Source organism: Streptomyces zingiberis, assembly GCF_012034935.1.
GTDB lineage: Bacteria > Actinomycetota > Actinomycetes > Streptomycetales > Streptomycetaceae > Streptomyces > Streptomyces zingiberis.
In genome coordinates this window covers 1-115,343 of the sequence record NZ_JAATEN010000012.1, presented here as the reverse complement: position 1 = coordinate 115,343, position 115,343 = coordinate 1, and the positions used below count along the sequence as shown (strand labels likewise).

96 protein-coding genes, 1 pseudogene and 1 riboswitch (1 of these 98 running past the window's edge) are annotated in these 115,343 nt (G+C 75.0%); of the genes and pseudogenes, 60 read left to right on the top strand and 37 right to left on the bottom strand.

Annotation, left to right across the window (positions count from 1 at the left end; all coding sequences use genetic code 11):
- Positions 1-591: the 5' portion of a transketolase gene (gene tkt, locus HCK00_RS16835; protein ID WP_168102785.1), read on the bottom strand. The gene continues 1,509 nt to the left of window position 1, outside the view; only the first 591 of its 2,100 coding nucleotides appear in the window; its start codon is at positions 589-591; its stop codon lies off the left edge, out of view.
- Between the two features lie 459 nt (positions 592-1,050).
- Here tkt and HCK00_RS16830 point away from each other — a divergent pair, with 459 nt between their 5' ends.
- Positions 1,051-1,992, top strand: a complete 942-nt coding sequence (locus HCK00_RS16830; protein ID WP_311765360.1) for a heme o synthase — start codon at positions 1,051-1,053, stop codon at positions 1,990-1,992.
- A 774-nt stretch (positions 1,993-2,766) separates the two neighbouring features.
- Positions 2,767-3,060: a hypothetical protein gene (locus tag HCK00_RS16825; RefSeq protein ID WP_168102839.1), complete on the top strand. Its 294-nt coding sequence runs from the start codon at positions 2,767-2,769 to the stop codon at positions 3,058-3,060.
- 296 nt (positions 3,061-3,356) lie between these two features.
- Here the strand turns inward: HCK00_RS16825 and HCK00_RS16820 are convergent, their stop codons facing one another.
- Positions 3,357-4,379 carry a COX15/CtaA family protein gene (locus HCK00_RS16820; RefSeq protein WP_168102784.1) on the bottom strand — a complete coding sequence of 341 codons (1,023 nt, stop codon included), beginning with the start codon at positions 4,377-4,379 and terminating at the stop codon, positions 3,357-3,359.
- A 244-nt stretch (positions 4,380-4,623) separates the two neighbouring features.
- Between HCK00_RS16820 and HCK00_RS16815 the strand changes: the two genes are divergently transcribed.
- A complete protein-coding gene (locus HCK00_RS16815; protein ID WP_168102783.1) occupies positions 4,624-5,079 on the top strand; it encodes a hypothetical protein in 456 nt (151 codons plus the stop codon).
- Positions 5,080-5,259: 180 nt separating this feature from the next.
- Here HCK00_RS16815 and HCK00_RS16810 read toward each other — a convergent pair whose 3' ends face one another.
- The 3 genes from HCK00_RS16810 to HCK00_RS16800 form a co-directional block, all read right to left on the bottom strand.
- On the bottom strand, positions 5,260-5,805 hold the full coding sequence (locus HCK00_RS16810) for a sugar O-acetyltransferase (protein ID WP_168102838.1): 546 nt from the start codon (positions 5,803-5,805) through the stop codon (positions 5,260-5,262).
- A 419-nt stretch (positions 5,806-6,224) separates the two neighbouring features.
- Entirely contained in the window at positions 6,225-6,959 is a 735-nt protein-coding gene (locus HCK00_RS16805) for an ABC transporter permease (RefSeq protein WP_168102837.1), read from the bottom strand.
- Between the two features lie 65 nt (positions 6,960-7,024).
- Positions 7,025-7,951 carry an ABC transporter ATP-binding protein gene (locus HCK00_RS16800; RefSeq protein ID WP_168102782.1) on the bottom strand — a complete coding sequence of 309 codons (927 nt, stop codon included), beginning with the start codon at positions 7,949-7,951 and terminating at the stop codon, positions 7,025-7,027.
- Positions 7,952-8,168: 217 nt separating this feature from the next.
- On the opposite strand from HCK00_RS16800, the gene HCK00_RS16795 reads away from it, so the two are divergent.
- The 9 genes from HCK00_RS16795 to dapD all read left to right on the top strand — a co-directional run bounded on the left by HCK00_RS16795 (position 8,169) and on the right by dapD (position 16,235).
- The gene (locus tag HCK00_RS16795) at positions 8,169-9,089 is read left to right on the top strand and encodes a helix-turn-helix transcriptional regulator (protein WP_168102781.1); all 921 of its coding nucleotides are present in this window, start codon (positions 8,169-8,171) and stop codon (positions 9,087-9,089) included.
- A complete protein-coding gene (sufB, locus tag HCK00_RS16790) occupies positions 9,086-10,507 on the top strand; it encodes a Fe-S cluster assembly protein SufB (protein ID WP_168102780.1) in 1,422 nt (473 codons plus the stop codon). The genes HCK00_RS16795 and sufB overlap by 4 nt, the downstream gene beginning before the upstream one ends.
- 102 nt (positions 10,508-10,609) lie before the next feature.
- Positions 10,610-11,782 carry a Fe-S cluster assembly protein SufD gene (gene sufD, locus HCK00_RS16785; RefSeq protein WP_168102779.1) on the top strand — a complete coding sequence of 391 codons (1,173 nt, stop codon included), beginning with the start codon at positions 10,610-10,612 and terminating at the stop codon, positions 11,780-11,782.
- The gene (locus tag HCK00_RS16780) at positions 11,782-12,123 is read left to right on the top strand and encodes a non-heme iron oxygenase ferredoxin subunit (protein ID WP_168102778.1); all 342 of its coding nucleotides are present in this window, start codon (positions 11,782-11,784) and stop codon (positions 12,121-12,123) included. The genes sufD and HCK00_RS16780 overlap by 1 nt, the downstream gene beginning before the upstream one ends.
- 8 nt (positions 12,124-12,131) lie before the next feature.
- Complete coding sequence (gene sufC / locus HCK00_RS16775; protein ID WP_168102777.1) at positions 12,132-12,887, top strand: Fe-S cluster assembly ATPase SufC; 756 nt, start codon at positions 12,132-12,134, stop codon at positions 12,885-12,887.
- Between the two features lie 5 nt (positions 12,888-12,892).
- Complete coding sequence (locus HCK00_RS16770) at positions 12,893-14,164, top strand: cysteine desulfurase (RefSeq protein WP_168102776.1); 1,272 nt, start codon at positions 12,893-12,895, stop codon at positions 14,162-14,164.
- A 27-nt stretch (positions 14,165-14,191) separates the two neighbouring features.
- Complete coding sequence (gene sufU, locus HCK00_RS16765; RefSeq protein WP_168102775.1) at positions 14,192-14,656, top strand: Fe-S cluster assembly sulfur transfer protein SufU; 465 nt, start codon at positions 14,192-14,194, stop codon at positions 14,654-14,656.
- A complete protein-coding gene (locus tag HCK00_RS16760; RefSeq protein WP_168102774.1) occupies positions 14,653-14,991 on the top strand; it encodes a metal-sulfur cluster assembly factor in 339 nt (112 codons plus the stop codon). Before sufU ends, HCK00_RS16760 begins: the two co-directional genes overlap by 4 nt.
- A 245-nt stretch (positions 14,992-15,236) precedes the next feature.
- Positions 15,237-16,235: a 2,3,4,5-tetrahydropyridine-2,6-dicarboxylate N-succinyltransferase gene (dapD, locus tag HCK00_RS16755; RefSeq protein WP_168102773.1), complete on the top strand. Its 999-nt coding sequence runs from the start codon at positions 15,237-15,239 to the stop codon at positions 16,233-16,235.
- 246 nt (positions 16,236-16,481) lie between these two features.
- Here dapD and HCK00_RS16750 read toward each other — a convergent pair whose 3' ends face one another.
- The gene (locus HCK00_RS16750) at positions 16,482-18,389 is read right to left on the bottom strand and encodes a DUF8508 domain-containing protein (RefSeq protein WP_240965632.1); all 1,908 of its coding nucleotides are present in this window, start codon (positions 18,387-18,389) and stop codon (positions 16,482-16,484) included.
- Positions 18,390-18,875: 486 nt separating this feature from the next.
- Here HCK00_RS16750 and HCK00_RS16745 point away from each other — a divergent pair, with 486 nt between their 5' ends.
- Positions 18,876-20,558, top strand: a complete 1,683-nt coding sequence (locus tag HCK00_RS16745; RefSeq protein ID WP_168102772.1) for a hypothetical protein — start codon at positions 18,876-18,878, stop codon at positions 20,556-20,558.
- 622 nt (positions 20,559-21,180) lie between these two features.
- Positions 21,181-22,644, top strand: coding sequence for an alkaline phosphatase PhoX (locus HCK00_RS16740; RefSeq protein WP_168102835.1), 1,464 nt, complete (start codon positions 21,181-21,183; stop codon positions 22,642-22,644).
- Between the two features lie 88 nt (positions 22,645-22,732).
- On the opposite strand, the gene HCK00_RS16735 is transcribed toward HCK00_RS16740, so the two are convergent.
- Positions 22,733-23,926, bottom strand: a complete 1,194-nt coding sequence (locus tag HCK00_RS16735; RefSeq protein WP_168102834.1) for a TerD family protein — start codon at positions 23,924-23,926, stop codon at positions 22,733-22,735.
- 480 nt (positions 23,927-24,406) lie between these two features.
- On the opposite strand from HCK00_RS16735, the gene HCK00_RS16730 reads away from it, so the two are divergent.
- From HCK00_RS16730 to HCK00_RS16705, 6 genes are all read left to right on the top strand, one after another.
- On the top strand, positions 24,407-25,168 hold the full coding sequence (locus HCK00_RS16730; RefSeq protein WP_168102771.1) for a DeoR/GlpR family DNA-binding transcription regulator: 762 nt from the start codon (positions 24,407-24,409) through the stop codon (positions 25,166-25,168).
- 159 nt (positions 25,169-25,327) lie between these two features.
- The gene (locus HCK00_RS16725; protein WP_168102770.1) at positions 25,328-26,686 is read left to right on the top strand and encodes an ABC transporter substrate-binding protein; all 1,359 of its coding nucleotides are present in this window, start codon (positions 25,328-25,330) and stop codon (positions 26,684-26,686) included.
- Complete coding sequence (locus tag HCK00_RS16720) at positions 26,683-27,660, top strand: carbohydrate ABC transporter permease (protein ID WP_168102769.1); 978 nt, start codon at positions 26,683-26,685, stop codon at positions 27,658-27,660. The genes HCK00_RS16725 and HCK00_RS16720 overlap by 4 nt, the downstream gene beginning before the upstream one ends.
- Positions 27,657-28,580 carry a carbohydrate ABC transporter permease gene (locus HCK00_RS16715; RefSeq protein WP_168102768.1) on the top strand — a complete coding sequence of 308 codons (924 nt, stop codon included), beginning with the start codon at positions 27,657-27,659 and terminating at the stop codon, positions 28,578-28,580. The genes HCK00_RS16720 and HCK00_RS16715 overlap by 4 nt, the downstream gene beginning before the upstream one ends.
- Entirely contained in the window at positions 28,577-29,566 is a 990-nt protein-coding gene (locus HCK00_RS16710) for a zinc-dependent alcohol dehydrogenase family protein (RefSeq protein ID WP_168102767.1), read from the top strand. Before HCK00_RS16715 ends, HCK00_RS16710 begins: the two co-directional genes overlap by 4 nt.
- A gap of 169 nt (positions 29,567-29,735) precedes the next feature.
- Entirely contained in the window at positions 29,736-30,254 is a 519-nt protein-coding gene (locus HCK00_RS16705) for an NUDIX hydrolase (RefSeq protein ID WP_168102766.1), read from the top strand.
- 22 nt (positions 30,255-30,276) lie between these two features.
- Here the strand turns inward: HCK00_RS16705 and HCK00_RS16700 are convergent, their stop codons facing one another.
- Positions 30,277-31,104: an NAD-dependent epimerase/dehydratase family protein gene (locus tag HCK00_RS16700; protein ID WP_168102765.1), complete on the bottom strand. Its 828-nt coding sequence runs from the start codon at positions 31,102-31,104 to the stop codon at positions 30,277-30,279.
- A 318-nt stretch (positions 31,105-31,422) separates the two neighbouring features.
- Between HCK00_RS16700 and HCK00_RS16695 the strand changes: the two genes are divergently transcribed.
- The 12 genes from HCK00_RS16695 (at position 31,423) to HCK00_RS16640 (ending at position 47,483) form a co-directional block, all read left to right on the top strand.
- Complete coding sequence (locus tag HCK00_RS16695; RefSeq protein WP_168102764.1) at positions 31,423-32,646, top strand: hypothetical protein; 1,224 nt, start codon at positions 31,423-31,425, stop codon at positions 32,644-32,646.
- A 331-nt stretch (positions 32,647-32,977) separates the two neighbouring features.
- Positions 32,978-33,652 carry a GntR family transcriptional regulator gene (locus HCK00_RS16690; protein ID WP_168102763.1) on the top strand — a complete coding sequence of 225 codons (675 nt, stop codon included), beginning with the start codon at positions 32,978-32,980 and terminating at the stop codon, positions 33,650-33,652.
- Positions 33,653-34,053: 401 nt separating this feature from the next.
- Positions 34,054-34,956, top strand: a complete 903-nt coding sequence (locus tag HCK00_RS16685) for a dihydrodipicolinate synthase family protein (RefSeq protein WP_168102762.1) — start codon at positions 34,054-34,056, stop codon at positions 34,954-34,956.
- Positions 34,953-36,779, top strand: coding sequence for an L-arabinonate dehydratase (araD, locus tag HCK00_RS16680; RefSeq protein WP_168102833.1), 1,827 nt, complete (start codon positions 34,953-34,955; stop codon positions 36,777-36,779). Before HCK00_RS16685 ends, araD begins: the two co-directional genes overlap by 4 nt.
- 504 nt (positions 36,780-37,283) lie before the next feature.
- A complete protein-coding gene (locus HCK00_RS16675) occupies positions 37,284-38,204 on the top strand; it encodes a carbohydrate ABC transporter permease (RefSeq protein WP_168102761.1) in 921 nt (306 codons plus the stop codon).
- The gene (locus HCK00_RS16670; RefSeq protein ID WP_168102760.1) at positions 38,201-39,127 is read left to right on the top strand and encodes a carbohydrate ABC transporter permease; all 927 of its coding nucleotides are present in this window, start codon (positions 38,201-38,203) and stop codon (positions 39,125-39,127) included. The genes HCK00_RS16675 and HCK00_RS16670 overlap by 4 nt, the downstream gene beginning before the upstream one ends.
- Before the next feature lie 55 nt (positions 39,128-39,182).
- The gene (locus HCK00_RS16665) at positions 39,183-40,460 is read left to right on the top strand and encodes a Gfo/Idh/MocA family protein (RefSeq protein ID WP_168102759.1); all 1,278 of its coding nucleotides are present in this window, start codon (positions 39,183-39,185) and stop codon (positions 40,458-40,460) included.
- 193 nt (positions 40,461-40,653) lie between these two features.
- The gene (locus HCK00_RS16660) at positions 40,654-42,018 is read left to right on the top strand and encodes an ABC transporter substrate-binding protein (protein WP_168102758.1); all 1,365 of its coding nucleotides are present in this window, start codon (positions 40,654-40,656) and stop codon (positions 42,016-42,018) included.
- A gap of 160 nt (positions 42,019-42,178) precedes the next feature.
- Positions 42,179-43,504 carry a pectate lyase family protein gene (locus tag HCK00_RS16655; RefSeq protein WP_168102757.1) on the top strand — a complete coding sequence of 442 codons (1,326 nt, stop codon included), beginning with the start codon at positions 42,179-42,181 and terminating at the stop codon, positions 43,502-43,504.
- Between the two features lie 298 nt (positions 43,505-43,802).
- Positions 43,803-45,395, top strand: coding sequence for an aldehyde dehydrogenase (NADP(+)) (locus HCK00_RS16650; RefSeq protein WP_168102756.1), 1,593 nt, complete (start codon positions 43,803-43,805; stop codon positions 45,393-45,395).
- 234 nt (positions 45,396-45,629) lie between these two features.
- Positions 45,630-46,289: a GntR family transcriptional regulator gene (locus HCK00_RS16645; protein ID WP_168102755.1), complete on the top strand. Its 660-nt coding sequence runs from the start codon at positions 45,630-45,632 to the stop codon at positions 46,287-46,289.
- Between the two features lie 129 nt (positions 46,290-46,418).
- Positions 46,419-47,483: an aminotransferase class V-fold PLP-dependent enzyme gene (locus tag HCK00_RS16640; protein ID WP_168102754.1), complete on the top strand. Its 1,065-nt coding sequence runs from the start codon at positions 46,419-46,421 to the stop codon at positions 47,481-47,483.
- A gap of 222 nt (positions 47,484-47,705) precedes the next feature.
- Here the strand turns inward: HCK00_RS16640 and thpD are convergent, their stop codons facing one another.
- From thpD to ectA, 4 genes are all read right to left on the bottom strand, one after another.
- Entirely contained in the window at positions 47,706-48,605 is a 900-nt protein-coding gene (thpD, locus tag HCK00_RS16635; RefSeq protein ID WP_168102753.1) for an ectoine hydroxylase, read from the bottom strand.
- A 63-nt stretch (positions 48,606-48,668) separates the two neighbouring features.
- Complete coding sequence (locus HCK00_RS16630; RefSeq protein ID WP_168102752.1) at positions 48,669-49,073, bottom strand: ectoine synthase; 405 nt, start codon at positions 49,071-49,073, stop codon at positions 48,669-48,671.
- Positions 49,074-49,241: 168 nt separating this feature from the next.
- Positions 49,242-50,510, bottom strand: a complete 1,269-nt coding sequence (gene ectB / locus HCK00_RS16625) for a diaminobutyrate--2-oxoglutarate transaminase (protein WP_168102751.1) — start codon at positions 50,508-50,510, stop codon at positions 49,242-49,244.
- Positions 50,511-50,609: 99 nt separating this feature from the next.
- Entirely contained in the window at positions 50,610-51,173 is a 564-nt protein-coding gene (ectA, locus tag HCK00_RS16620) for a diaminobutyrate acetyltransferase (RefSeq protein ID WP_206320455.1), read from the bottom strand.
- Between the two features lie 539 nt (positions 51,174-51,712).
- On the opposite strand from ectA, the gene HCK00_RS16615 reads away from it, so the two are divergent.
- Both HCK00_RS16615 and HCK00_RS16610 read left to right on the top strand, forming a co-directional pair.
- Complete coding sequence (locus HCK00_RS16615; protein ID WP_311765358.1) at positions 51,713-52,810, top strand: amidohydrolase family protein; 1,098 nt, start codon at positions 51,713-51,715, stop codon at positions 52,808-52,810.
- A gap of 633 nt (positions 52,811-53,443) precedes the next feature.
- On the top strand, positions 53,444-54,445 hold the full coding sequence (locus HCK00_RS16610) for an SCO1860 family LAETG-anchored protein (RefSeq protein WP_168102749.1): 1,002 nt from the start codon (positions 53,444-53,446) through the stop codon (positions 54,443-54,445).
- Between the two features lie 177 nt (positions 54,446-54,622).
- On the opposite strand, the gene cobC is transcribed toward HCK00_RS16610, so the two are convergent.
- The 8 genes from cobC to HCK00_RS16570 all read right to left on the bottom strand — a co-directional run bounded on the left by cobC (position 54,623) and on the right by HCK00_RS16570 (position 65,995).
- Positions 54,623-56,053 (bottom strand): Rv2231c family histidinol phosphate aminotransferase CobC, encoded by a 1,431-nt coding sequence (cobC, locus tag HCK00_RS16605; protein ID WP_311765357.1) that lies wholly within the window; start codon positions 56,051-56,053, stop codon positions 54,623-54,625.
- Positions 56,050-57,405 carry a cobyrinic acid a,c-diamide synthase CobB gene (locus HCK00_RS16600; protein WP_311765356.1) on the bottom strand — a complete coding sequence of 452 codons (1,356 nt, stop codon included), beginning with the start codon at positions 57,403-57,405 and terminating at the stop codon, positions 56,050-56,052. The genes cobC and HCK00_RS16600 overlap by 4 nt, the downstream gene beginning before the upstream one ends.
- A gap of 128 nt (positions 57,406-57,533) precedes the next feature.
- Entirely contained in the window at positions 57,534-58,130 is a 597-nt protein-coding gene (gene cobO / locus HCK00_RS16595) for a cob(I)yrinic acid a,c-diamide adenosyltransferase (RefSeq protein WP_168102747.1), read from the bottom strand.
- Complete coding sequence (locus tag HCK00_RS16590) at positions 58,130-60,508, bottom strand: putative cobaltochelatase (protein WP_168102746.1); 2,379 nt, start codon at positions 60,506-60,508, stop codon at positions 58,130-58,132. The genes cobO and HCK00_RS16590 overlap by 1 nt, the downstream gene beginning before the upstream one ends.
- Before the next feature lie 354 nt (positions 60,509-60,862).
- A complete protein-coding gene (locus HCK00_RS16585; protein ID WP_168102745.1) occupies positions 60,863-62,572 on the bottom strand; it encodes a cobyric acid synthase in 1,710 nt (569 codons plus the stop codon).
- Positions 62,569-63,570 (bottom strand): cobalamin biosynthesis protein, encoded by a 1,002-nt coding sequence (locus HCK00_RS16580; protein ID WP_375781972.1) that lies wholly within the window; start codon positions 63,568-63,570, stop codon positions 62,569-62,571. Before HCK00_RS16580 ends, HCK00_RS16585 begins: the two co-directional genes overlap by 4 nt.
- Positions 63,571-63,876: 306 nt before the next feature.
- Positions 63,877-64,005, bottom strand: a riboswitch (cobalamin riboswitch).
- Positions 64,006-64,392: 387 nt separating this feature from the next.
- A complete protein-coding gene (locus HCK00_RS16575; protein ID WP_168102743.1) occupies positions 64,393-64,653 on the bottom strand; it encodes a hypothetical protein in 261 nt (86 codons plus the stop codon).
- 55 nt (positions 64,654-64,708) lie between these two features.
- Positions 64,709-65,995, bottom strand: a complete 1,287-nt coding sequence (locus HCK00_RS16570; protein ID WP_168102742.1) for an inorganic phosphate transporter — start codon at positions 65,993-65,995, stop codon at positions 64,709-64,711.
- Between the two features lie 416 nt (positions 65,996-66,411).
- Between HCK00_RS16570 and HCK00_RS16565 the strand changes: the two genes are divergently transcribed.
- From HCK00_RS16565 to HCK00_RS16540, 6 genes are all read left to right on the top strand, one after another.
- On the top strand, positions 66,412-67,095 hold the full coding sequence (locus HCK00_RS16565) for a class II aldolase/adducin family protein (RefSeq protein ID WP_168102741.1): 684 nt from the start codon (positions 66,412-66,414) through the stop codon (positions 67,093-67,095).
- Positions 67,096-67,340: 245 nt separating this feature from the next.
- Positions 67,341-68,465 (top strand): alpha/beta hydrolase, encoded by a 1,125-nt coding sequence (locus tag HCK00_RS16560; protein ID WP_168102740.1) that lies wholly within the window; start codon positions 67,341-67,343, stop codon positions 68,463-68,465.
- A 220-nt stretch (positions 68,466-68,685) separates the two neighbouring features.
- Complete coding sequence (locus HCK00_RS16555; protein ID WP_168102739.1) at positions 68,686-70,167, top strand: hypothetical protein; 1,482 nt, start codon at positions 68,686-68,688, stop codon at positions 70,165-70,167.
- Positions 70,168-70,820: 653 nt separating this feature from the next.
- Positions 70,821-72,419: a ribosomal protection-like ABC-F family protein gene (gene abc-f / locus HCK00_RS16550; protein ID WP_168102738.1), complete on the top strand. Its 1,599-nt coding sequence runs from the start codon at positions 70,821-70,823 to the stop codon at positions 72,417-72,419.
- A gap of 567 nt (positions 72,420-72,986) precedes the next feature.
- Positions 72,987-73,205, top strand: a complete 219-nt coding sequence (locus tag HCK00_RS16545) for a helix-turn-helix domain-containing protein (RefSeq protein WP_311765354.1) — start codon at positions 72,987-72,989, stop codon at positions 73,203-73,205.
- 193 nt (positions 73,206-73,398) lie between these two features.
- The gene (locus HCK00_RS16540; protein ID WP_168102736.1) at positions 73,399-74,181 is read left to right on the top strand and encodes an enoyl-CoA hydratase/isomerase family protein; all 783 of its coding nucleotides are present in this window, start codon (positions 73,399-73,401) and stop codon (positions 74,179-74,181) included.
- Positions 74,182-74,673: 492 nt separating this feature from the next.
- Here the strand turns inward: HCK00_RS16540 and HCK00_RS16535 are convergent, their stop codons facing one another.
- The 6 genes from HCK00_RS16535 to HCK00_RS16510 form a co-directional block, all read right to left on the bottom strand.
- Positions 74,674-75,429, bottom strand: coding sequence for an SDR family oxidoreductase (locus HCK00_RS16535; RefSeq protein WP_168102735.1), 756 nt, complete (start codon positions 75,427-75,429; stop codon positions 74,674-74,676).
- A 124-nt stretch (positions 75,430-75,553) separates the two neighbouring features.
- Positions 75,554-77,380 carry a glycoside hydrolase family 15 protein gene (locus HCK00_RS16530; protein ID WP_168102734.1) on the bottom strand — a complete coding sequence of 609 codons (1,827 nt, stop codon included), beginning with the start codon at positions 77,378-77,380 and terminating at the stop codon, positions 75,554-75,556.
- Positions 77,381-77,554: 174 nt separating this feature from the next.
- A complete protein-coding gene (locus HCK00_RS16525; RefSeq protein WP_168102733.1) occupies positions 77,555-78,343 on the bottom strand; it encodes an SURF1 family cytochrome oxidase biogenesis protein in 789 nt (262 codons plus the stop codon).
- A gap of 170 nt (positions 78,344-78,513) precedes the next feature.
- On the bottom strand, positions 78,514-78,750 hold the full coding sequence (locus HCK00_RS16520; RefSeq protein ID WP_168102732.1) for a metallothionein: 237 nt from the start codon (positions 78,748-78,750) through the stop codon (positions 78,514-78,516).
- A gap of 63 nt (positions 78,751-78,813) precedes the next feature.
- Positions 78,814-79,842, bottom strand: coding sequence for a DEDDh family exonuclease (locus tag HCK00_RS16515; RefSeq protein ID WP_168102731.1), 1,029 nt, complete (start codon positions 79,840-79,842; stop codon positions 78,814-78,816).
- A gap of 493 nt (positions 79,843-80,335) precedes the next feature.
- Positions 80,336-81,883, bottom strand: a complete 1,548-nt coding sequence (locus HCK00_RS16510; RefSeq protein ID WP_168102730.1) for a S8 family peptidase — start codon at positions 81,881-81,883, stop codon at positions 80,336-80,338.
- 854 nt (positions 81,884-82,737) lie between these two features.
- Here HCK00_RS16510 and HCK00_RS16505 point away from each other — a divergent pair.
- The 3 genes from HCK00_RS16505 to moaA all read left to right on the top strand — a co-directional run bounded on the left by HCK00_RS16505 (position 82,738) and on the right by moaA (position 86,013).
- Positions 82,738-83,103 carry a DUF485 domain-containing protein gene (locus HCK00_RS16505; protein ID WP_168102729.1) on the top strand — a complete coding sequence of 122 codons (366 nt, stop codon included), beginning with the start codon at positions 82,738-82,740 and terminating at the stop codon, positions 83,101-83,103.
- Positions 83,100-84,737 carry a monocarboxylic acid transporter gene (locus HCK00_RS16500; RefSeq protein WP_168102728.1) on the top strand — a complete coding sequence of 546 codons (1,638 nt, stop codon included), beginning with the start codon at positions 83,100-83,102 and terminating at the stop codon, positions 84,735-84,737. The genes HCK00_RS16505 and HCK00_RS16500 overlap by 4 nt, the downstream gene beginning before the upstream one ends.
- 277 nt (positions 84,738-85,014) lie before the next feature.
- Positions 85,015-86,013, top strand: coding sequence for a GTP 3',8-cyclase MoaA (moaA, locus tag HCK00_RS16495; protein WP_168102727.1), 999 nt, complete (start codon positions 85,015-85,017; stop codon positions 86,011-86,013).
- Positions 86,014-86,124: 111 nt separating this feature from the next.
- Here the strand turns inward: moaA and HCK00_RS16490 are convergent.
- Positions 86,125-86,373 (bottom strand): annotated as a pseudogene (locus tag HCK00_RS16490) (hypothetical protein); the annotation flags it as partial.
- Positions 86,374-86,820: 447 nt separating this feature from the next.
- Positions 86,821-87,207, bottom strand: coding sequence for a DUF3099 domain-containing protein (locus HCK00_RS16485; RefSeq protein ID WP_168102726.1), 387 nt, complete (start codon positions 87,205-87,207; stop codon positions 86,821-86,823).
- 429 nt (positions 87,208-87,636) lie between these two features.
- On the opposite strand from HCK00_RS16485, the gene HCK00_RS16480 reads away from it, so the two are divergent.
- Positions 87,637-87,918: a GlsB/YeaQ/YmgE family stress response membrane protein gene (locus HCK00_RS16480; protein ID WP_168102725.1), complete on the top strand. Its 282-nt coding sequence runs from the start codon at positions 87,637-87,639 to the stop codon at positions 87,916-87,918.
- Positions 87,919-88,117: 199 nt separating this feature from the next.
- Here the strand turns inward: HCK00_RS16480 and HCK00_RS16475 are convergent, their stop codons facing one another.
- Entirely contained in the window at positions 88,118-89,530 is a 1,413-nt protein-coding gene (locus HCK00_RS16475; RefSeq protein WP_168102724.1) for a metallopeptidase TldD-related protein, read from the bottom strand.
- Complete coding sequence (locus HCK00_RS16470) at positions 89,527-91,053, bottom strand: TldD/PmbA family protein (protein WP_168102723.1); 1,527 nt, start codon at positions 91,051-91,053, stop codon at positions 89,527-89,529. Before HCK00_RS16470 ends, HCK00_RS16475 begins: the two co-directional genes overlap by 4 nt.
- A gap of 245 nt (positions 91,054-91,298) precedes the next feature.
- Between HCK00_RS16470 and HCK00_RS16465 the strand changes: the two genes are divergently transcribed.
- The 8 genes from HCK00_RS16465 (at position 91,299) to HCK00_RS16435 (ending at position 97,746) form a co-directional block, all read left to right on the top strand.
- Positions 91,299-92,003, top strand: a complete 705-nt coding sequence (locus tag HCK00_RS16465) for a DUF1648 domain-containing protein (RefSeq protein ID WP_311765353.1) — start codon at positions 91,299-91,301, stop codon at positions 92,001-92,003.
- A 305-nt stretch (positions 92,004-92,308) separates the two neighbouring features.
- Positions 92,309-93,028: a 3-oxoacyl-[acyl-carrier-protein] reductase gene (fabG, locus tag HCK00_RS16460; protein ID WP_168102722.1), complete on the top strand. Its 720-nt coding sequence runs from the start codon at positions 92,309-92,311 to the stop codon at positions 93,026-93,028.
- 5 nt (positions 93,029-93,033) lie between these two features.
- Positions 93,034-93,804, top strand: coding sequence for an enoyl-ACP reductase FabI (gene fabI, locus HCK00_RS16455; RefSeq protein ID WP_168102721.1), 771 nt, complete (start codon positions 93,034-93,036; stop codon positions 93,802-93,804).
- 323 nt (positions 93,805-94,127) lie between these two features.
- Positions 94,128-94,520, top strand: a complete 393-nt coding sequence (locus HCK00_RS16450) for a hypothetical protein (protein ID WP_168102720.1) — start codon at positions 94,128-94,130, stop codon at positions 94,518-94,520.
- Positions 94,521-94,739: 219 nt separating this feature from the next.
- On the top strand, positions 94,740-96,260 hold the full coding sequence (locus HCK00_RS16445) for a CynX/NimT family MFS transporter (protein ID WP_168102719.1): 1,521 nt from the start codon (positions 94,740-94,742) through the stop codon (positions 96,258-96,260).
- A gap of 178 nt (positions 96,261-96,438) precedes the next feature.
- On the top strand, positions 96,439-96,555 hold the full coding sequence (locus tag HCK00_RS28205; RefSeq protein WP_277348248.1) for an SGM_5486 family transporter-associated protein: 117 nt from the start codon (positions 96,439-96,441) through the stop codon (positions 96,553-96,555).
- Positions 96,556-96,831: 276 nt separating this feature from the next.
- Entirely contained in the window at positions 96,832-97,047 is a 216-nt protein-coding gene (locus HCK00_RS16440; protein WP_168102718.1) for a hypothetical protein, read from the top strand.
- A gap of 126 nt (positions 97,048-97,173) precedes the next feature.
- Positions 97,174-97,746, top strand: a complete 573-nt coding sequence (locus HCK00_RS16435) for a SixA phosphatase family protein (RefSeq protein ID WP_168102717.1) — start codon at positions 97,174-97,176, stop codon at positions 97,744-97,746.
- A gap of 170 nt (positions 97,747-97,916) precedes the next feature.
- On the opposite strand, the gene serB is transcribed toward HCK00_RS16435, so the two are convergent.
- Positions 97,917-99,161, bottom strand: a complete 1,245-nt coding sequence (gene serB / locus HCK00_RS16430) for a phosphoserine phosphatase SerB (RefSeq protein ID WP_168102716.1) — start codon at positions 99,159-99,161, stop codon at positions 97,917-97,919.
- Between the two features lie 292 nt (positions 99,162-99,453).
- Entirely contained in the window at positions 99,454-100,923 is a 1,470-nt protein-coding gene (locus HCK00_RS16425; RefSeq protein WP_168102715.1) for a streptophobe family protein, read from the bottom strand.
- Between the two features lie 337 nt (positions 100,924-101,260).
- Here HCK00_RS16425 and HCK00_RS16420 point away from each other — a divergent pair, with 337 nt between their 5' ends.
- Positions 101,261-103,849: an FHA domain-containing protein gene (locus HCK00_RS16420; RefSeq protein WP_168102714.1), complete on the top strand. Its 2,589-nt coding sequence runs from the start codon at positions 101,261-101,263 to the stop codon at positions 103,847-103,849.
- Positions 103,850-104,083: 234 nt separating this feature from the next.
- Here the strand turns inward: HCK00_RS16420 and HCK00_RS16415 are convergent, their stop codons facing one another.
- Complete coding sequence (locus HCK00_RS16415; RefSeq protein ID WP_168102713.1) at positions 104,084-104,863, bottom strand: transglycosylase SLT domain-containing protein; 780 nt, start codon at positions 104,861-104,863, stop codon at positions 104,084-104,086.
- Positions 104,864-105,674: 811 nt separating this feature from the next.
- Here HCK00_RS16415 and HCK00_RS16410 point away from each other — a divergent pair.
- Together HCK00_RS16410 and HCK00_RS16405 are read left to right on the top strand one after the other, a co-directional pair.
- Positions 105,675-106,847, top strand: a complete 1,173-nt coding sequence (locus tag HCK00_RS16410) for a GAF domain-containing sensor histidine kinase (protein WP_168102712.1) — start codon at positions 105,675-105,677, stop codon at positions 106,845-106,847.
- The gene (locus HCK00_RS16405) at positions 106,837-107,499 is read left to right on the top strand and encodes a response regulator (protein ID WP_168102711.1); all 663 of its coding nucleotides are present in this window, start codon (positions 106,837-106,839) and stop codon (positions 107,497-107,499) included. The genes HCK00_RS16410 and HCK00_RS16405 overlap by 11 nt, the downstream gene beginning before the upstream one ends.
- A 36-nt stretch (positions 107,500-107,535) precedes the next feature.
- Here HCK00_RS16405 and HCK00_RS16400 read toward each other — a convergent pair whose 3' ends face one another.
- On the bottom strand, positions 107,536-108,330 hold the full coding sequence (locus HCK00_RS16400) for an Rv1486c family protein (RefSeq protein ID WP_168102710.1): 795 nt from the start codon (positions 108,328-108,330) through the stop codon (positions 107,536-107,538).
- 108 nt (positions 108,331-108,438) lie between these two features.
- Between HCK00_RS16400 and HCK00_RS16395 the strand changes: the two genes are divergently transcribed.
- The 4 genes from HCK00_RS16395 (at position 108,439) to HCK00_RS16380 (ending at position 111,794) form a co-directional block, all read left to right on the top strand.
- Complete coding sequence (locus HCK00_RS16395) at positions 108,439-109,230, top strand: ABC transporter ATP-binding protein (protein ID WP_168102709.1); 792 nt, start codon at positions 108,439-108,441, stop codon at positions 109,228-109,230.
- A 144-nt stretch (positions 109,231-109,374) separates the two neighbouring features.
- Complete coding sequence (locus HCK00_RS16390; RefSeq protein WP_168102708.1) at positions 109,375-109,809, top strand: NfeD family protein; 435 nt, start codon at positions 109,375-109,377, stop codon at positions 109,807-109,809.
- A 177-nt stretch (positions 109,810-109,986) separates the two neighbouring features.
- Entirely contained in the window at positions 109,987-110,949 is a 963-nt protein-coding gene (locus HCK00_RS16385; RefSeq protein ID WP_168102707.1) for an SPFH domain-containing protein, read from the top strand.
- A 71-nt stretch (positions 110,950-111,020) separates the two neighbouring features.
- Complete coding sequence (locus HCK00_RS16380; protein ID WP_168102706.1) at positions 111,021-111,794, top strand: sulfite exporter TauE/SafE family protein; 774 nt, start codon at positions 111,021-111,023, stop codon at positions 111,792-111,794.
- A 103-nt stretch (positions 111,795-111,897) separates the two neighbouring features.
- On the opposite strand, the gene HCK00_RS16375 is transcribed toward HCK00_RS16380, so the two are convergent.
- The 3 genes from HCK00_RS16375 to HCK00_RS16365 form a co-directional block, all read right to left on the bottom strand.
- The gene (locus tag HCK00_RS16375; RefSeq protein WP_168102705.1) at positions 111,898-112,407 is read right to left on the bottom strand and encodes an HNH endonuclease; all 510 of its coding nucleotides are present in this window, start codon (positions 112,405-112,407) and stop codon (positions 111,898-111,900) included.
- A 270-nt stretch (positions 112,408-112,677) separates the two neighbouring features.
- A complete protein-coding gene (locus tag HCK00_RS16370) occupies positions 112,678-113,217 on the bottom strand; it encodes a YbhB/YbcL family Raf kinase inhibitor-like protein (protein WP_168102704.1) in 540 nt (179 codons plus the stop codon).
- 229 nt (positions 113,218-113,446) lie between these two features.
- Positions 113,447-114,229 (bottom strand): sporulation protein, encoded by a 783-nt coding sequence (locus tag HCK00_RS16365; protein WP_168102703.1) that lies wholly within the window; start codon positions 114,227-114,229, stop codon positions 113,447-113,449.
- Between the two features lie 196 nt (positions 114,230-114,425).
- On the opposite strand from HCK00_RS16365, the gene HCK00_RS16360 reads away from it, so the two are divergent.
- On the top strand, positions 114,426-115,127 hold the full coding sequence (locus tag HCK00_RS16360) for a DNA-3-methyladenine glycosylase (RefSeq protein WP_168102702.1): 702 nt from the start codon (positions 114,426-114,428) through the stop codon (positions 115,125-115,127).
- The last annotated feature ends 216 nt before the right edge of the window (positions 115,128-115,343 follow it).

The window sequence follows — 115,343 nt, the reverse complement described above, 5'->3', positions numbered from 1 at the left end:
GTAGAGGGCGATCAGGTTGCCCAGCTCCTGGTGGCCCGCGAGCGAGGAGGCCTCGGCGGATACGCCCTCCTCCAGGTCACCGTCGGAGACGATCGCCCAGACGGTGTGGTCGAACGGGGAGGAGCCGGCGGCGGCGTCCGGGTCGAACAGCCCGCGCTCGTACCGCGCGGCCATCGCCATCCCCACGGCGTTGGCGATGCCCTGGCCGAGCGGGCCGGTGGTGGTCTCGACGCCGGCGGTGTGGCCGTACTCCGGGTGGCCCGGGGTCTTGGAGCCCCAGGTGCGGAAGGACTTGAGGTCGTCCAGCTCCAGGCCGTAACCGGCCAGGTAGAGCTGGATGTAGAGGGTCAGGCTGGTGTGTCCGGGAGAGAGGACGAAGCGGTCCCGGCCCGTCCAGTCCGGGGCGGACGGGTCGTGCCGCATCAGTTTCTGGAACAGGAGGTACGCGGCGGGCGCGAGGCTCATCGCCGTGCCGGGGTGGCCGTTCCCGACCTTCTGCACGGCATCCATGGCCAGGACGCGAGCGGTGTCGACCGCCCGCTGGTCCAGCTCTGTCCATTCGAGCTCGGTGGTCGTCGGCTGAGTGCTCACCCTGGGTCAGGGCTCCTCTCCACAAGGTCGCGGTGCCGGTGACTGGCTCACCGGGCGGTGTCGAGCCTATCTCGCACCCGTGTGCGTGGATTCGACCGTCCAGCAGCCGGAACGGCGCTCCACGACGGCATATGCGCATGTGGGAGCGGCCGGCGGCCGGGACGGACGACCCGCGCGGGCGGCCCTCCGGCCACCCCGGCGCCGCGTGATCGTGCCCGTCGGGCATGCATACGCGGCCCGGGCCCCCGCTGCTCAACACGGCTCCGGCCGCCGGCGGCCCCCCGGCGGCGGAAGCGCTCCGGGCGGCGTCTAGAGTGGCGTGGTACGGGCGAGTCGTCACCGGAGCCCCGGTACCTCCGACCCCGGTGAGCTCGCAGACCTCTCCGCGGCCCGGCCGCCGATGTCCTCACCGTGCCGACTGTCCTGACTGTCCTGACCGAATTCCAACCAGGGGTGCGCGTGACGGCCGTCGATTCCCATCCAGTGCGGGTTCCCGTGATGGGCCCCGGTCACCGGCCACTCGATGTCCGGGCCAAGGCGTTCCTCGCCCTGACCAAGCCGCGCGTCATCGAGCTGCTGCTGATGACGACCGTCCCGGTGATGTTCCTCGCCGCGCAGGGCGTGCCGGACCTCTGGCTGGTCCTCGCCACCTGCGTCGGCGGCTTCCTGTCGGCCGGCGGCGCCGGTGCCTACAACATGTACATCGACCGGGACATCGACGCGCTGATGGACCGTACCTCCCAGCGGCCGCTGGTCACCGGGGTGGTCTCCCCGCGCGAGTGCCTGGTGTTCGCCACCACACTCGCGGTGGGCTCCACCGTCTGGTTCTGGGTGCTGGTCAACCCACTCTCCGCGATGCTCTCGCTGGGCGCCCTCCTCTTCTACGTCGTCGTCTACACGATGTGGCTCAAGCGGCGCACGGCGCAGAACATCGTGTGGGGCGGGATCGCCGGCTGCATGCCGGTCTTCATCGGCTGGTCGGCGGTGCGCGACGAGGTCTCCTGGGCGGCGCTCGTCCTCTTCCTGGTCATCTTCTTCTGGACGCCGCCGCACTACTGGCCGCTGTCGATGAAGGTCAAGGACGACTACGCGCGGGTCGGCGTGCCGATGCTGCCGGTGATCGCCTCCAACCGGACCGTGGCCCGGCAGATCGTCCTCTACAGCTGGGTGATGGTCGGGGTCTCGCTGCTGCTCTGGCCGCTGGGCTACACCGGCTGGTTCTACCCGCTGGTCGCGGTGGTGCTCGGCGCGTTCTGGCTCAAGGAGGCGCACGGTCTCCAGGCCCGCGCCCGGGCCGGTATCACCGGCGCGAAGCTCAAGGAGATGCGGCTCTTCCACTGGTCCATCACCTATGTGTCGCTGCTCTTCCTGGCCGTGGCGGTGGATCCCTTCCTGCGGTAGCACGTTCCCCTGGCGGCGCGCCCGGGCCGGGCACGCGGGCGGCGGGAGAGAGCGACGGGCCGGCCGCGTGGGACATGCCACGCGACCGGCCCGTCGCCCGTTGATCTACCCGTGGGTAGCATCCGGTGCATGGCAGAGAACGAGCAGGAGCAGGGGCAGGACGCGGGGACCGGGCCGGCCGCCGGCGGTGGCGCGGAGCGCCCGCCCGGTGCGGACGGCGGGGCGGAGGAGCGGCCCGGGACCGCCGGCTCCGCCACCGAGGGGGACACGAGTGCCGCGGGCGGCGCGGATGACACCGTGAGCGACGGCACGGCGGAGACCTCCGCGGAGCCTTCCGCGGCCTCTCCCCGGGAGACCGCCGTGCAGCCCACCGCGGGCCCCGGGGGCGCGGAGGCCGCCGCGGACGAGCCGGCCGGATCAGGGACCGCCGCCCCGGGGGCAGCCCGTGAGCCCACCGCGCCCACCCGGCCCGCCGCTCCGGTGCCCGCGGGCGAACCGGCCGCGGCCGGCGCCGGTGAGCCCGCCGGGGAAGCCGCCGCGCGGCCCACCCCCCGGCCCGCCGCGAAGGCCGCCGTCGGAACCGATGGCACGACGGGCGCGGCCGCCGAGCGGTCCGCCGCCGGGCAGACGGCCGGCGAGGCGCCCGCTACGGCCGCCGGTGAACCCGGGCCCGCGGGGGACAGGCCCGCCGCGGACGCCCCGGACGGGGACGCCGGCCGTGGCGGCCGTGGCGGCGGGCGGAAGAGCGCGGCCGAGCGGCGGGAGGAGCGCCGGGTGACCAAGCTGGCCCGGGAGATCAAGGCCTTCGCCGCGCGGCACGGCGGCTCCGCCGAGGGGCAGATCGCCTACCTCGGGCAGATGGGGGCCCGGATCGTCCTGGTCGGCGCGGACGGCGGCTGGGGCGATCTCGTCGCCCCCTCGTACGCGATCGCGGAGCGCGCCACGGGGAAGGCGGGCATCACCGTCCACGAGAAGTTCGACGGGGACCTGGCGGCCCGGGTGCGCACCGGGCCCTACGAGTGGTCACGGATGGCCGGCATCCAGGTCGGCGGCCCCGCCAACCCCTGACGGGCGGCAGCCGTCCGCCCGACCGGCCCGTCCCGCCGTCCGCCCTCCCCTGCCCCTCGGTCCGTCCGGGGCGGGGTCACGCGGTGTCCGGCCCGCCGCGTGCGGCGGCGGGCGTTCCGCCTGGGGGAGGGATCCTCCGGTGCCCGGGGCGGCGGGGGCCGGTCTCATCCGTGCGTGCGGCCCCGTCCGTGTGCCCGGCGCCCCGGCGGCGAGTCCACGGATGGGGCGGGCCGTCCCTGCCGCTCCGGCCCCGGGTCCCGCCCCGGGTGGTTCCGCGCGCCGGGTGCGGGCACCGCTCAGGAGGCCGTCGCGACCGCCGCGTCCTCCCGCGGCGCGGTCACCGGCGTGCCGGCCGGCCCGGCGGGCCGTTCCCGCTGCGAGAGCAGGACCCGGAGCACCCCGATCCACACCAGGCAGGAACCGAGCATGTGCAGCCCCACCAGCACCTCGGGCAGATCGGTCAGATACTGCGCGTAGCCGATGACGCCCTGTGCCAGCAGCACCCCCAGGAGCAGTGCCGTGCGCCGCCGGGCGAGGCCGGGGGTGCCCGCCGCGCGGAGCGCCGCCCAGAGCGCGGCGGTGAGCAGCACCACCGCCCAGGCGAGCACCGCGTGCACCTGGGTCACCGTCTCCCAGTCCACCGCCATCCGCGGTACCTCGCTGCTGTCACCCGCGTGCGGTCCCGCGCCCGTGACCACCGTGCCGGCCACCACCAGCGCCGCCGAGCAGCCCACCAGGGCCCGGGTCAGCAGGCGGATGCGGGGGCCGGTCAGCGGGCGCGGCGCGCCGTCGCCCTCACCGGCCCGGTGCCAGGTGATGGTGGTGACGGTGATCAGGGCCGTGGCCAGCAGGAAGTGCCCCGCGACGCTGTACGGGTTGAGTCCGGTGAGTACCGTGATCCCGCCGAGTACCGCGTTGCCGAGGACCACGAAGAACTGCGACCAGGCGAGCCGGGTCAGGCCCCGGCGGCGCGGCTTGGCCGAGCGGGCCGCGAGGATCGTCCAGCCGACGGCGGCGGCCAGCACGTAGGTGAGCATCCGGTTGCCGAATTCGATGGCGCCGTGCAGCCCCATCTCACGGGTGGCGACCAGGCTCTCCGAGGTGCACTTGGGCCAGGTGTCGCAGCCCAGCCCGGAGCCGGTGAGGCGGACGGCGCCGCCGGTGACGACGATGACGACGCTCATCACCAGCGCCGTGAGGGCGGCCCGCCGGACCGTCGCCGGGGACGGCGTCCAGCGGGCGGCGAGCGAGGCGAGGGGGTTGCGCACAAAGGCGGTCGGGTTGGACACGGGACCATCGTAGACACCGCGCTTGTGCATCTTTTCACGAGGGCCGGGGATCGCCGGGGCGGTGCGGCGGCGGGTGGGACGGGGAGAGGACACACAACCCCCTCGCGCTGCCCGGCGCCCGGGGGCCGTCGGGGCTCCGGCCGGGCCGCTGCCCCCGGCTGTTCCGCCGCGCGCACCGATCCGGCGGGCCCCGGCGGCCCGGCAGGGGGCGGGCCGGTGAACCGGAGACGTCCCGGCGCTGCCCCACGCGCCCGCCTTTTGACAGGATTCGGCCATGGAGACCGAGACCACACAGGTATGGCTGAACAGCGACGCCCACTTCGCCCCCGGCAGAGAACTCTTCCGCTCCGCGCGGGAGTTCTCCGTCTGGGCGTACACCGTCAGCCATGGTCAGCTGCTGTTGCGCTCCCGCTCCCTGGACCGGGAGGGCGTCCGCCGCACCCGGATCGATGTGCTCTTCAAGCCGGTCCGGGCGGTGAAGACGGGCATCACCTACGACTCGCTCACCATCCGCTGCGCCACCGACGAGGAACGCCGCCGTATCCTCGCCGACACCGGCCACGCCCGCCGGGGTGACCGGGTGCTGCTGCTGGAGACCGCGGGCGGGCGGCGCGACCACGTGGTGGCGGGCGCCTTCGGCTGGAGCGAGGACGGGGGCGGCGACGCGGAACCGAGCCGCCTCGCGTTCCTGGCGGCCGGCGGAGCGGACCCGTCCCGCGTCCTTCCCTGACCCGCTCCGATCCGGTTTATAACAAGCCTTTGGCGCGGCAGCCGCTCGCGGGCGAACCTCAAGCACTCCCGACCCGACCCGACCCGACCTGACCTGACCCGGCGCGCCCGGCCCGGATGCCGGGCCGGGCGCGCCGCTGCGGGACGGCCGGCGGGCCTGAGCCCTGGTCCGGGCCGCCGGTCACGCGCCGGGGCGGATCTCCCGGACGACGCGCGCCGGGTTGCCGACGGCGACGACGTTCGCCGGCAGGTCCTTCGTCACCACGGCACCCGCGCCGACGACGGTGTTCTCCCCGATGGTGACGCCGGGGCAGACGATGACGCCGCCGCCCAGCCACACGTTGTCCCCCAGGGTGATCGGCAGCGCCGATTCCCACTTTTCGCGCCGGAGCTCCGGGTCGACGGGGTGGGTCGGGGTGAGCAACTGGACGTTCGGGCCGAGCTGGACGTCCGCCCCGATCCGGATCTCCGCCACGTCCAGCAGTACGGCGCCGAAGTTGACGAAGGTGCCCGGTCCCACGGTGATCCGGTAGCCGTAGTCCACGGACAGCGGCGGCCGTATCTCCGCGCCCTCGCCCAGCTCCCCGAGCAGTTCGGCCAGGACGGCGCGGCGGCCCTCCGGGTCGGCGGTGGTCGAGGTGTTGAACCGTTCGTTCAGCTCGGCGGCGCGCCGCAGATCGGCGGCGAGCTGCGGGTCGTCGGCGCGGTAGAGCTCACCGGCGAGCATGCGTTCCTTCTGGCTCGGCCGGCTTCGCCCGCTCGTCCGGTCTTCCTGGCCGGTCTCCCGTCCGGCCTTCTGCCCGGGCTGCTGTCCGTCCACGGCGGTCCTCCGGAAGTCGGTGCCGCACCCGGGCAGTTCACCTCGGGCGCGAGCCCATTCTCCATGGTCCGTCCGCTCCGGGGCGGACGGGCCCGGGCGGGACGGGACGGGCGGGCGGCGGAGACGGGGCGCGCCGACGGAACCCGGCCGCACGCCGATGTCACATACCGGGGTGCCGCCCCGTCCTGATGATGGAGCGGCCCGCGTCGGGTGCCGCGCCCGGACGGGGGTCGGGCGCGGCGCCGGGACGACGGGCCGCCGGAACGCGCGGCCGGAGCGGCGCGGGGGACGCAAGGCCGGCGCGGGGTCCGGACCGGCCCCGCGTCTCACTCCCAGCGGAAGAAGCGCGCCGCCGCGCCCAGCCCCAGCACCGCCCAGCCGGCCAGGAGGCCCACGTCCCCCCAGGGCACGGCGGAGCCGTGCGCGAGCACCGCGCGCAGGCCGTCGGAGAGCGCCGTGATCGGCAGGAGTGCCAGTACCGGCTGCGCGGCCTCGGGGAACCGCTCCAGCGGGACGACCACCCCGCCGCCGACGAGCAGCAGCAGGAAGACCAGGTTGGCGGCCGCCAGCGTGGCCTCCGCCCGCAGGGTGCCCGCCATCAGCAGGCCCAGCCCCGAGAACGCCGCCGTCCCGAGCGCCAGCAGCAGCAGCACGGTGAGCGGGTTGCCCCGGGGGGACCAGCCCAGGCCGAGAGCGACCGCCGTGAGCAGGGCGATCTGGAGGATCTCGGTGACCAGTACCGCGCCCGTCTTCGCCGCCATCAGGGCCCGGCGTGGCAGCGGGGAGGCGCCGAGCCGTTTCAGCACCCCGTAGCGGCGTTCGAACCCGGTGGCGATGGCCTGGCCGGTGAAGGCCGTGGAGAGCACGGCCAGGGCCAGCACGCCGGGGGCGAGGAAGTCCACGGCCCGCCCGCCGCCGGTGGCGGGGAGGTCCACGATGTCGACGGTCGCGAAGAGCACCAGCAGCAGCGCCGGGATCACCATGGTCAGCAGCAGCTGCTCACCGTTGCGGAGCAGCAGCCGGGTCTCCAGAGCGGTCTGCGCGGCGATCATGCGTGCCATCGGCGCGGCGCCGGGCCGCGGGGCGAACGTGCCGGCCGCCGGGCCCTCCGTGGTGGTGCGGCTGGTCACGAGCGCAGCTCCTTGCCGGTGAGCTCCAGGAAGACGTCCTCCAGGGTGCGCCGCTCGACCGCTATCCGGTCCGGCAGGACGCCGTGCTGCGCGCACCAGGAGGCGACGGTGGCCAGCAGTTGCGGATCGACCTGGCCGGCGACGCGGTAGGAGCCCGGGGCGGTCTCGGCGGCGGCGGAGCCGTCCGGCAGCGCCGTGAGGAGCGTGGTCAGGTCGAGTCCCGGGCGGCCGGTGAAGCGCAGGGTGTCCTCGGCGCCGCCCCGGCACAGCTCCTCGGGGGAGCCCTGGGCGACGGCCCGGCCGCCGTCGACGATCACCACCTCGTCGGCGAGCTGCTCGGCCTCGTCCATGAAGTGGGTGGTGAGCACGGCCGTCACCCCGTCCGCGCGCAGCTCCCGGAGGAGGTCCCAGGTGGCGTGGCGGGCCTGTGGGTCGAGACCGGCGGTCGGCTCGTCGAGGAAGACCAGCTCCGGGCGGCCGACGACGGCCATGGCCAGCGCCAGCCGCTGCTGCTGGCCGCCGGAGAGCCGCCGGTAGGGGGTGCGGCCGCAGCCGCCCAGTCCCAGGCGCTCGGTGAGCATGGCGGTGTCGAGGGGGTGGGCGTGCAGCCGGGCGGTGTGGCGCAGCATCTCCCCGGCGCGGGCGGTGGGGTAGACGCCGCCGGACTGGAGCATCACCCCGATCCGGGGCCGCAGGGCGGCCGCGTCGGCCACCGGGTCCAGCCCGAGGACGCGGACGGTGCCCGCGTCCGGGCGGCGGTAGCCCTCGCAGATCTCCACGGCGGTGGTCTTCCCGGCGCCGTTGGGACCGAGGACGGCGGTGACGGTGCCCGCCGCGACGGACAGGCCGAGCCCGTCCAGCGCGGTGGTGGTCCCGTACCGCTTGACCAGGTTCCGCGCCTGGACGACCGGCTCGTTGCGCATGGGCGCAGTCTACGGAGGGCCGTGGCCACCCCGGCCCCGGGGGAGAGCGGGGCGGCCGGCCGATCAGGGGTGGCCGAGCGGTGAAGGGGCGAAGGGGCGAAGGGGCATGGCGGCCCGGAACGCCGCCCGCGCTTAGGTGACCCTTAGTGACGGAGCCCACGCGCCGTCCGCCGGACCTCGCTTGTCGCATCCGGAAGAATTACGCAACAATGGCGTTGTGAAAAACGTGAGCGACGACCGGAAGGTGACGGCGGCCCGGCGGGCCGCCTCCCCCGTCGTGCCCACGCCGCCCGCGCACGACGAGCCGCGCTCCACCCGTAACCGGGTGGCGCGCTCCATCCTCGACCACGGCCCGTCCACCGCCGCCGAGCTCGCGGGCCGGCTGGCGCTCACCCAGGCGGCGGTCCGCCGCCATCTCGACACGCTGGTCGCCGAGGGGCTGGTGGCGCCGCGTGACCGGCGGGTCTACGGCTCCCGGGGGCGTGGCCGGCCCGCGAAGGCCTTCGCCCTGACCGACGCCGGGCGGGACGCTTTCGACCAGGCGTACGACTCCCTGGCCGCCGACGCGCTGCGCTGGATCGCCCAGCAGGCGGGCGGCGGCGCCGAGGGCGAGGCGGCGGTCTCGGCCTTCGCCCGCGCCCGGCTCGCCGCCCAGACCGCCGGCTACCGCGAGCTGATCGAGAGCGTGGCCCCCGACCGGCGTACCGAGGCGCTGGCGCGGGCGCTGACGGCCGACGGGTACGCTGCTGCGGCGCGCAGCGCTCCGGTCGGCGAGCAGCTCTGCCAGCACCACTGTCCGGTCGCCCATGTCGCCGAGCGGTTCCCGCAGCTGTGCGAGGCGGAGACCGAGGTCTTCTCCGACCTGCTCGGCACCCATGTCCAGCGGCTGGCCACCATCGCCCACGGCGACGGGGTCTGCACGACGTTCGTCCCCCGTGGCGGGGAGCGGGACGGTGTGGAGGGCGGCGCGAGCGGCGCCCCGCGGTCCGGGGCGCCCGGCACGGCCCCCGGTCCCCCGGGCCCGCACCGCGCCGCCAGGACCGCCCCGAAGGCCACCACGGGCACCACGGCCACGGCAGACACGACAGGCACGACCACCACAGCATCCGCAAGCACGGCCGGGAGGAACCCCGCATGACGCTCCCCACGGAGACCGCTCACCCCGAACTGGAGGGGCTGGGCACCTACGAGTACGGCTGGGCCGACCCCGACACGGCCGGCTCCTCGGCCCGCCGCGGCCTGTCCGAGGAGGTCGTCCGCGACATCTCGGCGAAGAAGAACGAGCCGGAGTGGATGCTGAAGCTGCGGCTCAAGGGCCTGCGGCTGTTCGACAAGAAGCCCATGCCCACCTGGGGCTCCGACCTCTCGGGCATCGACTTCGACAACATCAAGTACTTCGTCCGCTCCACCGAGAAGCAGGCCACCAGCTGGGAGGACCTGCCGGAGGACATCAAGAACACCTACGACAGGCTGGGCATCCCGGAGGCCGAGAAGCAGCGGCTGGTCGCCGGTGTCGCCGCCCAGTACGAGTCCGAGGTGGTCTACCACCAGATCCGCGAGGACCTGGAGGAGCAGGGCGTCCTCTTCCTGGACACGGACACGGCGCTGCGCGAGCACCCGGAGATCTTCCAGGAGTACTTCGGCACGGTGATCCCGGCCGGTGACAACAAGTTCGCCGCGCTCAACACCGCCGTGTGGTCCGGTGGCTCCTTCATCTACGTCCCGCCGGGCGTCCACGTGGACATCCCGCTGCAGGCCTACTTCCGGATCAACACCGAGAACATGGGTCAGTTCGAGCGGACGCTGATCATCGTCGACGAGAACGCCTACGTGCACTACGTCGAGGGCTGCACCGCCCCGATCTACTCCTCCGACTCGCTGCACAGCGCCGTCGTGGAGATCATCGTCAAGAAGGGCGGCCGCTGCCGCTACACGACCATCCAGAACTGGTCGAACAACGTCTACAACCTGGTGACCAAGCGCGCCGTCGCCTACGAGGGCGCCACCATGGAGTGGGTCGACGGCAACATCGGCTCCAAGGTCACCATGAAGTACCCGGCCGTCTACCTCATGGGCGAGCACGCCAAGGGCGAGACCCTCTCCATCGCCTTCTCCGGTGAGGGGCAGCACCAGGACGCGGGCGCCAAGATGGTCCACATGGCCCCCAACACCTCCTCGAACATCGTCTCGAAGTCGGTGGCGCGGGCCGGTGGCCGGACCTCCTACCGCGGTCTGATCGAGATCGCGGAGGGCGCCTCGGGCTCCAAGTCCAACGTCCTGTGTGACGCCCTGCTGGTGGACACCGTCTCCCGCTCGGACACCTACCCGTACGTGGACGTCCGCGAGGACGACGTCTCCATGGGCCACGAGGCGACGGTCTCCAAGGTCAGCGACGACCAGCTCTTCTACCTGATGAGCCGGGGTCTCGCCGAGGACGAGGCGATGGCGATGATCGTGCGCGGCTTCGTCGAGCCGATCGCGCGGGAACTCCCGATGGAGTACGCGCTGGAGCTGAACCGGCTGATCGAGCTGCAGATGGAGGGCTCGGTCGGCTGAGGCCGGCCCGCCCCGGCACCGGCCGCCGCACGCCGCGGCGGCCGGCGCCCCAGGACCGCGAGCGATCACACACCAGGCAGAAAGCGAGCTGTACGACTAGCCATGGCTGAGAACATTCCGGTGGGCAGCACCACGGACGGTGCCGTTCAGGTGGGCGGGGGGCAGCCCGCCGACGCGCGGGTCAGCGCGCCCGCCTCCTACGACGTGGCGGACTTCCCCGTGCCGCACGGCCGTGAGGAGGAGTGGCGGTTCACCCCGCTGGAGCGCCTCCGCGGCCTGCACGACGGCACGGCCGTGGACGACGGCGGCGTCCGCCACGACATCTTCTCCCCGAGCGGGGTCACCACCGAGCTGGTGGACCGGGACGACCCCCGCGTGGGCCGCGCCGGCAAGCCCGTGGACCGGGTCGCCGCCCAGGTGTACAGCTCCTTCCAGAAGGCCACCGTCATCACGGTGCCCAAGGAGACGGTCCTGACCGAGCCGGTGCGGATCGCCGCGCACGGCCAGGGCGGCACCGCCTACGCGCACCACGTGATCGAGGTCGGCGCCTTCGCGGAGGCCGTCGTCATCCTGGACCACACCGGTGACGCCACCTTCGGCGGCAACGTCGAGTACATCCTGGGCGACGGCGCCAAGCTCACCGCCGTCTCCGTGCAGGACTGGGGCGACAAGGCGGTCCACGCCGGCCAGCACACCGCGCTGATCGGGCGGGACGCCTCCTTCCGCTCCGTGGTCGTCACCTTCGGTGGCGACCTGGTCCGGCTCCACCCGCGGATCAACTACGCGGGCCCCGGCGGTGAGGCCGAGCTCTACGGCCTGTACTTCACCGACGACGGCCAGCACCAGGAGCACCGCCTCTTCGTCGACCACGCCGTTCCGCACTGCCGGAGCAACGTCGTCTACAAGGGCGCGCTCCAGGGCCGCCAGGCGCACGCCGTCTGGATCGGCGACGTGCTCATCCGCGCGGCAGCCGAGGGCACCGACACCTACGAGCTCAACCGGAACCTCGTCCTCACCGACGGCGCCCGGGTGGACTCGGTCCCCAACCTGGAGATCGAGACCGGCGAGATCGTCGGCGCCGGCCACGCCTCGGCGACCGGCCGCTTCGAGGACGAGCAGCTGTTCTACCTGATGTCCCGCGGCATCCCGGCCGCCGAGGCGCGCCGGCTGGTCGTCCGCGGTTTCTTCGCCGAGCTGGTCCAGCAGATCGGCGTGGCCGAGCTGCAGGAGCGGCTGCTGGAGAAGATCGACGCCGAACTGGAGGCGTCCGTCTGATGACCGCCACCCCCGCCTTCGTCCGGGTCTGCGGGCTGGGCGAGCTGGAGGAGGACACCCCCCGGCGGGTGGAGATCGACGGCACCCCGGTCTCGGTCGTCCGGACCGAGGGGGAGGTGTTCGCGATCAACGACATCTGCTCGCACGCGAACGTCTCGCTCTCCGAGGGCGAGGTGGAGGACTGTGCCGTCGAGTGCTGGCTGCACGGCTCGCGCTTCGACCTGCGGACGGGTAAGCCCTCCGGCCTTCCCGCGACCCGGCCCGTCCCCGTGTACCCCGTAAAGATCGAAGGAGACGGCCCCGACGCGGCCGTGCTCGTCTCCGTCACCCAGGAGTCCTGAGGCAACCCATGGCAACGCTTGAAATCCACGACCTTCACGTCTCCGTCGAAACCGAGAACGGCACCAAGGAGATCCTGTCCGGGGTCGACCTGACCGTGAAGCAGGGCGAGACGCACGCCATCATGGGCCCCAACGGCTCCGGCAAGTCCACCCTCGCCTACTCGCTCGCCGGTCACCCCAAGTACACCGTCACCGGCGGCACCGTCACCCTCGACGGCGAGGACGTCCTGGAGATGTCCGTCGACGAGCGGGCCCGCGCCGGCCTCTTCCTCGCCATGCAGTACCCGGTCGAGGTCCCCGGCGTGTCCGTCTCCAACTTCCTGCGCACCTCCGCCACCGCCGTCCGCGGCGAGGCGCCCAAGCTCCGCACCTGGGTCAAGGAGGTCAAGGAGGCCATGGAGCGGCTCTCCATCGACCCGGCCTTCGCCGAGCGCAACGTCAACGAGGGTTTCTCCGGCGGTGAGAAGAAGCGCCACGAGATCCTCCAGCTGGAGCTGCTCAAGCCGAAGGTGGCCGTCCTCGACGAGACCGACTCCGGCCTCGACGTGGACGCGCTGCGCACGGTCTCCGAGGGCGTCAACCGCGTGCGGGAGTCCGGTGAGACCGGCACCCTGCTGATCACGCACTACACCCGTATTCTCCGTTACATCACCCCCGACCACGTGCATGTCTTCGCCAAGGGACGGATCGCCGAGTCCGGCGGCCCGGAGCTGGCCGACAAGCTGGAGGCCGAGGGGTACGAGGCCTACACGAAGGGGGCCTGAACCGAGTGACACAGCTGCCGGGCCTCCTCACGGCGTCCAGCTACGACGTGGAGGCGATCCGTAAGGACTTCCCCCTGCTGGACCGCCAGGTCCACGACGGGAAGAAGGTCGTCTACCTGGACAACGCGGCGACCTCCCAGAAGCCGCGCCAGGTCCTCGACGCGCTGAACGCCTACTACGAGCGCCACAACGCCAACGTGCACCGCGGGGTGCACGTGCTCGCCGAGGAGGCCACGGCGCTGTACGAGGGCGCCCGCGACAAGGTGGCGGCGTTCGTCAACGCCCCGAGCCGCGACGAGGTGATCTTCACCAAGAACGCCTCCGAGTCGCTCAACCTCGTCGCCAACATGCTCGGCTGGGCCGACGAGCCCTACCGGGTGGACTCCGGGACCGAGATCGTCATCACGGAGATGGAGCACCACTCCAACATCGTCCCGTGGCAGCTGCTGGCGCAGCGCACCGGCGCGAAGCTGAAGTGGTTCGGCCTCACCGACGACGGCCGGCTCGACCTCTCGGAGATCGACCGGATCATCACCGACCGCACCAAGGTGGTCTCCTTCACCCTGGTCTCCAACATCATGGGCACGGTCAACCCGGTCGAGGCGATCGTCCGCCGCGCCCAGGAGGTCGGCGCGCTGGTCGTGGTGGACGCCTCGCAGGCCGCCCCGCACATGCCGCTGGACGTGCAGGCGCTCCAGGCCGACTTCGTGGCCTTCACCGGGCACAAGATGTGCGGCCCGACGGGCATCGGCGTGCTCTGGGGGCGGCAGGAGCTGCTGAACGACCTGCCGCCGTTCCTGGGCGGCGGGGAGATGATCGAGACGGTGTCCATGCACCACTCGACCTACGCCCCCGCGCCGCACAAGTTCGAGGCGGGCACACCCCCGATCGCCCAGGCCGTCGGCCTCGGCGCGGCGGTGGACTACCTCAGCTCGATCGGCATGGACAAGATCGCCGCCTATGAGCACACCCTCACCGAGTACGCCGTGCGGCGGCTCAAGGAGGTGCCCGACCTGCGGATCATCGGGCCGGTGACGGCCGAGGACCGTGGCGCGGCGATCTCGTTCACCCTCGGTGACATCCACCCGCACGACGTGGGGCAGGTCCTCGACGAGCAGGGCATCGCCGTCCGGGTCGGTCACCACTGCGCCCGGCCGGTCTGCCTGCGGTACGGAATTCCCGCGACCACGCGAGCGTCGTTCTATCTGTACTCCACCCCGGCCGAGGTCGACGCCCTGGTCGACGGCCTGGAGCACGTACGGAACTTCTTCGGCTGACGACTCACGAGGCTGCGAGGGGCTGCTGTGAAGCTGGATTCCATGTACCAGGACGTCATCCTGGACCACTACAAGAACCCGCACGGGCGTGGTCTGCGCGAGGGTGACGCCGAGGTGCACCACACCAACCCCACCTGTGGGGACGAGATCACCCTGCGGGTACGGCTGGACGGCGGGAAGATCGGCGACGTCAGCTACGACGGGCAGGGCTGTTCCATCAGCCAGGCCAGCGCCTCGGTCCTCAACGAGCTGCTGGTCGGCAAGGACCTGGCGGAGGCCCACCGGATCCAGGAGGCCTTCCTGGAGCTGATGCAGTCCAGGGGCCGGCTGGAGCCGGACGACGCCATGGAGGAGGTGCTGGAGGACGCGGTCGCGTTCGCCGGCGTCTCGAAATACCCGGCGCGCGTGAAGTGCGCCCTGTTGTCCTGGATGGCCTGGAAGGACGCCACGGCGCAGGCGCTGGGCGACACGTCCGCGAAGGAGACGGCATGAGCGAGACAGAGACCATCACCACCAAGCCGGCGGGCGAGGAGGAGGTCCGGGAGGCCCTCTACGACGTCGTCGACCCCGAGCTGGGCATCGACGTCGTCAACCTGGGGCTGATCTACGGCATCCACGTCGACGAGTCGAACATCGCCACCATCGACATGACGCTGACCTCCGCGGCCTGCCCGCTGACCGACGTCATCGAGGACCAGGCGAAGTCGGCCACCGAGGGGCTCGTCAACGAGCTGCGGATCAACTGGGTCTGGATGCCGCCGTGGGGCCCGGACAAGATCACCGACGACGGCCGCGACCAGCTCCGCGCGCTGGGCTTCAACGTCTGACGCGTCCCCGCGCGACGGGCGGTCAGCCGCCGTCACCGTGCTGTTCCCCCGCCCCGCCCGGTCCGCCCGGGCGGGGCGGAGGCGTGTCTCCCGGCCGCGGGCGCCGTGCCGGGGCGGGGAGGGCCCGCGGCGGAGCGGGCGCCGGCCCCGGCCGGGCGAAGGGGCGGCACCGGCGCCCGGCCGGCCCGGTGCCCGGGTGGCGGACCGGTTCGCGGGCCCCCGGGGCGACCGGTTAGCGTTTGGCCATGACCGATGCAGCCACCTCGCGCACCACCCGCACCACAGGCGCCGCCGCCGTCGGGCTCGCCACCCTCGCCGGCGACGGCACCGTCCTCGACACCTGGTTCCCCGCCCCCGAGCTCACCGACGAGCCCGGCCCGGCCGGCACCGAGCGGCTCGCCCCCGAGCGCGCCGCCGAACTGCTGGGCCCGGAGGCGAGCCAGGCGCTGGGCCCGGACCGCCGCCGCGGCGTCGAGGTCATCGCCGTCCGCACCGCCGTCGCCTCGCTGGAGGACAAGCCCACCGACGCCCACGACGCCTATCTGCGGCTGCATCTGCTCAGCCACCGGCTGGTGCGTCCGCACGGCCAGAACCTCGACGGCATCTTCGGCCTGCTGGCCAACGTCGCCTGGACCAGCCTCGGCCCCGTCCCGGCGGGTGAGCTGGACCGGGCCCGGTTCGCGGCCCGCGCCGAGGGGCTGCACCTGGCCGTGACCAGTGTCGACAAGTTCCCCCGGATGACGGACTACGTGCTGCCCTCCGGCGTCCGGATCGCCGACGCCGACCGGGTCCGGCTCGGTGCCCACCTCGCCTCCGGCACCACCGTGATGCACGAGGGCTTCGTCAACTTCAACGCCGGGACCCTCGGCCACTCCATGGTGGAGGGGCGGATCAGCGCGGGCGTGGTGGTCGGTGACGGCTCCGACATCGGCGGCGGCGCCTCGATCATGGGCACCCTCTCCGGCGGCGGCAAGCAGATCGTCTCCATCGGTGAGCGCTGCCTGCTCGGCGCGGAGGCGGGCATCGGCATCGCCCTCGGCGACGACTGCGTGGTGGAGGCCGGGCTCTACGTCACCGCGGGCACCCGCGTGACCCTCCCCGACGGCGCGGTCGTCAAGGCCCTGGAACTCTCCGGCGCCCACAACCTCCTCTTCCGCCGCAACTCCACCACCGGCACGGTCGAGGCGTTGCAGCGCACCGGTTCCTGGGGCGGCCTCAACGTGGCCCTGCACAGCAACGACTGACCACCGGCGGCGGAGGACCGGCCGCCCGCGCGGGACGCGGCGGCCGGCCCGCCGGGCACGGCACACCACGCGGCCCGTGCCCCCGGACCGGCGTCCGGGGGCACGGGCCGCTCGGCGCGGCGTCCACCGGCCCCGGAACGAGCAGCCCCCGCCGGGGGCGCTGTGCCGCGGCCGGCCGAGGACGGCCGGCGGCCGGGGCGCCCCCGTGCACGCCCCGCGGGGCCGCGGCACGGGGGCGCCGGTGGGTCAGGGGCGGAAGCGCACGACCTGGGGGTCGTGGTCGCTCACCTGGTCGGCGAACTCCGCGTTGACATGGACGATGTCGTAGTCGGCGGGGCCGACGCCCCGGCTGGTGAGGATGTGGTCCAGCACCTGCGAGTTGCCGTTGTGGACATAGCCGTAGCGCTCCCCGCGCGGCAGGAGTTCCACCAGGTCGGTGAGGGTCCGGCCGTGGTCGGTGAGCGCCGCCAGGGCGGGGGAGAAGCCGAAGTCGTTGAGGTCGCCCGCGACCACCACCTTCGCCTTGCGGTCCAGTTCCAGCAGGGACTTCACCCACGTGCCCAGGGTCTTCGCCTGGGCGAGCCGCTGAACCTCCGAGGACCGGGCCGGCGGCTGGAACCGGCCGTCGAGGGCCTGGTCGCCGCCCTTGCTGGCGAAGTGGTTGGCGACCACGAAGACCGGCTTCCCCCGGAAGCGGAACTCCGCCGCGAGGGGCTTGCGGCTGTTCTCCCACGCCGGGTCGAGCGGGCTGACCCGGCCCGGGTTGACGGAGAGCCCGGCGCGGCCCGCCGCGTCCCGCACGGGGACGGCCGCGGTGACCGCGTCCCCGCCCGGCGCGTCCGGGAAGGAGACCCGCTCGGGGTTGTAGAGGAAGGCGACCCGGATGTTGCCGCCGGGCTGGCCGCCGTCCCGGCCGTCGGCCGGGTCGATCTGGCGCCAGGCGTAGGACGGGCCGCCGGCCGCCGCCACGGCGCCGGTCAGCTTCCGCAGGGTCTCCCCGGCGCTCACCACGCCGTCGTTCACCGGGCCGGTGTCGTCCTGGACCTCCTCCAGGGCGACGATGTCGGGAGAGGCGAGGTGGTCCACCAGGATCTCCGCGAGGCGGGCGAACTTCGCGTCGCCGTCCGCCGGGGAGAGGTTCTCCACGTTGAAGGTGGCCACGGCCAGTTCGTCCGCGCGCTGCGCCCGGGTCCGCTCCCGGCCGGGGCCGCGCTCGTCCAGCGTGCCCAGCTCGGTGGCCTGCACCTCGTAACCGCCGAACTGGTCGTAGTCGAGCGGGCCGGCGGTGGTGCCGGTGAGCCGGTCGCCCACATCGGCCTGCGGGAACGGCCGCTCGGCGAAGGGGATGAGCGAGGCGACCTTGATCCGGGCGCCGTTCTGGTCGCGGTAGGAGGCGTAGAGGGTGCCGCCGCGCGGCGTCGGGTTCTCCCGCGGATCGGCGGTCACCCACAGCTCGTTGTAGGAGGTGGACGGTCCGACCACCCGTGCGTCGGAGACCTGGACGCGCATGCCTTCCAGCGACTCCAGCCGGTCCAGCGCGTAGGAGTGCGGGCGCAGCGGCAGTTCCTCGATGGAACCGCCGCCGGGGGGCTCGGGGGCGTAACGGTTCGGCAGGGAGGCCGCGTCGAGCCGGAAGGCGGCCGGCAGCGGGTTGCCGGAGGACTCCACCGTCCAGGAGGCGCCGGAGATCTGGGTGACGGACTGGAGCCCCGCCGCCGTCCCGCCCGGGTAGTACTCGCCGACCGTGCCGGTGAGGCGCAGCGCGTCGCCCACCGTGACCGCGGGGGTCCGCGAGCCGGTGAAGACGAAGATGCCCTCGCTGGTGCGCGGGTCGCCGTCCCCGGTGGGGTCCTGCAGCCAGAACCCGCGCGAGGAGCCGAAGGCGCGGACGGCGGTCACGACGCCGGGGACCTCGGTGACCCGCTCGCCGTCGAAGGGGGAGAGCCGGGTGCTCCCCTGGATGTCGTGGATGCGGGGCTGTGCCGCCGCGGCCGGCTGCGGCGCGGCGAGCAGCCCGGCGGCGAGCGCCGTGGCCGCCGCGGCGCCCAGGGTGGCGGTCCGGCGGAGCGGGCGGGAGACACGCCGGGACGCCGGGCGGTGCGTGGAGGGGGACGGGGTGGTGGAAAGCGCGGTGGAAGGGGAGTTGGGGGCCATCGGATCTCCGGAGGTGCTGGGGACGGACTGTTGATGGGCTCGCGGTCCCGTGGGCCGCTGGGACGGCGGCGGGGCGCGGGTCGGCGCCGTGGGGGGTGTGGAGGGTTCACGGGGCGCACGCGGTGGACGGGGCGGGCAGGGCGGACGGGCGGACGGGGCGGACGGGGTGAACTGACCGGACAGGGCGAGGGGGTGAGGAGAGGGCGCGGTGGGTGCGGTGGCGGGCGGCGTGTGCCGACCGGGTGGAGCGCTGTGGCGCGTCCCTGGTGGTGCGGGGGGAGCCGGGCGCCCCGGTGGACTTCTACGCGCGTCAATCTCCGGCGTGCGCGTGCCGCTTGTCAAGGGACCGCCGGTGTACGGGCCGGGGCGGGCCGGTGAACCGGCCGGGAAGGGGGCGAACCCGTCTACGCTTGACGGCGCCTGCCCGGACCGCCCGACGCATCGCCGCCGCACTCGCCCATCGCCGTACCGAGGAGACGCCTGCCCATGCCCGGAGACCGTTCCGAGATGCCGCCGCTCCGGCTCCCCTCCGAGGCCGAACTGGCCCGGCAGGCCCTGGCCGCGCCGCTGTTCGCGGACGCCGTACGGCTGGCGCGGGGGGTCCGCCCGGCCCCGGCGGCCGGAACGCCCGGCACACGCGACGCGCCGGTGACGGTGGTTCCGGGCGGGGCGGACGGCGGGGCCGGCGGAGCGGCCGGCGGTGACGCGCTCGCCTGGCGGATCGCGGTGGCCACCGGGCTGGCCGGGGCGGGCGGGGAACCGGGCCCCGCCGGGAACGGGAGCGCCGCCACCGGACCGGCGGGGGAGCGCCCGGCGGCCGGTGGGGCGGCCCGGGCCGCGACGGCGGGCGAGGTGGTCCGGCGGATCACCGTCGCCGGACCGGGGGAGATCCTCGGTCTCTGGCGCGGCGCCCTGGAGACCGTCCTCGGCGGGAACGGGACGGGGCCGGGGGAGAGCCGCGGGCACGGGGCCGCCTCCCCGGACGGAAGCCCAGCCGGACGCCCGGACGGAGCCGCGGCCGGGGGAGCGGCGGCCGGGGGAGCGGACGCGATGGCGGACCGGGCCGCGGGCGCGCCGGTGACCGGCACCGCTCGCGCGCGGCTCCACGGCGCGGACACCGTCCTCGACCAGGTGCTCTCCGGGCTCTACCTGCTCACCGCCCTGGAGGGCGGAGCCGCCGGTCCGCCGTGGCCCTCCGTCCCGCTGCCCGCGCTCGCCGCCACGGCCGTCGTCCCCGCCGGGATGACCCATCCGACCGACGCCGTGCTGGAGGAGGTGTTGGCGGCGGTGGTGCGCCTGGACGTCCGGTTCCGGGAACTGGACCCCCTGGGGGCCGTCGAGTACCGGCCGGTCGACCCGGAGCTCATCGCGGAGTTCGACGGGAACGGCGGCCCGGCGGGGGACCGCGGCGAGACGGCGGCATCCGGCGGCTCCGGCGAGGAGACTGCTCCCGGTGCACCCGGAGGGCCCCCCGGCCCCGGTGACGTGCACCGTTACGGCGTGGTCCGGCTGACCCCGCTCGGCGCCCACGGGCTGCGGGCCCGGCTGCTGGCGGCCGGGGTGGACGCCCCGCTCGTGGGTGATCTCGCCGAGCGGGGCGCGCCGGAGCTGCTGGACGCGGCCGGGCGCCTCCCGGAGGTCCTGGCCCGTGAAGAGGTCCGGCTGTGGCTGGACCGGCGCGAGCCGCGGGCCGCCGCCGGGGAGCTGCTCGCCGCCGCCCGCGGTGACGACCGGGCCGCGCCCGCGCGCCGGCTGGGCTGCCAGCAGGCGCTGGCGCTGGTCGGCCCGGAGGCGGAACCGGCGCTGCGGGAAGTCCTGGAGGACCGGCACCTCGGCGGGCTCGCCCGGGTGTGGCTGGCGGAACGAGGGGCGGCGGGGGTCCCGGCGCCCTCGGAGGACCTGGTCTTCTGGCTGACGGTGGACACCCTCGCCGCGCAGCTCGGCGCCGGTGACGCCCGCCCCGGTGACCCCGCCGGCACCGCCGCGCTGGAAGCGCTGGTCGAAGGGCTGGTCGGGCGGCACAGCGGGTTCCTCGACGCCGCCTGGCAGGTGGACCACCCCGCCACCGGGGAGGTGCTGGAGGCCATGAGCCGGCTCCACCCGGACCGCGCCGTGGCGAAGGCGGCCCGCCGGGCGGCGTACAAGGCGCGCACCCGCGGCCACGGTTAGGGCGCCCGGTCGCGCTGCCCGTCGGAAGCCCGGGGCGGAGTCCTGGGGCGCCGGGGCCGGCCGGGTCACCGCGACGGCGCGGCCGGGGGAGGTGTCCCGTCCGTCTGTCGGCTCGTCCGCCTGTCTGCTTGCCGACCTGCCTACCGGTCTGCTCGCTCGCCGCTCGCCGCTCGCCGCTCGCCGCTCGCCGCTCGCCGCACGGCGCACGGCGCACGGCGTCCGGTGGCTCCCCCGCGCGCACGCCACGGCAGGGGCGGGACCGGCGCCGGTCCGCCGGCTGTGGGGTGCGTGGTGGAGGCGGTGACCCGCCCTTCACCACCGTCGGCCTGGCGCCCGGGGTACGGGTGGGGCGGGCGCTCGCCCGCCGGACGGGATTCCGCGCGCGGTGGGGCCGGCCCCGGTCCCAGCCGTTCACCCGCCCGGCCCCGGCCCCGGCCCCGGCCCGGGTGCGGGGAGAACGCCGACGAGGCGGGGCGTGGGCGCCCGCCCCGGGGCCGTCCCCGCGCGGCCGCATCCCCCGATGGACGAACGGTCTTCGGCCCGCGTTCAACCGCCGTTCGGCGGGGCCCGGCACGGTGGGATCCGCAGGCTCAGGGGAATTCCGGTCGCGCAGGAGATGACAATGCCGCTCACCCGCAGAGACTTCGCCCGCGGTTCCGCCGCCGCCGGCGCCGGTGTCGTGCTCGTCGGCAGCGCCGCGGTGCTGGCCGGGGCGCCCGACGCGCTCGGGACCGGCGGCGCCCCGGAGCCCGCCGGGGCCGCCGGGGCGGAGGAGACCGGAGCGGAGCGCCGGGGCGCGCCGGGCTACGGACCGCTGCGGGAGGACCCGGCGGGGATCCTGGCCCTGCCGGAGGGGTTCTCGTACACCGTCCTGGCCCGGGCCGGGGTCACCGCGCTGGAGTCGGGCGAGCCCACCCCCTCCCACCAGGACGGCACCGCGGCCTTCGCCGGCCCCGGCGGCTCGACGCTGCTGGTCGTCAACCACGAGATCGACGGCCCCCGGGACGAGGTGGAGCATCCGGTGCCGCTCGCCGAGGGGCTGGTCTACGACCCGGCCGCGCCGGGCGGATGCACCGTCCTGGAGGTCCGGCCCGGCGGGGAGACCGCCGAGTGGGTGGGCATCGCCGGCACCTCCGACAACTGCGCGGGCGGGCGCACCCCGTGGGGCACCTGGCTGACCTGCGAGGAGAACGCCGACCGGGCCGGTGAGCGGGGCATGACCAAGGACCACGGCTACGTCTTCGAGGTCGACCCCCTCGACCGGCGTGCCAACCGCGACCCGAAGCCGATCAAGGCGCTGGGCCGCTACGAGCACGAGGCGGTCGTCGTCGACGTCCGGCGCGGCCACCTGTATCTGACCGAGGACGCCGACGAGCCCAACGGCCTCTTCTACCGCTGGGTCCCGCCGAAGGGCTTCACCCACGGCCGCGGCCGGCTGCGCACCCTCGCCGACGACGCCGGGGTGCTCCAGGCGCCCCGCTGCTACGACTCCGGCGGCCGGTTCGTCGACGACCTGTCCCGGGCGGTGAAGGCGGGCACGGTGTACGGGGTGGACTGGGTGGACGTGCCCGACCGGGACGCCCGTACCGTGCCCGTGCGGCAGCAGTTCGACGACGGCGACATCACGCGCGGCCGGAAGCTGGAGGGCATGTGGTGGGCGGACGGCGGGGCGTACCTGGTCTCCTCCTACGCCCGCGGCGAGAGCCCCCGGGCCCATGACGGCCAGGTCTGGTTCTACGACCCGGGGCGGCGCACCCTCACCCTCAAGGTGCTCTTCGGCGTCAATCCCGATCCCACGGCGGAGGGTGTCTTCGACGGGCCGGACAACATCACCGTCTCCCCCTACGGCGGGCTGGTCATCGCCGAGGACGGGGAGGGCGTGCAGCACCTCTTCGGGGTGACGGACGGCGGCCGGACCTATCCGATCGCCCGGAACCAGGTGAACCTGGGCACCGCGGAGGAGCCGGAGTACAGCGAGTTCACCGGTGTGGTGTTCGCGCCGGACGGGCGCACCCTGTACGCCAACATCCAGGAGCCCGGGATCATGCTGGCCGTCACGGGACCCTGGCGGCGGCAGCCCCGCTGAGCCCGGCGGGTCCCGGCGGCGGCGCGGAGGATCCGCGGAATGCGGCCGGGGCCCGCCCCACCGGGCCCCGGCCGCCGTCGCCGGGCGGCTACAGAGCCCGCGCGCCCGGCTTGACCATGCCCCGGACGGTGCGGGAGTCGACGTACTCGCCGAGCGCCGTCATCTCCCACTCGCCGGAGAACTGCCGGATGAACTTGCACATCATCACGCCGGTGCGGGACTCGGCGCCGGTGAGGTCGAACCGCACCAGCTCCTGGCCGCCGGCGTCGAGCAGCCGGCAGTACGCCTTGGCGACCTCGGTGAACTTCTGGCCGGAGAAGGAGTTCACGGTGAACACCAGCCCCGTCACCTGCGGCGGCAGGTCGCCGAGGTGGACGGTGATGACCTCGTCGTCCCCGGCGCCCTCGCCGGTGAGGTTGTCCCCGGAGTGCTGGATGACGCCGCCGAGGATGGCCAGCTTCCCGAAGTAGCAGGCGTCGATCTTCTTGCGGTCCGGGCCGTAGGCGATGACGGAGGCGTCCAGGTCGATGTCCTTGCCGCGGTAGGCGGGCTCCCAGCCCAGGCCCATGCGGACGGTGGCCAGCAGCGGGCGGCCGCCCTTGACCAGCGAGACCGTCTCGTTCTTCCGCAGGCTGACCCGGCCCTTGTCCAGGTTGACCTTGCCCGCGCCCGCGCCCGGGGCCGGAGCGGCCGGCTGCGCGGTGGCGGGCGCCTGCGGGGCGGCGGCCGGCGGCGGCGCGGTCACGGCCGGCGCGGCGGCCGGGGGCGGCGGGGGAGCGGAGGCGGCGGGCTCCTCCACGCTCACCCCGAAGTCGGTGGCGATACCCGCCAGTCCCTCGGCGTAGCCCTGGCCCACCGCCCGGAACTTCCAGGCCCCGCCCCGGCGGTAGACCTCGGCGACCACCAGGGCCGTCTCCGCGCCCAGGCGCGGCGGGGTGAAGGTGGCGATCACGGCGCCGCTGCCGGCGTCGCGGAGGGTGGCCGTGGGCTCGGCGCCGGCGAAGGTGGCGCCGGGGGCGTCGAGGCTGGCCGTCACCACCACCTTCTCGATGTCCGGAGGCACGGCGGCGGTGTCGACGGTGATGGTGTCCGGGGCGGAGCCGCCGCCCGCGCGGTGGGTCACTCCCGGACCGGTGGGCTGGTTGTAGAAGACGAAGTCGGCGTCGGAGCGCACCTTGCCGTCCGGGGTGAGGAGCAGGCCCGAGACGTCGAGCCGCGCCGGGGCGGTGACGTCCACCGTCACCCGGGGAACGGACAGGGGCAGGTTGGAGCCGGGAGTCATCGCGGTCATGTCCGGGGGAACGAACGACCTCGCTTTACGGTTCCATTACCTGTCCCGGTGCCGGACGCCCGCTCGGGGCCGTGGCGGGCGCCTGATTTCCGTACCGGGCGCCCGGTTTCCGTGGCAGGCGCCCGCTTGCCGGGCCGGATGCGCGGGGCGGACGGCGCGGGGGGAGCCTTCCGGGCCCGTTCCTGCCCGCCTCGGGCAACCGTACCGGGCGGCGCGGTGCCGAAACGGGCACGACGGGCGGTCATTCGGGCGGAATCACCGGTGGCCTTGATGGGTAACTGCCCGGTGAAATCGTTTCTGCACATCTCCGGTGCGGGCGGAAACGGTCACGATCTCCCCTGGTACGCACCTGTCCGGCCCGCTGTGATCACTGTAGAACTCTTCACACGGCCCGAACGGGCACAGACGGGCACGGCGGCCCGGGGAACCCCCTGGCCGGACCCCGGGCCGGGTGAGCGAGGAGGTGAACCGGTGACCGCCGAGGAGCGGCAGCGGGAGATCGTGACCATCGCGCGGAACGCCGGCGCGGTCGATGTCGCCGAACTCGCCGAGAAGCTGGACGTCTCCAAGGAGACCGTCCGCCGCGATCTGCGGACACTGGAGGACCACGGGCTGGTGCGGCGCACCCACGGCGGTGCCTACCCGGTCGAGAGCGCCGGGTTCGAGACCACCCTCGCCTTCCGCGCGACCCTGCACGTCCCCGAGAAGCGGCGGATCGCCGCCGCGGCGGCCGAGCTGCTCGGCGAGGCCGAGACGCTCTTCGTGGACGAGGGCTTCACCCCGCAGCTCGTCACCGAGGCCCTGCCGGTGGGCCGCCGGCTGACCGTCGTCACCACCTCCCTGGCCACCGCCGGGGCGCTGGCCGGACGGGACAACTGCTCCGTGATCCTGCTCGGCGGCCGGGTGCGCGGCGGCACGCTGGCCACCGTCGACCACTGGGCCAACCACATGCTCTCCGGCTTCGTCATCGATCTGGCGTTCGTCGGGGCCAACGGCATCTCCCGCGTCCACGGGCTGACCACGCCCGATCCCGCGGTCGCGGAGGTGAAGGCGACCGCCGTGCGGGTGGCGCGGCGCCGTGTCTTCGTCGGTGTGCACACCAAGTTCGGCGCGGCCAGCTTCTGCCGCTTCGCGGAGATACCCGACTTCGAGGCGATCGTCACCGGCACCGCGCTGCCACCCACCGAGGCCCATCGCTACTCACTCCTGGGGCCGCAGGTCATCCGGGTCTGACCACCCGGAACCCGGCCCCGTCCCCACTCCACCGGGACCGGCAGCCGTCCTGCCACAGCCGTCCTGCCACACGGCGGGCGCCACGGCACCCCACGCCCGCGCCCGCCGGTCCTCCCCTCCCGGCCCGCCCACGACCCACATCTCAGGGAGCTCGACGACATGCGACCCAGAACGATCCGGCGCCGGACAGGCGCCCTGATCGCCGCGGCTCTGGCCGTGAACCTCCTGGCGTCCTGCGCCGGGGCCGGCGGCGCCGGCTCCTCGGAGAACTCGATCACCGTCCTCATGGTGAACAACCCCCCGATGGCCGAGCTCCAGAAGCTCACCGCCCGTCACTTCACCGCGGAGACGGGCATCAAGGTGCACTTCACCGTGTTGCCGGAGAACGACGCCCGGGACAAGATCAGCCAGGACTTCGCCAGCCAGTCCGGCCAGTACGACATCGCCACCATCAGCAACTTCGAGACGCCCATCTACGCCCGCAACGGCTGGCTTCAGTCGCTGGACTCCTATGTGGAGCAGGACGAGGCGTACGACCGGGACGACATCCTGGAGCCGATGACGCTCTCGCTCACCGGTGAGGACGGCAAGCTCTACGGGCAGCCGTTCTACGGCGAGTCCTCCTTCCTGATGTACCGGAAGGACGTCTTCGAGAAGCACGGGCTGGAGATGCCGGAGAAGCCCACCTGGAAGGAGGTCGCCTCCCTCGCCGCGGAGGTGGACACCGCCGAGAAGGGCATGAAGGGTATCTGCCTGCGCGGGCTGCCCGGCTGGGGCGAGTCGATGGCCCCGCTGACCACGATCGTCAACACCTTCGGCGGCACCTGGTTCGACGAGGACTGGAACGCCCGGCTCACCGCCCCCGAGTTCCGCCGGGCCACCGAGTTCTACGTGAACCTGATCCGCAAGCACGGCCAGGCCGGCGCCGCCCAGTCCGGCTACGCCGAGTGCCTCAACAACATGACCCAGGGCAAGACGGCCATGTGGTACGACGCCACCGCCGGCGCCGGCGCGCTGGAGGCCAAGGACTCCCCGTCGCGCGGCAAGATCGGCTACGTGCCCGCCCCGGTGGAGAAGACGGACAGCTCCGGCTGGCTCTACACCTGGGCCTGGGGCGTGCAGAAGGCGTCCGACAACCCCGACGCCGCCTGGAAGTTCATCTCCTGGGCCTCCTCCAAGGAGTACGAGGAGCTCGTCGGCGAGAAGCTGGGCTGGCCCAACGTGCCCGCCGGGAAGCGCGCCTCCACCTACGAGAACCCCGAGTACCTGAAGTCCGCCGGGGCCTTCTCGGAGGTCACCCGCACCGCCCTCAGCGAGGCCGACCCGCTCGACCCGGGCGTCCAGAAGCGGCCCGCTCCCGGTGTCCAGTTCGTCGGCATACCCGAATTCACCGACCTCGGCACCAAGGTCTCCCAGGAGATCAGCGCCGCCATCGCCGGACAGCAGTCGGTGCGGGAGGCGCTGGAGGCCTCGCAGGCCCTGGCCGAGGAAGTCGGCAAGGAGTACCAGAACCGATGACCGGACAGCTCACCGCGGCCCCGCCGCCCACCTCCACGCCGTCCCCCACCCCCGCGGCAGGGCGGCCCGCCGACTCCGGGAAGCTGCGCGCCTGGGCCACCCGCGCGCCGCTGATGCCCGCCCTGGTCTTCCTGATCCTCGTCACCCAGCTGCCGTTCGTCGCCACGCTGGTGATCTCCCTCTTCGACTGGTTCGCGCTCAATCCGGACACCCGGACGTTCACCGGGCTGTCCAACTACGGCACCGTGCTCTCCGACCCGGCGCTGCGCGACTCCGTGGTCACCACCGTGGTGCTCACCGTCTCGGTGGTGCTGGGGAGCCTCCTGCTGGGGCTCGGACTGGCGCTGCTGCTGGACCGGAGCTTCCGCGGCCGGGGCGTGGTGCGCACCATGCTCATCGCCCCGTTCCTCGTCGTCCCGGTGGCCGCCGCGCTGCTGTGGAAGCACGCCCTCTACAACCCCGAGTACGGGTTGTTCAACGGCGCCCTGGCCTGGGCGGGCGGGCTGTTCGGCATCGACGACCCGGTCCAGCCCGAGTGGCTGTCGGAGATGCCGCTGATCGCCATCGAGGCCTCGCTCATCTGGCAGTGGACGCCGTTCATGATGCTCATCCTGCTGGCCGGGCTGCAGAGCCGGCCGCTGGAGACCACCGAGGCCGCCCGGCTCGACGGGGCCGGCTCCTGGCAGATCTTCCGCTATCTGACCCTGCCCCACCTGCGGCGCTACCTGGAGCTGGGCGCCCTGCTCGGCTCGATCTACGTCGTCCAGAACTTCGACGCCGTGTTCACCCTCACCGCGGGGTCCCTGGACACCGCCAACCTGCCGTACACGATCTACCACACCTTCTACAAGGCCCACGAGTACGGCCTCGCCTCCGCCGCGAGCGTGCTCGTCGTCATCGGTTCGATCATCGTCGCCACCTTCGCCCTGCGGGTGGTCTCGTCCCTCTTCAGCGAGGAGGTGTCCCGGGGATGACCTCCACCGCCCCGGCCGCCCCGGCCGCTCCGGCCGAGTCCCCCGGCCGACCCGCCCCGCGGTCCACCGAACCCCCGGCGGCCCGCCGCGCCCGGCGCCGCAGCGCCGCGCTCGGGATGCTGGCCTGGCTGGCCGGGATCCTGTTCTTCCTGCCCGTCGCCTGGATGGTGCTCACCTCCCTGCACTCGGAGGCCGACGCCGCCACCAACCCGCCCTCGATCGCCGCCCCGCTCACCCTGGACGGCTACCGCGAGTTCTTCTCCAGCAGCGACGCCGGCGCCGCCGCCGGGCCCTGGCCGTCCCTGGCCAACTCGATGACGGCGTCCCTCGTCTCCACCGCCGCGGTGCTGCTGCTGGCCTTCCCGGCCGCGTACGCGCTGTCCATCCGGCCGGTGCGCAAGTGGCGGGACGTGCTCTTCTTCTTCCTGTCCACCAAGATGCTGCCCATCGTGGCCGGGCTGCTGCCGGTGTACCTGTTCGCCAGCAACGCCGGTCTGCTCGACAACATCTGGCTGCTCGTCATCCTCTACACCTCGATGAACCTGCCGATCGCGGTGTGGATGATGCACTCCTTCCTCTCCGAGGTGCCCGTCGCGCTCATCGAGGCGGCGCAGCTGGACGGGGCGCGGCTGCCCACGATCCTCTCCCGGGTCATCGCCCCCGTCGTCGGCCCGGGCATCGCCGCCACCGCGCTGATCTGCTTCATCTTCAGCTGGAACGAGATGCTGTTCGCCCGGGTCCTCACCGGGGTGACCGCGCAGACCGCACCGGTCTTCCTGACCAGCTTCATCGCCAGCCAGGGGCTCTTCCTGGCCAAGGTCTGCGCCGCGTCCGTCGTCATCTCCCTGCCGGTGCTCGCCGCGGGGTTCGCCGCCCAGGACAAACTCGTCCAGGGCCTCTCTCTGGGAGCCGTCAAATGAGGGCCGCCGTCATCGAGTCGCCCGGCAAGGCCGTGCTGACCACCGTCCCCGACCCCACCCCGGGCCCCGGCGAGGTGGTGGTCCAGGTCGCCGCCTGCGGACTGTGCGGCACCGACCTCCACATCCTCCAGGGCGAGTTCGCGCCCTCCCTGCCGATCGTGCCGGGGCACGAGTTCGCCGGTGAGGTCGTCGGCCTCGGCAGCGGGGTCACCGAGCTGGCGGTGGGCGACAAGGTCGCCGTGGACCCGTCCCTGTACTGCCACGCCTGCACCTACTGCCGCAACGGCCGCAACAACCTGTGCGACCGCTGGGCGGCCATCGGGGTCACCGTGGCCGGCGGCGCCGCCGAGTACGCCGTCGCCCCCGTCGCCAACTGCGTGAAGCTGCCCGAGCACGTCAACCCGCAGGACGCCGCGCTCATCGAGCCGCTGTCCTGCGCGGTGCGCGGCTACGACGTGCTCTCCGCGCGGATGGGCGCCCACGTGCTGATCTACGGATCGGGCACGATGGGGCTGATGATGCTGGAACTGGCCAAGCGGACCGGCGCCGCGCGCGTCGACGTGGTCGACATCAGCCCCGAACGGCTCGCCACCGCCAAGACCCTGGGCTGTTCGGGCGCCGCGGGGTCCGCCGCGGAGTTCGACCGGGCGCGCGGCTGGGACGTCGTCATCGACGCCACCGGCAACGCCGCCGCGATCCAGGACGGGCTGGGGCGCGTCGCCAAGGCCGGCACGTTCCTGCAGTTCGGGGTCTCCGACTACGCCACCACCGCCGTGATCGAGCCGTACAAGATCTACAACCAGGAGATCACCATCACCGGCTCGATGGCCGTGCTGCACAGCTACGAGCGTGCGGCGGAGCTCTTCGCGGCGGGCGTCATCGACCCCGAGGTCTTCATCAGCGACCGCATGCCGCTGGACGACTACCCCCAGGCGCTGGAGCGGTTCGCCGCCGGTGTGGGACGGAAGATCGTGGTCGTCCCCTGAGACCGCCCTGAGGCGGCCCGGTGCGCCGGGCCGAGGCCGGCGTGGCGCGGGAACCCCCCGTCCCGCGCCCGCCGGCCGCCCCCGCCGGGGCGTCCCCCACGCCCCGGCCGGGGTCCCCCCGGTATGCTCCGGCCGGGCCGGGGTCCCGTCGCCACCGTGGAGTCGTGCCATGCCGCCTTCCCCCGCCGAGCCGCTGTGCGGTGACGGCCGGAACTTCACGCTCCAGTCCTTCCACCGCCTCCCCGAGGACGCGCGCCCCGGCGACGCCGAGATCGGCATGGCCGCCGTGATCCTCTTCCACGGCGACCGGCTGCTGATGGTCCTCGAACGGGAAAGCGCCACCTGGGAGCTGCCCGGCGGCGGCATCGAACCGGGCGAGAGCCCCCGCGCGGCGGCCGTCCGTGAACTCGCCGAGGAATCCGGCCAGGTCGCGGACGAGCTGCGGTTCGCCGGCCTCGGCCGCTATCTGCTGGGCCCGCACCGCCACCGGGTCTACGGCGCGGTCTACGTGGGCCGGACGGCGGCGCCCCGGCCCTTCACCCCCGGCGAGGAGATCGCCGCCATCCACTGGCGCGCCGCCGGGGAGCCGCTGCCGGGCCGTGTCCAGCCCGTCTACGAGTACCTGACCGCCCTCTGCGCACCGCGCCACCACCCCCACCGCGGCCCGGCGGAGGCCCGGCGCCCCTGAGCCCCGCCCGTCCCGCCCGGTGTCAGTGCGGCCACATCGGCGGGTGGGTGCAGAAGTGGCCGCCCAGGTGGGCGTGGTCGGGGTTGCCCGGTTCCAGCTCCCCCTGTTCGGCGACGAGCTTCGCGGCGTACGGCTCGGAGTCGTCCCGCGGCTCGTAGCCCAGGGCCCGGGCCGAGGAGAGGTCCCACCACAGCCGGGTGTTGGCGGAGCTGCCGTACACGACGGTGTGGCCGACGTCCGGGGCGGTCAGCGCCGCGTCCAGCAGCCGGGCGCAGTCCGGCGGGCTCAGCCAGACCGACAGCATGCGCACGCTGGTGGGCTCGGGGAAGCAGGAGCCGATGCGGATGGAGACGGTCTCGATGCCGTGCCGGTCCCGGTAGAGGGCGGCCAGGTCCTCGCCGAAGCACTTGGAGAGCCCGTAGAAGGTGTCCGGGCGGTGCGGGGTGTCCACGGGGATCAGCGGGCCGCCGTCGCCCGGGCGCGGGACGAACCCGACGGCGTGGTTGCTGGAGGCGAAGACGATCCGGCGCACGCCCTCCTCGCGCGCCGCCTCGTAGAGGTGGTACGTGCCGCGGATGTTGGCGTCCAGGATCTTCTCGAACGTGGACTCCAGCGAGATCCCGGCGAGATGGATCACGGCGTCCACGCCGCGCAGCGCCTCGCGGAGGGCGGGGCCGGACGCGGGGTCGGCCAGATCGGCCGTGACGGTGACGGTGCCCTCGGGGACGTCGTCCATCGGCACCATGTCCAGCAGCCGGAGCGTCCACCCGTGACGCGGCAGCAGCTCGCGCATCAGGGTGCCCACGCCCCCGGCGGCGCCGGTGATCAGGACGGTGCGGTCTGCGGGCATGGCTTACTCCTCGGGAGGACGGCGGCCGGCGGTCCGGGAAGACCGGAGGGCTGGAGGGCACGGGTCGCGGTGGCGCGGGGGAGGGGCGGGACGGAGGGCCGGGGCCCGGGGCGGCGGTCAGGGGGCGGGGTCGGGGCCGGGGGTCGGGGTCGGGGCGGCGCGCGGTGATCCGGGAGAAGACTCTGCCATCGGGCAGTAAGCGCTGTCATCCCCGCGTCCGCACTCTCTTGACCGCCCCAGGGGCCCGTCCTAGCGTGACCGCTCCGGCAGACGGGCCCGCGCCCTGGTGGGCGGCGGGCCGGGGAGGGAGACCCACACATGCGAGCCTCGGCCTTTCTGTACCCCTGGGACGTGGTGGGTGACCCGCGCGCCGCGGACCGGGTCGCCGCACTGGGCGTCCAGCAGGTGACGCTGGCCTCCGCCTACCACTCCACCCGCGCCCTCACCCCCCGCCACCCCCGCCACCGCGTCGTCACGGCCCGCCACTCCGCGGTGCTCTACCCGCCGGACCGCGAGCGCTGGGCGGAGCGCCCGCTGCGCCCGTACGAGCAGCGCTGGACCGCGGGGGACGACCCCTTCGGCGAGGCCGCGGAGGCGCTGGCCGGGGCGGGGCTGGAGGTGCACGGCTGGGTGGTGCTGGCCCACAACTCCCGGCTGGGCGAGGAGCACCCGGACATCACCGTGCGCAACGCCTACGGCGACCGCTACCCGTGGGCGCCGTGCGTCGCCCGGCCCGAGGTGCGCTCCTACGCGGCGGCGCTCGCCGCCGAGGCGGCCGTACGGCCCGGGGCGCGCGGGGCCGAACTGGAGTCCTGCGGCTGGTACGGCCTGGCCCATCTGCACGCCCACGACAAGACGGGCGGTGTCCCGCTCGGCGGCGCCGGCCAGTACCTGATGTCGCTCTGCTTCTGCCCGGTCTGCGAGGAGGGGTACGCCGGCGCGGGCGCCGACCCGGAGCGGCTGCGGGCCGCCGTGGTCTCCGCGCTGGAGCCGCTGTGGCGCGGGGAGCCCGAGCCCGGCGCGGCCGGGGACCGGGCGGCGGAGTGGGCCGCGGTGGAGCACCTGCTCGGGGAGGAACCGGCCGCCGTGACCCGCCGCTGGCGGGAGGAGGCCGCCGCCGCGTTCCGCCTGGCCGCCGTGGGCGCCGTCCGCGAGGTGGCCCGGCCCGGGTTCCGGGTGCTGCTCCACGCCGACCCGGCCTGGCACCGTTGCGGGGCCAACGCGGGCGTGGACCCGGCGGAGGCGCTGCCCCTCGCCGACGGTGTGGTGCTGCCCTGCCCGGGCGGCCCGTCCGGCGTCCCCGGGCGGGCCGCGGTGCTGGAGCCCTTCGCCCGGGAACGCCCGGACGGCGCGGTGCTGGCGGCCAACTTCACCGTGGTCTCCGGCGTGGGCGGCTCCCCGGCCACCCTCGCGGCCGACGCCCGCCACGCCGCGGAGCTGGGCGCGGACGAACTCCGGCTCTACCACGCGGGGCTGGCCTCCGACGCCGACCTGGAGACGGCCCGGGCGGCGCTGCGGGAGCTGGCGGCGGCGGTCCGCTGACGGCACGGCGCCCGCCGGGGCCCGGGGCCGCCGCCCGGCCCGGTCCCGGCGGGCCTCCGGCGGGCCGGCGCCCCGGCGTTCAGCGGCGGTGGCAGGTGACGGATGCGGGGCCGCCGGTGGGGGCGGGCGGGGGCCGGCAGGAAAACTTCTCGCGCGACCCATTGACGCGCTCCCGGGGCGGGCCTACGTTCATCGCGTTGTTCCTCGTACGTCATATATGAGACGCGATATACGCGGAACACGACGCTGTCCGGCGGCCGTTCACGGCCGGCGGCCGACTCATGAGCCGTGCGCGGGATCCCGTATGCCGTGCGCGAGATGCGGAGCCTTCATGGTGACGGTGCCCGGTCCTCCTCCGGTGCCGATCCCCTCCCGCACCCAGGTGGTGCTGGAGGCGGTCAAGCACTCCATCCTCACCGGCGCGCTCCGCCCCGGGCAGGCGCTGGTGGAGACGGAGCTGGCCCAGCGGTTCGGGGTCTCCAAGACCCCGGTCCGGGAGGCGCTGAAGACGCTCGCCGGCTCCGGGCTGGTCGTCATCAGCCAGTACAAGGGGGTGACGGTCCGGATGGTGGACGCCGCCATGGCCCGCGAGGTCTGCGACGTGCGGCTGCTGCTGGAACCGGAGGCGCTGCGCCGCTCCGTCACCCAGGGCGCCTCGCTGGAGGAGGCCCGCAAGGCGCTGGAGCAGGCGGACCACGCCGGTGGGCCGGCCGAACGGAGCCTGGCCAACCGCGCGTTCCACCGGGCGCTCTATCTGCCCTGCGGCAACCCCCTGCTCGCCCGGATGCTGGACGACCTGCGGGACCAGGCCGCCCTGGTCTCCACCGTCGCCTGGGCCGCTGACCCCTCCTGGGAGCGCGAGGCCCGCGAGCACCGGGAGATCCTGCGGACCGCGCTGGCGGGGGACGGCGACGGAGCGGCCCGGCTGCTCCACGACCACATCGGCTCCTTCGTGCGGCGGGCGTTCCCGGAGCACGCCGGGACCACCGGATCCCCCGCCCCCTAGACCGCGGGCCGGGGCGGCCGCCCTGCGACGGCTCCGCCCCGGCCCGCGTCCCAACCGCACCACCGGCACGGCCCGCACCACGCGAACGACCCGGGCGGCCCGTACCCGGCTCCCGCACGACCCGCACGACCGGCCCCCCTCCGCCCCGGCGGCGGGAACGCGGCGCGCGCACCGTCTCGCGCGGCGCCCGGCGCGGCGCGGCACCACTCGGCACGACACAGCACGACACAGCACGGCACAGCACGACACGGCACCACACAGCGCAGTCCGGCACGACACAGCACCGCACCGGCGTCCGCCGCACCCGGCGGAACGCCACCGAAGGCGAGGGCCCGCACCCTGCGGGGAGCGGACCCGAGCACAGCCCGCGGCAGGCGCCGCGCACGGAAGGGCGGACAGGAATGGACCAGGCACGGCTGACCGCGGCACTCGCCCAGGTCGTGGCGATCCCGGTGACGCCGTACGGCGAGGACGGCCGGGTCGATCTCGCCGGCTACCGCGCGCTGCTGCGCCGGATGCTCGACGGCGGCGTCACCACCGTCACCCCGAACGGCAACACCGGCGAGTTCTACGCCCTGACCCCGCAGGAGCGCCGGGCCCTCACCGAGGCGACCGTTCAGGAGGCGACCGGCCGGGCCGCCGTGGTCGCCGGCGTCGGCCACGACATCCCCACCGCGATCGGCGCCGCCCGCCACGCCCGGGACGCGGGTGCCGGCCTGGTGATGGTCCACCAGCCCGTCCACCCGTACGTCTCGGAGGACGGCTGGGTGGACTACCACCGCGCGATCGCCGAGGCCGTACCCGAGCTCGGCGTCGTCCCCTACATCCGCAACGAGCGGCTGGACGGGGCGCGGATCGCCCGCCTCGGCGAACTGTGCCCCAACGTGGTGGGGGTGAAGTACGCGGTGCCGGACGTGGCGCGGTTCGCGGCGGTGGCGCGGGACGCGGGGCTCTCCCGGTTCGTCTGGGTGGCCGGACTGGCCGAGCTGTACGCGCCCGCCTACTTCTCCGCGGGGGCCACGGGGTTCACCTCCGGCCTGGTCAACGTCGCCCCGCGGCTCTCGCTGGACATGCTGGACGCGCTGCGCGCCGGGGACTACCCCGCCGCCATGGCGGTCTGGGAACGGATCCGGGAGTTCGAGGACCTGCGCGCGGACCGGCAGTCCGCGAACAACGTCAGCGTCGTCAAGGAGGCGATGGCCGTCCTCGGCCTCTGCCGGCGGGAGGTGCGCCCGCCCAGCCGGACACTGCCCGAGCCGGAACGCGGCCGGGTCGCCTCGCTGGTGAAGGGGTGGGAGCTGTGACGGGCGGGCCGGGGAAGACCCCCGGGGAAACCCCCGGGGAGTACGGCGGGACGGCGGCTCCGGCCGGGCCGGCCGCCGGCGCCGCCGCGGAAGGACGCCGGGTCCGCCCCGAGGAGCTGCGCAGCCACGCCTGGTACGGCACCGACGGCCTGCGCGCCTTCAGCCACCGCGCCCGCACCCGGCAGCTCGGCTACCTCCCCGAGGAGCACCTCGGCAAGCCCGTGGTGGCGGTCCTCAACACCTGGAGCGACATCAACCCCTGCCACCGCCACCTGCGGGAGCGGGCGGAGGCCGTCAAGCGGGGCGTCTGGCAGGCGGGCGGCTTCCCGCTGGAGTTCCCCGTGGCGACGCTCTCGGAGACGTTCCAGAAGCCGACGCCCATGCTCTACCGCAATCTGCTGGCCATGGAGACCGAGGAGCTGCTGCGCTCCTACCCGGTGGACGGCGCCGTGCTGATGGGCGGCTGCGACAAGACCACGCCCGCGCTGCTCATGGGAGCGGCCTCGGCGGGGCTGCCGGCCGTGTTCGTCCCGGCCGGGCCGATGCTCCGCGGCCACTGGCGCGGGGAGACCCTGGGCTCCGGCACCGACATGTGGAAGTACTGGGACGAGCGGCGCGCGGGGCGGCTCGGCGACCGTGAACTGGACGAACTGGAGGGCGGCCTGGCCCGCTCCCCGGGGCAGTGCATGACGATGGGCACCGCCTCCACCATGACGGCCTGCGCGGAGGCGCTGGGCGTGACGGTGCCCGGCGCGTCCTCGATCCCCGCCGTCGACTCCGGCCACGACCGGATGGCCGCCGCGGCCGGACTGCTCGCCGTGGACCTCGTATGGCGTGACCTGCGGCTGCCGCAGCTGCTGACCCGGGAGGCGTTCGAGGACGCCGTCACCACCGCCCTCGCGCTCGGCGGCTCCACCAACGCCGTCATCCACCTGGTGGCCATGGCCGGCCGGGTCGGGGTGAAGCTCGGCCTGGACGACTTCGACGCCCTCGCCCGCCGGGTGCCCGTGCTGGCCAACATCCGCCCCGGCGGCGCGTATCTGATGGAGGACTTCCACTACGCGGGCGGGCTGCCGGGCCTGCTGGCGCGGCTCGGCGAGGCCGGGCTGCTCCACCTCGACCGCCCCACCGCCGCCCACACCAGCCTGCGGGAACAGCTCGCCGGGGCGCTCGTCCACGACGACGACGTCATCCGCACGACCGGTGACCCGCTCGCCGAGGAGGGCGGGATCGCGGTGCTCCGCGGCAACCTCGCCCCCGACGGCGCGGTGATCAAGCACATCGCGGCCGACCCGCGGCTGCTGACGCACACCGGCCCCGCCGTGGTCTTCGACGACTACCAGGAGCTCCAGGCCCGGATCGACGACCCCGCTCTGGGGATCACCCCCGACAGCGTGCTGGTGCTCCGCGGCTCCGGACCGCTCGGCGGCCCCGGCATGCCCGAGTACGGGATGCTGCCGATCCCCGCCGCCCTGCTCAAGGAGGGCGTCCAGGACATGGTGCGCCTCTCCGACGCCCGGATGAGCGGCACGAGTTACGGCGCCTGCGTGCTCCACATCGCCCCGGAGTCGCACGTCGGCGGGCCGCTCGCGCTGGTCCGCACCGGCGACCTCATCACCCTCGACGTGCCGGCGCGGCTGCTGCGGCTGGAGGTGGACGACGCCGAACTCGGCCGGCGCCGCGCCGCCCTGCGGCTGCCGCCCGCGCGGTACGGGCGGGGCTACGGGTCGCTCTACCAGGAGCACATCACCCAGGCCGACACCGGCTGCGACTTCGACTTCCTGGCCCGCCCCGGGCAGGTCCCCGATCCCTGCGCGGGCTGAACCCCGCGCCTCCGGCCGCTGACGACCGACCGCACCGACCTGGCCTGACCTGACCTGACCGACCGGACCGATCCGACGGACGGCACCGGCTCTCCCGGCTCCGGCCGCCTGGCCGGGGCGGCCGGCCGGGGCCCGGCCGGCGGTCACGCACACCGCGCCCGCGCTCCGGCGGACGCGGGACACCGCACCACCCCGGACCTCCGGGCTGCCGCACCACCCCCCGGGTCCTCCCGGTCCGGCACGGCAGCTCGCTCGCCGCTTGGTAAGCGCTTGCAGTGAGGCTCCGGTGAGCCGGCGGGACCGGATACCCCGGCTCCCGCGGGCCCCGGCAGGACCCCGAACGAACCGCACCACGCGCCATCCGAACCACCGGCACCATCCGCACCGCCCGCGGCACCGACCCCGGGCGGACGACACCCGCGGCGGGCACGCCCGGTGACGGTCCGCCGCCCGACCGGCGGCCACCGCTCACCCGTCCGCCCCGCTCAAGGAGAAGGAGCAGTCATGGCCCTCGCCGTGGCGAAGAAACCCCGGAGGCCCGGCCGCCGGGCGGGCGGCCCGGCCCGGCTGCCGTATCTGCTGATCTCACCGGCCGTGCTGCTCATGGCGGGCTTCCTCGCCTACCCCATGCTCAGCGTCCTCTACTACAGCCTGCAGCACTACAACGTCACCAAGCCCTGGCGGAACGGCTTCGCCGGGCTGGACAACTTCTCCGCGCTCCTCGCCGACGACCTCTTCTGGCAGAGCCTGGTCTTCAGCGCCCGGTGGGTCGGTGTGGAGGTCTCCCTCCAGCTCGTCTTCGGCCTCGCCCTGGCCCTGATCGTCAACCAGAGCTTCATCGGCCGTGGCCTCTCCCGGGCGATGGTCTTCTCGCCCTGGGCCGTCTCCGGTGTGCTGACCACCACCATCTGGATCCTGCTCTACAACCCGTCCACCGGGGTGAGCCGCTATCTCGCCGACGCCGGCATCGGCTCCTACGGCACCTCCGTGCTGTCCGACCCGGACACCGTCTTCTGGGCCGCCGTGCTCGCCGAACTCTGGCGCGGGGTGCCGTTCTTCGCCATCCTCATCCTCGCCGACCTGCAATCCATCCCCCGGGACCTCTACGAGGCGGCCTCCGTGGACGGCGCCGGGCGGGTGCGGCAGTTCCTCCACATCACGCTGCCGCACCTCAAGGACGCGATCATCCTCTCCACCCTGCTCCGCGCGGTGTGGGAGTTCAACAACGTCGATCTGCTCTACACCCTGACCGGCGGCGGACCCGCGGGGGCGACCACCACCCTGCCGCTGTACGTCGCCAACACCGGGATCGAAGGCCACGACTTCGGCTACGCGTCGGCGCTGACCACCGTGGCCTTCGTGATCCTTCTCTTCTGCTCGATCCTCTATCTCCGGCTCAGCAAGTTCGGGGGCGAACGATCATGACCACCGCCATCACCGACCCCTCCGCGGCCACCGGCGAGCTCCCCTCCGCAGCCGCCGCGGGAGCGCCCCCCGCGGGCCGTGGCCGCCGCGGCTCCGCCCGTGGCCCCGGCGTGGCGGACCGGGCGCCGCGCTGGCAGATCTATCTGCCTCTCGGGCTCTACCTGCTCTTCACCCTGATCCCGTTCTACTGGATGCTGCTGTTCGCGCTGCGCCCGGCCGGGTCGACCTCCCTGGTGCCCTGGCCCGCCACCACCGTGCACTTCGACAAGGTCTGGAACGAACTGGGCTTCGCGGTCTTCTTCCGCAACAGCCTGCTGGTCGGTATCGCCTCCCTGCTGATGACCACGGTCGTGGCGCTGGCCGGCGGCTACGCCCTGGCCCGCTTCCGGTTCCGCGGCCGCGGCGGCTTCCTGCTGGCGCTGCTCTGCTCGCAGTTCATCCCCGGGGCGCTGATGCTGGTGCCGCTCTTCGAGATCTTCCGGGAGCTGGGGCTGGTCAACTCGCTGTGGAGCGTGGTGATCGCCGAGACCGTCTTCCAGCTGCCGCTCTCGCTCATCCTCATCAGCGGCTTCATCCGCAACGTGCCCCCCGAACTGGAGGAGGCCGCCTGGGTGGACGGCTGCGGGCGCTTCCGGGCCTTCTGTGCCGTGGTGCTGCCCCTGCTGCGGCCGGGACTGATCGCGGTGGGCTCCTTCGCCTTCGTGCACAGCTGGAACCACTTCCTCTTCGCGCTGATGTTCCTCAGCTCGCAGGAGAAATACACGATCCCCGTCGGCCTCAACTACACCATCGGAGCGGAGAGCGTCGATCTGGGCGCGCTGGCCGCGGGCGGCGTCGTCGCGGCGGTGCCGGTGGTGATCGTCTTCGCCTTCATCCAGAAGTGGCTCGTCGCGGGGTTCAGCGCCGGGGCTGTCAAGGGCTGACACGGGGGCCGGGACGCCCGCCGTCCCACCGCCCGGGAACGGAATCGGGAGAGACATGACGGCAGTTGACGGAGCACGGCAGCCGGCCGGGCCGGTACCGGTGGTGCTGGCCGGCGCGCGCGGGCACGGCGCCTGGCACCTGGCCAACCTGCGGCGGCTCGCCGGGGCCGGGCAGCTACGGCTCGCCGGGGTCTGCGAGCTGGAACCGCTCTCGCCGCGGGAACTCGACGGCTTCGAGGACGTGGTGCAGTCCCCGGACCTCACCGGGCTGCTGGACCGCACCGGCGCCCCGGTCACCGTCATCTGCACCCCCATCCACACCCACACCGGCCTGGCGCTGGCCGCCGCCCGGGCCGGATCCCACGTGCTGCTGGAGAAGCCGCCCGCCCCCTCCGCCGAGGAGTTCCGGCTGCTGGCCGAGGGGGTCGAGGCGGCCGGCACCGCCTGCCAGATCGGTTTCCAGTCGCTCGGCTCGCACGCCCTGGACGCCATCGTGGAGCTGATCGCCGACGGCGCCGTCGGGCGGGTGCGCGGCATCGGGGGCGCCGGGGCCTGGGTGCGGGGCGAGGACTACTACCGCCGCGCCCCCTGGGCGGGGCGGCGCACCCTGGACGGCCGGGACGTCGTCGACGGCGTGCTCACCAACCCCCTCGCACACGCCGTCGCCACCGCGCTGCGTATCGACGGCAGCGACCGGGCCGGGGACGTCACCGCGATCGAGCTGGAACAGTTCCGCGCCCACGACATCGAGGCCGACGACACCACCTGCCTGCGGCTCACCACCGCCCGCTCCACCCCCGTCACCGTGGCCGTCACCCTCTGCGCCGAACGGAACACCGACCCCTATCTGGTCGTCCACGGCGACCGCGGCCGGATCGTCTTCTGGTACACCCGCGACCGGGTGCTCGTACAGCGCGCCGGGCAGGCCCCGGAGGAGACCCTCCACGGACGCACCGATCTGCTGGAGAACCTGCTCGCGCATGTGCGCACGGGCGCCCCGCTGCTCGTCCCCGTGGCGCGCACCGGCGCGTTCACCCGCGTGGTGGAGGCGGTCCGCACCGCGCCGCCGCCGCTGCGGCTGCCGGACACCGCCTGGCACCACGCCGAGGGGCCGGCCTGGCGCAGCGGCGGCACGGCCCGGCGCCGGGTGATCCCGGGGGTGGACGGCCTGATCACCGCGAGTGCCGAGAGGCTCGCCCTCTTCTCCGAACTCGGCGCCGCCTGGGCCGGGCCGGTGTCCGCCACCGCCGCCCCGGCCCCGGCCTCACCCCCCTCCGCGCCGCCCACCCCGGCGCGGGCGGCGGGCGACGAGGCAGGACCGGGAACGCCGTGACGCCCCCGGCCCCCGGCGGGCAGCGGGAACCCCACCGCGCCGTGCCGCCCGCGCCACCCCCGCCGCGCCGCCCCCGCCGCGCCACCCGCGCCGCGGGACACCGCGCCGTTCCGGGCGGCACCCGCGACGGCGCACCCCCTTCCTCACCATCCGTGAACGCCGATGGGAACGTCCCGATCAAGGAGCCGACACCATGACGACACGCACACCCCGCACACGGACCGCGGGAAGACGAGCGATACGCCGGCCGGCCGCGGCCGTCGCCCTCGTCACCGCCCTCGCCCTCACCGCCGGCGCCTGCGGGGGCGATTCCGGCGAGGCGGCCGGGGGAGAGGGGGACGGCAAGGGCACCATCGAGTTCTGGGACAACAACGGCGGCGTCCGCACCCCGGTCTGGAAGAAGATCATCGCGGCGTTCGAGAAGAAGTACCCGGACATCACGGTGAAGTACGTGCCGGTGCCCATCACCGACGTGCAGTCGAAGTACGACACGGCGATCGCCGGCGGGGGGCTGCCGGACGTCGGCGGCGTCGGCACCGCGTACCTGGCCAACATGGTGGCGCAGAACGCGCTGGAGCCGGTCGGCGACCGGATCGAGTCCGGCGCCCTGAAGGGCAAGCTCTCCCCGGGCATGGTGGAGAGCGTCCGGGCGGCGGGCGGCGAGGGCGAGGAGATGTTCTCCGTGCCGACCTCCGCCAACCAGAGCGTCCTGTGGTACCGCGAGGACCTCTTCGACCAGGCCGGCCTCGACGCCCCCGAGGACTGGGACGCCTTCTACGAGGCGGCGGAGGAACTCAGCGACCAGGGGAGGAACCGGTTCGGCTTCACCATCCGCGGCGGCGCCGGCTCCATCGCCCAGGCCCTCGACATGATGTACGCCCAGTCGGGGGTCGACACCTTCTGGAAGGGCGACAAGACCACCGTCAACGCCCCGGAGAACGTCGAGGCGCTGGAGCGGTACGCCGGGCTGTACAAGAAGGCCACCCCCGCCGCCGACCTCAACAACGACTTCACCAAGATGGTCGCCCAGTTCGACAGCGGCGACATCGGGATGCTGCTGCACAACCTCGGCTCCTACACCGACCATGTGAAGGCGTTCGGCGAGGAGAAGATCGCCGGCATTCCGCTGCCGCCCTCCCGGAAGGGCGCGCCGCGCACCGTCCCCTCTCAGCCGGTCGACGGGCTCGGCCTGTTCCGTGACAGCGACAACAAGGCGGCGGCCTGGAAGTTCATCGAGTTCGCCGCCTCCCACGAGATGAACAGCCTCTGGAACGAGGAGGCCGGCTCCATCCCGTCCAACACCGACGCCGCCGGCGACGCGTGGATCGAGGAGGCGGCCCCCGTGAAGGCGGCCGTGGAGGCCGTCAACGACCCCCGGGCGAAGACCGTCCAGCTGCCCTACTACCTCCCCGACTGGAACTCCGTCAGCAAGGCCGACAACGAGCCGGCCTTCCAGAAGCTGCTGCTCGGCGAGATGACGGCCCAGGAGTTCGCGGACCGGCTCGCGAAGGACCTCAACGAGGCCCAGGCGGAGTGGAAGGAGCAGCGGAAGGAGTGAGCCCGTGACGGCGGAACCGCCGCCGCGGCCCCGCTGCCACCCGCACCGCCGCCGGGCTCCGCGCCCGGGACCCGGCGGTGGGCCGGCGGCGGGCGGGGCCGCGCGCGCGTCCGGCCCGGCCACGAACCGAACGATCCCGCACCCCCGTTGAGGAGTTCCCATGCCCGTGAGATCACGTCCCGCCCGAGTGGCCGGCGCCGCGGCGCTCTGCGGCGTCCTGCTCGGCCTCGCCGCCCTGCCCGCCTCGGCCGCGGGGCCGCCGGCCGGCCGCGGCGACCGTCCGGTCCTGCCCGCCGGTGACGGCTGGGGATCGGCCGAGGGCGGTACGACCGGCGGCGCGGCGGCCGACGCGGACCACGTCTTCACCGTCCGCACCCGGGCCGAGCTCGCCGCCGCCCTCGGCGACGGCGACCCCACCCCCAAGATCATCCGCGTGGCCGGCCCGATCGACGCCAACACCGACCCCGCGGGGAACCCCCTGACCTGCGAGGACTACGCGACCGACGGCTACACCCTGGACGGCTACCTCGCCGCCTACGACCCGGAGACCTGGGGCGACGCGGACCCCTCCGGCCCGCTGGAGGAGGCGCGCGCCGCCTCCGCCGCCCGCCAGGCCGAGCGCGTCAAACTCACGGTGGGCTCCAACACCACCATCCTCGGGACCGGGAAGGACGCGCGGCTGCTCGGCGCCAGCCTCCAGGTCACGGGCGCGGAGAACGTCGTCGTCCGGGGCGTCACCTTCGAGGACGCCTACGACTGCTTCCCGCAGTGGGACCCCACCGACGGCGACACGGGCAACTGGAACTCCGAGTACGACAACCTCGTCGTCCACGGATCGCGCCACGTCTGGGTGGACCACAACACCTTCACCGACGGCCGCCGCCCGGACGCCGAACAGCCCCACTACTTCGGCCGGATCTTCCAGCAGCACGACGGCGAGCTGGACATCGTGCGCGGCGCCGACCTGGTCACCGTCTCCTGGAACGTCTTCGCCGACCACGACAAGACCCTGCTGATCGGCAACAGCGACAGCGCGGGCGGCACCGACCGGGGCCGGCTGCGGGTGACCTTCCACCACAACCTCTTCCGCGATGTGCTGGAGCGGGCGCCCCGGGTCCGCTTCGGCCAGGTCGACGTCTACAACAACCACTACCTCACCACGCGGGAATCCGCCGGGAAGTACGGCTACGCCTGGGGCGTCGGCTTCGAATCCCGGCTCGTCGCCGAGCACAACGCCTTCACCCTGCCCGCCTCCGTGGACCGGGCGAAGGTGATCAAGAGCTGGAAGGGCACGGCGCTGACCGAGCGGAACAACTACGTGGGCGGCCGTCCCCTGGACCTGCTCGCCGTCCACAACGCCGGGGTGCCCGAGGAGCACCTCGGCGACGACGCCGGCTGGACGCCCGTCCTGCGACCGCGCGTGGATCACCCGGCGGCGGTCCCGGCGCTGGTGGAGCGCGGGGCCGGGGCGCACCGGCTGCGCTGAGCCCCGGGGAGCGGTACCGCCGCGCGGCCTGTTCCGGGCCGTGCGGCGGCCCCCCGGGGGGGCCGGCCCGGGCGGGGCGGTGGCCGGGCGGCCGGGAGCGGGGCGTGGTGGCGGCGCGGCGCCACGGGCACCGGCCGGCCTTGACCCCTTCCCGGCGCCGGAAATAGGGTCCGTAACCCAGATCGGCATTCAGTATCCAGGACAGTGTTCAGCATCCCGAACGAGACTGGCCTCTTCCCCGGAGCGCACGGGGTGCGGCGGGGGACGGTACCGGGCGGGACGAACCGGAGGGACCGCGGTGGCAACAGCAGTGTGGAGCGTCGATCCCCGGACCGGGAAGCGCCGGGAGGAGGTGGCCACCGAGGCCACGCCCGCGGAGGTGGACCAGGCCGTCCGCGCGGCGCACGCGGCGCGCCCCGCCCTCGCCGACCGCGCCGTGCGCGCCGCCTTCCTGCGCACCGCCGCGGACCTGCTGGACGAGGCGGGGGAGCGGGTCGTCGAGGCATCCGACGCGGAGACCGCGCTCGGCCCCGGCCGGCTCACCGGTGAGCTGGCCCGGACGACCTACCAGCTCCGGGCGTTCGCGGACCTGGTCGACGAGGGCGCCTTCCTCGGGGTCATGATCGACCGCCCGGACCCGGACCTGAAGCCCATACCCCGACCCGACCTGCGCCGCTACAAGGTGCCGATCGGCGTCGTCGCCGTCTACGCGGCCAGCAACTTCCCGCTCGCCTTCTCGGTGCCCGGCGGTGACACCGCCAGCGCCCTCGCCGCCGGCTGCCCCGTCGTCGTCAAGGCCCACCCGGACCACCCGGCGACCTCGGAGCTCTGCGCCTCCGTGCTGCGCCGGGCCGCCGAGCGCCACGGGCTGCCGCCCGGTGTCGTCGGGCTGGTGCACGGGTTCGACGCCGGGGTCGAACTGGTGCGGCACCCGCTGGTCGCCGCGGCCGGGTTCACCGGCTCGGTGCGCGGCGGACGGGCGCTGTTCGACGCCGCCGCGGCCCGCCCGGTGCCGATCCCGTTCCACGGTGAGCTGGGCAGCCTCAACCCGGTGGTGGTCACCGAGGCCGCGGCCGAGGAACGCGCCGCCGAGATCGGCTCCGGACTCGCCGGTTCCATGACGCTCGGCACCGGGCAGTTCTGCGTCAAGCCCGGCCTGGTGCTCGCCCCCGCCGGCGAGGCCGGCGACCGGCTGCTGGACGCGCTCACCGACGCCGTCAGCGCCACCGACCCCGGGGTGCTGCTGGACTCCCGGATGCGGGACAACTTCGTCGCCGGGGTCCGCGAACGGCTCGGACTGCCCGAGGTGGAGAGCCCGGTGACCCCCGGCGGCAGCGGTGAGCTGGCCGTGAGCGCCGGATTCCTCACCGTGCCCGCGGCCCGTCTCGCCGAAGAGGGCGGCAAGGCCGGCGACGGCGGGACGGGCGGGGACGGCGGGAACGGCGGGGATGGCGGGGAGGGCCACGAACTGCTGCTGGAGGAGTGCTTCGGCCCGGTCACCGTCGTCGCCCGCTACACCGGCGAGGACGAGGTGCTCGCCGTGCTGGACCGGCTGCCGGGCAACCTCACCGCCACCGTCCATGTCGGCGAGCGGGAGGCGGCGGAGGAGGACGGCACCGGGGCGCGGCTGCTCGCCGGGCTCACCCCGCTGGCCGGCCGGCTGCTGGTCAACGGCTGGCCCACCGGCGTCGCCGTGGCCCCCGCGCAGCACCACGGCGGTCCGTACCCGGCCACCACCTCCACGTCCACCTCGGTCGGCGCCACCGCCGTCGAGCGGTGGCTGCGCCCCGTGGCCTACCAGAACACGCCGCCCGCCCTGCTCCCGCCGGAGCTGCGGGACGACAACCCGCTGGGCCTCCCGCGCCTGGTGGACGGCGCTCCCGAGCGCTGACGGACAGCGGCCCCGAGGGGGCGCCCGGACCCCGCGTGACGCCCCGGCGCCACCCGCCCCGGCGGGCGGAGCCGGGGCCCGCTCACCGGTTCGGCGTAAGCGCCGCGACAGGGCGCACGGGCCTGCCGGGCGCCGGGGGTGCCGTCAGGAGCCCGGCGGCATCCCGCCGCCCGGGCCGGCCCCGGGCCGGGCGCCGGGGATGCCGCCCGGCGGCGCGTCCGGACAATGGGGGGCATGAGCGAAGGCGCCTCCGTCGAGCACCGGGCGTACGACGCGGTCCGGACCGGGCTGGCGGAGCGCCGCTACACCGAGGGCCAGATGCTCTCCACGGAGGCCGTCGCCGCGGAGAGCGGGCTGCCCGTCTCCGCCGTCCGGACCGCCTTCGAACGGCTGTCCGAGGAGAAGGCCCTCCAGCTCTACCCCGGCCAGGGAGCGCTCGTGCTCTCGCTCGACCTGCCGTACGCCCGTGCCGTCATGGAGGCCAGGCTCCTGCTGGAGATCTTCGCGATCGACTCCGTGGTCGCCCGCGGCCGGGAGGAGGCGCGCCGGCTGGGCCGGGAACTGGCCGGCATCGTCAGTGATGTGGAGAACGCGCAGGAGGTGCTGGACCAGGGGCGGCGGTTCCACCTGCGGCTGGTCGAGGCGGCCGGGAACTCGGTGGTCATGCGCATGCAAGAGGTCCTCTGGGAGCGCGGCCTGTACGTGGCCGCCGCCTCCACCACCGGCCCGGGGGTGCGCGAGCAGAACGTGGCGGAGCACCGGGCCATCGCCGAGGCCCTCGCCCGCGGCGAGGGGGCGCGGGCGAGGCGCCTGGTCCACGAGCACGTCTCCGCCATCCTGCGCCGGGTCGGGGTCGGCGAGGACCTGGCACTGCCCCGGCCCGCCGACACCTGAGGCTGCGCGGTCCCGGGGCGGGGCACCGTCCCGGCGGTGGGCACCGGGCGCCCGGTACCCCGGTGATCTGACGGCCCGGTGACCCGGCGGCCCGTGGACGGGAGGGGATCCGCCCCGCAGAGTAGGGGCATGGAAACCGGTCCGGGTGGCGCCCACTTCGCCCCGAGTACGACGTATCTCAACACCGCCTCGATGGGGCTGCTGCCGCGCGCGGCGGTGGCCGTCCTGCGGGACGCCGCCGACGGCCTCGCGGCCGGCCGGCCCTCGCCGGAGCTGGGGTTCCCCTCGGTGAACGCCACCCGGGAGAGCTTCGCGCGGCTGGCCGGGGTCGCGCCCGAGCGGGTGGCCACCTCCGGCGCGGTCGCGGTCCACACCGGGCTGATCGCCTCCTCGCTGCCCGAGGGCGCCGAAGTCCTCGTCGCCGACGGCGACTTCAGCTCCCTGATCAACCCCTTCGCCCTGCGCCCCGGCCTCAAGCTGCGCAGTGTGGAACTGGGGGACCTGGCCGGCGCGGTCCGCCCCGGCACCGCGCTGGTCGCCGTCAGCGCCGTCCAGTCCGCCGACGGCCGGATCGCCGATCTCGCCGCGATCCGGGAGGCGGCCCGTGCCCACGGGGCCCGCACGCTGATCGACACCACCCAGTCCGCCGGCTGGCTGCCGCTGGACGCGGGCGCGTTCGACTTCACCGTCACCGGCGGCTTCAAGTGGCTGCTCGCGCCCCGCGGGGTCTCCTTCCTCACCGTGCCCGAGGACTTCGGCGGGCTGCGGCCGGTCTTCGCCGGCTGGACGGCGGGGGAGGACCCCTGGGCGAGTACCTACGGCCCGGTCGGGGAACTCGCCCGGACCGCACGCCGGTTCGACGAGAGCCACGCGCTGCTGTCGTATCTCGCCGCCCCGCACTGCCTCGCCGTCATCGAGGAGACCGGGCCGGAGGTGATACGCGCGCACAACCTGGCGCTCGCCGCCCGCTTCCGGGCCGGGCTGGCGGAGCTGGGCCACGAACCGGTGGACGCGCCGGGCTCCGCGATCGTGGCGGTGCCCGGGCTGGGCCACGCCGAGGAGACGCTGGCCGCGGCGGAGATCCTGGTCTCCGTCCGGGCCGGCAACCTGCGGGCGGCCTTCCACCTCTACAACACCGCCGCCGACGTGGACCGGCTGCTGGACGTGCTCTCCGCCCTGCCGGCCCGCGGCTGACGGACGGCGGGCGGGGCGGACGGCGGGCGGGGCGGCCGGACGCGCCGCCCGCCGCGAGCCCGGGCCCGCCGACGGCCCCGCCGGGATATGAGGCCCGGCGGGGCCGCTGACGTCTCTCACCCGGTGGGAGCCCGGTCCGGACGGTGAGCCGTGCCGCCCCCGGTGGGGGAGGCCGGGGCCCGGACCCAGGTCACACCCTGCGAGCTCCGGGTCGTGCGGTGATCAGTGCACCGGGGTGAAGTCCCGCGCGCCGAGGAAGTCCGGCCGGGGGACGGGCGCCGCGAACGGCTCCACCGCGGTGTTCTCCACGCTGTTGAAGACGATGAAGACGTTGCTGCGCGGGAACGGGGTGATGTTGTCACCCGAGCCGTGCATGCAGTTGCAGTCGAACAGCGTCGCCGAACCGGCCTTGCCGGTGAACAGCTTGATGCCGTGTTTCTCGGCGAAGCCGGAGAGCGCCTCGTCCGAGGGGGTGCCCGCGTCCTGCATCTGGAGCGAGCGCTTGTAGTTGTCCTTCGGGGTCTCGCCGGAGCAGCCGAGGAAGGTCTTGTGCGACCCCGGCATGATCATGAGGCCGCCGTTGGTGTCGTAGTTCTCGGTCAGCGCGATCGAGATGGACACCGTGCGCATGTTCGGCAGGCCGTCCTCGGCGTGCCAGGTCTCGAAGTCCGAGTGCCAGTAGAAGCCGCTGGCGCCGAAGCCGGGCTTGACGTTGATCCGGCTCTGGTGGACGTAGACGTCCGAGCCGAGGATCTGCCGGGCGCGGCCGACCACGCGCGGATCGCGCACCAGTTCGGCGAAGACTTCGCTGATCTTGTGCACTTCGAAGACCGAGCGGACCTTCTGGGACTTCGGTTCCACGATGGAGCGCTCGTCCGCCTTCACCCCCGCGTCGGTGACCAGCCGGTCCAGTTCGGCGCGGTACCGGTCCACCTCCTCGGGGGTGATCAGCTGGTCGACGGTCAGGAAGCCGTCACGGTCGAAGCCGGTGAGCTCGGTCTCGGAGATCGGCCCCGGGGTGCCGGGCGCCGACCAGACGACCGGGTCCACGCGCGGCGTGGCGACCTCGGTGGCGCCGCGGGTCGGATAGAGATCCGTCGTCCGCTCGGGTGCGGTGGTCATGGTGGAGCACCTTCTCCTCTCGTGATGTCCTTGCTCCTTGTCCGCTTCCCCGTGGGGCGCGGTTCAGCCCTCGTCGTCCTCCGTCAACAGGGGGTAGACGCCGTTCTCGTCGTGGTCCTCACGGCCGGTGACCGGCGGGTTGAAGACGCAGACGCAGCGGAAGTCCGTCTTGGGCCGCATGGTGTGGCGCTCGTGCCCGTCCAGCAGGTACATGGTGCCGGGCTCGATCCAGTGCTTCTCGCCCGTCTCCTCGTTGGTGAGCTCCGCCTCGCCCTCCACGCAGAGGACGGCCTCGACGTGGTTGGCGTACCACATCCTGGTCTCGGTGCCCGCGTAGAGCGTGGTCTCGTGGAGGGAGAAACCCACCCGCTCCTTGGCGAGGAGGATGCGCTTGCTCTCCCAGGTGCCCGACTTCGCCTTGATGTGCCGGTCGGTGCCCTCGATCTCCTTGAGCGATCGGACGATCACGATGTGCTGCCTTTCTGTGCTCTTCTCGGCGCGACGCGCTGTCACGCGGCGTCACGCGCTCAGGACGCGGGGGCGCGGCGGTGTGCCGCCGGTGGTCCCGCGGGGTGCGGTGCGGTGCCGCATCCGGCGGGGCGGCCCGCGCCGGGCCGCCCCGCCGGATGCCGGTGCTCAGACGGTCTCGCGCACCGCGCGGGCGAGGATCCGCAGGCCCTCGTCCAGCTCCTCGGGGGTGGTGGTCAGGGCGGGGAGCAGCTTGACCACCTCGCTCTGCGGGCCGGAGGTCTCCAGCAGCAGACCGAGGTCGAAGGCGCGCTTGCAGATCTCCCCGGCCTGGGCCGCCTCGGTGAACTCCAGGCCCCAGACCAGGCCGCGGCCGCGGTGGGAGACGCCGGCCCCGGGGTGCTCCTCGACGATCGCCCGCAGGGCCTGCTCGACCTGCTCGCCGCGGGCGATGGTCTGCTTCTCCATCTGGCCGTCGGCCCAGTAGGTGTCGAGGGCGGCGGTGGCGGTGACGAACGCGGGGTTGTTGCCGCGGAAGGTGCCGTTGTGCTCGCCGGGCTCCCAGACGTCCAGCTCGGGCTTGAACAGCGCCAGCGACATCGGGAGGCCGTAGCCGCTGATGGACTTCGACAGGGTGACGATGTCCGGGGTGATGCCGGCTTCCTCGAAGGAGAAGAAGGCGCCGGTGCGGCCGCAGCCCATCTGGATGTCGTCGACGATCAGCAGCATGTCGCGGCGGTGGCACAGGTCGGCCAGGGCGCGCAGCCACTCCGGGCGGGCGACGTTGATGCCGCCCTCGCCCTGGATGGTCTCGACGATCACCGCGGCCGGCTGGTTGAGCCCGGAGCCCTGGTCCTCCAGGAGCCGCTCGAACCACAGGAAGTCCGGGATCTGGCCGTCGAAGTAGTTGTCGAAGGGCATCGGGGTGCCGTGCACCAGCGGGATGCCGGCGCCGGCCCGCTTCATGGAGTTGCCGGTGACGGCGAGCGCGCCCAGCGACATGCCGTGGAAGGCGTTGGTGAAGGAGACGATCGCCTCCCGGCCCTTGACCTTGCGGGCCAGCTTGAGGGCGGCCTCGACCGCGTTGGTGCCCGTCGGGCCCGGGAACATGACCTTGTACGGCAGGTCACGCGGGCGCAGGATCGCGTTCTGGAAGGACTCCAGGAAGGCCCGCTTGGCCGTGGTGCCCATGTCGAGGCCGTGGGTGACCCCGTCCCGCTCCAGGTAGTCCAGCAGGGCCCGTTTGAGCACGGGGTTGTTGTGGCCGTAGTTCAGGGCCCCGGCCCCGGAGAAGAAGTCGAGGTAGGTGTGGCCGTCCTCGTCGTACATGTGGCTGCCCTTGGCCCGGTCGAAGACGGCGGGCCAGCCGCGGCAGTAGCTGCGGACCTCGGACTCGAGGCTTTCGAAGACGCTCAGGGCGGGCGGGGTGATGGTCACAACGGGCTCCTGGGAGTGTGAGACGGCGTGAGGAAAGCTGGGGCTGGGGACGACAGGGCTCGGGCAGGCGCCGGGGGCGGGTGTGCCACCCGGCCGCGGTCAGTGCGGGGCCGCCGCCCACGGCAGCGGGCCGATCCGGTACAGCACCTCCGGCAGGTGCCCCTCCTCGGGGAAGAGGCCGGGATCGAACAGCACCTCCTGGTCCACGGCGGCGCCGTGCCGCTCGGCGAACGAGGTGAAGAGGCGGTTCGAGGCCGTGTTGTCGGGGGTGATCGTGGTCTCCACGCGGCGGATGCCCTTCTCCCGGGCGACCCGTTCGGTCAGCCCGTCGAGGAGGGCGCCGGCCAGGCCGCGCCCACGCATGCTCCCGTCGACGGCCACCTGCCAGACGACGAGGGTCTCGGGGGCCTCGGGGCGGAGGTACCCGGTGACGAAGCCGACCGGCTCACCGGTGTCACCCCGTGCCACCACGGAGGTGGCGGCGAAGTCGCGGCACCACAGGAGGTAGCTGTACGAGGAGTTGAGGTCGAGCACACGGGAGTCGCGGGCGATGCGCCAGATCGCGGCTCCGTCCTCGACGCGAGGCGTGTCGAGCTTCAGTCCTTCCGGCATTTCCAGGAATGGGGTCCGAGGGCCTGCGTGGTCTGCTTGCGCGGCGGTCATGCGTATTCAATTTACCGAGCAAAAAACAAAAATGCATCGAGGTGGGGGGTTACCCGGAAGGGGGGTCCTGTGTTATTCGGGCGCGACCGCGCGCGGGCACGGAACCCCTGAAAATTGCCCGCTTTTGTCCACTCTTTCCCGGAGGAAACGGGCGCCCTGTTGATCGGGTCACATGTCTATAACGACCCAGGTGGGGGGTGCGGTCGTGGCCCGCGAGGACTGTGAGGAATCCGTGTGTTTGAGGTACGGAAAAGCGGGAAGAAGATTGCGGGAACCTATGCGGTTCGAAGAACAGAGAATGCTGTTACGGAGAACATAGCGCCAATGCACGAATGTGTCATCAGCCTCATCCGGCGCAGCGGCGCCGGGTTCTCTCCGGAGCGCTCGCCGCGGCTCTCTTTTCCGGCGGCGGTGCCGTTCCCCTCACCCGCCGTCCGCCCCGCGCCCCGGCTCCCCGCCGGCTCCGGGCGCCCCCGAGGCGCGGCACCCCGTGCAGTCCCCGGCGCCCGCCGCCCCGGACGGTGGACGGGGAGACCGGCGTGAGCGGCGGCGAGGTGCTGCGCCTCCCGGGCCGGGTGCTCACCGGGCCCGGCCCGGACGACGTGCGGGACGGTCTCTGGGTGATCGGGGGGTGGATCACCTACGAACGCCCGGCCGGCGCCCGGGACGTCACCACCCTCCCCGGCTGGGTCCTCCCGGGCCTCGTCGACGCCCACTGCCATGTCGGCCTCGACGCCCACGGCGCGGTCGACCACCCCACGAGTGAGAAGCAGGCCCTGGCCGACCGGGACGCCGGGACGCTGCTGATCCGCGACGCGGGCTCGCCCGCCGACACCCGCTGGATCGACGACCGCGAGGACCTGCCGCGGATCATCCGCGCCGGCCGCCACATCGCCCGCACCCGCCGCTACATCCGCAACTTCGCCCACGAGATCGAGCCCGGCGATCTGACGGCCTATGTCGCCCGGGAGGCGCGCCGCGGTGACGGCTGGGTCAAGCTGGTCGGCGACTGGATCGACCGCGACGCCGGTGACCTGGCCCCCTGCTGGCCCCGGGGCGAGGCCGAGGCCGCCATCGCCGAGGCGCACCGGCTCGGCGCCCGGGTCACCGCCCACTGCTTCGCCGAGGACTCCCTGCGGGACCTGGTGGAGGCGGGCATCGACTGCGTCGAACACGCCACCGGGCTGACCGAGGAGACGATCCCTCTCTTCGCCGAGCGCGGGGTCGCCATCGTGCCCACCCTCGTCAACATCGCCACCTTCCCGCGGCTCGCCGAGGCCGGGCAGGGGAAGTTCCCCCGCTGGGCGGCGCACATGCGGCGGCTGCACGCCCGCCGCCACGACACCGTGCGCGCCGCGTACGACGCGGGCATCCCGGTCTTCACCGGCACCGACGCGGGCGGTTCCCTGCCGCACGGGCTGATCGCGTCCGAGGTCGCCGAACTGGTCACGGCGGGCCTCCCCGCGCGGGCCGCGCTCTCCGCCGCGACCTGGGGCGCGCGGGAGTGGCTCGGGCGCCCCGGGCTCACCGAGGGCGCGCCGGCCGACCTCGTGATCTACGAGGAGGACCCCCGGGCGGACATCCGCGTCCTGGGCTCGCCCCGGTACGTGGTGCTGCGGGGGCGTGTCCTGCGCTGAACGCGCGCCGCGGGCCGGTGCCACCCCGGTTCCCGGCCGGGGGTGGCGGCTCCCGGGCGGGCGTGCGCGGGAGCGCTCGCGGAGCGGTGGGGGGCCACGGGGGCCACGGGGGCGCGAACGTGGACGGTGCGGCCGGCCGGAGGCGCGGCGCGGTGCGCGGAGCCGGGCATGCCCGGCGGCTCGGCCCGCGCGGCAGCGGACGCGCGGGACCGGGCGGTGCCGCGCCCGCCCCCGTGCCCGGCGTCCGGGAAGCGGCGATCGCCGGGCCCGGCCGCCCTCCGGGCCCGGCCGCCCTCCGGGCGCGCCGCACGCTCTGCGCCTTCTGCGGTTCTCCGTGGTCTTTCGCGCACGGACCACCGGTGGCCCGGCCGGCGGTGCGTCCGGAGGGCGTGGAGGCGGCGGATCCGGGGAGCGCCGGGGCCGTACCGCCGCCGGGGACACCGGCGGACCTGGCGGGCCGTGCCCGTGGCATGTGTCGAACACACGGACAGAAACCTCCCGAACGGGTGAACTCCCCCTAACGGGCCCTAAGTTCGCCGACAGTACGTAAGTATGCGTGGCGTCGAGGTCGCCGCGCCGAGCCCTCCCGGGGTGCGCCGGTGACCGCCATTTCTCCTGTGGGGGTTCCACACCGTGAACAGCACTGCCTTCGTCCCGCCCGCCCGCCGTACGGCCGCCGCGCTGGCGGTCGCCGCCCTGACCGCCGGCCCGGTGTTCCTGGCCGGCGCCGCGCCCGCGTACGCCTCCGGGGACGCGGCCGCGGGCGAGGGGACGGCCCGGGCCACCGTGCTCCGCACCGAGCTGGGCGTCTCCCTGCTCGACAGCGTCCGGGTCCCGCTGAACGCCACGCTCAACGAGGTCGTGGCGCCCGCCTCCGCCCGGGAGACCCTGCTGAACGCCCGGGTGGACGGCGCCCACGGCGGCGCGCCGCTGCGGGTCTTCGAGGCCGATGTGGCCACCGCCGACGCCCGGACGGAGGGGCGGACGGCACAGGGGCGCGCCCACCTGGTGAACGCGCGGGTGCACGTCCCGGGTCTCCCGGCGCGGGCGCTGATCGAGGTCGAGAAGGTCACGGCCACCGCGGTGTGCGCGGCGGGTGAGCGGCCCACCGCCCAGGCGGACGTGCCGGGCCGGGTGACGGTCCTCGGGCAGCGCATCACCCTCCGTTCCGAGGGCACCACCACCGCCGAGGTGCCCGGGCTCGGCACGGTCCGCCTCGACCTGGCCGAGACCGCGACCACCGCGCGGACCGCCGCGGCCACGGCGCTGAAGCTCCAGGTGTCCGTCACACCGGAGAAGCTGAACGTCGCCTCCGTCGAGGGCACCGTCACCCTGGCCGCGGCCGGCTGCGAGACCCCGGGCGGCGGTGGCGGCACCGGTGGTGGGGACAGCGCCGGTGGTGACAGTGGCGGCTCCGGCGGCTCCGGGAGCGGCGGCAAGGCCCCGCAGACCGGCGGCGAGGCCACCGAGGCCTCCGGAGCGACGGGCGCGGCCTCGGGCGGCGGTGACCACCTCGCCGCGACCGGCGGTGACTCCCGGACGCCGTATCTGGCGGGCGGTGCCGTGGCGCTGCTGGCGGCCGGTGGCGGCGCGGTGTTCCTGGCCCGCAAGCGGGCCGCGGCCCGGCGCGGCTGAACCATCCCGGGCCCGGGGCCTTCCGCTCCGGGCCCGGTCGCCTCTCCCGGGGAGCGCCGGGACCCGGGCGGGCCCGGACGGTGCGGAGAACGGCCCGGACCGCGCGGATGCCGGTCCGGACCCGCTCGGACCCGCCCGGTGCGGGTGACGGCGCGGGGCCCGGGCCGGGCGCTCCGGTCAGCGGCCGGTGAGTGCGTGGGCCAGGGCCGCCGCGAAGCGGTCCGTGGTCTCCGGGTCCCGGACGGTGATCCGGAGCCAGTCCGCGCCCAGGCCCGGGAACGTGTCCCCGCGCCGCAGGGCGAAGCCCCGGCCGCGCAGCCGTTCCCGGATCGCCGCCGCCCCCGCCAGCCGGACCAGCAGGAAGGGTCCTGCCGCGGGGGTGGTGACGGTGATCTGCGGGAAGCGCGCCAGCCGCTCCAGCAGCACCTCCCGGTCGGCCGCCCCGCGCTCGGCCGCCCGGGCCGCCTCCGCGAGAGCCCGCGGCTCGCAGCAGGCCACCGCCGCCGTCAGCGCGGGCGTGGAGACCGGCCACGGCGGCTGGGCGCGGGCCAGCTCCGCGATCCGCTCCGGCCCGGCCAGGACGTAGCCCACGCGGAGGCCGGCCAGCCCCCAGGTCTTGGTGAGACTGCGCACCACCACCAAGCCCGGCAGATCCGTCCGCCCGGCCAGCGAGTGCCGCTCGCCCGGCACGGCGTCGATGAACGCCTCGTCGACCACGAGCAGCCGCCCCGGCCGGGCCAGCGCCGCCAGCCCCGCGGGGCCGTCCGCCGGATGGAGCACCGAGGTGGGGTTGGTGGGGTTGCCGACCACGACGAGGTCCGCGTCCTCCGGTACGGCGCCGGGGCGGAGCCGGAAGCCCTCCGCGGCGCGCAGCAGCACCCGGTCCACCCGGTGCCCCGCGTCCCGCAAGGCGGCCTCCACCTCCGTGAACTGCGGATGCACCACCACCGGCCGGCGCGGCGCGAACGCCCGTGCGATCAGTGTGAACGCCTCCGCGGCCCCGGCCGTCAGCAGCACCCGCGCCGTGGGCAGCCCGTGCCGCCGGGCGACGGCCTCCCGCGCCGGGCCGCCGTCCGGGTAGGCGGCGAGGGTGGTGAGCGACGCCGCGAGACGCTCCCGCAGCCAGCCCGGCGGCGTTCCCGCCCGGACGTTGACGGCGAGGTCGGTCAGGTCCGAGCCCCGGATCTCGGCGTCGCCGTGGTGCCGGAGGTCGGGCTCCCCGGCCAGGGCCACCGTCACCCGCGGGGCGCGCCGCTTGGGGACCAGCAGCGTGGCGCCGGGGCCCGCGGCGAGGAGGGCCGCCGCCTCGGCGACCCCCGCCGCTCCCACGGTGGCGAGCGCGGCGCCGGAGGGGTGCTCGACGTCCACCGCGGCCAGCTCCCGCGCCGGGTACGCCACCAGCGGCACGCCGAGCCGGGCCGCCGCCGCCCCGAGCCCGGCCTCGTCCGCCTTCGCCTCGGCCGTGGCCAGCAGCGTCACCGCGTCCGGGCGGAGACCGGCCTCCGCCAGCGTCTCCCGGAGCAGCGCCAGCACCTCCGCGGCGCTCACCCCGGCCCGCGCCCCCACCCCGGCCACCAGTGCCGCGGGCCGCTCCCCGGAGCCGGTCACCGGGCGCACCGCCGGACGAGGCGGCGGGCCAGACCCGGGGCGCCCGCCCAGTGCAGATGGAGGTAGGAGGCGTGCACGCCGCCGCGGGAGAACCCCTCGGGGCGCCGCGCGGGATGCTCCACCCGCCAGGCGGGGGTGGGCCCGGCCCCCGGTTCGACCACGGTCCGGTGGAACTCGTGGCCGCGCAGCCGTGTGCCCGCCGGGGCGAGCAGGCTCCCGGCGGGCGCCACGGCCTCGCGGTAGCCGAGGGTCAGCCGCTCCGTCATCCGCGCCTCCGCGTCCAGCACCCCGCACATCGGCCGGCCGTCCAGCGAGCGGGCCAGATACAGCAGCCCGGCGCACTCCGCGGCCACCGGCGCGCCCCGCGCGGCGAGCGCGGCGACCGCCTCGCGCAGCGGTGCGTTGGCGGCGAGTTCGGGCGCGTACACCTCGGGGAAGCCGCCGCCGAGGACCAGCCCGGCGGTGTCCGGCGGCAGTCCCTCGTCGCGCAGCGGGTCGAAGGGGACCACCTCGGCGCCGGCCGCCGTGAGGAGTTCGGTGTGCTCGGCGTAGCCGAAGGTGAAGGCGGGCCCGCCGGCCACGGCCACCACGGGCCGGCCGGGCCCCGGCACCGGCCCGTCTTCCCCGGCCGGCCCCGGCGCCTCCGCCGCCGGGTCCCAGGCCGGGCCGGGCAGCGGCGGGGCGGAGCGGGCCAGGGCGTGCAGGGCCGCCAGATCGCACCCCGCGCGGACCCGTTCGGCCAGGGCGGCCACGGACGCGACCGCCTCGGCCCGCCGCTCGGCGGCCGGCACCAGGCCCAGGTGGCGGGAGGGCGTGCCCGCGTCCGGCGTCCGGCGCAGCGCGCCGAGGACCGGTACCCCGGACCCGTCCAGCGCCTCGCGGAGCAGTTCCTCGTGGCGATCGGAGCCCAGCTTGTTGAGGACGACGCCGGCCAGCCGCACCTCCGGGTCCCAGGAGGCGAAACCGTGCACCAGCGCCGCCACCGAACGGGCCTGCGCGGACGCGTCCACCACGAGCACCACCGGGGCCCGCAGCACCTTCGCCACCTGCGCGGTCGAGGCCAGCTCGCCCCGGCCCACGGCCCCGTCGTACAGGCCCATCACCCCCTCGACGACCGCCAGGTCCGCGCCGGCGGCGCCGTGCAGGAACAGCGGCAGCAGCCGCTCCGGCCCGCAGAGCCAGGCGTCGAGATTGCGGCCCGGGCGGCCGGTGGCGAGCGCGTGGTAGCCCGGGTCGATGTAGTCGGGGCCGACCTTGTGCGGGGAGACGGCCAGGCCCCGGGCGGCGAAGGCGGCCATCAGGCCGGTGGCCACGGTCGTCTTGCCGCTGCCCGAGGCGGGCGCCGCGATCACCAGCCGCGGTACCGCCCGCGCGGCGGCCGGAGCCGTTCCGGACGCCCGGTCCGTCCCGGTACTCCCGGGTGTCCCGGTGCGGCTCCCGTGCCCGCCGGCCGGGCCCGGGCCGGGCCGGGGCGCGCGGTTCACCATTCGATGCCCCGCTGGCCCTTCCGGCCCGCGTCCATCGGGTGCTTCACCTTGGTCATCTCCGTGACCAGATCGGCCGCGTCGAGGAGTTCGCGGGGCGCGTTCCGGCCGGTGATCACGACATGCTGGGTGCCCGGCCGGTCCCGCAGCACCGAGACGACCTCGCCGGTGTCGATCCATCCCCAGTGGAGCGGATAGGCGAACTCGTCGAGCACGTACAGCCGGTGGGTCTCGGCGGCCAGATCCCGTTTGACCTGCTCCCAGCCCTCGCGGGCCGCCTCCTCGCTCGACTCCGGGGCGCGCTGGATCCAGGACCAGCCCTCACCCATCTTGTGCCAGGTGACGCTGCCGCCCTCGCCCGAGTCGCCCAGGACGCGCAGCGCCCGCTCCTCGCCGACCCGCCACTTCGCGGACTTGACGAACTGGAACACCCCGATCGGCCAGCCCTGGTTCCAGGCCCGCAGCGCCGTCCCGAAGGCGGCGGTGGACTTCCCCTTGCCGGTGCCGGTGTGCACCATCAGCAGCGGGCGGTGGCGGCGCTGACGGGTCGTCAGGCCGTCCTCGGGCACGGTCTCCGGCTTTCCCCGGGGCATCAGGCGGCCCTCCTCGTGCGATGGCTCCCCGGCCTCGCCGGCGGTGCCGGGGGGACCGGTGGGGCGGTGCCCGGCGCGCCGGCCGCGCCCCGCGCGCCCCGGCTGCTCCCGGCCCCGCGGACCTCCTGGACCAGTCCGGCCACGCTCTCCGCGCGCAACTCGTCCAGGGTCACGGCGGGCCCGCCCAGCCGGGCGGCGAGGACGCCGGCCAGCCCGAGCCGCACCGGACCGGTCTCGCAGTCCACCACCACCGAGGCGACCCCGTCGGAGGCGAGCAGGCCCGCGGCCCGCTCCACCGGGGTGAGCGGATCGTCCGCGCGCCGCGCTCCCGCGCCCGGTGCCCCGGACGCGCCCCGCGCGGCCGTGGCCCGGCCGTCCGTCACGACGACCAGCAGCGGCCGCCGGGACGGATCGCGCAGCCGCTCCACCCGCAGCACGTCCCGGGCCCGCAGCAGCCCGGCGGCCAGCGGGGTGCGGCCCCCCGTCGGCAGCGATCCCAGCCGGGCGGCGGCGGCCTCCACCGACGAGGTCGGCGGCAGGGCCAGCTCCGCCCCCGCGCCGCGGAAGGTGATCAGCCCCACCTTGTCGCGCCGCTGGTAGGCGTCGAGTAGCAGGGAGAGCACGGCGCCCTTCACCGCGCCCATGCGCCGCCGCGCCGCCATCGAACCGGAGGCGTCCACCAGGAACAGCACCAGATTGCCCTCCCGGCCCTCGCGCACCGCCTCGCGCAGATCCTCACGCCGCACCAGCAGCCCGCGGCCGGAGCGTCCCCGGGCGCGCTGGTGCGGGGCGGCGGCCCGTACGGTCGCCGGGAGGTGCAGCGCCCGCAGGGCGCCCCGGGGCCGCCGGGCGCCGGTGGTGCGCCCCTGGCGGGTGAGGGCGCGCGAACGCCGGCCGGCCGCCCCCTCGCCGAGACCGGGGACGCTCAGCACCCGGGTGCGGAAGGGCTCACCGGCCCGGACCGGGCTCTGCTCGGGGCCGCCGGGGCCCTCGGGACCGCCGGTACCGGGACGGTCCTCGGCGGAGCCGCCGGCGTTCGGGCCGCCGGGGGCGGAGGTGCCGGGCGCCGGCTCCGCGGCGTTCTTGCCGTCCTCACCGTCCTCGCCGTCCGCCCCGCCGGCCCCGTCGGCCCGGTCCGGGTCGCGGCCGGCACCGTCCGCCTCCGGCCGGCCGGCCGGGTTCCCGGCACCGTCCGCTCCGGTGCCGTCGCGCGGGCCGGCCGAACCGTCCGGGCGGTCCGCGGCGTCCGCGCCCGTGCCGCCGTCGCCGCCGGGCCCGCCGTCCTCCGGTGGTGGTCCGCCGGGTCCCTCCGGGCCGCCGTCACCCGGGCCGGGGTCCGGCCCGTCGTCCTCGCCGGCCTCCGCGAGCGCCCGGTCGAGGGTGTCCTCGTCCAGCCCCGGGGCGTCGAACGGATTGCGCCGCCGCCGGTGCGGCAGCGCCAGCAGCGCGGCCCGCCGCACGTCCTCCTCACGTACCTCGGTGCGGCCGGCCCAGGCGGCCAGGGCGGCCGCGGTCCGGGCCATCACGATGTCGGCGCGCATCCCGTCCACCTCGAACGCCGCGCACACCGTCGCGATCCGCCGCAGGGTCCGGTCGTCCAGCTCCACCGACGGCAGCAGGGCGCGCGCCGCGGCTATCCGCCCGCGCAGCGCCGCCTCCTCGGGCGCCCAGCGCGCGGCGAAGGCCGCCGGGTCGGCGTCATGGGCGAGCCGCCGCCGGACGACCTCCACCCGCCGCGCCGGCTCCCGTGCCGCGGCGACCTCCACCGTCAGCCCGAACCGGTCCAGCAACTGCGGGCGCAGCTCGCCCTCCTCCGGGTTCATCGTGCCGACCAGCAGGAAGCGCGCCGCGTGCCGCACGGAGACCCCCTCGCGCTCCACGTAGGAGGCGCCCATGGCGGCCGCGTCCAGCAGCAGATCCACCAGGTGGTCGTGGAGGAGGTTGACCTCGTCGACGTAGAGCACACCCCGGTGCGCCTCGGCGAGCAGCCCCGGCTCGTACGCCTTCTTCCCCTCGGCCAGGGCGCGTTCCAGGTCGAGCGCGCCGACCAGGCGGTCCTCCGAGGCGCCGACGGGCAGCTCGACCATCCGGGCCGGGCGCTCCGACCCCGGCCCGGCGGTGTGCGGGCCGTCGGGGCAGGCGGGGTCCGGGGCCTGCGGATCGCAGGAGAACCGGCAGCCCGGCACCACGGGCACCGGTGGCAGCAGCGCGGCCAGCGCGCGGACGGCCGTCGACTTGGCGGTGCCCTTCTCGCCGCGGACGAGCACGCCGCCCACGGCCGGGGAGACCGCGTTCAGCAGCAGGCCCAGCCGCAGGTCGTCCATGCCGACGACGGCCGTGAACGGATAGGGGTGAACGGTGCCGGCGATATCACTCATGGGTGCCCTCCGGGGGAGCCCTCGGGAATCGGTCACAGGACGGTCAGGCAGGTCGGCCGGGTCAGGCCGGGTCAGGCCGGGCCGGGCGGTTCAGCCGGGCCGGGGCAGTTCGGACAGGTGTTCCAGGCGGCCCGGCGGACCGGGCCGTGGGCCGGCACGGTGCGGTGCGTGGGGCCGTCCGGGACGGAGCCACGCGGCCGGTACGGGCCCCTGGGCGCCGCCCGGTGCGGTGGAGACGCTCTCGCGGGACCGGACCGCCCGGGTGGCTCCGGGGGCCGGACGGCGGCGCGCGGCCTGTCGCGCGGCCCCCTCCGCCCGGCCGGTCCGCGCCCGCTCGGCGCGCGCACCGTGCCGCTACCCGGCCCCGGCCTCCTCCGGCACGCCCGGCGGGACGAACGGCAGCCCCGGCGGCGCCCCCCGCTCGATCAGCCGCAGCAGCCCCTCGGTGTCGGCGTGTTCCTCGATCAGATCGCCGAGCCGGTCGAGCTGTTCCTCACGGAGCGCGCCGAAGGCGGTGTCCGGGGCGGGTACGAAGCGGCGTCCGGCCTCCCGCGCCACCTGGCGGAGGAAGGCGCGGCGGAACCCGTCGCTCTCCAGCGAGCCGTGCCAGTGGGTGCCCCGTACGGAGCCCACCCGGCAGCCGTCCAGCGGGGCGCCGCCTTCGCCGGTGATGAACGGCTCGCCGCCGGTCACGGTGGCCACCCCGTGGTGGATCTCGTACCCCGACACCGGCTCGCCCAGGGCCGTGCCCTCCGGCCGCCCCAGGGTCTTCTCCCGCGCGAACCGCACCCGCAGGGGCAGCAGCCCCAGCCCGTCCACCGTCCCGGCGCGGGACTCCACCTCGTCCTCCACGCACGCGCCGAGCATCTGGTAGCCGCCGCAGATGCCGAGCACGGGGCGGCCCTCCGCGGCCCGGCGCGCCACCGCGTCGGCGAGCCCGCGCTCCCGCAGCCAGCGCAGCGCGTGGACGGTGCCGCGGGTGCCCGGCAGGATCACCAGATCGGCGTCGGCCAGTTCCTCGGGCCGGTCGGCGAAGCGCACCAGGACGCCCGGCTCGGCGGCGAGCGCGTCGAGGTCGGTGAAGTTCGACATCAGGGGGACGGCCGCCACCGTCACCCGCAGCACCTCCTCGCCGTGCGGCGGCGCGACGTCCGGCTCGCGCACCGCGCCGCGCAGCGAGAGGCGCAGCCCGTCCTCCTCGTCGATGCCCAGTCCCCGCGCGAACGGCAGGACGCCCAGCACGGGCCGGCCCGTCAGCCCCCGCAGCGCCGCCAGACCCGGCTCCAGCAGGGTGGCGTCGCCCCGGAACTTGTTCACCACATAGCCGGCGACGAGCGCCTGGTCCGCGCGGCTCAGCAGGGCGGTGGTGCCGAAGAAGGAGGCGAAGACCCCGCCCCGGTCGATGTCGCCGACCAGCACCACCGGCAGCCCGGCCGCCCGGGCCAGGCCCATGTTGACGATGTCGTGCCGGCGCAGGTTGATCTCCGCCGGGGAGCCCGCGCCCTCGCAGATCACCGCGTCGTGGCGGGCCCGGAGCTGCTCGTAGCAGTCCAGGACGGTCGGCAGCAGGGCCTCGCGCCGGCCGGCCGCGCGGGCGCCGTCGGCACCTCCTTCGGCGCCGCCCGCGCCGCCGTCGGCGCCCGCCGCGCCGGGGGCGGTGCCGGGACCGAAGTAGCCCCGGGCGCTCAGCTCACCCACCGGCCGGCCGAGCAGCACCACCTGGCTGCTCCGGTCCCCGCCCGGCTTGAGCAGGACCGGGTTCATCAGAGCGGAGGGCGTCACCCGCGCCGCCTGCGCCTGCATGGCCTGCGCGCGGCCGATCTCGGCGCCCTCCGGGGTCACGAAGGAGTTCAGCGACATGTTCTGCGCCTTGAAGGGGGCCACCGAGATCCCGCGCCGGGCCAGCCAGCGGCAGATGCCCGCCGTGACGACGCTCTTGCCCGCGTCGGACGTGGTCCCGGCGACCAGCAGGCCGCCGCCGCGGGGTGCCCGGCCCGCCCGGCGCGGCCGGGCCGGCCCGGCCGGCCGGGTGCCGCCGTGGCCGTGGAACGTGCCGTCGTTCATCGGGTCCCCTCTCCGTTCGCCCGGAGGCGGCTCAAGCCGCTCCGGCCGGCCCGCAGCGTTCCGTACGCCAGCCGTCCGCCCGCGCACACCACCAGCGCCAGCGTTCCCACCCGGCGCGACAGGCGCACCGCCCGCTCGATGTCTGCCACCTCCGGCGGCCGGCCCGCCGCGCCCAGCACCGGCCGGTGCTCCGTCCGCCCCCCGTAGGAGAGCGGGCCGCCCAGCCGTACGCCCAGCGCGCCGGCGAACGCGGCCTCCACCGGGCCCGCGTTGGGGCTGGGATGGCGGCGGGCGTCGGCCCGCAGCACCCGCCACGCCCCGGCCGGGTCCGGTCCGGCGAGCACGGCGAGCGCGGCGGTGAGCCGGGCACCGGGGAGCCCCGCCAGGTCGTCCAGGCGCGCCGCGGCCCAGCCGAACCGGAGCAGCCGCGGCGAACGGTGGCCCACCATCGCGTCCAGCGTGTTGACGGCACGGAACCCGGCCGACCCGGGCACGCCCGCCAGCGCGCCCCACACCAGGGCCCCCACCACCGCGTCGGAGGTGTTCTCGGCGACCGACTCCACCACCGCGCGGGCCAGCCCGCGCTCGTCCAGCTCGCGCGGGTCGCGCCCGCAGAGCCGGGGAAGCAGCCGCCGCGCGCCCGCCACGTCCCCGGCGGCCAGGGCTCCGCCGACGGCGCGCGCCTCCCGCGCCAGGGAGGTACCGCCGAGCGCGGCCCAGGTGGTGGCGGCGGTCAGCGCGGCGGTCGCGGCGGGGGAGCGGCGGGCGGCGCGGCCGAGGCCGGCGGCGCCCGCCGTCACCCCGCCCGCGCAGAGGAGGGTGAACAGCGCCCCGGCGCCCCGGTGGTCGCGCCACAGCCGGCGCTCGGCGGCCCCGGCGGCCCGCCCGAAGGCAGCGACCGGGTGGCCGCGCCGGGGGTCGGCGAGGAGCAGGTCGGCGAGGTGGCCGAGGACGGTGCCGGCGGCCACGGCCGCGTGGACGGACCGGGCGGACGGCACCGGGCGCGCCGGTCGCGTGGCCCCGGGGGGTGCGCCGGTGCGGGAGGGGCGAGGCAGACGGAGAAGGCGCGGGGGGCGTGCCGTGGGTCCGGGGTGTCCGGCGCGCATCGGCTCAGCCCGCCGTCACGCCTCGGCGGTACGGCGGCGGAGGAGCGCCCCCGGCCGGCCGCGGCGGGCCGCCGGGCTCCCGGCGGGCGGCGGCCACGGCGAGGGGCCACGGGGGACGGCAGGGGGTACGGCGGCAGCCGGGCATCGCGCATGTCCTCACTCAGGGTCCGCGCCCTGGTTCGACGTCACCGGCGGTGAGAGTCTCCTGGCTCCCGGATCGACGCGGACCCCGGTCTTCCAGCCCGTCGGAACAGGCCGTGACCCAAGCGTGGGGTGCGCTCCCCGGTGACAGTGGCGGGACCGCGCCGGATTCACACCGGCTTCCTCTCCTGCCGCCGTTCGGCCCCGGCAGTCCACCACGCCCGCGAACGCCCGTCAACTCGTCCGTGACCTGCGGCGGGCCGGGGGCGAGGCGCTGTCCGGGACCGTGTACCCGGACCCCGGGCCCGGCCGCCGCCGGAATCCGCCCGGAGGCGGGCGCGCCCGGGCCGGGGCCGGTGCGGCACGGCGCGCCCGGCGGGATCCGGCGCCTCGCCGCGCGCCTTCCGCACGGTGGGCGGCTGCCCCGGCGGCCGGCTCCCCTCCGCCCGGGCGGGGTGTCCGGCGGCCGTTCGCGGGTGCCGCGGTGATCCTTCGGCGCCCGCCCCCGGGAACGCGTCCGGGGTGCCTCCCGCCGTGCGGAAGGCACCCCGGACCGCCGGACGGCGGGTGACGTCAGGCGACGATCAGGTAGATGCCGTAGGCCACGAACGCCGCGCAGAGGGCGAAGCAGGCGTAGGCGCCGGAGCGGGCCAGGGCGCTCGGGGCCGAGGCCGCCGTGGCACCGGTGGTGCCCGTGCCGGTGGCGTCCCCGGCCGCGGGGCTCCGCCGCGCCGAGGTGCCGACGATGCCCAGGGTGAAGACCCCGACGATGGTGATGGTCGCCACGAGGCTGACCCCGGAGACCTGGCCGAGCGCTGCCCAGTCGATGTTCACGCGGTGTGCTCCTTTCCCGGTTTCCCGGTTTCCCGGGTCCCGGATTCCCGGACGGTCAGACGGTGGTGGGCTGCTGGTCCGGCCGGCGGGAGGACTCCTGCCGCGGCGCGGGGATCCCCTCGCCGGACGCCGCCAGGGCGGCTTCGGTGGGCGGCGGTGAGACGGACAGCACCGCGTCGGCGAGCACGCCCGTGTCCGCCGGGGTCGCGGCGCCGCCGGCGCCGTCCCCACTGTCGGCGCTGTTGACGTCGTTGACGTTGCTGTGGTCGACCTTCTCGTGCCGCGAGCGCACCCAGATCCAGGCGCTGGCCGCGATCGCGGCCAGCGCGACCGCCGTGACACCCCAGGTGCCCTGGCCCGCCAGCAGGGCCGACAGCCCGCCGACGAGGCCCGCCGCCGGCAGGGTCAGGCCCCAGGCGACGAACATCCGGGTGGCGGTGGACCAGCGCACCACGCCGCCCTTGCGGCCCAGGCCGGAGCCCATGATCGCGCCGGAGCAGACCTGTGTGGTGGAGAGGCCGAAGCCCAGGTGGGAGGAGGCGAGGATGACGGTCGCCGCACCGGTCTGGGCGGAGAAGCCCTGCGGCGGGCTGATGTCGGTGAGGCCCTTGCCCATGGTGCGGATGATGCGCCAGCCGCCGAGGTACGTGCCGAGCGCGATGGCGATGCCCGCGGAGGCGATGACCCAGAAGGGCGGGCCGGCGTCGGGTGCCAGCACCCCGCCGGTGATCAGCGCGAGGGTCATCACACCCATGGTCTTCTGGGCGTCGTTGGTGCCGTGCGCCAGGGAGACCAGCGCGGCCGAGGCGATCTGCCCCGAGCGGTAGCCCTTGGCCGTGTCCCGCTCGTCGCGTCCCCGGGCCAGCCGGTAGGTGAGCCGGGTGGCCGCCAGTGCGGCGAGCCCCGCCACCAGCGGCGCCGCGACGGCCGGGAGGAGCACCTTGGTCATCACCACGTCGGCGTGGATGGCGCCGGTGCCGGCGGAGAAGAGGGTGGCCCCGATCAGCCCGCCGTACAGGGCGTGGGAGGAGCTGGAGGGCAGGCCCACCAGCCAGGTCAGCAGATTCCACATGATCGCGCCGACCAGCCCGGCGAAGATCACTTCGGGCCGGATGCCGCTCTCGTCGACGATGCCGCCGGAGATGGTCTTGGCCACCTCGACCGAGAGGAAGGCGCCGACCAGGTTCAGCACGGCCGACATGGCCACCGCGGCCTTCGGCTTCATCGCGCCGGTGGAGATGGTGGTCGCCATCGCGTTGGCGGTGTCGTGGAAGCCGTTCGTGAAGTCGAACACCAAGGCCGTGATGATCACGATCCCGATGAGAAGCGTGATGTGTTCCATTCACCCAGGCAATCGTTCGGGGGCCAGAGACACGGTGACCGTAGGGACGCTCAGTGAACGGAAGATGAACTGAAGTGGGCGTCCAGGTGTGATTGCGCGCGGGGTTCCGGGGCAGGCGAATTCTTCCCGCCGTAGGGCGGAGAGGGGCGATTCGGTTTCATCCGGGCGCGGGTGGGTGAGGAATCGCTGAACACGGCCCCATCCAGGGGTGAACGGGGACGGTGGAGGCCCCCGCGGCGGCACGGTGACCGGCGCCGCGGGGGCCCGGGGTCGTCACCCACGGTGAGGATCCGGGTGCGGGGCCGGACCACGGCCGGACTCTGGCAGGATCACGCGGGAGGCGGGCCGTGACCGCCCGCGGCCCCGGGACGCGCGGGGAGCCCGGCGGAAGCCCGATGGAGACCGGGAGGGACCCGATGACGACCCCTGACACGCCGCTCCCCGGCGAGCTCGCCACCGCCTGGGAGGCGCTGGTGGCCACCGCCCGGCGCAGCGCGGACGACGGACTGGTCGTCGGAACCTCCGGCAACGTCTCGGTGCGGCTCGGGGACACCGTCCTCGTCACCCCCAGCGCGGTGCCGTACCACCGGCTCGGCCCCGGCGACGCGGTCGGCGTCGGGCTCGACGGGCACCGGCGCCTCGGCCGGCTGCGGCCCACCAGCGAACTCCCGCTCCACCTCGCCGTCTACCGGGCCACCGGTGCCGCCGCGATCGTGCACACGCACGCGGTGCACGCCACGGCCGTCTCCACCCTCGTCACCGAGGTGCCGCTCGTCCACTACGCGGCGGCGCTCCTCGGCGGGCCGGTCCGGGTGGCGCCCTACGCGCTGTACGGCAGCGAGGAACTGGCCCGCCACACGGTGGAGGCGCTCCGCGACCGCACCGGCTGCCTGCTGCGCAACCACGGCACGATCACCTATGGCGACAGCCTCGACCAGGCGTACGAGCGCACCGCGCAGCTGGAGTGGCTCTGCCGGGTCTGGCTGGCCGCGCGCTCCGTGCCCGGCCCCGGCCCCGCCCTGCTCACGCCCGACGACCTGAACGCCGTCTCCGAACAGCTCCGCGACCACGGACCGGGCGCCCCCGGCTCCCGCGCCTGACCCCTCCCGTCCTCCGTCCGTCTCCGTCCGTCTCCGTCCGTCTCATCCACCCCCGGCCGGCGGCTCCGGCCGGTACGCGCCATCCACCGCCGCGCCATCCCGACCCGATCCCGATCCCGACCCCGCCCCCGGGACCCCGCCCCCGACCCCGATCCCGGCCGGAGATCCGGCCGGAACGCGCCGGGCAGCCGCCCGCTCGCGTCCGGCACTGGCCGACCGGCCACCTGACCAGCAGACTGGGACCGATGCGACCTCGTACAGCGGCGGCCCTCGCCGCCACCACGCTCCTCGGCGCCGGGACGGCCGCGGTGGCCGCCGGACGGCACGCCTGCGACGCCGCCCTGGTGCCCGCCCGGCCCCTGCCGAGCGACCCCCGGCTGACCGTGCACGCCACCACGGCCGACACGGTGACCCTCACCCGCAGTCTCGCCACCCTCCGCCCGGGCACCTACGGCCTGGCCGGCAACGGGGTGCACGCGGTCGTCGGCCCGGTGGTGGACGACCCCGACTGCCCGCCCGACTCGGTGGTGCGCCGCCTGGAGCGGGTGGTCCACGGCGGCCTGCGGCACGGCACCAAGGTCTACCTCACCCCCCAGGTCCACATCGGCGACCCGGACCGCGCGCTCGGCCTGGAGTACGAGGACGTCGAGATCCCCGGCGAACTCGGCCCGCTGCCCGCGTGGTTCCTCCCCGGCGCCCGCTCCACCTGGGTGATCACGGCACACGGTCTGGGCACCACCCGGGAACACCCCATGGTCGTGCTGCCCTTCCTCACCGGCCAGGGCCTCCCCGTGCTCGACCTCGCCTACCGGGGCGACCCGGGAGCCCCCCGCTCCCCGGACGGCACGGGCCACCTCGGCGACACCGAGTGGCGCGACCTGGACGCGGCCATCCGCTACGCCGTCCACCGGGGCGCGGAGCGCGTGGTGCTGCACGGCTGGTCCACAGGGGCCGCTATGGCCGTGCACGCCGTGGCCAACTCGCCGCTGCGGGACCGGGTCGGCGGGATGGTGCTCGACTCGCCCGTGCTGGACTGGCACACCACGGTCCGGGCCCTCGCCGCCGCGCAGGGCACCCCCCGGGCGCTGCTCCCGCTGGTGGTCCGCGCCGCGGAGGGCCGGGCCGGTCTCGGGGCGTACAGCCTGGCCGAGGCGTCGGCCCCGTCCCGGGTCCGGGTGCCCACCCTCGTCGTGCACGGCCCGGACGACCGGCTCGCGCCCTGGGACGCCTCCCGGCTGCTCGCCGAGCGCCGTCCCGACCTCGTCACCCTGCACCCCGTCCACGACGCCCCGCACGGCTGCATGTGGAACGCCGATCCGGAACGGTACGAGGAGGCGCTGCGCCGCTTCCTGACCCCGCTGATGTCCTGACCTGGCACCCCGTGTCCTGACCCGGCGCCCGGCGGCGGGCGGCCCGGCCTGCCGCCCGCGGGCCCGGCCGCCGTCACCGGGTGAGGGGCCCGGCGCCCGGTCCTCCGGAGGCGGGGGCGCCCCCGGGCCCCGCCGCCTCCGGCTCTCTCCCCGCCCGTCCCACCGCGGGGGAGAAGGGGCCCGATTGGGCTTTCGGGCCGTCACCCGGGACACTGCTCCCGTGACGTCCCGTACTCCGCGCGACTCCCGGCTCCATCTCGTCCCCAAGCAGCGACCGATCACCGCCGCCCGCCGGGCGGTGACGACCCGTCGCAAACGGCAGGGTCCACCGGCCTGGGGCGCCTCCGCCCCCCAGCCGCCCGCCGGCACCCCCGGCCCGGCGGAACTGGCGCGTCACGCCCGGGAGACCCTCGCCGGGGCGGTGCGGATCGCCCGCTGGGCGGAGGACGCCGGGCGCGGCGGCACCCGGCTCGGCCCCGACGGCTCCGGCGCGCTCTCCGGGGAGGCCGCCGAACGGGCCGCCGCGGACCTGGGGCTGACGCCGCACGGGGCGCGCGCCGCCTGGGACCGGGCCCGTCTCGCCGGTCTCGTCGAACTCCACGACGGCGTGGCCCGTCCCGGCTGGCGGCTGGCGGCCTGGGACCGCGACGACACCGCGGCGCTGCGCGGCTGGGTCGCCCTCTTCGACGCCTGGTCCATCGTCCATCCGGCGCCCGCGGCCTTCGCGCCGGCCGTGGTCGCCGAGGTGGTCGAGGCCGTGCCGCAGGTGCTGGCCGTCCTCCAGCTCTCGGCCGGCCCCGAGTCGCCGGAGGTCCTCGGGGACATCCTGCACCAGCGCGTCGCCGAGCTCCGCACGGGCCGCTGCGAGGTGCCCTACGCCGGCACCGGGGCGCCCGCCGCCCCCGCCCCGTCCGGCGACGGGGGCACCCCCGCCGCGGCGCCCGCGGGCGACGCCGCGGGTGACGCGCCCGGCGGAGGGCCGCCCGCCACCCCGCTCCTGCCCTGGGCGCTCGACGGCCTGGCCGCCGTGGGCGCGCTCACCCTGGACGACGGGCAGGTCACGCTCACCCCGCTCGGCAACTGGGCGGTCTGGGTCAAGCTGGAGCAGATCTGCGTGGCCGCCCAGAGCCCGGCCGGCAACATCGAGCAGTCCGCCGCCGCCATGCTCCGCGGCTGCGCCGACCTCACCCCCGGGCCGGCCCGCGCGGAGTACCGCGCCTGGCTCGCGGCCCGCCCGGCCGGCAGCGCCGTCCAGGAGCTGCTGGAGGTGGCGCGCGGCGAGGACGCCCTGCTGCGCGGGCTCGCCTTCGAGGCGCTCCGTGTCGCCGGCGCCCCCGCCGAGCCGGCCGTCCGGGCCGTCACCGACGAGCCCTGCCTGCGCCCCTACGCGCTGCTGTGGCTGGCCGAGCACGAGGGCGGCGACCCGGAGGACACCCCGGACGTGCTCACCCGGGAGGAGGCCACCTGGCTCTGGGTGGACACCGCCGCGGCGGTCGCCGACCACGGCGAGGGCCAGCTCCTCGTCCGGCACCTGGAGTCCGCGGTGCAGAGCACGGTGCCCGCGCTGCTGCGGGAGGTCCGCTCCGTCGGTCATCCGCGGACGGTCCAGGTACTGGTCGCCCTCGCCGCCGCCCACCCCGACCCGGCACTGGCCAAGGCCGTCCGCCGGGCCGCCTTCCAGGTGCACACGGGCGGCGGCTGATCCACCCCGGTCCGGCGCCGCCCGGGCCGGCCCTCTCTGCCCGGTCGGCCCCGGGCGGGGCGTCATCCGCGCCCGCCCGGAGGCCGCGACGGCCGGGCGGGCCGGAGACCCCCGGAGCCGTGGGCCGGACGGCACCCGGCCCGGGCCCCTCGCGGGCCCGGCGGGACCCGCGACCGCGGAGAGCCACCCGGGGGCGCGCGGACGTCCACGCGGTGGAGCGGAGGAACCGCCCGGCGCCGTACGGCCGCACCGGCGGCAGGGGCCCGTGGCCGGGGCGGACCACCCGTCACGGCGGCCACCGCGGCGGCCGCCGGGGCCACGGGGGATGCCGCGGCGACCGTCCCCCACCGCCCCTCCGCACGGCCCGGGCGTGCGCACCGCCCCGGCCGTACGGGACCGCGTGCCTCCGGCCACACCGGTCCGCAGGCCTCCGTCCCGGCCGGTCCGCACGCCCCCGGACGGGGCGGGAAATCCGTGTGACGCGCACCGTTAGACTGACCCGCATGGCACCCCTCCTCGCGCATTAGAACGCTCCGGACGGCGCCGGCCGCGCCGGTACGCGGCCCCGTGGTGGATCCGTGACGCCCCCGGCCCCGCACACCGTCCGCCCCCCGACGTCCGCCTGTCCTCCGCCTGGAGCCTGGAGCCTTTCGATGATCACCGCCACCGGCCTTGAGCTGCGCGCCGGCGCCCGCCTGCTGCTGGAGTCCGCCTCCTTCCGCGTCGCCCGCGGCGACCGCATCGGCCTGGTCGGCCGCAACGGCGCGGGCAAGACCACGCTGACCAAGGTCCTCGCCGGCGAGGGCGTCCCCGCCGCCGGCACCGTCACCCGCTCCGGCGAGGTCGGCTACCTGCCGCAGGACCCCCGCACCGGCGACCTCGACGTGCTCGCCCGTGACCGCGTCCTCTCCGCCCGCGGCCTGGACACCGTGATCCGCCGGATGCGCGAGAACGAGGAGCGGATGTCCACCGGCCAGGGCGCCACCCGCGACCGGGCGATGAAGAAGTACGAGCGGCTGGAGACGGAGTTCCTCACCAAGGGCGGTTACGCCGCCGAGGCCGAGGCCGCCACCATCGCCGCCAGCCTGGGCCTGCCGGACCGCGTCCTCGGCCAGCCGCTGCACACCCTCTCCGGCGGCCAGCGCCGCCGCGTCGAACTGGCCCGGATCCTCTTCTCCGACTCCGACGTGCTGCTGCTGGACGAGCCCACCAACCACCTCGACGCCGACTCGATCGTCTGGCTGCGGGACTACCTGAAGACCTACGCCGGCGGCTTCATCGTGATCTCCCACGACGTCCAGCTCGTCGAGACGGTCGTCAACAAGGTCTTCTACCTGGACGCCAACCGCTCGCGCATCGACGTCTACAACATGGGCTGGAAGCAGTACCAGACCCAGCGCGAGGCCGACGAGCGGCGCCGCAAGCGGGAGCGCGCCAACGCCGAGAAGAAAGCCGCGGCGCTCAACAGCCAGGCGGACAAGATGCGCGCCAAGGCCACCAAGACGGTCGCCGCGCAGAACATGGCCCGCCGCGCGGAGAAGCTGCTCGCCGGGCTGGAGGCCGAGCGCGCCTCCGACAAGGTCGCCAAGCTGCGCTTCCCCGACCCGGCGCCGTGCGGCCGGACCCCGCTCACCGCGGAGGGGCTCTCCAAGTCCTACGGCTCGCTGGAGATCTTCACCGATGTCGACCTGGCCATCGACAAGGGGTCGCGCGTCGTGATCCTCGGCCTCAACGGCGCCGGGAAGACGACGCTGCTGCGGCTGCTCGCGGGCGTGGAGAAGCCCGACACGGGCGCGGTGACCCCGGGCCACGGGCTGAAGCTCGGCTACTACGCGCAGGAGCACGAGACGCTCGACCCGGACCGCACGGTCCTGGAGAACATGCGCTCGGCCGCTCCGGACCTGGACCTGGTCTCGGTGCGCAAGACCCTCGGCTCGTTCCTCTTCTCCGGCGACGACGTCGACAAGCCCGCCGGGGTCCTCTCCGGCGGTGAGAAGACCCGGCTGGCCCTGGCCACCCTCGTGGTCTCCTCGGCCAACGTGCTCCTGCTCGACGAGCCGACCAACAACCTCGACCCGGCCAGCCGCGAGGAGATCCTGGGCGCGCTGCGCTCCTTCACCGGCGCGGTGGTCCTGGTGACCCATGACGAGGGCGCCGTGGACGCCCTCCAGCCGGAGCGGATCATCCTGCTGCCCGACGGGGTCGAGGACCTGTGGGGCGACGAGTACGCGGACCTGGTCGCCCTGGCCTGACGGCTGCCCGGCCCGCACCGCCCCGCCGCTCGCCCGGGGCCCGTCCCCGGCACACCGCCCGGGAACGGGCCCCGCCGCCGCGTGCGGTGGGGCCCGGGACGGCGTGCGGACGGCGGGGGACCGCACGCCGGGCGGGGGACGGAACCCGGCGCCCCGCCCTCCGCCCGGGACGCGCCCCCTGCCCGGATGCCTGTTCCCGATGCCCGTTCGCCGCCCGTGGGTCGATCCCGCCCCGTCCCTTGATCGGCCTGGGATTGGATCATTCGGTCTACAGCTGATCCATCATCTGTGTGAGTCGGTGTCGTACCCCGGTGCGTCTCGCTCCCGCGCGCCGGGCCCCGTGACAGCTCCGGCACGCTGCCCCGCCCATCGGCTCTGACCTGCCTCTTCGTCCCCCAGGCTGGAGAACGCGGGAGAAAACGGAATACGGATTTCGCCGTTCCGGGCATTTCGGTACCGCGTACCGGGGCCAAGGATGTCGGGTGGACCTTGCCGAACGGGTGGCCAGGAAGCCCGGTAGGGGTGATCATGAGAAGTCCAGAGGGCACTTCCCCTGAGGAGGCACGGGTGGCCGAGACTCTGAAGAAGGGCAGCCGGGTGACCGGCTCCGCGCGCGAGAAGCTCGCGGCTGACCTGAAGAAGAAGTACGACTCCGGTGCGAGCATCCGGGCGCTGGCCGAGGAAACCGGCCGCTCCTACGGCTTCGTCCACCGGATGCTCAGTGAGTCGGGGGTGACCCTGCGCGGCCGAGGCGGGGCCACGCGCGGCAAGAAGGCCCCGGCCTGACACCTCCGTCCCGTTCGGGAGCGCCGCTCCCCTGGGAAGGGCTCGTGACCACCCGGTGGCCCCGATGGCCGACCGGGTGGTTACTGTGCAGTAATCCTGTGGCCCACCCGGCCGCCGTACCGCCGCGCCCCCGGGCGTGGCCCGGCCGCCGGACGGGCCCGCCGAATCACTGCGGCCCACTCCGGAGGCACCCATGACCCTGCTGGACCGGGACGGCGTACGGCTCGCCCTCGACGACGAGGGTTCCGTCGCCACCCTGACCCTCACCCGTCCCGGCAAGCGCAACGCCCAGGACTTCGCCCTGTGGCGGGCCCTGGCCGAGGCCGGGCGCATCCTGCCGGGCAGCGTCCGGGTCGTCCTGGTGCGCGGTGAGGGCCCCTCCTTCTCGGCGGGCCTGGACCGGCGCGCCTTCACCCCGGAGGGGTTCGAGGGTGAGCCCTCCTTCAGGGAGTTCGCGGCCCGTGCGGACGCCGGGGACGCCGCCATCGCCTCCTTCCAGGAGGCGTTCACCTGGCTGCGCCGGAACGACCTGCTGAGCGTCGCCGCCGTGCAGGGGCACGCCATCGGTGCCGGCTTCCAGCTCGCCCTCGCCTGTGACCTGCGGATCTGTGCCGACGACGCACGGTTCGCCATGCGCGAGACGAGCCTGGGGCTGGTGCCGGACCTCACCGGTACCCACCCGCTCGTCGGCCTCGTCGGCTACGCCCGGGCCCTGGAGATCTGCGTCACCGGGCGGTATGTGCACGCCGAGGAGGCCGAGCGCACCGGGCTCGCCAATCTCGTGGTCCCCGCCGCCGAACTGGACGCCGCGGCCCGCGATCTGGCGGCGGCGGTGCTGGCCGCGCCGCGGGACGCCGTGATCGAGACCAAGGCGCTGCTGCGCGGGGCCGCGGGCCGCACCCTGGAGGAGCAGCTCGCGGCGGAGCGCGCCGCGCAGGGCCGCCGCCTGCGCGACCTGGCGGGCCTGACGGACTGAGGCGGCACGGGACGGGAGCCGCCTTGGCCGCTCCCGTCCCGTGCCGCCGCGCCACCGCCCTGAGGCCACGGTCCCGCCCCGCCGCCCCGCGCATCCCGTACGGCCACCTGCCCCGGTGGCCGTACGGGACCGGTCCGCCGCGTCGTGGCGGGGCTTCCCCTGCGGGGCCGGGACGGCGTGCGCGGCCGGGCGCGGGGCGAGCTGAGCCCGGCGGGCCGGTGCGGGCTCCGTCCGGCGGGATCCACCCCCCGCACGGACTCCCCGCACGGGCCCCCCGCACGGACCGTCCCCCGTGCGCCGGGACCGCCCGGCCCGGGCCCGCCGCGTGCGCGGGAGATCCGGCCACCCCGGTGGCCGATCCCGCCGGACGGACGGTCGGGCGCCCGGCCTCACCGGCGGGGCGGGCACCCCCGTTCCGGCGCCCGGGCCACGGGGCCCTGCCCGGCGCCGGTCACCCGCCCTCCCCGCGGCTTCCGGCGCGGGCGGACCGGTTCAGAAACCGCGCCGGAAGCCGCCGTCCACCGGGATCATCACCCCGGTGACGTAGGAGGCGGCGGGGGAGAGGAGGAAGGCCGCCACCCGGCCGAACTCCTCCGGGGCGCCGTAGCGGCCGAGCGGGATCGCGGCCTCGTTGCGGGCCCGGGCCGCCTCGGGGTCGCCGGAGAGGGCGTCGAGCTCGCGGATCCGGTCGGTGCCGATCCGCGAGGGAAGCAGCCCGAGGACCCGGATGCCGCGCGGTCCCAGCTCCACGGAGAGGGACTTGGCGAACCCGGCCAGCCCCGGGCGGAGCCCGTTGGAGATGGCCAGCCCCGGGATCGGTTCGTGCACGGAGCCGGAGAGCACCAGCCCGATCACGCCGCCCTCGCCCAGCTCCGCCGCCGCCGTCCGGGCCAGCCGTACGGCGCCGAGGAAGACGGACTCGAACGCGGACCGCCACTGCTCATCGGTGTTGTCCACCCCGGAACCGGCCGGCGGCCCGCCGACGCTCACCAGCACCCCGTCGAAGCGGCCGAAGCGCTCGCGGGCGGTGGCGATCAGCCGGGCCGCGGCCTCCGGGTCCGCGTTGTCCGCCGCGACCCCCACCGCGTTCGGGCCCAGCCCGGCGGCGGCGTCGGCGACGGCCCGGCCGTCCCGCGAGCCGAGCACGACCCGCGCGCCCTCGGCGACGAGTTCGCGGGCGGTGGCGAGGCCGAGGCCCCGGGAGCCGCCGGTGACGACGTACACACGGTCGTTCAATCCAAGATCCATGGCCCTATCGTCCCCCACCCGCCCCGGTGGTGTACTTCCGCACCCCTTCCGGCGGTGCGGGCGTCCGCCCCGGCGCTGTGACGCCCGCCCCTTCCGGGACCGCCGGCCCTGCACCCTCCCGGCGCTACGATCCCCCGTCCCCGCCCCGTGGGGCCTCGCCGTCCCGCGCGGACAGGGCCAGGGCCGTGTTCACCAGACCCACATGGCTGAACGCCTGCGGGTAGTTGCCGAGTTGACGGCCGGCCACCGGGTCCCACTGCTCGGCCAGCAGGCCGAGGTCGCTGCGGAGGTCCAGCAGCCGCTCGAAGAGGTCCCGGGCCTCGGCCCGGCGCCCGGTGGCCAGCAGCGCGTCGGCCAGCCAGAAGGAGCAGACGAGGAACGCGCCCTCGCCGCCCGGCAGCCCGTCCTCCCCGTAGCCGGGGTCGTAGCGGCGGATCAGGCCGCCGTGGTCCAGTTCGCGGCGGACCGCGTCCACCGTGCCCACCACGCGCGGGTCGGAGGCCGGCAGGAACCCGGTCTCCGGGATCAGCAGGGTGGCCGCGTCCAGCCCGCGCGAGCCGTAGTACTGGGTGAAGGTGTTGCGGTCGGGGTCGTAGCCGTTCTCGCAGACCTCACGGTGCACCTCCGCCCGCATGGCCCGCCAGCGCGCCGTGTCCCCGGGCAGCTCCGGGTGCGCCGCCACGGTCCGCACCGCCCGGTCGGCCGCGGTCCAGGCCATCACCTTGGAGTGGACGAAGTGGCGGCGCGGGCCGCGCACCTCCCACAGCCCCTCGTCCGGCTCACGCCAGCCGCCGCCCTCCAGGAAGTCCATCAGCGCCCGCTGGAACTCCCAGGCGTCCTCCTCCTGGGGCAGACCGCGACGGCGGGCCACGTGCAGGGTGTCCAGCACCTGCCCGTAGACGTCGAGCTGGAGCTGCTCCACGGCGGCGTTGCCGATCCGCACCGGCTGCGAGCCCTCGTACCCCTTGAGCCAGGGCGCCTCGAACTCGGTGAGCCGCCGCTCTCCCGCTATCCCGTACATGATCTGGAGATCGCCGGGGGAGCCGGCGACGGCGCGCAGCAGCCAGTCCCGCCAGGCCGCGGCCTCGGCCAGGTAACCGCCGCTGACCAGGGCGTTCAGCGTGAGCGCGGCGTCCCGCAGCCAGCAGTAGCGGTAGTCCCAGTTGCGTACCCCGCCGATCTCCTCGGGGAGGGAGGTGGTGGTGGCCGCGACGATCCCGCCGGTCGGGGCGTAGGTGAGCGCCTTCAGGGTGATCAGGGAACGGAGCACGGCCTGGCGCCACGGGCCCCGGTAGGTGCAGCGGGCGGCCCACTCCTGCCAGTCGGCCACGGAGTGGGCCAGCGCCTCATAGGGGTCGATCGCGCGCGGCCGCGGCTCGTGGGAGGGGTGCCAGGTCAGCACGGAGGCGACGCGCTCGCCGGCGGCGACGGTGAAGTCGGCCCGGGTGATCGGGTCCCCCTCCGCCCCGGCCCGGGCCCACCGGACGCCCTCGCCGCGCAGCCACACGGAGTCCGGGCCGGCGACGGCGATGTGGTGGCCGTCCTCCCGGCGCTCCCAGGGCACGATGCCACCGAAGTCGAAGCGGAGCCGGATGTCCGTGCGCATGTCCACCCGGCCGGAGAGACCTTCCACGATGCGCACCACGTCCGGGGCGCGGTCGCGCTGCGGCATGAAGTCGGTGACGCGCACGCTGCCCTCTGGGGTCTCCCAGACGGTGTCCAGGACGAGGCTCTCCCCGCGGTAGGAGCGCGAGACGCGGGCGGCGCCGCGCTCGGCGGCCCGGGGCGCGAGCCGCCAGTGGCCGTTCCCCTCGTCGCCCAGGAGCGCGGCGAAGCAGGCGCCCGAGTCGAAGCGGGGCAGGCAGAGCCAGTCGATGGAGCCGTCGAGGCCGACGAGGGCGGCCGTCTGGAGGTCCCCGATGAGGGCGTAGTCCTCGATGCGTCCCGGCACGTTCGCTTCCCCGATCCCGTTTCCCGATCCCGTTTCCCGATCCCGTCCGCCGCGGGCCCGGCGGGCTCCGCGGTCTGCTTCCTGCCTACCCCGGCGGCGGGCGCGGACGCGGGGGCGTCCGGCGGAGACCGGTGCGGGGAGACAGGCCGGAGCGATCAGGGCCCGGGGCGCGGGTCAGGAGGGGACGGGCACCGCTTCGTCCCGCTCCGCGACGGCCACCCCGCGGCGCCGGTCGGCCAGCTCGCGGCGGAGCAGGACCACCCAGCCGACCGGGACCCCGGCGGCGAACAGCCACCACTGCACGGCGTAGGCCATGTTCACGCCGATGGAGTCGTGGTCCGGCGCTGGGACCGGCGCCGGGCTCTCCGCGGCCGGCTCCACCAGCTCGACGTAGCCGCCCAGCACGCGGCGGTCCAGCCGTTCGGCCTGCTGGGCGCTGTTGATCAGCATGTACTGCCGCTCCGGCAGCCCCTGCTTGTCCTTGATGCCGCTGGCCTCGGTGGTCTCGTCGCCCATGAGCCGGCCGGTGACGGTGACCTGGCCGGCGGGCGGGGCCGGGGCCTCGGGGAAGGCGTGGAGATCGTTGCCCCCGCGGATCCAGCCGCGGTTGACGAGGACGGCGCGGCCGTCGTCGAGGAGGAACGGGGTGAGGACGAAGTAGCCGATGCGGTCGCCGTCCGGCGCGGTGCGCTGCCGGATCACGACCTCGTCCGCGGTGTCGAAGGTGCCGGTGGCCGTCACGCTCCGCCAGTAGTCGTCCTTCTCCACCCGGTGCCCCGGTGCGGTGAGGGAGGTCACGGGGACCGGTTCGGCCGAGAGGTTCCGCTCGACCAGCGTGTTGTGCGCGACCCGGGCCTCGTGCCGGTGGAGCTGCCAGAAACCCAGCCGCACCATCACGGGGATCAGGAGCAGCGCCACGAGGGTGAGGCTCACCCACTGCCGGGTCAACAGGAAGCGGTACACCCCATGACGGTACCTCCCGGCCGGACGGCCCCGGGCCGCCGGGGGCGGTCAGGGGCGCGGTCGTGGGTGGCCGGGGGCGGCGGTGGGCGGCGGTGGGCGGCTGTAGGAGGCGGGCGCCGGGCGGCCCCTCCGGCCCGGGGCGCCAGGGGACCGGCGCCCGGCAGGCCGGCTCAGACGTGGTCCACCAGTCCCACCTTCCCCTCCGCGCGGGCACAGTGCGCCCCGCAGAAGAAGCTGCCGCCCGCCTCCATACCCTGGCCGATGACGCGCGCGTCGCAGTGCTCGCAGATCGGTGCCATCCGGTGGATGGCGCAGGAGAAGCAGTCGAAGACGTGCACGTCACCGCTCTGGACGCGCACCTCGAAACTCATCGCGTAGTCGTTTCCGCAAACCTCGCATCGGGGCATGCGGCTCAGCCTGCGGGCGCACGGCGCGGGAAGAGGGCGCGCGACGGGCGCGTCGCCCCCGGTTCACCCGAAATCACCGCACGGCGGCGGGGTCCCGCCGCCGGACTGCGCCACCACCCCGCCCAGCAGCTGGAGGAAGGCGCCCTCGTCGACCATCGGGGTGCCCACCGTCCGGGCCCGCACCGCCTTGCCGGTCCCGGCCTCCGGGTCGTTGGTCACCAGCAGACTCGTGAGCCGCGAGACACTGCCGGAGACATGGAGCCCGGCCTCGACCGTGCGGTCCTCCAGCAGTTCCCGGTCGACGGAGGTGTCACCGGAGAAGGCGACCCGCATCCCCTGCACCAGCGGGGCGCCCGGCCGGTACCGGCCGGGGTTCGGATACGGGCAGGCCGGCAGCCGGCGGCTGCGCCGGTGCGGGCGGTACCCTCCGCGGGGGCCGGCGGGGGCGGGGGCGTCGTGCCACTCGGTGAGGGGACGGCACTGGTGCAGCGGCAGCGCGACACCGCTCGACGCCGCCAGGTGCAGGCTGGGGCGGAACGCCTCGGCGAGCACCCGGGCGTCGTCCAGGGCGTGGTGGGCCCGGCGCTGTTCCACGCCGTAGTGCGCGGCGAGCGACTCCAGCTTGTGGTTGGGGAGCGGCAGCCCCAGCTCCTTGGTGAGCGCGATGGTGCACAACCGCTGGCGCACCGGCGGGGCGGCCCCGGCCCGGGCGTACTCCCGGGCCAGCATCGACCAGTCGAACACGGCGTTGTGCGCGACGAGCACCCGCTCCGCCAGCCGGGCCGAGAGCTCCTGCGCCACCTCCGCGAAGCGCGGGGCGTCCGCGAGGTCGGCGCTGGTCAGGCCGTGGATCCACACCGGGCCCGGATCGCGCTCCGGGTTGACGAGGGTGTACCAGTGGTCCTCCACCTCACCGCGGGCGTCGAGCCGGTAGACGGCGGCCGAGATGACGCGGTCGTGCCGGGCGAGCCCGGTGGTCTCCACGTCGACCACGGCGTAGCCCCGCGGGTACGCCTCGGGCCAGGGGGTCGGGGGCGGCGGGGCGGACTGACGCCCGATGAAGGGCGGTGCCGCCGTGCGGTCTTCGAGCATGGTCACCGAGAATACGGGGAGCCGCCGACATCCCCGCCCACACCCCGTGCCCGGACCCGCTCCGCGCCGGGCGAGTGGCGCGAACATCCGGGGGCGGTGGATCCGCGGATCCGGTGGCGCCGCTGAGCGGCCGTCAGTCCGGGGGAGGGGCCGAGGCCGGTCACCGTTCGGTCGGCGGGGCGGCCCTCCGCCGCCGGCGGGCGCCGTGACGGAGCCGCGCCCGGACCGGCCTGCTCACCCACTCGGCCGGGCCCGGCCGACCCGATCAGCCCGATCAGCTCAACCGCCTCGATCACCTCGGCCGACGCAACCGTCCCGGCCGGTTTCCGCCAATTCCGGTCCCTCCGCCGACTCGCCGGGGCGGGCGGGGGCATCGCCTTCTCCCGGAGGGCCCGGGGGCCCCGGGGCCGGGCATGCCGGAGGGCCGGGCGGTCGGCGCCGCCCGGCCCTCACGGCCCGGTCCCCCGTCAGGGGCGGCCGGGCCGCCGGAACGTCAGCGCTTCACGGCGTCCAGGGCGTCGGCGATGCCGGCGCCGTAGAAGCCGTTGCCGTTGCGTCCGCCCTCGCACACGGCGTCGATCTCGCCGTCGCCGTCGATGTCGTACGGGGTGGTGCACGGCTTGGCGTCGGCCTGGAGCTTGAGCATCGCCTTGACCGCGGCGGGCGGTGCCCACGGGTGCTTGCTCTTGATCAGCGCGGCCACGCCCGCGACATGGGGGGAGGCCATGGAGGTGCCGGCCATGTAGCCGTAGCGGTTGCCGGGCAGCGGGCCGAGGATCAGGCCGCTGGTGGCCGGCGCGGCCGGGGGCTGGTAGGTGGTGCTGTCGCCGCCCGGCGCCGCGATGTCGACGACGCCGCGGCCGTAGTTGGAGAAGGAGGACTTGAGCCCCTTGGCCCCGGTCGACGCCACGGTGACGACCCCGGGGAGCTGGGCCGGGAGGTCCAGGCACTCGCGCGGGTCGATGTCGCGGGGCACCGTCCGGGAGTCGTTGGGGCTGGTGTCGTCGATGATCGACTTTCCGGCCAGGTCGAAGTTGGAGTTGCCGGCCGCGGCGACGTTGACCGCGCCCTTGCGCTCCGCGTAGCGGGTGGCCCGGGAGACGGCGTCCACCAGTGCCTTCTGGTCGGGGTCGTCCGCGCAGTTGAACATCCACGGGTCGACGTAGTAGCTGTTGTTGGTGACGTCGACGCCGTGCTCGGCGGCCCAGACGAAGCCGCAGACCACGGCCTCGGTGTAGAACCAGCCCGCCTCGGTGGACACCTTGATGCCGGAGACCTTGACGCCCGGCGCGACCCCGGTCATCCCGATGCCGTTCTTCGCCGCGGCGATCTCACCCGCGACGTGCGTCCCGTGCGGGCTCTCGCTCTCACTCGGGCGCCACGCGCCGTCGGTGGTGTCCGGCTTGCCGCTGACGCAGTTCACCGAGGCGGCGCGGTCGAAGTTGGGCGCGATGTCCTGGTGGGTGTCGTCCACACCGGTGTCGATCACCGCGACCGTGACCTCCGGGCTGCCGAGCGAGATCTTGTGCGCCTGGTCCGCCTTGATGGCCGGGAGGTCCCACTGGAGCGACTGCAAGGGGTCCTCGTCCGCCGCGGCCTCCGCCGCCGCCTCCTTCATCTGCCGCGGCGTCAGCTCCTTGGGCGCGCCGACATCCGTGGTGGCCGCCGGCCGCAGCGGCGCGGTGCGGGTGGCGCCCGCCGAACGGACCCCCGGCGCCTCGCGGATGAGGCGCGCGAAGTCGGGGTCCGCCGAGTGGGCGACGACGACCCCGATCTGGTCGTACGCCGTGACGACGGTGCCGCCGGCCTTGGCGATCGCCTTCCGGGCGGCGGCGCTCGCGGGCTTGCCCGGGCTGACGTTGACGACGTAGCTCAGCGACTCGCCGTCGGCCGCCGTCCGCGTGGGGGCTGCGGAGGCGCCGCTGCCTGCCGGGGCGGCGGCGGCCGGCCCGGGCAGCACGGCGAGCGCGGCGGCGAGGGCGACGCCGGCCGGTATGGCGACGGCGCGGCGCGACCGTGCGGAGAGCGGCGGCATGGTCATGAGGTCTCCCCTTCGTCGGGACAGGCGGGGCCGCCCGCGCGGCCGGAACCGGCGGAACGGGTGGTGCGTGCGGAACGCAGGGTGCGGTCGGCGGGTACGGCGGATGCTGCGGGGCCGGTGGGGGCGGCAGGAGTCACGCGGCCGGCATCGCCGGCGGGGCGGTACCGGGCAAGGGCGCCCGGGAGCCACGTCATTCCGTCACCGCGCCAGGGGCGGCGGCGGGAACCCGGCGGACGCGCCCGGCGCCGGCCCCGGGGGCAGGACGGGGACGCGGACGGGTCTGGAGCGCGGATGAGCCATGGGGTCTCCACATCATCATCGTGAGACCGCCCGCACGGGGTGGCGCGTGACGCGCGGACGGGTGCATGACAGCGGAAGCTAGCGCCGAACCACCGCTCTGATCAATTGAATCCGACAGAAAACCGGGTCTTCTTTGCGGATTGGACCGGGCGGCTCAACAACACCGCCCGAGGGGACGGCTTCCCCGGCATCCCCCGGCATCCCCCGGTGCCCGCGGGTGGCACCGCGCGCCGCGCCGGCGGAGGGTGCGGATGGCCCGCGGTGCCACCCACGAGGGCTCAAACCGCCCCCGGGGTGCGCCGATCCGTCCTCCGGGCGCCCCCTCGCCGCCGGTCACAACGATGGCGGAACGGGCCGGGAAGCGTGGTCACGGTGTAACGATGGAGTGCTGTTCCGCTGGTCGGAAGACGCATCGGCGGACCGTGCGAAATTGAAATCGCAAGGCCCTGTCGGAATGGCTGAGAACGCGCCTACCATGCCGAGTCCGGCGCGGAAGTGATCTGTCACTCAGTGCCGCTGATCCGTCTCACGCTACACCCACCACTGGAGAGCCCGTGGACACCGCATCGCCCCCGCCCGAGGGGAACGACCCCACCCGGAGAACGGCCCTCGGTGCCGAGGTCTACCGCGAGGCGCAGGAGAGCGCCGAGTTCGCCGAACTGCGCCGTGCGCACCGTTCCTTCGCCTTTCCGCTGACCGTGGCCTTCGTCGCCTGGTACCTGCTGTACGTCCTGCTGTCCAGCTACGCGGGCGGTTTCATGGGCACCAAGGTCGTCGGGAACATCAACATCGCCCTCCTCCTCGGCGTGGCGCAGTTCGTCACCACCTTCCTCATCGCCTGGTGGTACTCCCGCCACGCGGAGGCGAAGCTCGACCCCAAGTCCACGGCGATCAAGGCTCGTCTGGAGGGGCAGTCATGAGCATTCAGGCCATCCCCGCCACCACGGTCCTGGCCGCCGGCGACGCCGGTGAGCACCGGGTTCTCATCATCACCCTCTTCGTCGCGTTCGTCCTCGCCACCCTGGGCATCACCATCTGGGCGGGCCGGCAGACCAAGGACGCCACCGACTTCTACGCCGGCGGCCGCTCCTTCACCGGTTTCCAGAACGGCCTGGCGATCTCCGGTGACTACATGTCGGCGGCGTCGTTCCTCGGCATCGCGGGCGCCATCGCCCTCTTCGGTTACGACGGCTTCCTCTATTCGATCGGCTTCCTCGTCGCCTGGCTGATCGCCCTGCTGCTCGTCGCCGAACCGCTGCGCAACAGCGGCCGGTTCACCATGGGCGACGTACTGGCGTTCCGGATGCGGCAGCGGCCGGTCCGCACCGCGGCCGGCGTGTCCACCATCGTGGTGTCGATCTTCTACCTGCTCGCGCAGATGGCCGGTGCCGGCGCCCTGGTGGCGCTGCTGCTCGGAATCACCTCCGAGGCGGGCAAGATCCTCATCGTGATCCTCGTCGGCATCGTGATGATCCTCTATGTCGCCATCGGCGGTATGAAGGGCACCACATGGGTGCAGATGATCAAGGCCGTGCTGCTGATCGCGGGCACGCTGCTCATCACGTTCCTGGTGATGGTCAAGTTCAACTTCAACATCTCCACGCTGCTCGGCGCCGCCGCCGAGAACAGCGGCAAGGGCACGGCCTTCCTGGAGCCCGGCCTCAAATACGGCGTGGACTCCATGACGAAGATCGACTTCATCTCGCTCGGTGTCGCGCTCGTGCTCGGCACCGCCGGTCTGCCGCACATCCTGATCCGTTTCTACACGGTGCCCACCGCCCAGGTCGCGCGGAAGTCCGTCAACTGGGCGATCGGCATCATCGGCGCCTTCTACCTGATGACCATCGCCCTCGGCTTCGGCGCGGCCGCGCTCCTGAAACAGGAGACGATCATCGAGTCGAACGCGGCCGGCAACACGGCGGCGCCACTCCTGGCCCAGGAGATCGGCGGCGGCCCGGGCTCCGCGGGCGGCGCCATCCTGCTGGCCGTCATCTCCGCCGTCGCCTTCGCCACCATCCTCGCGGTGGTCGCCGGCCTGACCCTGGCGTCCTCGTCGTCCTTCGCGCACGACCTGTACGTCAACGTCATCCGCAAGGGCAACGCCACGGAGAAGGAGGAGGTCCGCGCCGCGCGCTGGGCCACCGTCGGCATCGGCGCCGCGGCCATCTTCCTCGGGGTCTTCGCCCGTGACCTGAACGTCGCCGGGCTGGTGGCCCTGGCCTTCGCGGTCGCGGCCTCCGCCAACCTCCCGACGATCCTCTACAGCCTCTTCTGGAAGCGCTTCACCACCCAGGGCGCGCTGTGGTCGATCTACGGCGGCCTGTTCGCGTCCGTCTTCCTGGTGCTCTTCTCACCGGTCGTCTCGGGCGCCCCGTCCGCGATGTTCCCCGACGTCGACTTCCACTGGTTCCCGCTGTCCAACCCGGGCCTGATATCCATCCCGCTGGGCTTCCTGCTCGGCTGGCTGGGCACCGTGGTCTCCAAGGAGCGGCCGAACCTCGACAAGTACGCGGAGCTGGAGGTACGTTCCCTCACCGGCACGCACGCCCACTGACGCCCCACCCGGGTGAGCGTCCCCGCGGCGCTCACCCGGGCCCGCCGGCGTCTCCGGGCGTCTCAGGTGCGTCGCCGGATGTCTCCGGACGTCTCGGGGGCGAGCCCCCCACCCCGGACCTGACGGCGGCTCCGCCCGCGGAATCCGGTACGCGGCTTCGGTGAACGGATCGGCTGTCACCGCGGTCGCGTACGCTGCAAGGAACGGGGTCCGGAGATCCGGGCCCCTGTTCCAGTGTTCCAGCAGTCCGCCGGAATCCGCGGGAGGGGCCGCCTTCATGCTCACCGACACCTACGGTCGGACCGCCACCGACCTCCGCGTCTCCCTCACCGACCGCTGCAATCTCCGCTGCACGTACTGCATGCCCGAGGAAGGGCTGCAGTGGCTGCCCAAACCCGAACTGCTCACCGACGACGAGATCGTCCGCCTGGTGCGGATCGCCGTCACCCGGCTCGGTGTGCGGGAGGTCCGCTTCACCGGCGGTGAGCCGCTGCTCCGCCCCGGTCTCACCGGGATCGTCGAGCGCTGCGCCGCCCTGGAGCCGCGTCCCCGGATCTCCCTGACCACCAACGGCATCGGCCTGGAGCGGACGGCGCCGGCCCTGCGCGCCGCGGGCCTGGACCGGGTGAATGTCTCCCTGGACACCCTGCGCCCCGCGGTCTTCAAGGCGATGACCCGCCGGGACCGCCACCACGACGTGCTCCGCGGGCTGGCCGCCGCCCGCGCGGCCGGGCTCGCCCCCGTCAAGGTCAACGCCGTGCTGATGCCCGGTGTCAACGACGACGAGGCACCCGAACTCCTCGCCTGGGCCGTGGAGGAGGGGTACGAGCTCCGCTTCATCGAGCAGATGCCGCTCGACGCCCAGCACGGCTGGACCCGCGACGGAATGGTCACCGCCGGGGACATCCTCGCGAGCCTGCGCACCCGCTTCTCCCTCACACCCGAGGGGGAGGAGGAGCGCGGCTCCGCCCCCGCGGAGCGCTGGGTGGTGGACGGCGGCCCGGCCCGCGTCGGCGTCATCGCCTCCGTCACCCGCCCCTTCTGCCGGGCCTGCGACCGCACCCGGCTCACCGCCGACGGCCAGGTGCGCACCTGCCTCTTCGCCCGCGAGGAGTCCGATCTGCGGGGGGCCCTGCGTTCCGGCGGGGGAGACGCCGACGACGACGCGGTGGCCCAGCTGTGGCGGACGGCGATGTGGGGCAAGAAGGCCGGATCGGGGATCGACGACCCGTCGTTCCTCCAGCCGCAGCGTCCGATGTCAGCGATCGGCGGCTGACGGCCCGTCCGTTCCGTCGGCCCCGCCGGTGGCCGGCGCGCCGCCCGGTTCGGCGGCGCCCCCGGTGCCCTCCGGGGCGCCGGCACCTCCGGCACCCCCGGTGTCCTCCCGGGCCTGCCAGTCGGCGAGGGGGACGACCTCCTTGAGGAAACCCCGGACGCCGAGGAACGACGACAGGTGCTCGCGGTGCTCCTCGCAGGCCAGCCACGTCTTGCGCCGGAGCGGGGTGTGCAGCTTGGGGTTGTTCCAGGCCAGCACCCAGAGCGCGGCCGCCCGGCAGCCCTTGGCCGAGCACGGGGGAGGCCCGTCGGCGGGCGGCTCGGGCCGGAGGAGGAACGGGGGATCGGGCTGAGCGTTCACGGAGCCAGCCTAAGGGGCCCGGCGACGGGCTCCGGCCGCCGCCCGGAGAGCGCTTTCCCGCCCAGGGCAGGGCACCGGGTGCCACAAGGGGCGGGAGATGCTCCTGAGGCGGCTGTGGCGGCGGGCGGGCCTGGCGGCACGACCGCCCCGGACCGGGCACGGGGAGGGAAGCGGGCCTTCACGCAGAACGCCTGGAAGCGCTGCCGGGGGAGCGCGCGGAACACCGGCGGAAGGCCCGGCGGCGTTCCGCCGGGACGCGGACAAGGCGACGCCGGGCAGCCACGGGGGGAGCCGCCCGGCGTCGGTCCGTCGCCCCGACGGGGGATGCGGAGCGCGTACGCAGTATGGCACGGAGGGCACCGGCCGGTGCACCGGAACCGCATGATTGATCTGAGCATTTCTTGAGCTTGGCGAACCGTTTCCGCAACCCGGCCGGGCCGTCCGGGCTCAGGCCGCGCCGCCCGCTTCCCCACCGGGGCGGTCGGACCGGGCAGCCCCGCGGGATTCCGGACCGGGTTCCGCCGGGACGCTCCCGGGCCGCCCCTCCAGCAGCGGGCGCACGGGCGGGGAGAGATGCGCGGAGGGCAGCCGGACGGCGTTCTCCCGGCCACCGTTGGCGATCACCACGGCGACGTACGGCAGCAGCATCCCCAGGACGAGCGTGACCACCGCGACGTGCCGCTCCACGTTCCAGAGCACCGCCGTCAGGACCACCGAGAGGGTTCTGACCGACATCGAGATCACATAGCGGCGCTGCCGCCCCCGGACGTCCTCCGCCAGGCCGCGAGGCGCACCGGTGATCCGGAAGACCCCGGTCTCCGCCTTCTTCCGCATCGTCTTCCACCACCCACGTTCCCTGAGCGGCGCCGTCCGCCCGGCACCCCGTCCACGGTACGCCGGAGCCTTCCCCGCCGGGTGCGCGGGTGGCGTCGTGCCCTGCTGGTCTGGCTGCGCCGAATGGGGGAGGAGCCTGTCCGACATGCGGCGTAGAAGAACTGGACGGACACTGGCGGTGTCCCGGATTCGCCCGCCGGGACCGGACCGGGCCCGCCCCGGCCGGCCACGGTCCGCGTCGCCGGGCACCCGGCCCGGCCACCGCCGGAGAACGCACGGGTACACGAGGAACACGAGGAACACCGAGAACACCGAGAGCACGGGAAGGCTGCCCGGCACCGCGGAGGGCGGAGAGCGGCGGACGGAAGAAGGCGGAGCCGTACGGCCCCGGCGTGAGCGCGCGTCACGGAGCGGTGGAGGAGGAGTGCGATGACCTGGCTGTGGGCCATCGTCCTGGGGCTGATCCTGGGACTTCTGGCCAAACTGATCATCCCCGGGAAACAGCCGATCCCGCTCTGGCTGACCACGCTCTGTGGCATGGCCGGAGCGCTCATCGGCAATCTGGTCGCGCAGGCGATCGGGGTCTCGACCACCCCCGGCATCGACTGGCTGCGCCATGTCTTCCAGCTCGGCGGCGCGATCCTGGTGGTGGCGCTGGTCAGCCCGTTCTGGGCGGGACACAAGGCCAAGAAGGTCAAGCAGCGGGCCTGAGCGGGGAGCGCCGCCCGGCCCGGCGGTGGCCGGGCCGGGCCGGGGCCCTGGCCGCACGGTTCGCGCCGGCCGTCCCGCCCCTCCGGCGGTGGCCGGAGGCCGCCGTTCACCGGCGGGAACCGCACCACCGGCCCCCGCCGGCGAACGGCAGCCGCCGCGGGAGGCCCGCGGGACGGACGCGGTCCCTGCCGGGCGCCCCTCACACCCCCCGGCTGACCGAGCTCATGTGGAAGTCCGGGACCCGCAGCGCGGGCATGGCGGCCCGGGTGAACCAGTCGCCCCACTCCCGGGGCAGGGTGCGCTCCGTGACGCCCGCCTCGGTGGCCCGGCCGAGCACGCCCACCGGCGACTCGTTGAAGCGGAAGTTGTTCACCACGCCCGTGACCTCGCCGTTCTCCACGAGATAGACGCCGTCCCGGGTGAGGCCGGTGAGCAGCAGCGTCGCCGGGTCCACCTCGCGGATGTACCACAGGCAGGTCAGCAGCAGGCAGGGGCCGTCCTGCCCGGAGGCCGTCACCATGGCGTCCAGCGTGCGCTCGCCGCCCGCGTCCAGGATCAGGTTGTCGGCCGCCGGCGCGAGCGGCAGACCCGTGAGATCGGCACTGTGCCGGGTGGTGACGAGCCGGTTCAGCACCCCGTCGCGGAGCCAGTCGGTGGGGCCGAGCGGCAGCCCGTTGTCGAAGACGGAGGCGTCGCCGCCGGAGGAGTGGGAGAGCACGAACGGGGCCGACTCCAGACCCGGTTCCCGCGGATCGCTGCGCAGGGTCAGCGGGAGCCCGGACAGCCTCTCGCCGATCCGTGTGCCGCCGCCCGGCCGGGAGAAGACGCTGCGCCCCTCGGCCGCGTCCCGGCCGGAGGAGGACCAGAGCTGGTAGATCAGCAGATCCGCCACCGCAGTCGGCGGCAGCAGCGTCTCGTAGCGGCCCGCGGGCAGCTCCACCCGGCGCTCCGCCCAGCCCAGGCGGACGGCCAGTTCCTCGTCCAGGGCCACCGGGTCCACGTCGGTGAAGTCCCGGGTGGCGCGGCCCGCCCAGGCGGAGCGGGCGTGGTCGGGGGACTTGGCGTTGAGCTCCAGGGTGCCGGTCGGCTGGTCGTGGCGGAGCCGCACCCCGGTGGAGGTGCCCAGGTAGCTGGAGGTGATCTCGTGGGAGGCGAAGCCGTACAGTTCCCGGCCACCGCCCCGGGCCCGCCCCAGCGCCTCGCCCAGGGCCGGCGCGAAGGCGGAGAACACGGCGGCGGAGGTCGCGGCCGGTGGCTCGGTGAACCCCGCCGCCGCACCTTCCGTGCCCGCCGCCGTGACCAGCGGCCGGGCGTCCTCCGCCGGGCCGGCCTCGCGCGCGGTGGTCTCCGCGGCCCGGACCAGCTCCTCCAGCTCACCGGTGGTCATCCCGGAGCGGGACACCACGCCGGCGGCGGTGCCCTCCCCGCCGTCGACGGTGGCGACGACGGTGACGGTACGGCCCCGGGTGTCGCCGTTGGTCGTCAGGGCGTTGCCCGCCCAGCGCAGGTTGGCACCGGAGTGCTCGTCGGCGATGACGACGCAGCCGTCGGCGCGCGACAGCTCCAGCGCGCGCTCGACGATCTCGTGCGGCCTGCCGGCTCCGCGGCTCATCGGCCCGCCTCCTGGGTGGTGTTGAGAATGTTCACCTGTTCGAACAGGGCGGACGGGCAGCCGTGCGAGACGGCCGCGACCTGGCCCGGCTGGGCCTTGCCGCAGTTGAACGCGCCGCACAGCAGATAGGTCTCCGGGCCGCCGACGGCCTTCAGCGAACCCCAGAAGTCCGTGGTCGTCGCCTGGTAGGCTACGTCGCGCAGCTGGCCCGCCAGCCGCCCGTGCTCGATCCTGAAGAACCGCTGCCCGGTGAACTGGAAGTTGTACCGCTGCATGTCGATGGACCAGGAGCGGTCGCCGACCACGTAGATCCCGCGCTCCACCCCGGAGATCAGCTCCTCGGTGGACGGGCCGTCCGGCGCCGGCCGCAGCGAGACGTTCGCCATCCGCTGCACCGGGACGTGCCCCGGGGAGTCGGCGTACGCGCAGCCGTTGGAGCGCTCGAAACCGGTGAGCCGGGCGATCCGGCGGTCGAGCTGGTAACCGACGAGCCGGCCGTCCCGCACCAGGTCCCAGGACTGGGCGGCCACGCCCTCGTCGTCCCAGCCGGTGGTGGCGAGGCCGTGTTCGGCCGTGCGGTCGCCGGTGACGTTCATCAGCTCCGAGCCGTAGCGGAGCCGGCCGAGCTGGTCGAAGGTGGCGAAGGAGGTCCCCGCGTACGCCGCCTCGTACCCCAGCGCGCGGTCCAGCTCCGTGGCGTGGCCGACGGACTCGTGGATGGTCAGCCAGAGGTTGGTGGGATCCACCACCAGGTCGTACCGGCCGGGCTCGACGCCCGGCGCGCGCATCTTCTCGGCCAGCAGGGCGGGGATCTCCGCCAGCTCCGCGTCCCAGTCCCAGCCGCCGGAGCCGGTCAGATACTCCCAGCCGCGGCCCACCGGCGGTGCCGTGGTCCGCATCGAGTCGAACTCCCCGCTCTCCGCGTCCACGGCGACCGCGGTGAGCTCCGGGTGGAGCCGCACCCGCTGCTGGGTGGTCGTGGTGCCCGCCGTGTCGGCGTAGAACTTGTTCTCGCGGACGGTGAGGAGTGAGGCGTCCGCGTGCGCGACCCCGGGGGCGGCCAGCAGCCGGGCGCTCCACTCGGCGAGCAGCCCCGCCTTCTCCGCGTCGGCCACCGTGAACGGGTCCACCGCGTAGGAGGACACCCAGGTGGTGTCCCGGTAGACCGGCTCGGTGGCCAGTTCCACCCGCTCGCCGGACCCGGAGGCGCGGATCACCTGGGCCGACAGCCTGGCCAGCGCCACGGCCCGGCTCGCGACCGCCGCCGCGCCGTCCGGGGTCAGCTCCACACCGGAGGCGAAGCCCCAGGCGCCGCCGTGCACGACGCGGACCGCGTACCCCAGGTCCGTGGTGTCCGAGGAGCCGGCCGGACGCGCGTCCCGCAGCCGCCAGGAGGCGCTGCGCACCCGCTCCAGCCGGAAGTCCGCGTGCTCGGCGCCGAGCGAGCGGGCCCGCGCCAGCGCCGCGTCCGCGAGCGCGCGCAGCGGCAGCGCCAGAAATGACTGATCGACCTCGTGGGGCACTTCGGCAGCCTTCCCTTCGCTTCACAACGCCACGGTCACCCTGAGGCAGCAGTCAACCACGACGGGGCGGGGGACGGCTGCCCGGCGGAGGGCCGCTCGGGGACGGGGCCCGATCGGCGTGTTCCCCCGCCGCGGTACCGGGTAGGCGTCGAGTGCGCGCGCGGACGCGAGCGGGGCGGAGGGTGCCCGGAGAACCGGGGCGCCGCCGGAGCACGAGAGCAGCAGAGAAACTGGAGAGCCGACACGTGGCCACCCGCACGAGCGACGAGACCCGCCCCGCCTTCCCCTGGCTCTGGCTGCTGCCGGGAGGCGCGGTGCTGCTGGCCCTCACGGTATGGGGCATCGTGGCGTATCCGGGGCTGCCCGGCCGGGTGCCGCTGCACTTCGCCGGCGGCGGCGTGGACCGGTGGGGGGAGAAGTCGGTGGGGACCGTCTTCCTGCCCGTCTTCGTCCACGCCGGGCTCCTGGCCCTGATGGCCGTGTCGGCGGTGATCACCCTGCGGACCCGGCCGGAGACCGAGGTTCCCGGCACCCCCTCGCGCCTCCGCCGGGTCGGCGGGATGAACCGCCCCGCCAGCCGCGCCTCCGCCCTGCGGCTGGCCAAGGTGCTCCTCTTCCTCGCCTTCTGCCTCGGCCTCACCTTCGCGGCCGCCTGCGCCATCATGTGGCGCCCGGAGACCTGGTCCGGCGTCCCGGCGTGGCCGCTGTGGGCCGGGGTGGCGACGACCGCGCCCGTGGCCGCCGCCGTGCTCGTCATCACCATCCGGGACCGCCGGGAGGCCGCCGCCCTGAGGGCGGAGCGCCGGGCGGAGGGGGAATCCGGTGACGAGGGGACCGGCCGCGGGGAGGCCCGGCGCGGCGGGAAGCCGGCGAAGGGCGCCCGGCGGACGGGCACCCCGGCGCCCGTCACGCCCCGCGGCGCCGGTTCGCCCCAGGGCGGGGCCGGATGACGTCACCGGCCGGCCCGGCGCCGGCCCGCTGCTCGGCCCTGGCGTCCGGCTGATCCCCGGGGCCGGGCAAAGCGCGGCCGCCGGGGCGGAGTTGATCCACCGGCGCGGCCCGGCGGGCTCCGGGACGGTGTTCCCGGCCGCGGTCCGGCGCGGGGCCTTCCGCGGGGAGTTCTGTAGAAAGTCCACAGAGAGCCGCGGTGGCCGCTGTCGAGGGCGGGAGCGTCGGCGCCGGGGGCGGCCCGATAGGTTCGGGGGGATCGCAGTCCGGTCACACCGGCCAAGTCCGCTACCGAAAGGGTGATCCGTTGAGCCGCTCGGTTCTCGTCACCGGAGGAAACCGGGGCATCGGCCTCGCCATCGCCCGTGCCTTCGCCGACGCCGGGGAGAAGGTCGCCTACACCTACCGCTCCGGCGAGCCGCCGGCCGAGCTCGCCGAGCGCGGGTGCCTGGCGGTCAAGTGCGACATCACCGACCCCGAACAGGTGGAGCAGGCCTACAAGGAGATCGAGGAGCGGCACGGCCCGGTGGAAGTGCTCGTGGCCAACGCGGGCGTCACCCGGGACCAGTTGCTGATGCGGATGTCGGAGGAGGACTTCAGCACCGTCCTCGACACCAACCTCACCGGCACCTTCCGGGTGGTGAAGCGTGCCAACCGCGGGATGCTGCGCGCCCGCAAGGGGCGGATCGTGCTCATCTCCTCGGTGGTCGGGCTGGCGGGCTCGGCGGGGCAGGCCAACTACGCCGCCTCCAAGGCGGGGCTGGTCGGTTTCGCCCGCTCCATCGCCCGCGAGCTGGGTTCCCGCAACATCACCTGCAACGTCGTCGCGCCCGGCTTCGTCGACACGGACATGACCCGCGTGCTCAGCGACGAGCAGCGGGCGGGCATCGTCGGGCAGGTGCCGCTGGGGCGGTACGCGCAGCCCGGGGAGATCGCCGCCGCGGTCCGCTTCCTCGCCTCCGAGGAAGCCGCATACATCACCGGAGCCGTCATTCCCGTGGACGGCGGATTGGGCATGGGTCACTGAACGTCATGAGTGGAATCCTCGCCGGCAAGCGCATCCTGGTCACCGGTGTTCTCACCGAGTCCTCGATCGCCTTCCAGACCGCCAAGATCGCGCAGAACGAGGGTGCCGAGGTCGTGCTCACCGGCTACGGCCGGCTCTCCCTGGTGGAGCGGATCGCCAAGCGGCTGCCCAAGCCCGCGCCCGTCATCGAGCTGGACGTGACCGACCAGGCGCAGCTCGACGGCCTCGCCGGCAAACTCCGTGAGCACTTCGGCGCCGACGCCTCCCTCGACGGGGTCGTGCACTCCATCGCGTTCGCCCCGCAGGGCGCCTTCACCTTCCTGGAGGGCAGCTGGGAGGACGTCTCCACCGCCGTGCACGTCTCCGCGTACTCGCTCAAGTCGCTGACCATGGCCTGCCTCCCGCTGATGGAACGCGGCGGTTCCGTCGTCGGCCTCACCTTCGACGCGCAGAGCGCCTGGCCGAAGTACGACTGGATGGGCGTCGCCAAGGCCGCGCTGGAGTCGACCAGCCGCTACATCGCCCGTGACCTCGGCGCGCGGAACGTGCGGTGCAACCTGATCTCGGCGGGCCCGATCAAGTCCATCGCCGCCAAGTCCATCCCGGGCTTCGAGGAGCTGGCGGACGTCTGGAACCACCGGGCGCCCATCGGCTGGGACCTGGCCGACCCGGAGCCCGCCGGGCGCGGAGTGGTCGGCCTGCTGTCGGACTTCTTCCCGAAGACGACCGGCGAGATCGTGCACGTCGACGGTGGCGTGCACATGATGGGCGCCTGACGCCCGGGAGCCGGCGTATCCGGCGCCCCGCCGCGCCCGGCCGTTCCGCCGGGCCGGATCTGCCGGGCCGGATCCGCAGGGCCGCGGAGCACTCCGGGGGCCTGGGTGTCCGCCCGCCCCGTGCGGTCCGTGCCTTCTGAACGCCCCGGCCCCGGCCCCGCCTCGCGCGGGTGCCGGGGCCGTCGCGCGTTCGGCGTACCCCGCCGGGCGGCTCCCCGCCACGGGCGCGCACGCTGGAGTGCGCGCCCGTGGCGGGTGGTGGTGGCACGGCGGGGACGGCCCGGCCGGGGCCCGGCCCCGCGTGGTGCGCGGAGGAGGTCGCCATGGGTGCCGCCCTGCGGAGAGCGCGCCGCCGTCCCCTGGCCGGGCTGCTGATCGCGGTGGCGGTGCTGTCCTCCCCGGCGGCCGCGGCCGCCCCCGTGGTGGGGCGGGCCCCGGCCGGAGGCACCGCTGCCCCGGGCCCGTCGGGGGCGGGGCGGCCGGGTCACCGGGCCGTGTGCGGTCTGGAGGTCGCCGGCTCCGAGGTCACCGTCCGCTGCCACAACCCGTTCCCGGTCACCGACCGGGTGCGGCTGCACGTCGAGTGCGAGCGCTGGTGGGACCTGGACGTGGACACCGCCCCGGTCGAGACGGGGCCCGCGCGGGCGACGCGGCTGTCGGCGCGCTGCTGGAAGGAGCCGGGGCGCGCCTGGGTGACGCATGAGGTCTCGCGGTGACGCAGGCCCGATGACGGCGTGATGACGGCGTGACGACGGAGGCGCGGCGCCGGGCGGACGGCCGCGCGGACCCGGAAGGGGGCGATCCCGGTCACGCCCGGTGCCACCCCGGCCCGTGCGGTCCCGTCCGCCGCCGTCCCGTGCCGTGCGCCGGTGGGACCGGACGGCGGGGGAGCCACCGGCCGAAGTCCACTCCGGGGCGATCCTATGCTGGACGTCATGCCAGATGACGCACCCCGCTGCCCCACCGCGCACCCACCCGCCCCGGGCCCTTCCGGGCCACCCACGGGCGCGCGGGCGGAGAGCCCGCCGGCGGAGGGCGCGTCCGGCGCGGGCGGACCGGCGGACTCCGCCGCCGGCGGGTCCGGCCCGGACGGCCCGGCGGCCCCGGGCGGGGAGCCGGCCCCGCCCGCGGCCCCGTCCTCCCGGCGCGGGTGGTCCCCCTGGCGGACCAGGCTGCTGGTCGTCGGCATCGCGCTGGCCGCGCTGAACCTGCGCCCCGCGATCACCAGCCTCGGCCCGCTGCTCCAGGAGGTCCGCGACGGGCTGGGGATGAGCGGGACCGCCGCCGGGCTCCTGACCTCCCTGCCCTCGCTCTGCTTCGCCCTCGTCGGCGCCGCCGCCCCGCGGCTGGCCCGGCGTGGAGGGCCGGCGCCGGTGCTGCTGGCGGGGATGTCCGCCATCGCGGCCGGTCTGCTGGTGCGCTCCCTGGCCGGGACCACGGCCGCCTTCCTCGCGGCCAGCGCGCTGGCCCTGGCGGGCATCGCCCTGAGCAACGTGCTCATGCCGGTGGCCGTCAAGCGCTGGTTCCCCGGCCGGGTGGGCACCATGACCGGCCTCTACTCGATGACCCTGGCCCTCGGCACCTCCGTGGCCGCCGCCTCCGCGGTGCCCGTCACGCAGGCCCTCGGTGCCGACTGGCGCGCCGGGCTGGCGGTCTGGGCGATCCCGGCGATGGTGGCCGGGCTGGTCTGGCTGCCCCTGGTGGTCACGGGGAGCCGCGCGGCCCGGGGCGGCGGCGGCACCGGGCCCCGCGCGGAGGCGGCCGGGCCGCCGGAGCCCGCCCCGCGGACGTCCCCCGGCCCGTCCTCCGCGGAGAGCGGCCGGGAGCCGGACGCGCCGGGGCGGATCACCCGGTCCCGCACGGCCTGGGCGCTCGGCTGTTTCTTCGGGCTCCAGGCCACGGCCGCCTACGTCACGATGGGCTGGATGCCGCAGATCTTCCGTGACGCGGGGCTTCCGGCGTCCACGGCCGGGGTACTGCTCGCCGTCACCATGGGGCTCGGCGTGCCGCTGTCCTTCCTGCTGCCGAGGGTCGCCGCGGGGATGCGCCACCAGAGCGGCATCGCCGTCGTCCTGGGCGTCTGCGGACTGGGCGGCTACGCCGGGCTGTACGCCGCCCCCGCCGCCGGGGCGTGGTTCTGGGCGCTGCTGCTCGGCATCTCCAACTGCGCGTTCCCCCTGGTGCTGACGTTGATCGGAATGCGCGCCCGCACCGGCGCGGGCGTCGTCCGGCTGTCGGCGTTCGCGCAGAGCACCGGCTATCTGATCTCCATCCCGGGGCCGCTGCTGATCGGTCTCCTCCACCAGTACAGCGGCGGCTGGGGCGCGCCGCTGGCGCTGATGGCCGGGCTGATGGTGCCGCAGATCCTGCTCGGCGCGCGGGCGGGCCGCGACCGCCATGTCGAGGACGAGACGGGCGGCGGCTCCGGCGCGGCCCGGACCCCCGTGGGCGGCTGACCTCCGCGCGAGGGGGACGGCGCACGGCGCGGACGCCGGGCGGAGCGGGACCCGGGCGACGGGCCCGGGTCCGGGTGAGCGCCCGGGTGCGGGGGGCGCCGGGTGGCCGAGGTGGTGAGGGACGGAGCACGGGGAGGCCGGGAGACGGGCCGCCCGGGCCGGGTGCGAGACTGGTGACATGCCAGTTCTCGACCCCCACCCCCGCAACGGCCAGAAGAAGCTGCTCGGCGTGTTCGGCGCGATGCTCGCCATCGGCGTGGTCATCTCCGTGATCGCCACGATCCTCGCCCCCTGAGACCGGCCCCGGCAGCGGCCCACCGGCCGCTCCCCGGCCCGGCCGGTGCCTCCGGTGCCGGCGGTTCCGGCCGCCGGGCTGCCCGTGCGGGCGGCCGGCGGGGTGGGGCAGGCCCCACCACCCCTAGGGGGCCGGGCTCAGGGTCCGCTGGGTGGATCACCGGATGGGAACCCGGCGCCGGGTTCCGTAGGTTCGACGTACACCGCGCACCAGCGGTGGGCGCGGCCGTGGCAGGCGGCCGCGCCGTCGTCACGAACCCGCACGGAGGCGGTTCCCATGTCGGCCGGTACGCGTTCGCGTCCCCTCCCGGCGGCCCGCGCCGCGCAGTCCCGGCTGCCGTGGTGGGCGATCCTCCTCCCGGTGCTCGCCTTCGCCCTCCTGCTGACGCTGATCATCGGGGCGCGGGACGCCCACGCCGCCGCCGGTGTCCACCCGGGTGCCGTAGAGGTGCTGCGCCTGCTGCGGGACGCCCTGTTCCGGCCCCGCGGCTGACCCGGAGGCGCGTCCGACGGCTGCCGTCGGCGGACGCCGGTGGCCACCGGCGGACGCCCGGGGAGGACCGTCCCTTCCCCCAACACCCCGGGGCCGTACAGCGGTTTTCATGCGAAGCTGGGTGCCATGAGCGTCGCTGAACCTTCCCCGGAGACCGGGTCCACGACCCCTGAGCCCTCGCAGGGAACCCCGGATTCCCGCAGGATCGTGCTCGTCCGGCACGCCAAGGCCGACTGGCCCGAAGTGGCCGACCAGGAACGCCCGCTGGCCGAACGCGGGCGCAAGGAGGCCCCCGCCGCCGGACGCTGGATCGCCGGCTCCGGCATCGGACCCGATCTGACCCTCTGCTCCACCGCCGTCCGTACCCGCGAGACCTGGAAGCTGATCGTCCACGAACTGCCCCACCGGCCGAAGACCGTCTACGAGGACCGGCTCTACGAGGCCACCCTCGGCGATCTGCTCGTCCTCCTCCGGGAGACGCCTCAGGACGTACGGGACCTGCTGCTCGTCGGCCACAACCCGGGGGTGCACGCCCTGGCCGACGCCCTGGCCGGATCCGCCGAGGGCGACACCCTGGCCCGCATGAGGCGCGGCGGCTACCCCACCGGTGCGGTGTCCGTCGTCGAGTTCACCGGCGCCTGGAAGTCCGTCGAGCACGGTGTGGGCCGGCTCGTCCATTACTGGACGCCGCACGACTGACCCCGCGGGCGGGAGCCCCCGGCGATGCCAGGACCGCCCAGCGCCCCGCCCCGCCCCGTCACCACGTCGCCCCACCGGCCCGTCCCCACTTCTGCCCGGGGGCGGGCCGGTCCGCGTACGGACGGCCGGTGGCCCCTCAGCGGGGGCGGAAAAGGAGCGGCGAACCGGTCTCACCCGGCGTGCGTGTCCGCCGCCTCGACCTCGTCCCGGGTCACTCCCAGCAGGTACAGCACGGTGTCCAGGAACGGCACGTTGACCGCCGTGTGGGCCGCCTCGCGCACCACCGGCTTGGCGTTGAAGGCCACCCCGAGACCGGCGGCGTTCAGCATGTCCAGGTCGTTGGCGCCGTCCCCGATCGCCACCGTCTGCGCCAGCGGGACGCCGGCCTCCTCGGCGAAGCGCCGCAGCAGCCGCGCCTTGCCCGCCCGGTCGACGATCTCACCGGTCACCCGGCCGGTCAGCTTCCCGTCGACGACCTCCAGGGTGTTCGCCGAGGCGAAGTCCAGCCCCAGCCGCTCCCGCAGGTCCTCCGTCACCTGCGTGAAGCCGCCGGAGACGACGCCGACCTGGAACCCGAGGCGCTTCAGGGTGCGGATCAGCGTCCGCGCGCCGGGGGTGAGCCGCACCTCGGCGCGCACCTTGTCCACCACCGACGCGTCCAGCCCCGCGAGCAGCGCCACCCGGGCGTGCAGCGACTGCTCGAAGTCCAGCTCGCCGCGCATCGCCGCGGCCGTCACCTCCGCCACCTGCTCCTCGCAGCCCGCGTGGGCCGCGAACAGTTCGATGACCTCGTCCTGGATCAGGGTGGAGTCCACGTCCATCACCACCAGCCGCTGCGCCCGGCGGTGCAGCCCCGCCGCGACCACGGCGATGTCCACGCCCAGGACGGGCGCCTGGGTGGCCAGCGCGGTCCGCAGCAGCTCCGTCCCCGCTCCCGAGACGGCGAACTCCACGGCGGTGACCGGGTACTTCGCCAGCCGGAAGATGCGGTCGATGTTCCCGCCGGTGCGGGTGATGGCGGACGCTATGGCCGCGGTGGCCGCGGCCGTCAGCGGGTGGCCCAGCACGGTGACGACAGAGCGCCCCAGCCCACGGGGCCGGTTGTCGCCCCGGCCGGAGAGGATCTCCGCCTGGAGGTTCAGCGACTCGGCCCAGGTGTGCACGGTGGCGCGCAGCCCGCCCTCCTCGCTCCCGTTCCGCCCGGTCTGCGCCGGGGCGGTGACCAGGGCACACAGTGTGATCCGGCCCCGGGTGACCACCTGTTCGATGTCCACCACATCGAGGGAGTAAGCGGCCAGGGTGTCGAACAGCCCGGCGGTGATGCCCGGGCGGTCCTTCCCGAAGATCTTGATGAGGAGGGTGGGTGCGTCGTCGCCCGGGACGGCGGTGGCAGGCAGGGTCTGCGAAGCGCTCATGGTGGTTCCACGGTATCGGCAGGGGGCGGCGGCGCGCGCGGGCGTCCCGCTCTGCGGAACGGGGCCCGGCGCCGGCGCGGTGACCCGCGAGGCGCCGGCGTCAGGGCAGCCGGGCGCGGGCCGGGTGCGGGCCGGGTGCGGCGGGGGTGCGCGGGGGTGCGCGGGGGTGCGCGGGGGTGCGGCGCCACCGGCGGACACGCCCCCGCTCCGGGGCCGGCCCGGCCCCGCCCGGCGCACCCCGTCGTGTGGCGGACCTTCGGCGCGCCGTCCGGGCCGGTTCCGGCCCGCGCCGTCACCCGTGGCCGCTCGGTGGCCCCCCGTCCCGCGGTCCGGGCGGCGGGGCGGGTGCCCGGCGTCCCGCGGCTCCCGCCGCGACGGCCACCAGTGCCCCCGCACAGCCCCCCGCGGCGCCCCAGGCGAGCCCCAGCAGCAGGGCGAGCCCTCCGTCGGCGACCAGGCCGAGGGACGCCCCGAAGGCGTCGAAACCGAACACCGACAGCCGTGCCCCGGCGGAGACCTCGGTGACCGCCGCCAGCAGCGCCAGCGCCAGGCCGGTGGCCACGGAGAGCGGCACGGCGCAGCGCACGGTGAACGCGCCGGTGCCGCCGGAGGCCGGACGGGGCGTGCGTACCGCGGTGAGGACCCCCGCCACCAGCACGGCCAGCACCGCCGCGGCCGGCAGCAGCCACAGCCGGCCGTCCCGCGCGGCGAGGTCGCCGAGGGTCACCGTCTGCGCCGCCGGGGTGAACACCTGGTCGAGCGGAGCGGGCAGCAGCCCTCCCAGCGGCCCCTCCGACCAGCCCCACCAGGGGACGAACAAGCCGAACAGCAGACCCGCCCACGCCCCGTTCGGCGCCCCGAGCAGGGCCCCGCCCAGCACCCGCGCCGGATGCGGGTCCCCGGCCGCGTGCCACACCGCGGTCGCCAGCGCCGCGACCACCGCGAGCAGCACCACGGTGACCAGCGCCGAGACCGCCGGCCGCACCACCGTGTCCAGGGCCTCCCAGCCGCGCGGCAGGGGGGTGCGGCGGGAGGCCAGCAGCGCGATCAGCAGCACCCCCGCCGCCCAGACCGCGCCGCCCGCCAGGGAGGCGCCGGTGTCCACCCGGAAGCCCACCGAGGCGCGGGCACGCACCAGGTCGGCGAGTTGGCCGGCGAGGCCGCCGCCGAGATCGCCGAGCCCGTCCGGCAGCAGCCGGGCGATGTCCTCGGGCAGCCCGGAGCCGGTGGTGTCCCCGGCGAGCCGGCCGAGGCCGAGCTCCGCGCCGTCGAAGGTCACGGTCGACTGCCCGGCCCAGCCGAGTCCCGCCACCACGAGGAGGAACAGGGCGAGCACGCACCCCGACCGGACGGCCAGTTCGGCAGGGCGCGGGGGAGCGTCCGCCCGGCGCAGCGAGCGCAGGAAGACCCAGGCGAGCGGCAGCGCGCCGGCGAGCGCGACCCCCAGGGGCATGAGATCCACCGCGGCGCGTGCCTCCGCGCCCTCCAGCCCGAAGATCCCCACGTTCCCGGCCGGGACGACGCGGCCGCCCACCGCGACCACCACGGCCGCCGCGGACATCGGCCCGAGGGAGCCCACCGCGTCGGCGTCCAGCAGCCGCAGGGCCAGCGCCGCCGTCCCGGTCATCGCGGCGAACGACCAGCCCACGGCGGCGACGGCGGTCAGCGTGGCGTCCGTCCAGGTCCGCCGCCCCAGCCGTGGGCGGCCGGGGTCTCCCGGCGTCCGGTCTCCTCGCCGGTCCGGCTTTCTCGGCACAGGCATGGGCGACCTCGCGGACAGGCGGCGGGCGGACGGTGAACCACGGACGGTGAACCACGGACGGCGAACCACGGACGGTGAACCGCGGACGCAGAACGGCGGACGGTGGAGGACGGCGCGGGAGCGCGGCGTTTCCCCGGGATTCTTCACGATTGAGGGGTGATGGCCCGTGTTCGGGAGACTCCGGCGTGTTCCGGGGGGAGAGCCGCGCACCGGTATGTCCGGCTAAGCCCTCCCGGCTTGGGAGCCGGGAAGAGTGCCTGCCATAGTTCCCCCGGATGTCCGTCATCCGTGCGCCCCCCGCCGTGGGGGTGGCCGGGGGAACACAGTGGGGCGTGGAGTGCGGGAACTCGTACTGGAATGGAACGAACGGACCTGGACGCTGGAGCCGTCCCGGGCCTACGCCGTCGGGCGTGACCCGCGGGGTGACGTGGTCCTGGACGATCCCCGGGTCTCCTGGCGCCACGCGACGATCCGCTGGGACGGCGCCGGCTGGGTGGCCGAGGACCACGGCTCCACCAACGGCACGTACACCGGCGGGGTGCGGACCGAGCGGGCGGCGCTCGGCGCGGGCACCACGCTTCATCTGGGCAGCGCCACCGACGGCCCGGTGCTCGCCTTCTCCGCGGCCCCTGCCGCCGCGCCCGCCCCCTCCGCCGGGCCCCCGGCCGCGCACCAGGCCCCGGCTCCGCAGGCTCCCGCCCCGCCGCAGGGCGGCCATCCCGCACACCCGGGCCATCACGCCCCACAGCAGTACCACGCGCCCGCGCACCACGCCCCGCCCCATCAGGCGCTCCAGCCGCACGCCGCGCAGTTCCCGGCGCCGGGCCACTCCTACCCGGGAGCGGCCGCCCCCGCTGCGGAGATCCCCCACCAGGGCGGCCCGCACGGGCAGCCGCCCGCCGCCCCCGGCACCGCCCAGCACGGCGGTCAGCAGCCGACCGGGCTCCACCCGCTGGCCCTCGGCCGCGTGCTGCGCATCGGCCGCGCGCTCGAGAACGACCTGGTCGTCTCCGACCTGCAGGTCTCCCGTCACCACGCCGAGTTCCGCTCCACGCCCGACGGGCAGTTCGAGATCGTCGACCTCGGCAGCCACAACGGCACCTATGTCAACGGCCAGCCCGTCGGCCGGCAGATCCTCGGCGCCGGGGACGTCGTCGGCGTCGGCCACTCCACCTTCCGGCTGGTCGGCGACCGCCTGGAGGAGTTCGTCGACACCGGCGAGGTCTCCTTCTCCGCCCGGCACCTCACGGTCACGGTCGACGGTGGCAAGGAGATCCTCAAGGACGTCTCCTTCGGCGTCCCGGAGAAGTCGCTGATCGCCGTGATCGGCCCCTCCGGCTCCGGCAAGTCCACCCTGCTGCGCGCGCTGACGGGCTACCGTCCGGCCGACCGGGGGCAGGTCCTCTACGACCACCGTGACCTCTACACCGAGTTCGCCGAACTGCGCCAGCGCATCGGTCTCGTCCCACAGGACGACATCCTCCACAAGGAACTGACCGTCCGCACCGCCCTGCGGTACGCCGCCAAGCTCCGTTTCCCCGGTGACACCGCCGCCGCCGAACGTGAGGCGCGCATCGACGAGGTGCTGGGCGAGCTGAAGCTCGACATCCACAAGGACAAGAAGGTCACCTCGCTCTCCGGCGGCCAGCGCAAGCGGGTCTCCGTCGCGCTGGAGCTGCTGACCAAGCCGTCGCTGATCTTCCTGGACGAACCGACCTCCGGCCTCGACCCGGGTATGGACCGGGACGTCATGCAGCTGCTGCGCGGTCTCGCCGACGACGGCCGCACCGTCCTCGTCGTCACGCACTCGGTGGCCGAGCTCGCGCTCTGCGACAAGCTGCTGGTGCTGGCGCCGGGCGGCTCCGTGGCGTACTTCGGCCCACCGGACGAGGCGCTGAACTTCTTCGGCTACTCCAGCTGGGCCGATGTCTTCTCCGCCTTCGAGAACTACCGGGACCACGACTGGTCGGGCCGCTGGCAGGGGTCCCAGCACTACCAGCTGTACGCGGCGGAGCTGGACGCCACCGCGGCGCAGCCGGCATCGGCGCGGCCGCGGCAGCTCCGGCCGCCCGCCCAGCAGAGCTGGGGTTCCCAGCTGTGGACGCTGATCCGCCGCTATGCCTCGGTGATCGCCTCCGACAAGGGCTTCATGGGGCTGCTGGTCGTGCTGCCCGTGGTCCTGGGGGTGGTCTCCGTGCTGATCCCGGCCGACCATGGACTGGCGTACGGCCCCGAGCAGGGGAATCCGCCGTTCTCCAACCGGGACGGCGCGATCGTCCTGCTGATCCTCGCCGTCGGCGCCTGTTTCACCGGCGCGGCCAACTCCGTACGGGAACTGATCAAGGAACGGGTCATCTACGAACGGGAACGGGCCACGGGCCTCTCCCGGTCCGCCTACCTGATGTCCAAGGTGATCGTGCTGGGGGTCATCACCGCGTTCCAGGGCGCCCTCATCAGCGCCATCGGCCTGGTCCCCCGGGACCTGCCGGAGGAGGGCGTGATCCTGCGGAGCCTGCCCGGCGTGGAGCTGGCTCTGCCGATCATGGCCCTGGGCTTCACCTCGATGATGGTCGGCCTGATCATCTCCGCCCTGGTGCGGACCGCCGAGAAGACCATGCCGCTGCTGGTGATGTCCGCCATCGTCCAGCTCGTCTTCACCGGCTGCCTCTTCCAGCTCAACGGCAAGGTCGGAGCGGAGCAGCTGGCCTGGCTCGTCCCCTCCCGCTGGGGGGTCTCGGCGGCCGGCTCCACCGCGGACCTGAACTGGCTGCTGCCCTGGGAGCCGGGAACCCCGGACCCGCTGTGGGAGCACGACGCCGCCACCTGGCTGCTCGACATGGGCGTGCTGCTGGGCATCGGCCTGGTCTGCTGCGTGCTGGTGGCGCGCCTGCTGCGCCGGCACGAACCGGAGGTCATGCGCCGGTGACGCACCGCCCGCGCCGGTCCACCGGGCCCGGCTGTGGGGCCCCGGCCGGCGGACGGCACAGGACACCGGACGGCTGAGGCCGGGCGACGACGAGGCGGCGGCACCCCCGGGTGGGGGTGCCGCCGCCCTTCGTCCGCGGTCAGCCGGTCGGTGTGGGTGCTCCGGTCCGGTCCGTTCCGGCCGGCACCGTCAGCGCCATCAGCGCCATCAGCGCCATCAGCGCCGTCAGCGCCATCAGTACGCCGAGTCGACGTTGTCCATGGAGCCGTACTTGTCGGCGGCGTAGTTACAGGCCGCGACGATGTTGGCCACCGGGTCGTACAGGTCCTTCTTGGTGCCCGCGACGTGGTAGGCGTCGAAGGTGGGCTGGATCACCTGCAGCAGACCCTTGGACGGGATGCCGTTCTTGGCGTTGATGTCCCAGTTGTTGATCGCGTTCGGGTTACCACTGGACTCCCGCATGATGTTGCGGTGGATGCCCTCGTAGCTACCGGGTATGCCGTTCTTCTTCATGATGGACATGGCCTCGCGGATCCACCCGTCCAGGTTGTTCGGGTAGGTCTTCGGGGCCGGCGTGGCGGCCTTCGCGTCGGCCTTGGGGGCCTCCGCCTTCGGGGCCGGGCGGTCCGTGGAGCGGTTGGCCGCCTGCTCGCCGGCGCGCGAGGCGTCGGCCTTGGCCTTGGCGGTCCCGGCCGCGGGGGCCTTGGCCGGCTGGTCCTTGCCCGTGGTGGGGCCGACGGCCTTCAGGAGGTCCACCGTGCCACCGGAGGTACCCGGGGCCTTCACCGTCGAGTACAGGGCGTCGCTCTGCTTGCCGTCCTGGCCGGCGGTGGCCGGGGCGCTGTACGCGGCCGGCAGGGACCGGGCGGCCGCGGCCTTGTCGGCACCGGACGCCGGGGCGGGAGCGGCGGCGAAGGCCACGGAGGCCAGGCTCACCGCGGCCAGACCGGCCGCCGAGATCTTGTGGGGCTTGCCGAGCAGGGTGCTGGTGGCGGAGAAAGTGGGGACGCGCATGAGTGAGGATTCCAATCGCTCAGCCGCGTGTAGCGGGTCGGAGGCGGCGATGCGGACGGCCTCTCAGGGGTGAGGCCGCGCGGGGCCCTCTCAGGGAGGAGAGCCACCCACCGCTCCGGCGGAGTGCACCGCTGTCGATCCGCGGTGCCTTGCGACAGAACCATTCTTAGCGACGCAAATCGGGCATGGCAAAGGTGTGACCTACTACCCGATGTCGTGGCAAAAGGCGCAGGTGGATGTGGTCCTCCGGGTCCCCGCGCACAAGGCTCCCGGTCGCGCAACTCCTAGGCGCCTTCGTATGTGACCGGCGTCTCGTGCGCCTCTTCACAACGAGCCCCTCCCGGCGCCACCGCGGGTGTGCCGGCGGCGACCGTCCGTGAACGGAAATCCCCGCCGCGGCACGGCGGTCGCGGGGCCCCCGGCCGGTTCCCGGCGGGCCTCCAGCGGCGTCCCCGTAAGCCGCCCTGCCGGCCGTTGCGCCCTTCGGCCTCCCTGTGAGCCGGGCCCCGGCTCCGCGGGACCGCCGGCGGCGCCGTAACGCCGTCACGGGCCCCTCCCGGCCCCGCCGGCGCCCCACCCCGGCCGGCCTCCGTCCGCACCGGGCCGCGGGGACGGCAAGGGCCGCATGGACGGCAGGGACCGGAAGGGACCTGCGGGGACCGGCGGGGACCGGCAGGGCCGGACCGCCCACGTGCTCGCCCCGCCGCCGGAACCGGCCGGGCCGGGGCAGGAAGACCTAGGCCCCCGGCCCCAGGGCCGGACCGCCCCGCGGCGGATTACGGCCGCCGCCCGGGCCGGTTACCGTGAGGCCATGACCACCGGCTCCGCCCCGCGCTCGGGACTCGCCGCGGTGAGCGCGGCCCTGCTCGCCATGAACCGCCACCTGGAGGTGCGCGACGTCCTGAAGACGATCGTCTCCTCGGCGCGCGAGCTGCTGGACGCGGAGTACGCCGCCCTCGGCGTTCCCGACGACCACGGGGGGTTCGCCCAGTTCGTCGTGGACGGGGTCAGCGACGAGCAGTGGAAGGCCATCGGCCCGCTGCCCCGCCGGCACGGCATCCTCGCCGCGATGCTGGACGACGCCACCCCGCAGCGGCTCGCCGATGTGCGCGCCGACCCCCGGTTCGGCGGCTGGCCCGACGCCCACCCCGAGATGGCCGACTTCCTCGGCCTTCCGGTGGCCGACGGTGACGAGGTGCTCGGCGCGATCTTCCTGGCCAACAAGCGCTGCCCCGGCCCCCGCGTCCCGGGCCCGGCCTGCGGTTTCACCGCCGAGGACGAGGAGCTGCTCGCCCTCCTCGCCCAGCACGCGGCCATCGCCCTCACCAACGCCCGCCTCTACGAGCGCAGCCGTGAGCTGACCATCGCCGGCGAGCGCACCCGCCTCGCCCACGAACTGCACGACGCCGTCTCGCAGAAACTGTTCTCCCTGCGGCTCACCGCCCAGGCCGCCGCGACGCTCGTCCACCGCGACCCCGAGCGTGCCCGGGACGAGATCCAGCAGGTCGCCGCGCTCGCCGCGGAGGCCGCCGACGAGCTGCGCGCCGTCGTCGTGGAACTGAGGCCCGCGGCCCTCGACGAGGACGGCCTGGTCGCGACGCTCCGCACGCACGCCCAGGTCCTGGACCGCGCCCACACCGCCCGTGTGGCCTTCCGCTCCACCGGGGTGCGCGCGCTGCCCGCCGCGCAGGAGGAGGCCGTGCTCCGGGTCGCGCAGGAGGCGCTGCACAACGCTCTGCGCCACGCCGGCCCGGGCCGGGTGGACGTCAGCCTCGACCGGCACGGCCCGCAGGGCCAGGGCGCCCTGCTGCGCGTCGCCGACGACGGGCGCGGCTTCGACCCCACCGCCGTCCACCGTGCCGGACGCCATCTGGGCCTGGTCTCCATGCGGGACCGCGCGGGCGGCGTCGGCGGCAGCCTCACCGTGGAGTCCGCGCCCGGCAAGGGCACCGTGATCGAGATGGAGGTCCCCGGTGGCTGCTGACCCGCTCGCCGGCCGCGCGGTGAGAGTGCTGCTCGTCGACGACCACCAGGTCGTCCGGCGCGGGCTGCGCACCTTCCTGGAGATCCAGGAGGACATCGAGGTCGTCGGCGAGGCGGCCGACGGCGACGAGGGGGTGAGCCGCACGGAGGAGCTCCGCCCCGACGTCGTCCTCATGGACGTGCGGATGCCCGGCACCGACGGCATCGAGGCGCTGCGCCGCCTCCGCGAGCTGGAGAACCCCGCCCGGGTCCTGGTCGTCACCAGCTTCACCGAGCGGCGCACCGTCGTGCCCGCCCTGCGCGCCGGCGCCGCGGGCTACGTCTACAAGGACGTCGACCCCGAGGCGCTGGCCTGTGCCATCCGGTCCGTGCACGCGGGCCACACCGTGCTCCAGCCCGAGGTGGCCCAGGTCCTCCTCACCCAGGAGGACGACCGGGTGGGCGAGGGCCGCGGCGGCATCCTCACCGAGCGGGAACGGGAGGTGCTGGGCCTGCTCGCCGACGGCCGCTCCAACCGGGAGATCGCCCGCGCGCTCGTCCTCTCCGAGAAGACGGTCAAGACCCATGTCTCCAACATCCTGATGAAGCTCGACGTCTCCGACCGCACCCAGGCCGCGCTCTGGGCCGTCCGGCACGGCGTGTCGACGGCCTGACCGGAACGGCCCCGCCCCGTCGCACCCGCCGGCCGGTCAGCCGCGCCCGCCCTCCTCCACCCACGCGTTGTACGCCGCGACCTGCGCCCGCCGGGCGGTCCGCGCCACCGGACGCAGCGCCTCGTCCCGCACCGCCATCTGCGAGGCGCTCACCGCCGAACCGTGCTCGCCGCCACCGCCGGGCCCCCGGGCGATCGCCACCAGCGCCGCCACCCGCGCCGCCAGCTCCAGGACCCGCGCCGCCCGCGGCGGATACCCCGGCGCCAGCACGTCCCGGTCCCGCTCCGCCCGTGCCCGGTACGCCTCCAGCGCCTCCCGCGCCGCCGGGCCGGCACCGGCGACGTCCAGCCGGGAGAGCAGCTCCGTGGCCTCGCGCAGCGCCTCGGCCAGCTCCCGCTCCGCCTCGCCCAGCGAGGGCACGTCCGCCGGCGGCGCCTCCCGCACCGGCAGACAGTGCCACACCACCGTGACGTGCACGTCGCCCGCCGGGCCCGCCGCGTGGACCTCCGGCACCAGGCCCAGCCCCGCCCCGGGCACCAGCACGGCCTCCTCCGCGGCCAGCGCCCGCGCGTTGAACTCCGGCGGGCCGCTCAGCCCCAGGGGGTGACCGGGCACGGGCAGCGCCACCCGGAACCCCGTGCCGCCCAGCGCCCGCAGCCTGCCCAGCGCCAGGGAGAGCCCCACCTCCCCGGCCTCGCCGGGCAGCCCGGACACCCGGTGCCGCGCGTCCTCCCCGGTGATCCGCTGTACGGCGTCGTCCGGCGGCGCCAATCCGGCAAGAACGGCATTTCCCCAGGCGGCCAGCCGCCCCGACCGCGGTTCACTGTCCATGGGACCAGCCTAAGGACGGACACCGACACCGCGTGGCGTAGGTTTGCCGGAGAGCGGCCGCGCCCACCGGCGCGGACATCACGACACGGCAAGGGGAGACGCGTGCCGATGAGCGAGGTACTGGAGCTGCTGGACGTATCGGTGGTCCGTGACGGGCGGCCTCTGGTGGACCAGGTCTCCTGGTCGGTCACCGAGGGCGAGCGCTGGGTGATCCTCGGCCCGAACGGCGCGGGCAAGACCACCCTCCTGAACATCGCCTCCAGCTACCTCTTCCCGACCACCGGCACCGTCCAGATCCTCGGCGAGAAACTCGGCGGCGTCGACGTCTTCGAGCTCCGCCCCCGCATCGGCATCGCGGGCATCGCCCTCGCCGACAAGCTCCCGCCCGGCCAGACCGTGCTGCGGACGGTGCTCACCGCCGCGTACGGCATGACCGCCCACTGGCAGGAGAGCTACGAGGCGGTGGACGAGGAGCGCGCCCGCGCCTTCCTCGACCGCCTCGGCATGACCGAGTACCTCGACCGCAGATTCGGCACCCTCTCCGAGGGCGAGCGCAAGCGCACCCTGATCGCCCGCGCCATGATGACCGACCCGGAACTGCTGCTGCTGGACGAGCCGGCCGCGGGGCTGGACCTGGGCGGCCGCGAGGACCTCGTCCGCCGCCTCGGCCGCCTGGCCCGCGACCCGTACGCCCCCTCCATGATCATGGTCACCCACCACGTCGAGGAGATCGCCCCGGGCTTCACACACGTCCTGATGATCCGCCAGGGGAAGGTGCTCGCGGCCGGCCCCATCGAGCAGGAACTCACCTCCCGCAACCTCTCCCGCTGCTTCGGGCTCCCCCTCGTGGTCGAGCGCCAGGGCGACCGCTGGACGGCGCAGGGGCTGCCGCTGACGTGAGGCGGCAGCCACCGGACGCGCCGTCCGGCGGGGCCCGGCGGACGGACGGCGGCCGCGGGCGCCGGGCGGATCCGGCCGCGCGCGGAGCGCAGTTGACACCTCGTCACCTCTGACCTGTTCCCCCGCCGCGCCGCCGCGCCTACCATGGGGGGCGTGGAACCGTGGGTGTGGTGGCTGATCGCCGCCGTAGGGTTGGGCATTCCGCTGGTCATGACGGCGATGCCCGAGTTCGGCATGTTCTCCGTCGGGGCCGTCGCCGCGGCCGTCACCCAGGCCTTCTTCGGGGGCGGGGTCGTGGCGCAGGTGCTGGTCTTCACCGTCGTCTCGGTGGCGCTGATCGCGGTGGTGCGTCCCCTCGCCGCCCGCAGCAGAGCGCAGAATCCCCGGCTGGCCTCGGGAGTCGAGGCGCTGACGGGCCGTCAGGCGCTCGTGCTGGAGCGCGTCGACAGCCAGGGCGGCCGCATCAAGCTCGCGGGCGAGGTCTGGTCCGCGCGCTCCTTCGACGCCGACCAGGTCTATGAGAAGGGCCGGCAGGTGGACGTCGTGGAGATCGACGGCGCGACAGCCGTCGTGATCTGACGGCGCCGGACGGCCGGCGCGCCGCCGGCCGGGCCCGCCGCCCGGCGCGGGCCGGAGGCACCGGCGCATCCCGGCGCACGGGGACAACTCCCGGCGCGTGTCGTCCAACGTCCCCCGGGACAGCCTGTTCTCTGACAGACTGATGATCAAGCCACAGAAGGAGTACGGGGAGCGTCCATGGAACCGATCATCATCGTCCTGATCATCCTGGTGGTGCTCGTCTTCATCGCCCTGATGAAGACGGTGCAGGTCATCCCGCAGGCCAGCGCCGCCATCGTGGAGCGCTTCGGCCGCTACACCCGGACTCTCAACGCGGGCCTCAACATCGTCGTTCCGTTCATCGACTCCATCCGGAACCGGATCGACCTGCGGGAACAGGTCGTCCCGTTCCCGCCGCAGCCGGTGATCACCCAGGACAACCTGGTCGTCAACATCGACACCGTCATCTACTACCAGGTGACCGACGCCCGGGCCGCCACCTACGAGGTCGCCAGCTACATCCAGGCGATCGAGCAGCTCACCGTCACCACGCTGCGCAACATCATCGGCGGCATGGACCTGGAGCGGACCCTCACCTCCCGTGAGGAGATCAACGCGGCGCTGCGCGGCGTGCTCGACGAGGCCACCGGCAAGTGGGGCATCCGCGTCAACCGCGTCGAGCTCAAGGCCATCGAGCCGCCCACCTCCATCCAGGACTCGATGGAGAAGCAGATGCGCGCCGACCGGGACAAGCGCGCCGCGATCCTCCAGGCCGAAGGTGTCCGCCAGTCCGAGATCCTGCGCGCGGAGGGCGAGAAGCAGTCCGCCATCCTTCGCGCCGAGGGTGAGTCGAAGGCCGCGGCCCTCAAGGCCGAGGGCGAGGCACAGGCCATCCGTACGGTCTTCGAGTCCATCCACGCCGGCGACGCCGACCAGAAGCTCCTCTCCTACCAGTACCTCCAGATGCTGCCGAAGATCGCCGAGGGCGACGCCAACAAGCTCTGGATCGTGCCCAGCGAGATCGGCGAGGCGCTCAAGGGCCTCGGCGGCGCGCTCGGCAACTTCGGAGGCGCCCCCGCCGCCCCGGCGGTCGGCAACGGCACCCCCCAGGAGAGCGTGGCCCCGCCCGCGCCCCGCCGCGAGCAGCCCCCGCTCGACTGAGCGCGCGACCCCTCCGGCATGATGCGGTGTGACCCGGCACCGGATCATGGAGAGGCACGGAGAGGCGCGGCGTGGAAATCTGGGAAGTCATCGCGGTGTTCGCCGCGGGCGTCGGAGCCGGCGCCATCAACACCGTCGTCGGCTCCGGCACCCTCCTCACCTTCCCCGTGCTCCTCGCCATCGGGCTGCCCCCGCTCACCGCCAACGTCTCCAACAACCTGGGTCTCGTCCCCGGCTCGATCAGCGGCGCCATCGGCTACCGCCGGGAACTCGCGGGGCAGTGGCCGCTCACCCTCCGGCTGGCCGCGGGCGCGCTCATCGGCGGCCTCACCGGTGCCCTGCTGCTGCTGACCCTGCCCTCCCGGGCCTTCGACGCGATCGTGCCCGTCCTCGTCGCGGTGGCCCTGATCCTGGTGATCCTGCAACCCCGGCTCAGCCGGGCGGTCCGGGAGCGCCGGGCGCGGAACGGCGTCGACCCCGGCGGGCGCCGCCACGGCGGCCCCGTCCTCTTCACCGGCGTCCTGCTGGCCAGCATGTACGGCGGCTACTTCGGCGCCGCCCAGGGCGTCATCTACCTCTCCCTGATGGGGCTCCTGCTCAACGAGGACCTCCAGCGGATCAACGCGGTGAAGAACGCCCTGGCGGTGGTCGTGAACGGCGTCGCCGCCCTCGTCTTCGTCTTCGCCGCGGAACTCGACTGGTTCGTCGTGGGGCTCATCGCGGTGGGCTCCGCGCTCGGCGGTCAGATCGGCGCCAGGGTCGGCCGCCGTCTTTCCCCGGCCGTGCTGCGGGGCGTGATCGTCGCCGTGGGAACGGCCGCCATCGTCATGCTGGTGCTCCGCTGAGCCGTTTCCGGCACCGCCCCGCGCGCGGCGCCCGGCCCACGGGCTCACCGCAAGGGCCCCGGCGCGGGTGGAATCACCGCGCCGGGGGCCGCCGGCCGGGCGATCAGGCCGGGAGCGGAAGCCACTCGGGCAGCACCGGCCCGTCGCCGTTCCGCCCGTGGACGGCGAGCAGCAGAGCGTCCGCCGGGGTCGGCTCGAACGGCCGGGTCAGCAGCCGCATCCCCGCCTGCTCGGGGGTCCGGTCCGCCTTGCGGTGGTTGTCCTCGGCGCAGGCCGCGACCGTGTTCAGCCAGGTGTCCCCGCCACCCCGGGAGCGCGGCACCACATGGTCCACGGTCGTCGCCCGGCGCCCGCAGTAGGCACACCGGTGCCGGTCCCGGACCAGCACCGCGCGCCGGGACCACGGAGCCCGTTGCCGGAACGGCACCCGCACGTACCGGCGGAGCCGCACCACGTGCGGCACCGGGAGTTCCACCGCGGCGGCCCGCACCCGCAGACCGGGATGGGCCTGCTCGACGACGGCCTTGTCCTGCAGCACCAGCACCACAGCGCGCCGCAGCGACACCGTCGACAGTGGTTCGAAGCTCGCGTTGAGCACCAGCGTCTCGCGCATCCCGCCCACCTCCGGTCCGTCCCCCGCCCGCGCGGCGGCCCGGATCCACTCTGGCCGGGCGCACCCCTCGCGACAAGGCAATTTCCCGTGAGCGTCCGGAGAACTTCCGCGCCCGGCCGCCGGGGGCCGTGGAGGAACGTCCGTGACACCGGCGCCTCCCCGGCCCGGGGCCCCGCGCCCGGACCCCTGCCTCCGGCGCGTCCGGAACGCGCACCGCCCCGCCCACCGCGAGGTGGACGGGGCGGACACGGACTCGGGGTCCCGGCGGGATCAGCTCCCGGCAGGAGCGGTGTACTCGCCGACGAGGTGCGCCCTCGCGAGCGTGTGGAACCGCAGATGGAAGCCCACGACGGCCGGGGTCGCCTCCGCGTCCGGCCCCAGCTTCCCGGTGTCGACGGCGTACACCGTGAAGACGTAGCGGTGCGCCGGGTCCCCGGGCGGCGGCGCCGCACCGCCGAACTCCCGCTTCCCGTAGTCGTTCCGCACGTGGACGGCGCCTTCCGGGAGCCCTTCGAAGGCCCCGCCGCCCGCGCCCCGCGGCAGCTCCGTGACCGTCACCGGGATGTCGAACAGCGACCAGTGCCAGAAGCCGCTCCCGGTCGGCGCGTCCGGGTCGAAGCAGGTCACCGCGAAGCTCTCGGTCTCCGGCGGGAAACCGGACCACCGCAGCTGCGGCGACACGCTGCCACCCTCCAGCGTCTGGGGGCCGCCCAGTACGGCCCCCGGTGCCAGGTCCTCGCTCACCACGGAGAACGACGGCACGGGCGGCAGGAAGTCGTGGGGGAGCGGCGGCCTCTTGGGGTCGGTCACGTCGGAACCTCCGGATCGATGATCACGTCCGGTCCGAGCCTAGTACCCCCGGCAGAGGGCATTTCCGCGCCGGGGACGGCGGTCCGCGCCCCGCCTCCCGCGCCCGCCGGCCGGAAGCCCCGTACCGCGCACCGCGGCGCACCGGGATACGGGGGGGGAGGGGCTCCGGCCGGCGCGGCGCAGGGCGTACGCGGGCGCGGCGAGGTGGCCGGCACCGCCGCCGGGGCGCCTAGAACCAGTTCCGCTTTCCGCCGACCTCGGCCAGCCAGGCGTTGAGATATCCCGCCCAGTCCGTTTCGTGGAAGGTGTCGAGCCCGACGGTGAACGCCCGGTAGGAGTCGCTGCCCTCGGTGAAGAGCCCCGGCCGCTTGTCCATCTCCAGGATCACGTCCATCTCGGAGCCGTCCGCGACGAACGTGAGTTCCACCTGGTTCAGGCCCCGGTACTGCTGCGGGGCGAAGAACTCGATCTCCTGGTAGAACGGCAGCCGCTGCCGCGTGCCGCGGATGTGCCCGCGCTCCAGGTCGGCGCTCTTGAACCGGAAGCCGAGGGTGCCGAAGGCGTCCAGGATCACCTGCTGCGCCGGCAGGGGGTGGACGTTGACCGGGTCGAGGTCCCCGGAGTCCACCGCCCGCGCGATCGCCAGCTCCGTCCGCACCCCCACGTTCATCCCCGTCAGGTGGTGCCCCAGGAACATCGTCACCGGCGTCTCCCACGGGACCTCCAGCGCGAACGGCACCGCGTGCACCGCGCCGGGCTGCACCTCGAAGGCCCCGCCGAGGCGCTGCGTGTGGAACTCCATGTCCTGCTTGTACTCGTGGTCGCCGCTCTCCACCTCGACCCGCGCCTGAAGCCCCACGGAGAGCCCTTCGATCTGCTGGGCCACGGCACCACCCTGGATCCGCACCTCGCCCTGGACCACCCCGCCCGGTACGACGTTCTCCTCCGTCAGCACCGTCTCCACCGACGCCCCGCCCGCTCCCAGGCTCGCCAGCAGCTTCTTGAAGGCCATGTCTTCCCTCCCTGGCCGGATCCCGCTCCGCGGACCGGCATGGACCGTTGCTCCCTACATACGCGGAACGGCGCACGGCCGGTTCCCGGACCCGCCCCGTCCCGGACCGTGGCCCCACCGGGCCGGAGTCCGCGCCCATGCTCCCCTACGGCACCCGCCCCGATGCCACCACCCGGGTGCGTTACCCTCGGCCGACATGCCCGACCATCCCCGGGGCGAGGTCCCCGAGCCGCCCGGATCCCCCGGCCGTGCGCCGCTGCCCCGCGACTTCTTCGACCGCCCCGTCCTGGACGTCGCCCCCGACCTGCTCGGACGCGTGCTGGTACGCAATACCCCGCAGGGCCGGATCGAACTCCGGCTGACGGAGGTCGAGGCCTACGACGGCGAGTCCGACCCGGGCTCGCACGCCTACCGGGGGCGCACGGAGCGCAACGCCTCGATGTTCGGCCCCCCGGGACACGCGTACGTCTACTTCATCTACGGCATGTGGTTCAGTCTCAACCTGGTCTGCGGTCCCGCGGGCCGGGCCGCTGGGGTGCTGCTGCGCGCGGGGGAGGTCCTGACCGGGGCGGATCAGGTGCGCGGGCGCCGCGCCACCGCGCGCAAGGACACCGAGCTGGCCCAGGGCCCGGCCCGGCTGGCCACCGCCCTGGACATGGACCGGTCCCTCGACGGCAGCGATGTCTGCGCAGGCCCGGACGCGCCGCTCTCCGTACTGGCGGGGGAGCCGCCCCCGCTGGAGCGGGTGCACAACGGCCCGCGGACCGGCGTCGGCGGAGACGGTGCCGCCCACCCCTGGCGCTTCTGGATCGGCGGCGATCCCACCGTGAGCCGCTACCGCGCCCATGTCCCCCGCGACCGGGGCTCCCGTCGCGCGGGAACCACGGGGGGCGCTTGACTTGGTCCGCGCCACCGTCTAACGTGGCCCGAGCCGCTTGAGCCGGGTGATGACCGGAGGGCACGGCGCACAGCCGAACCCCCAGGACCCCGTCGGCGGCACCACCACAACGACGAACGAGCCCCTGGCGGGGTTACACCGTCGTGTGCCGGGAAGACGCGGAAGAGGCAATTAGGAGCTTCCGCGGCCATCGGTTAACGTGGTGGCCGCGCCGGA

Coding starts and splice junctions, on each gene's coding strand:
- HCK00_RS16375 (WP_168102705.1), bottom strand. CDS start 112,407: ATGCGCGAGACGCTGGTGCTCAACGCGAGCTTCGAACCACTGTCGACG.
- HCK00_RS16665 (WP_168102759.1), top strand. CDS start 39,183: ATGACGGCAGTTGACGGAGCACGGCAGCCGGCCGGGCCGGTACCGGTG.
- HCK00_RS16475 (WP_168102724.1), bottom strand. CDS start 89,530: ATGAGCCGCGGAGCCGGCAGGCCGCACGAGATCGTCGAGCGCGCGCTG.
- ectA (WP_206320455.1), bottom strand. CDS start 51,173: ATGACCGCCGCGCAAGCAGACCACGCAGGCCCTCGGACCCCATTCCTG.
- HCK00_RS16810 (WP_168102838.1), bottom strand. CDS start 5,805: ATGCTCGCCGGTGAGCTCTACCGCGCCGACGACCCGCAGCTCGCCGCC.
- HCK00_RS16800 (WP_168102782.1), bottom strand. CDS start 7,951: ATGCGCAACGAGCCGGTCGTCCAGGCGCGGAACCTGGTCAAGCGGTAC.
- HCK00_RS16400 (WP_168102710.1), bottom strand. CDS start 108,330: ATGGACAGTGAACCGCGGTCGGGGCGGCTGGCCGCCTGGGGAAATGCC.
- abc-f (WP_168102738.1), top strand. CDS start 70,821: ATGATCACCGCCACCGGCCTTGAGCTGCGCGCCGGCGCCCGCCTGCTG.
- serB (WP_168102716.1), bottom strand. CDS start 99,161: ATGAGCGCTTCGCAGACCCTGCCTGCCACCGCCGTCCCGGGCGACGAC.
- HCK00_RS16715 (WP_168102768.1), top strand. CDS start 27,657: ATGACCTCCACCGCCCCGGCCGCCCCGGCCGCTCCGGCCGAGTCCCCC.
- HCK00_RS16520 (WP_168102732.1), bottom strand. CDS start 78,750: ATGCCCCGATGCGAGGTTTGCGGAAACGACTACGCGATGAGTTTCGAG.
- HCK00_RS16560 (WP_168102740.1), top strand. CDS start 67,341: ATGCGACCTCGTACAGCGGCGGCCCTCGCCGCCACCACGCTCCTCGGC.
- HCK00_RS16700 (WP_168102765.1), bottom strand. CDS start 31,104: ATGCCCGCAGACCGCACCGTCCTGATCACCGGCGCCGCCGGGGGCGTG.
- HCK00_RS16445 (WP_168102719.1), top strand. CDS start 94,740: ATGCCAGATGACGCACCCCGCTGCCCCACCGCGCACCCACCCGCCCCG.
- HCK00_RS16570 (WP_168102742.1), bottom strand. CDS start 65,995: ATGGAACACATCACGCTTCTCATCGGGATCGTGATCATCACGGCCTTG.
- cobO (WP_168102747.1), bottom strand. CDS start 58,130: ATGCCCCGGGGAAAGCCGGAGACCGTGCCCGAGGACGGCCTGACGACC.
- HCK00_RS16805 (WP_168102837.1), bottom strand. CDS start 6,959: ATGGCACGCATGATCGCCGCGCAGACCGCTCTGGAGACCCGGCTGCTG.
- HCK00_RS16640 (WP_168102754.1), top strand. CDS start 46,419: ATGGAAACCGGTCCGGGTGGCGCCCACTTCGCCCCGAGTACGACGTAT.
- HCK00_RS16500 (WP_168102728.1), top strand. CDS start 83,100: ATGAGCATTCAGGCCATCCCCGCCACCACGGTCCTGGCCGCCGGCGAC.
- HCK00_RS16675 (WP_168102761.1), top strand. CDS start 37,284: ATGGCCCTCGCCGTGGCGAAGAAACCCCGGAGGCCCGGCCGCCGGGCG.
- moaA (WP_168102727.1), top strand. CDS start 85,015: ATGCTCACCGACACCTACGGTCGGACCGCCACCGACCTCCGCGTCTCC.
- HCK00_RS16740 (WP_168102835.1), top strand. CDS start 21,181: ATGCCGCTCACCCGCAGAGACTTCGCCCGCGGTTCCGCCGCCGCCGGC.
- HCK00_RS16535 (WP_168102735.1), bottom strand. CDS start 75,429: ATGGATCTTGGATTGAACGACCGTGTGTACGTCGTCACCGGCGGCTCC.
- sufD (WP_168102779.1), top strand. CDS start 10,610: ATGGCTGAGAACATTCCGGTGGGCAGCACCACGGACGGTGCCGTTCAG.
- HCK00_RS16390 (WP_168102708.1), top strand. CDS start 109,375: ATGGGGGGCGTGGAACCGTGGGTGTGGTGGCTGATCGCCGCCGTAGGG.
- HCK00_RS16585 (WP_168102745.1), bottom strand. CDS start 62,572: ATGAACGACGGCACGTTCCACGGCCACGGCGGCACCCGGCCGGCCGGG.
- HCK00_RS16705 (WP_168102766.1), top strand. CDS start 29,736: ATGCCGCCTTCCCCCGCCGAGCCGCTGTGCGGTGACGGCCGGAACTTC.
- HCK00_RS16690 (WP_168102763.1), top strand. CDS start 32,978: ATGGTGACGGTGCCCGGTCCTCCTCCGGTGCCGATCCCCTCCCGCACC.
- HCK00_RS16685 (WP_168102762.1), top strand. CDS start 34,054: ATGGACCAGGCACGGCTGACCGCGGCACTCGCCCAGGTCGTGGCGATC.
- HCK00_RS16660 (WP_168102758.1), top strand. CDS start 40,654: ATGACGACACGCACACCCCGCACACGGACCGCGGGAAGACGAGCGATA.
- HCK00_RS16360 (WP_168102702.1), top strand. CDS start 114,426: ATGCCCGACCATCCCCGGGGCGAGGTCCCCGAGCCGCCCGGATCCCCC.
- HCK00_RS16515 (WP_168102731.1), bottom strand. CDS start 79,842: ATGCTCGAAGACCGCACGGCGGCACCGCCCTTCATCGGGCGTCAGTCC.
- HCK00_RS16655 (WP_168102757.1), top strand. CDS start 42,179: ATGCCCGTGAGATCACGTCCCGCCCGAGTGGCCGGCGCCGCGGCGCTC.
- HCK00_RS16440 (WP_168102718.1), top strand. CDS start 96,832: ATGTCGGCCGGTACGCGTTCGCGTCCCCTCCCGGCGGCCCGCGCCGCG.
- fabI (WP_168102721.1), top strand. CDS start 93,034: ATGAGTGGAATCCTCGCCGGCAAGCGCATCCTGGTCACCGGTGTTCTC.
- HCK00_RS16415 (WP_168102713.1), bottom strand. CDS start 104,863: ATGCGCGTCCCCACTTTCTCCGCCACCAGCACCCTGCTCGGCAAGCCC.
- HCK00_RS16565 (WP_168102741.1), top strand. CDS start 66,412: ATGACGACCCCTGACACGCCGCTCCCCGGCGAGCTCGCCACCGCCTGG.
- HCK00_RS16450 (WP_168102720.1), top strand. CDS start 94,128: ATGGGTGCCGCCCTGCGGAGAGCGCGCCGCCGTCCCCTGGCCGGGCTG.
- HCK00_RS16435 (WP_168102717.1), top strand. CDS start 97,174: ATGAGCGTCGCTGAACCTTCCCCGGAGACCGGGTCCACGACCCCTGAG.
- thpD (WP_168102753.1), bottom strand. CDS start 48,605: ATGACCACCGCACCCGAGCGGACGACGGATCTCTATCCGACCCGCGGC.
- HCK00_RS16645 (WP_168102755.1), top strand. CDS start 45,630: ATGAGCGAAGGCGCCTCCGTCGAGCACCGGGCGTACGACGCGGTCCGG.
- HCK00_RS16745 (WP_168102772.1), top strand. CDS start 18,876: ATGCCCGGAGACCGTTCCGAGATGCCGCCGCTCCGGCTCCCCTCCGAG.
- HCK00_RS16695 (WP_168102764.1), top strand. CDS start 31,423: ATGCGAGCCTCGGCCTTTCTGTACCCCTGGGACGTGGTGGGTGACCCG.
- HCK00_RS16425 (WP_168102715.1), bottom strand. CDS start 100,923: ATGCCTGTGCCGAGAAAGCCGGACCGGCGAGGAGACCGGACGCCGGGA.
- HCK00_RS16735 (WP_168102834.1), bottom strand. CDS start 23,926: ATGACTCCCGGCTCCAACCTGCCCCTGTCCGTTCCCCGGGTGACGGTG.
- HCK00_RS16365 (WP_168102703.1), bottom strand. CDS start 114,229: ATGGCCTTCAAGAAGCTGCTGGCGAGCCTGGGAGCGGGCGGGGCGTCG.
- HCK00_RS16510 (WP_168102730.1), bottom strand. CDS start 81,883: ATGACCATGCCGCCGCTCTCCGCACGGTCGCGCCGCGCCGTCGCCATA.
- HCK00_RS16385 (WP_168102707.1), top strand. CDS start 109,987: ATGGAACCGATCATCATCGTCCTGATCATCCTGGTGGTGCTCGTCTTC.
- HCK00_RS16820 (WP_168102784.1), bottom strand. CDS start 4,379: ATGCACAAGCGCGGTGTCTACGATGGTCCCGTGTCCAACCCGACCGCC.
- HCK00_RS16540 (WP_168102736.1), top strand. CDS start 73,399: ATGACCCTGCTGGACCGGGACGGCGTACGGCTCGCCCTCGACGACGAG.
- HCK00_RS16750 (WP_240965632.1), bottom strand. CDS start 18,389: ATGGCCCCCAACTCCCCTTCCACCGCGCTTTCCACCACCCCGTCCCCC.
- HCK00_RS16395 (WP_168102709.1), top strand. CDS start 108,439: ATGAGCGAGGTACTGGAGCTGCTGGACGTATCGGTGGTCCGTGACGGG.
- dapD (WP_168102773.1), top strand. CDS start 15,237: ATGACCGATGCAGCCACCTCGCGCACCACCCGCACCACAGGCGCCGCC.
- HCK00_RS16480 (WP_168102725.1), top strand. CDS start 87,637: ATGACCTGGCTGTGGGCCATCGTCCTGGGGCTGATCCTGGGACTTCTG.
- HCK00_RS16485 (WP_168102726.1), bottom strand. CDS start 87,207: ATGCGGAAGAAGGCGGAGACCGGGGTCTTCCGGATCACCGGTGCGCCT.
- HCK00_RS16590 (WP_168102746.1), bottom strand. CDS start 60,508: ATGAGTGATATCGCCGGCACCGTTCACCCCTATCCGTTCACGGCCGTC.
- HCK00_RS16410 (WP_168102712.1), top strand. CDS start 105,675: ATGACCACCGGCTCCGCCCCGCGCTCGGGACTCGCCGCGGTGAGCGCG.
- sufB (WP_168102780.1), top strand. CDS start 9,086: ATGACGCTCCCCACGGAGACCGCTCACCCCGAACTGGAGGGGCTGGGC.
- HCK00_RS16815 (WP_168102783.1), top strand. CDS start 4,624: ATGGAGACCGAGACCACACAGGTATGGCTGAACAGCGACGCCCACTTC.
- sufC (WP_168102777.1), top strand. CDS start 12,132: ATGGCAACGCTTGAAATCCACGACCTTCACGTCTCCGTCGAAACCGAG.
- HCK00_RS28205 (WP_277348248.1), top strand. CDS start 96,439: ATGCCAGTTCTCGACCCCCACCCCCGCAACGGCCAGAAGAAGCTGCTC.
- HCK00_RS16670 (WP_168102760.1), top strand. CDS start 38,201: ATGACCACCGCCATCACCGACCCCTCCGCGGCCACCGGCGAGCTCCCC.
- HCK00_RS16720 (WP_168102769.1), top strand. CDS start 26,683: ATGACCGGACAGCTCACCGCGGCCCCGCCGCCCACCTCCACGCCGTCC.
- HCK00_RS16725 (WP_168102770.1), top strand. CDS start 25,328: ATGCGACCCAGAACGATCCGGCGCCGGACAGGCGCCCTGATCGCCGCG.
- HCK00_RS16710 (WP_168102767.1), top strand. CDS start 28,577: ATGAGGGCCGCCGTCATCGAGTCGCCCGGCAAGGCCGTGCTGACCACC.
- HCK00_RS16760 (WP_168102774.1), top strand. CDS start 14,653: ATGAGCGAGACAGAGACCATCACCACCAAGCCGGCGGGCGAGGAGGAG.
- HCK00_RS16780 (WP_168102778.1), top strand. CDS start 11,782: ATGACCGCCACCCCCGCCTTCGTCCGGGTCTGCGGGCTGGGCGAGCTG.